We start from the raw sequence: 112,842 nt of genomic DNA, 5'->3' as shown, positions 1-112,842 counted from the left end.
GGCTGTGGCATCACAACTTTCGCAACACAAGTTTACCCAAACGGCAGAGTACGCCGCAGGGCATGATTTCCATATCCTTCAACTAAAGATTAAGACTGTCATGAAAAAGACGAAAATTGTTTGCACCATCGGCCCGAAAACCGAATCCGAAGAAATGCTGACCAAAATGCTCGACGCGGGCATGAACGTGATGCGCCTTAACTTCTCCCACGGCGATTACGAAGAACACGGTCAGCGCATCAAAAACCTGCGCAATGTTCTCGCGAAAACCGGCAAGCAAGCCGCCATTCTGCTGGACACGAAAGGCCCGGAAATCCGCACCATCAAACTGGAAGGCGGCAACGATGTCTCCCTGAAAGCGGGCCAGACCTTTACCTTTACCACCGACAAATCCGTTGTCGGCAACAGCGAAATCGTTGCGGTGACCTACGAAGGCTTCACCAAAGACCTTTCCGTCGGCAACACCGTGCTGGTGGATGACGGCCTGATCGGCATGGAAGTCACAGCCATCGAAGGCAACAAAGTCATCTGTAAAGTGCTGAACAACGGCGATCTGGGTGAAAACAAAGGCGTTAACCTGCCGGGCGTTTCCATCGCGCTGCCGGCACTGGCTGAAAAAGACAAGAAAGACCTGATTTTCGGCTGCGAGCAGGGCGTCGACTTTGTGGCGGCCTCCTTTATTCGTAAACGCTCTGACGTCGAAGAAATTCGCCAGCACCTGAAAGCGCACGGCGGCGAGCACATCCAGATCATCTCCAAAATCGAAAACCAGGAAGGCCTGAACAACTTCGACGATATCCTCGAAGCGTCTGACGGCATCATGGTCGCGCGTGGCGACCTGGGCGTGGAAATCCCGGTAGAAGAAGTGATCTTCGCGCAGAAGATGATGATCGAAAAATGTATCCGCGCGCGTAAAGTCGTTATCACCGCAACGCAGATGCTGGATTCCATGATTAAGAACCCGCGTCCGACCCGCGCTGAAGCAGGCGACGTGGCGAACGCCATTCTCGACGGCACCGATGCTGTGATGCTGTCCGGCGAATCCGCGAAAGGCAAATACCCGCTGGAAGCGGTAACCATCATGGCGACCATCTGCGAGCGTACCGACCGCGTGATGACCAGCCGTCTGGAGTTTAACAACGACAGCCGTAAACTGCGTATCACTGAAGCCGTCTGCCGCGGTGCGGTAGAAACGGCCGAGAAGCTGGAAGCGCCGCTGATCGTGGTGGCGACCGAAGGCGGTAAATCCGCGAAATCCGTTCGTAAATACTTCCCGGACGCGACTATCCTCGCGCTGACCACCAACGAATTGACCGCGCGTCAGCTGGTGCTGAGCAAAGGTGTGGTGCCGCAACTGGTGAAAGAGATCTCTTCTACGGATGATTTCTATCGTCTGGGTAAAGATGCCGCACTGGAAAGTGGTCTCGCGAAGAAAGGCGATGTGGTGGTAATGGTCTCTGGCGCACTGGTACCGAGCGGTACGACCAATACCGCGTCTGTACACGTCCTGTAATAATATCCACCTATTTTTATGTATGATTAAAAAAGGCGCCGCGAGGCGCCTTTTAATTTGGCTTAAATAGACGCTGTGAATAAAAAAGCAAATCGGATTTCACTATTTAAGATTGTTTTTTTCTAAGATGAATCCGATGAAAGTTAGCTGTTTTCCCTCAATTTTTTTAATGATCCGCGTAAGGTCGATGCTTCTTTGAGCGAACGATCAAAATTAAGCGTATTCCCATCAAAAAAATATTCTCAACCTAAAAAACTTTGTGTAATACTTGTAACGCTACATGGAGATTAACTCAATCTAGAGGGTATTAATAATGAATCGTACTAAACTGGTACTGGGCGCGGTAATCCTGGGTTCTACTCTGCTGGCTGGTTGCTCCAGCAACGCTAAAATCGATCAGCTGTCTTCTGACGTTCAGACTCTGAACGCTAAAGTTGACCAGCTGAGCAACGACGTGAACGCAATGCGTTCCGACGTTCAGGCTGCTAAAGACGACGCAGCTCGCGCTAACCAGCGTCTGGACAACATGGCTACTAAATACCGTAAGTAATAGTACCGTGTGAAAGAAAAATGGCGCACATTGTGCGCCATTTTTTTTGCCTGTCTCCAGCCCTCTCGCCTCTTCTGTTTTTACGCTCTGCACTGATAACCAAAACCCGACGCCATAAACTTCCGTATCACCGGGATGCAGCCATACACGATCACTGAATCGTTACGCGCCCTGCTGTGGGTTCTGCCGCGTCAGAGAGTGTCTCACCGCCTGACGGCATCACAGCCGCTTTCACGCTCTGTATCGTCGTCACGGGCGCAGGCGTCGTGCTGTGTGCATCCACCTGAACGGGATAGCCCGCCCTGCGCGTCAGCGCGTTATCCACCGCCACCGCGTCGGTGCCCGCGTCGTCAATAAACTGTCCGAAAGCGGCGTTAATCGCCACGGGCATCGTCTGCGGATTGTCGGCATCACTGCGCGAGAGCGGCTGGTGCACTTCCACATAGCGTCTGCCGTCCGGCTCCGTGGAATATTTCACCGGTTCATTGATGATTTGCACCCGCGTGCCCCACGCCACCTGGGTAAACAGCGATTTGATATCGGCGGCGCGCATACGGATACAACCTGAACTTGCGCGCAGCCCGATACTGCTGCGGGCATTGGTGCCGTGAATAAGATATTCGCCGCCACCCTGCTGTAAACGCAGCGCAAAGCGCCCTAATGGGTTATTTGGCCCGGCAGGTATCACGGCAGGCAGCGTGATGCCCTGCGCCTGCGAACGGGCGCGCATGGCGGCCGTTGGCGTCCAGGTGGGGTTTGGGATTTTCTGGATGATGCGGGTGGTCATGACCGGCGTTTCGCGCCCCGTCAGGCCGATGCCTATCGGATAGACTTCCACGCGGTTCTCGCCTGGCGGATAGTAGTAAAGACGCAGCTCAGCGAGATTAACCACTATCCCCTCGCGCGGCGTGTCGGGCAGCAGCATTTGCGAAGGGATTGTCAGCTCGCTGCCGGGCATCGGCAGATAAGGGTCAACCGTATTATTAGCTTCCAGCAGTAACAGCACGCCGGTCTGATATCGCTCGGCGATTTTCTCAAGGCTTTGACTGTTTGCAGGAACAAGCCAGGTCTGGTTCTGGCCAATCAGGCGGCTGCCGGGCGGCGGGAGCAGGTAATCCACCGCCGACGCCTGCGTCGCGCCCATCAGCAGCAGCGCGAACAGCGGGAAGGAAAAAATCGGTTTCATAAGCACGACCTGTTTTCACCGGCGAGGCCGGAATGCAGAACATCCGCGAGGCCGCAGAGGCCACGCGTGACGAGGAAAAGCCGTGCTTTAAGATTAGCTCAGGTCGGCGGCTTTCGCGCGAATCGCGCGGATCATCGCCTCTAAGCCCTGAGAGCGGGACGGGGTGAGATGCTGGGTAAGCGACATCTCTTCAAACCACGGACGCACGTCGAAGTTTACGATGTCCTGCGCCGTCATCTGCTGGTAGAGCGCGAACACTACGGCGATAAGCCCTTTGACGATGGCGGCATCGCTGTCGCCGCGCATCTCAATCACGCCGTTCTCGCCAGGGTTCATCACAATCCAGACCTGGCTCTGGCAGCCCTGGATGCGGTGCGCGGGCGTGCGTTCGGCGTCATCAAGCGGTGCCAGGCGCTGCCCCAGCTCAATGATATACAGATATTTTTCTTCCCAGTTGGCGCAGCGGTTGAAGTTACGCAGCAGTTTTTCTTTTTCCGGCAAACCAGCCATTCTCGCTCCTTTTAGCCTAACAAACGATGAATGCGGATAAGCCCGGCCACCAGCCGGTCCACTTCATCTTCGGTATTGTACATCGCGAGCGACGCCCGACACATCGCAGGCACGCCGTAGAACTCCATCAGCGGCATCGCGCAGTGATGGCCGGTGCGTACCGCAATACCGTAATTATCGAGAAAACTGCCCACATCATAGGCGTGGTGCTTGCCAAGATTAAACGCGATAACGCCAAGGCGCTCTGCCGGGCCGTAAATCTGTAAGTCCGGCACCGCCTGCAGCTCGCGCAGCGCGTACGCCATCAGCGTGCGCTCGTAATCGTGAATATTCTCAAGGCCGATGGCGTCGACATAATCCATCGCCGCGCCAAGGGCGATAATGCCGCCCGTGTTCGGCGTTCCGGCTTCAAACCGCCACGGCGCTGCCGCCCAGGTGGTGCCTTCGGTCAGGCTGACGGTCGCAATCATCGCCCCGCCCCCCTCCCACGGCGGCATCGCCTGGAGAATCTCTTCTTTAGCGTACAGAATGCCGATCCCGGTCGGCCCGTAAAGCTTATGGCCGGAAAAGAGGTAGAAATCGCAGTCCAGCGCCTGTACGTCTACTTTGTGGTGCATCACCGCCTGCGCGCCGTCCACCAGCACTTTGACGCCCGCCTGGTGCGCCGTCGCGATAATGTCCGCGATCGGGTTTTCAGTGCCGAGCACGTTAGAGACGTGCGTCACCGCCAGCAGGCGGGTGCGCTCATCCATCAGCGACGGCAGTTTATCGAGCTGTAGCGTGCCGTCCTGGTTAATCGGCAACACGCGAAGCTCAGCGCCGGTACGCGCGCAGAGCATCTGCCACGGCACGATATTGGCGTGATGCTCCATCGCCGTGACGATCAGGTTATCGCCCGCGTGCAGCTGGCTGTTGCCCCAGCTGTTCGCCACCAGGTTTATTCCCTCGGTAGTGCCGCGCACAAACACAATCTCTTCCGGCAGACGCGCGTTAATGAACTGCGCCGCGCGGGTGCGCACAGCTTCCATACGCTGGGTCGCGTCTGCGCTCAGGGTATGGATACCGCGATGCACCGCCGCGTAGCCGTGGCGGTAGAACTCCGCCTCAGCCTCAATCACCGCCGTCGGCTTCTGCGCGCTGGCGGCGCTGTCGAGATAGGCCAGCGGCTGGCCGTTGACCTCACGCGACAGTACCGGGAAATCGCTGCGGATCTGCTGTAGAGAAAAACTCATGCCTCTCCCCCTGCAAAGCGCTGGCCGATACGCGCCAGCACCTGCTGTTTAAGCGCCTCGTCGTGGATGCTTTCGGTCAGCTCCGCGGCAAAGGCGTAAATGATCATCTGCTGCGCCGCCTGTTCGTTGATACCGCGCGAGCGCAGATAGAACATCTGTTCGTCGTCGATGCGGCCTACGGTAGCGCCGTGGCTGCATTTCACGTCATCGGCGTAGATTTCCAGCTGCGGTTTGGTGTCCACTTCCGCCAGCCTGCCAAGCAGCAGGTTGTTGTTGGTCATCTGGCCGTCGGTTTTAATGGCGTGCTGCGCCACTTTAATCAGCCCGTTAAATACCGCGCGGCCTTTGTCGCGCACGATGGTTTTATGCAGCTGGCGGCTGTTGCAGTAGCCTTTGTTATGCTCAAGCCAGGTGCGGGTGTCGCACACCTCGTTATTCACCGGCAGCGCCAGGCTATTCACGCGAAGCGTAATATTTTCGCCGTTGAGCTGCGTGCTGGTGTTGTGGCGCAACACGCCCGCGCCCAGCAGATAGCTGCTGCTGGCGGCATGGGCATCCTGCGACACGATTAAATCGTTATGCGCGAAGTGCCAGCTCACCGGGTTTTCAAACGCGAGCTTATAGTGATTAAGCTGCGCGTTAGCGCCCACCTGCATGGTCAGGCGCGCGCCGGTGAAGTGCGGCTTTTCGTCACGGCTGACGTAATGCTCGATAACCGTCGCCTGCGCGCCTTCGGCAAGCTCCAGATGATGACGATAATGCACGGTGTTGATTTCATCGCCCGCACGGCCCGCGCTTATGTGCATCAACAGAAGCGCTTTTGACGGCTGCTGGTTACGCGCCACGTGGATATGCGTCACGCTCTGCGCCAGGCTTTCGGTCAGGTGTAAAAACGCCTCCGGCTGCACCGGCGTGGTCAGCCCGCGGCGGCTGTCGTTCACGCTTATCTCAAAGCCGCTGTTGTCCGTCGCGTCGCTCAGTTCCGGCGCGAAGCGGCCATCGATAAACACCAGGCGCAGCGCGTCAACGGGCAGCGCCAGCGCGCTCAGTGCTTCCTGGCTCAGCGCCTCGGCAACCGGTGCCACGAAATCGTGTTTCAGTAGGCCGTCGAGCGGCGTGTATTTCCAGTCTTCATGTTTACGGGTCGGAAGGCCGAGGCGCAGCAGTTGTTGCAGATGCTCGCGCGCCTCTTCCGAGCGCTCCCCGCCCTGCGCTTCAAACAGGCGATGCCACTGTTGCAGCGCGTTACTGCTGTTCGGTAAGCCAGCCATAGCCCTGCTCCTCCAGCTGTTTGACCAGAGAGAAGTCGCCAGACTTCACAATGCGCCCCTGGTAGAGTACATGGACGAAATCGGGCTTGATGTAGTCCAGAATGCGCTGATAGTGGGTGACGATGATGAATGAACGCTTACCGTCGCGCAGCGCGTTCACGCCTTCGGAGACGATTTTCAGGGCGTCGATATCCAGGCCCGAGTCGGTTTCATCGAGAATACACAGGTCTGGCTCCAGCACGGCCATTTGCAGAATGTCGTTACGCTTTTTCTCACCGCCGGAGAAACCCACATTAACGGAACGGGTCAGCAAGTCTTCCGGCATTTGCAGCAGCTTGATTTTCTCTTCCATCAGATCCTGGAAATCGAAACGATCAAGCTCTTCCTGGCCGCGGTATTCGCGTACCGCATTCAGCGCGGTTTGCAGGAAGAACTGGTTACTGACGCCCGGAATTTCTACCGGATACTGAAACGCCATAAAGATGCCTTCGCCTGCGCGCTCTTCCGGTGACAGCTCCAGCAGATCTTTGCCTTTGAAACGCACTTCGCCGCCAGTGATTTCATAATCTTCGCGCCCGGCAAGCGTTGCGGAAAGCGTACTTTTGCCGGAGCCGTTCGGCCCCATGATGGCGTGTACTTCCCCTGGTTTTATTTCAAGGTTCAAACCGCGCAGGATCGCCTTCTCTTCCACACTGACCTGTAAATCTTTGATGCTTAACATGTCTTATCCTTTTTCTTACCTTAGCCGACGCTGTGCTCAAGGCTAATGGCTAATAATTTTTGCGCTTCGACCGCGAATTCCAGCGGCAGCTCTGAGAAGACATCCTTACAGAAGCCGTTAACGATCATGGAGATAGCGTCTTCTTCGCTGATCCCGCGCTGCAGGCAGTAGAAGAGCTGGTCTTCGCCGATACGCGACGTAGTAGCCTCGTGCTCAAGCTGGGCGCTGTTGTTGCGGCACTCGACATACGGGAAGGTGTGCGCGCCGCAGTCCGGGCCAATCAGCATCGAGTCGCACTGCGTGAAGTTACGGGCGTTGGTGGCGGTCGGCATGATTTTTACCAGCCCGCGGTAGCTGTTCTGACTTTTCCCGGCGGAGATGCCTTTGGAGATGATCGTCGATTTGGTGTTTTTACCGATGTGGATCATCTTGGTGCCGGTATCCGCCTGCTGATGGCCGCTGGTCAGCGCCACCGAGTAGAACTCGCCGATGGAGTTGTCGCCGCGCAGGATGACGCTCGGGTATTTCCAGGTGATGGCCGAACCGGTTTCCGACTGCGTCCAGGACATCTTGCTGTTTTCGCCTTCGCACAGCGCGCGCTTGGTCACGAAGTTCAGGATGCCGCCGGTGTTGTTATCGCCGGGGAACCAGTTCTGCACCGTTGAATATTTCACTTCGGCGTCTTTATGGATGATGACTTCCACCACCGCCGCGTGAAGCTGGTAACTGTCGCGCACCGGCGCGGAACAGCCTTCGATATAGCTCACGTAGCTGCCTTCATCCGCCACCAGAATGGTGCGTTCGAACTGGCCGGTTTTCTCGGCGTTGATACGAAAATAGGTGGAGAGCTCCATCGGGCAGCGCACGCCTTTCGGCACGTAGATAAAGGTGCCGTCGGAGGCGACCGCCGCGTTCAGCGCGGCGAAGAAGTTATCGTTCGACGGCACGACGGTGCCGATGTATTTCTTCACCAGCTCCGGGTGATCGTGGATAGCCTCGCCGAACGAGCAGAAGATAATGCCCTGCTCCGCCAGTTTGTCGCGGTAAGTGGTGGCGACGGAGACGGAGTCAAAAATGGCATCCACCGCCACTTCCCGGCCTTCACGCACCGGTACGCCGAGCTGGTTAAACGCTTCTTCCACTTCCTGCGTCAGGTAGCTGTTATTGTTGCCGCCCGGCTGCTGCACCGCGCCCGGCTGTGACGCGCAGGCGTCGTCGCAATGACCGCAGGAGGGGGCAGAATAGTAGCTGTAGTCCTGATAATTCAGTTTGTCGTAATGCGCATGCAGCCAGTGCGGCTCTTCCATCTCAAGCCAGGCGCGGTACGCGCTCAGGCGAAATTCAAGCATCCACTCAGGCTCGTTGCGTTTGGCTGAAATGGCGCGCACCACCTCTTCGCTGATGCCGTGCGCCAGTTCATCGGTCTGAAGCCGGGTAAAGAAGCCCTCTTTATAGTTCAGGGGGCCGCTCCAGGTGTTCACATCGTCAGTTGCTTCACTGTTACGGGACATAATTACTCCGCCTGGACCCCAAAACTTTCTCCGCAGCCGCACGCGTGCTGCGCTTTAGGGTTATTGAATTTGAAAATCTGATTTAAGCCTTCGCGCACGTAATCCACTTCGGTGCCGTCGATAAACGGCATCGCCTGAAGCGGAACATAAAGCCGCGCGCCATCGGTCTCGAACACGAGGTCTTCGTCTTTCGGCTCGCTGACGGTGTCCAGCACATAGCCAAACCCGGCGCAGCCGCTCTGTTTAACGCTAAGACGCACCCCCAGCAGACCCGGCTTCTGCGCCATTAAGTCGCGAATATGTCTGGCCGCGTCTGGGGTCATCGTCAGGCCCTGCCAGTTAAACTCAGCGGGGTTGAACGTACCGGTTTGTGATTCCATAGGTCTGCCTCCTGGAGTGAGTGCCTTTCGGGCGATAACGCTATGTTAGTGGTAATAATTCTCACTTCAACCTCTGCGCATCAGGGGTATTACCCTAAACGGCACTTTTTGAACACTTTCATTAAGCATAGACCCTCTCTGCGAGCGTGCAGCGGGCAAAAATGGCGAGAAAATATTTTTATTTATCAATAAATTAACAAGCGAGACGAAGAGATTAAGCGGCAGCGTGAGCGCCTGAGGAAAAGATGTATCGTTTATACCTATTTATGCTATAGATTCCTTGGGCAACGATAAATCAAACACTTATTTTTTCTGCGGACTGAAGAGTGTGGCGGACAAGCATGAACGTATGCGGACACTATTTCGCCTCAAACGTTCTCCTCAAAACGCGCCCAGGGGCGATTTTTGCCCGCAAATTTACTCCAAAGGCATAGCTGCCCCAAAATTCGCTTTTAAGCGTACATCTGCCTGTCACGCGCTTTTATCTCCTCAATACCCCGTGAAGGATATTTATCGGTTTATATCAGCCATGACTGCACATTGTGGAACACGTATTGTCTGCACAATGTCATTGAAGCGTTTTAACGAGCACATTCCCTCAGCATTTTTATCCTGACAGGAGGGCAACGGAAGCACAATTTTGTTTGGTAAAGAGGAGGATGATGAAGCCTTAAACTCTCGCATCTGTTGAAGGGTCTGATAAACAAAAGAAATTTGGATCCAGTCAGTATTATCACTTACTCGCTTCCATCTTTCAAAAACCAGCTCCCCGCCTGGAGGCGTATTATCAGGCTGACCGGGTAAAGACCAGTTAAGATCAAATACCCCACTGAGATTGGCAATATTAGTGTCATGCCCCGCAATAAATAATAAAGAGACGGGCAATTTAATACCGTAAGGATTTTCTGTTGCCCCATTGCTGATTAATGCCCGGCTTATCAAATCGAGCAGTGGAGTCGCTCTGGTACGTGCAACTTCAGGCGTTCTTTGCAAAAGGTCGAACTGAGCATTATGCAGACGTAATAATTCTGTCCATTGTTTCTCGCCGTGAATCCGCCCCCATGCGACCTCTGGCATTCCCTGCGCCTCTTGCAACAGAAATATTTCAGTCAGCGTGGAAGACAGGCTCCATGCGCCGGATAATGAGACGTTATCTGGCGAAACGCTGAGTTCTGAAGGTAAGACTCCCGTGAGCGTGCAGCCCGGCTGACGTGGTGATTTGCATGCTGCTGACTGTGAGAAATTGAGCACCTGTTCCAGAGTACGGAATGCAGAGTCATAACGCTGTGTGTACCGTTCAATATTTCCTTCCGCCCGTGTCAGAATCGCTTCCCTGGTCTTTGATACATTAAACGAGCACACACCCGTTTTTACTGGATTAAACAGAGGATCTTTTTTATCGACCTTTTTTTGATAATGAACTTTATTTTGACATCCCGGCGCAAATCCAGCCAGAAATGCCTCACCGGTTTTACGCGTGCGCTGATCGGTATCTGCAATAACGGCCACCTGATCGGGTGAAGGACATCCGTGACTTTCCAGAACCCCTTTATCGATGAGTACGCTCTTTTGGTATCGTCCCAATTCGCTGACAAGCTCGCCGCCCCTGGGCGTCAACCAGCCGAGCGGAACATCCCATTGAGGCCAGGGGTAAGGTGTGATTTCCTGCATTAACGGCGTAAACTTTGTTGGCGCTCTGACTCCGTGGCGACTGACTATCACTACGCGTTCAAGCTTCATTTTATCAGCCCCTTGCGCATGTAACGGGAAAACACCAGGCATGAAAATAAAAATGAAGAGGAATAAATGAAGAAATAGCGTTTTCATTGTCAGCCAACCTTACAGTTAATGAACCATAAATCGCTAAAACAGGCATTCTTTGCTTGTTATTTTATCACAGCAGAACACCTGACACGCCACTTTTCCAGTGGACCTCCTTGCATAAGAGAGTGAGATCATTACCTGCGCCGCTATTATTCACCACTTTAAACAATCGCAAGCATGGATTATTTCAGGTTAAATACTCACCTGTTCCTCTGACAAAATCGGTGCGTGTGTGATTTAACTGATGAGGTGATGACTTTTTATAGAAATAAAAAGGTGAAATAAGATGTTTAATAGAGTTTCACTATAAAAATGAAATCTACAGGCCACAATCAAAAGTAATAACAGTGAAAGCGCTGGGCAAATCAGAAAAATCGGCAAACTGGCTAGGAAATATTGAAAAAAAAGCGCCATCACTGGCGCTTTTTTATGCCGGTGCGAAATCTACACCACCGCTGTCGTCAGCCGTGATGAACAGCAGAGGCGCTCCTGCTCGTCGAAGATCTCTATCTGCCACACCTGATGACGCCGCCCGACATGCACCGCGCGGCAGACGCCGCGGACGCGGCCGCTGCGCACGCTGCGCAGGTGATTGGCGTTAACCTCAAGCCCGACGACGTTCTGCTCGCCCTCGGTGCAGAGATAACCCGCCACCGAGCCGAGCGTTTCCGCCAGCACCACCGACGCGCCGCCGTGCAGCAGCCCGAACGGCTGATGCGTGCGGTGGTCCACCGGCATGGTGGCTTCAATCTCACGCTCATCGAGCCGGGTAAAACGGATATCGAGCAGCCCGACCATATTATTCGCGCCCATGGCGTTGAGCGCCTCAAGCGTCGCGGTACGTTGCCAGATCATACAATCATCCCCAGAAGCGCCTGTAGTGGATGGCGCACGCCGCTGCCCTCGATGCGTTTCACCTGGCTGCGGCACGAATAGCCCGTAGCGAGGCAGCGCGTGCGCGGCAGTCGCTGCATCGCCTGGTGCCACGACAGCTCATAGATACCGAGTGAGTTAGCGTGGTTTTTCACCTCATGTCCGTAGGTGCCCGCCATGCCGCAGCAGCCGACGTTCACGCCTTCAAGCTTCGCGCCGAATTTGGCGAAAATCGCGGCCCACTGCCCGGCAGTGCCCGGCAGCGCGGTCACTTCCGTACAGTGGCCAAAGAGATACCACGGCTCACCACCGACCGGCGAGGCCGGACGATCCGCCAGCGCCGTGGTGAGCCACTCATGCACCAGCTGCACGTGAAACTCGCCGCGCGTCTCGCCAAGCGTCTGCTTATATTCATCGCGATAGCACAGCACCAGCGCCGGATCGACGCCCACCATCGGCATGCCGAGCGCCGCGACGCGGTTTAAGAAATCAGCCGTTTTGCGCGCGGTGCGGGCGAAACGCTGGAGAAAGCCTTTGATGTGCTGCGCTTTGCCGTTCGGCGAGAACGGCAAGACCACCGGCTGGAAGCCGAGCTTTTCGCACAGCCGCACGAAATCGGCCACCACCTGCGCGTCGTAATAGCTGGTGAACGGATCCTGCACCACCAGCACGGTGCGCGCTTTTTCGGCTTCGGTGAGGCGTTCCAGCTCTTCAAGCGTCATGCCCGCGCTGCGATGCCCCACCAGTTGCTGTTGCAGCGTCGGCGTAGAGAGCAGCGGCAGGTCGACCATGCCGATATGCCGTTTTGAAAGTGAGCGCACCCACGGCTGGCTCATAAAGAAGTTAAAGGTTTTCGGCGCGCGGGCCATCAGCGGCGCGTAGCTTTCCACCGTGGCAATCAGGTGGTCGCGCACCGGGCGTAGATAGCGCGTGTGGTAAAGCTGCAAAAAGCGCGACCGGAACTCCGGCACGTCGATTTTAATCGGGCACTGGGTGGAGCAGGCTTTACAGGCGAGACAGCCGCTCATCGCCTCTTTCACCTCGTGCGAGAAGTCATATTCACCGCGTTCGGCGTGCCAGCTATTGCGGGTGCGCTCAATGAGCGAGCGCAGACTGGCGCGCTTTTGCGGCAGCGCTTTTTCGAGCGCCAGCGGGTCAACGCCACGGTCGGAGAGCAGCCGCAGCCACTCGCGCACCAGCGTCGCGCGCCCTTTCGGCGAGTGAATGCGATTGCTGGTGATTTTCATCGACGGGCACATCGGGCTTTTCACATCAAAATTGAAACACAGGCCATTACCGTTGCACTCCATCGCGCCGCGCCAGGAGATGCGCACCGCGAGCGGGATCTGACGGTCAAACGTGCCGCGTTTCACCGCATCCACCTTCATCATCGGCGCGTCGAGGCCGTATGGCGCACAGATTTTACCGGGGTTCAGGCGGTTGTCCGGGTCGAACGCCGCCTTGATGCGTCGCAATTCGTCATACAGCGTTTCGCCAAAAAACGCCGGGCTATATTCCGCACGAAAGCCTTTGCCGTGCTCGCCCCACAACAGGCCACCGTAGCGAGCGGTAAGCGCCACAACCTCATCAGAGATGCGCTTCATCAGGACTTCCTGTTGCGGATCGCACATATCCAGCGCCGGACGCACGTGCAGCACACCCGCGTCCACATGGCCAAACATGCCATAGCTCAGCCCGTGACCATCCAGCAGCGCGCGGAACTCGGCGATGTAATCCGCCAGATGCTCCGGCGGCACGCAGGTGTCTTCCGCAAACGGAATCGGCTTGGCGAGCCCTTTGGCGTTACCGAGCAGCCCGACCGCTTTTTTACGCATCGCGTAGATACGCTCGACGCCCGCGAGATCCCGGCAGACCTGCCAGCCAATGATGCCGCCCTGCTCCTGCGCCATAAACTCATCGAGCCGCGCGCACAGCGCTTCAACGCGCTGGTCAATCAGCGCTTCGTCATCGCCCGCGAACTCCACGATATTAAGACCGAGCATCGTTTTATCCGGCACATCGGTAATCAGCTCGCGCACCGAATGCCAGACGATATCTTCACGCGCCAGGTTCAGCACGCGGGAATCGACGGTTTCCACTGACAGCGCCTGCGCCTCGACCATAAACGGCGCGCTGCGCAGGGCAGAATCGAAAGAGTCATATTTGACGTTCACCAGGCGGCGCACTTTCGGCAGCGGCGTGATATCGAGCCTCGCTTCGGTGATAAACGCCAGCGTACCTTCCGATCCGCACAGAATACGGGTCAGGTCAAATTCTGAAAGTGAGTCGTTAAAGACGTGACGCAGGTCGTAGCCGGTGAGGAAGCGGTTGAGCTTCGGAAACTTCTCCAGAATCAGCGCGCGCTGCTCGCGGCAGCGCTCCAGTACAGTGTGGTAAACGCGCCCGAGCGTGGTCTGCGCTCGGCCCAGCTCTTCGGCAAGCGCGGTCGGCATCGCCTGGGTATCGAGGATATCGCCGCCCAGCAGCACCGCACGCACGCCAAGTACGTGATCGGACGTTTTTCCGTATACCAGCGAGCCTTGCCCTGAGGCATCGGTATTGATCATCCCGCCAAGCGTGGCGCGGTTGCTGGTGGAAAGCTCCGGCGAGAAGAAATAGCCGAAGGGCTTCAGGTATTCGTTAAGCTGATCTTTGATAACGCCCGCTTCGACGCGCACCCAACCCTGTTCCGGGTTGATTTCAATAATGCGGTTCATGTAGCGCGACATATCGACCACGATCCCCTGATTCAGGGACTGGCCGTTGGTGCCGGTGCCGCCGCCGCGCGGGGTGAAAATCAGCGATTTAAAGCGCGGTTCGGCGGCGAGACGCGCCATCAGCGCCACATCGGCGGTGGAGCGGGGGAAAATCACCGCGTCGGGAAGGAGCTGGTAGATACTGTTGTCGGTCGCCATCGTGAGGCGATCGGCGTAGTTCGTGGCGGTATCGCCGGTAAAACCCTGTTGCTCCAGTGCCTGCAAAAAATTCAGCACCACCTGTACCAGCCCGGGTGCCTGAGAAATTTGTGGGATCATGGATCCTGAACCTGCCTGACAATGAGATGTTGGAAGTTATCGTTTGCGTTGTGCCTTCAAGGTTGTATCACATTTTTATATGTCATGCCTGCCAGAAATGCTCCAGGCGTGCGGCTATCCAAATGCGCGGAAATCACTCATCATAAGAGCGCCCCGCATGGGGCGGGAGCGCCTGTTCGGGCGTAACGCGAATGACAAAAGGTGAATGTGGTTTATGGTAAAACTTCGACAGCCCATGGACGTGCCGCAAATTCTGCTGTCCGTGTTGTTTCTCTCGGTCATGATCATCGCCTGCCTGTGGATTGTGCAGCCCTTTATTCTGGGCTTCGCCTGGGCAGGAACGGTGGTCATCGCCACCTGGCCGCTGTTGCTGCGGCTGCAGAAAATGCTGTGGGGCAGACGCTCACTCGCCGTCCTGGTGATGGTGCTTATCCTTATCATGCTGTTTGTGATCCCGGTGGCGCTGCTGGTTAACAGTCTTGTGGACAGCAGCGGGCCGTTTATCCACTGGCTGACGTCCGGGAAGATGACAATTCCGGATCTGGCCTGGCTTAACAGCATCCCCTATATCGGCAATAAGCTTTATCTTGGCTGGCACAATCTCGTGGAGAGCGGCGGCTCGGCCATTATGGCGAAAGTGCGGCCGTATCTTGGCACAACCACCGGCTGGTTTATCGGCCAGGCGGCGCATCTGGGCAGACTGCTGATGCACTGCGGCCTGATGCTGCTGTTCAGCGCCCTGCTCTACTGGCGCGGCGAACAGGTGGCGTATGGCATCCGGCATTTCGCCATTCGTCTTGCCTCGAAGCGCGGCGACGCGGCCGTGCTGCTGGCAGGCCAGGCGATTCGCGCTGTGGCGCTCGGTGTCGTCGTCACGGCGCTGGTGCAGGGCGTGCTGGGTGGTATCGGGCTGGCGATTTCCGGCATCCCTTATGCCACGCTGCTGACGGTCGTGATGATCTTAAGTTGCCTGGTACAGCTTGGGCCGCTGCCGGTGCTGGTCCCGGCGATTATCTGGCTCTACTGGAGCGGCGACGCCACCTGGGGCACCGTACTGCTTATCTGGAGCGCCGTCGTCGGCACGCTCGATAACATTATCCGCCCGATGCTGATTCGTATGGGTGCCGATCTGCCGATGGTGCTGATCCTCTCAGGGGTTATCGGCGGGCTGATTGCATTTGGCATGATTGGCCTGTTTATCGGCCCGGTATTGCTGGCGGTATCCTGGCGTTTGTTCTCCGTCTGGGTGCGCGAAGCGCCGCTGCCGGAGGATGATTCAGAAACGGTTATCGAAGCGCTGGAAGAGAGCGACAAAGAGAAAACCGCACAGTAAAAAACGCAGGCGGGGAAACCCGCCTTTTACTTAAGTATTGCTTATTAATTATTTCACTTCCCTACTGGTCAGACCCGTGATTTATCGTAAATCCCGTGGTTTGAGTCTTTAATAATTCATTAACGCTGAACTATTGAGACGAATCTGATCGACGCTAAAAATGGATAAGCCTACTATTAATCCACGGTTATAAATCAACGCCTTGATTTATAAACATGGAAATCCCCTGAGTGAAACAACGAATTGCTGTGTGTAGTCTTTGCCCATCTCCCACGATGGGCTTTTTTTTATTCTGTGGCTGGTCAATTATTACTCAACACAACACTCACTCAGCATACGCCAGTTATTTCCGAGCACGTGCGTTTCCCCTTCCACCGTCACGATGCCACGGCTGCGGATATCGCCACTGTTAGCGCCGACCCGGATTTCAAACTCGCCAGGCTCGACAATACGAACACCATCGCGGCTCGTGAAATTAAGCATATCGACAGGGATGCGGAACGTAACGCGCGCGCGCTCGCCAGGCGCAAGCGAGACCCGCCTGAAGGCTTTCAGCTCCTGCACCGGCCGCACCAGCGACGCCACGTTATCGCGCACATAGAGCTGCACCACCTCGCTGCCCGGCTGCGTACCGCTGTTGGTGACGGTGACTGATGCCTCAACATCGCCATTCATCGGCACGCGCGACTGCGCGATTTCCAGCTCGCCGTAGCGGAACGTTGTCCAGGTTTTGCCATAGCCGAACGGATAGCGCGAGCCGAAGTGAAACGCGTAAGGCGTGCCGCCGCTCTTGAGCTTGTGATTGTAATAGTAAGGCATCGCGCCCGCGCTTTTCGGCACCGATACGACCAGCCTCCCCTGCGGCTCGCGCTTCCCGGTCAGCAGATCCGCAATCGCGTGGCCGCCCTCCTGCCCCGGCGCCCAGGCCATCACCCACGCCGCAACGCGCGACTCCAGCCCGCCCAGGTGATAAGGCCGCCCGCCGGTCATCACAACCACCACCGGTTTGCCGGTTTCCACCAGCGCCTCCAGTAGCCGTTGCTGCACGCCCGGTAGTTGCAGGCTGTCGGTGTCAGAGCCTTCGCCCACGGTGCCGCTCTGGAAAAGCCCGGAGAGATCGCCTACAAACGCCAGCACCACATCGCTTTCAGTGGCGAGCCGCACCGCCTCCGCGATCAGCGATACGTCATCTGAGACCGGCGACTGCTGCATCGGTTTTTCGCCGCTGTCGCCGGGGAAAACCGGCGCGCCCGCCATACGTTTTTCAATGATATGGCACCCTTTCGCATAACCCGTCAGCGCGATGCCTGGCTGTTCGCGCAGCGCTGCCAGCGGCGTCGTCACCTGACTGGTCTGCTCCAGCATATCGCTGATAATGAGATGCACCGGGAAGCTGTAGCCGCTCAGCAGCGCCAGCGGATCATCCGCCGTCGGCCCGACAACTGCCACGCGCGACGTGCCTTTAAGCGGCAACACGCCGTTATTTTCAAGCAACGTCAGGGAACGCGCCGCTACCTCACGGGCGATGCGGCGCGTGTCGTCGCTTTGCAGCACGATGTCGTTCTCATCGGCGTAAGGATGCTCAAACAGCCCAAGACGGAATTTCTCCGCCAGCACGCGCGCGACAATTTCATCGACTTTTTCCATCGTCATCAGCCCGCGTTCCAGCGCCTGCGCCAGATGGCGCGCGCAGTCATCTTTCGGCAGCTCGATATCCAGACCGGCGTTGAAGGCGAGCGCCGCCGAGTGCGCCGCGTCCTGCGCCACGCCGTGATGCTGATGCAGCAGACTCACGCCGCCGTAGTCGGCAACAATAATGCCGTCGAAGCCCCACTGTTCACGCAGCACTTTGGTGAGGAGGAAATCGTCGGCGTGCGTCGGCACGTTGTCGATATCGTGGTAAGCGGGCATCACTGAACCGGCGTGTGCCAGCTTCACCGCCATCTCAAACGGCAGCAGGAAGGTATCACTCAGTTCGCAATACCCGAGATGTACCGGCGCATGGTTGCGCGCGCCCTCGCTGAAGGAGTGGCCAACATAGTGTTTGAGCGTCGCCAGCAGGTCGCGCTTTGGCCCCTGTAACCCTTTCACATAGTGCGTCGCCATCAGCCCCACCAGCCACGGATCTTCGCCGAAAGTCTCTTCCGTGCGGCCCCAGCGCACATCGCGCGAGACATCCAGCACCGGTGCCAGCCCCTGATGGCAGCCGACAGCCCGCGCCTCCTGGCCAATCGCCTGCGCGGCCTGTTCCACCAGTTCCGGGTCCCAGGTTGAGCCGTAGTTGAGCGAGGACGGAAACAGCGTCGCGTCTTTACACAACAGCCCCACCAGACACTCTTCGTGGAACATGGCCGGGATGCCAAGCCGCGTTTCTTCCACCAGCATCCGCTGTAGCCGGTTGGCGGCGCGCACGCCTTCGCGCGGTGCGACGATATGCGTGCCAAGCGGGCGCGTTATCTGCCCTGCGCCGCGTTTCAGCCGCTCCGCCAGCGCCGCCTGTTGGGTGGCCCCGGAAAACTCATCGCTCAGGTCGGTACGCTCCCGGTGATCGCCATCCGGCGACAACACCAGCCAGTAAGCGTGCATCTGGGCGAATTTCTCCTCCGGCGTCATGCGGGCGAGCAAATCGGCGACGCGTTCAGCCACCGGACGGGTTGGGTCCTTATAGATTGTCATCGGTTACTCCTGAATAGCAGGCTTGAGAGAAGGGGTGTCTTCACGCAACTGGCGTTTTTGCACCAGCTCCGCGGCGATAGCGGCCACGCGGCGGCTGCTGAGCTGATAGAAACAGAGCAGCAGCGCCATCAGTAAAAAGAGCGCGCACGGAATGAGTGTGAACAGCGCGTTAATGGTGGTCAGCACGCTGGCGCTCTGGGTCGCCTGGTTTGGCAGATAATCGACCATGCCGAGGATCCACCCCACCACGGCCCCGCCGAGCGCGAGACCCAGCTTGATGGCGAACAGCGCGGTAGAGAAGACCAGGCCGTCGAGGCGACGCCCGCTGCGGTGCTCTTCGTAATCCACCACGTCGGAAAACATGGTCCACTGCAGCGGCGTGGTCAGGTTCTGAATAAAGCTAAAGACGATATTAATGGCGAAAATTAACCAGACGGCGGTTGGGGGAATAAAGAATATCAGCGCGGCAAGAACCACGAAGCTAATAATCGTCCACTGGTAGGAACGCACGCGGTCATATTTCCCGAGCAGTCGCTCAGATAATAACGCACCGGTAAGATTCGCCACCATGCCGGAGACAATAAATACAAACACTAAATCCGGGCGCAACAGAACATATTTCACGTAATACATGGTCGCGGAGCCGCGCGTCACCACTGCGGTTAATAATAAAATATTGAACAGGAATATGATGCGCCACTGGCTGTTGGCCGCCAGCAGTTTTAAATCCTTGAGCATTGAACTACTGGCGTCATTTACGGGCAGATAGCGCTCGCGGGTCATGAAAAAACAGCAGAAAAAGAGCACCACGCCCAGTAATCCCATCAGCCCCATCGCGTAGAAATAGCCTTTCTGCGCATCGCCGCTGCCAAGCCAGTCGACCATCGGCAGTGCGATGACGGTGACGATAAGCCCGCCGATAAACGACAGCCCAAAGCGCCAGGATTGCAGGGAATGGCGCTCGCGCGGGTCCATCGTCAGCGAGCCGGGCATGGCGCAGTACGGGACGTTAATCGCCGAATAGACGAGGCTCAGCAGGCTATAAGTGACGCAGGCATAAACAATTTTGGTGGTTTCGCTCGCCTGCGGCACATAGAAGGTAATCAGACAGCAGACGCCAAATGGAATGGCGAACCAGAGCAGCCACGGGCGAAAACGGCCATAGCGGGTGCGGGTGCGATCCACCAGCGCGCCGATGCACGGATCGACAAACGCATCCACCGCCCTGACCAGTAAAAACATGGTGCCCATGATCGCGGCAGGCAGGCCGAAAACATCGGTATAGAAATAGGCGAGAAATAGTGTGGCGGTTTGCCAGACGAGCGCGCTCGCCATATCGCCTAAGCCGTATCCTATTTTATCTTTTGTCGTAAGAGCAGAGGTGAGGTTCATTATTATTGGCCTTATCAACGTTAGAAAGCGTGTTTCTCGCACGCAAACTACGGGTGCGATATCAGGCCTAAGTATTGTGAACGCGCCGCCCCCCAACAATTGCAGAAATCCACAGCCAGTTTATGATTTTTTGCTTTTTCCCGTATTTGTGATGTGGTGCAAATTACCCGTTGCAAATAAAAAACCCGCCATCAGGCGGGTTTGGAAATATATCGCAATTATTTTTTTAGCTCGGCCAGACTCAGCCAGGTTTGCACCACGGTATCCGGGTTAAGCGAGAGCGAATCGATCCCCTCTTCCATTAACCAGGCGGCGAAATCCTCATGGTCCGACGGCCCCTGACCGCAAATGCCGACATATTTGCCCTGCTTTTTCGCGGCGCGGATCGCCATCGACAACAGCGCTTTCACGGCGTCGTTACGCTCGTCGAAAAGCTCCGAGACCACGCCGGAGTCGCGGTCGAGGCCGAGCGCGAGCTGCGTCATGTCGTTAGAGCCAATCGAGAAGCCATCGAAGTGCTCAAGGAACTGCTCGGCCAGCAGGGCGTTGGACGGGATTTCGCACATCATAATGACTTTCAGCCCGTTCTCGCCGCGCTTCAGCCCCTGGCGCGCCAGTTCGTCCACCACCGCTTTCGCCTGATCCACGGTACGTACAAACGGGATCATGATCTCCACGTTGGTGAGGCCCATCTCGTTGCGCACGCGTTTCACCGCCTCACACTCCAGCGCGAAGCAGTCGCGGAAGCTGTCGGCCACATAACGCCCCGCGCCACGGAAGCCGAGCATCGGGTTCTCTTCATGCGGCTCGTAATGCTCGCCGCCCACCAGGTTGGCGTATTCGTTAGATTTAAAGTCAGACAGACGCACAATCACGCGCTTCGGCCAGAACGCCGCGCCGAGTGTCGCGATGCCTTCCGTCAGACGGCCCACGTAGAACTCCACCGGGCTGTCGAAGCCTTTCATCATCTCGCGGATCTGGTTTTGCAGCGCGGGCTCCTGCTGGTCAAACTCCAGCAGCGCGCGCGGATGCACGCCAATCATACGGTTGATGATAAATTCGAGACGCGCGAGACCCACGCCCTCATTCGGCAGGCAGGCGAAATCAAACGCGCGGTCCGGGTTGCCGACGTTCATCATCACTTTCAGCGGCAGATCCGGCATGGTATCGACGCTGGAGCTTTTGACGCTGAAATCGAGAAGATCGGCATAGACGTAGCCGGTATCCCCTTCGGCGCAGGAAACCGTCACTTTTTCGTCATCTTTAATACGCTCGGTGGCGTCGCCGCAGCCAACCACCGCCGGAATACCCAGCTCGCGGGCGATGATCGCCGCGTGACAGGTACGCCCGCCGCGGTTGGTGACAATCGCCGCCGCTTTTTTCATGATAGGTTCCCAGTCCGGGTCGGTCATGTCGGTGACCAGCACATCGCCTGGCTGAATACGGTTCATCTCGCTGATGTCGTGGATCACCTTCACGGTGCCCGCGCCGATGCGGTGGCCGATGGCGCGGCCTTCCGCTACCACTTTCCCCTGCGAATGCAGCGTGTAGCGCTCCATCACCTGACCGCGCGAGCGCACGGTTTCCGGGCGCGCCTGGACAATAAACAGCTTGCCGGTGTGGCCATCTTTAGCCCACTCGATATCCATCGGGCGGCCATAGTGTTTCTCAATCTGTACGGCCTGTTTCGCCAGCTCCTGCACCTCTTCCGGCGTGATGCAGAAACGGTCGCGTTCGGCCTGCGGCACATCTTCGATGCGCACCTGCTTGCCGTGCTCCTGGGTATCGGCATACACCATACGGATTTTTTTCGAGCCCATGGTGCGGCGCACAATCGCCGGACGCCCTTCCGCCAGCCCCGGTTTATGCACGTAGAATTCGTCAGGGTTGACCGCGCCCTGCACTACCATTTCACCAAGACCATACGCGGCGGTGATAAACACCACCTGATCGAAGCCCGATTCGGTATCAATGGAGAACATCACGCCGGAGGCGGCGAGATCGGAGCGCACCATGCGCTGCACGCCCGCCGAGAGCGCGACGCCGCGGTGATCGTATCCCTGATGCACGCGGTACGAGATGGCGCGGTCGTTAAACAGCGAGGCGAACACATGTTTCACCGCCACCATCACCGCATCGATGCCCTGTACGTTAAGGAAGGTTTCCTGCTGGCCTGCGAAGGAGGCGTCCGGCATATCTTCGGCGGTGGCGGACGAGCGCACCGCAAAGGAGGCGTCGGCGTCATCGGCGGAGAGCTGCTCATAAGCTTCGCGGATCGCCTGCTCCAGCTCCGGCTGGAAGGGGGTGTCGATAATCCACTGACGGATCTGCGCGCCCGCTTTCGCGAGCTCAGTGACGTCGTCGATATCGGTTTTATCCAGCAGTTCATAAATACGCTGGTTAACGCCACGGCTTTCGAGGAACTGATTAAACGCCACGGCAGTGGTCGCAAACCCGTTAGGCACAGAAACGCCCATGCCGGACAGGTTAGTAATCATTTCACCGAGGGAGGCGTTTTTGCCCCCAACTCTGTCTACATCATTCATGCCGAGCTGGTTATACCAAAGTATGAGCGATGACGAGCCATTGTTGGACATCGAAGCAATCCTTTTATGATATGAACGGAATTAAGAAACACCTGACAGCCGTTTTAGCCTGGCATAGAAAACGCTGCGGGAAAAACGGTGAATCGTTCAAGCAAATTGAAAATTTCATATTTTCAGATAAATTCCGGATTGGGTAACTGCTTGATTAGGCTGGATTACTCTTTTGGACTATGATTTACAGTGATATTTGAAAAATGAAACGCAGCGTTCACTTAAAATAAAAACACCGTTTCAATGTTAAAAATAAGAGAAGTGCCATGCCCCCGGTATAAGCATTATTTTATGCTTAAGATGATACTCAACCTGAATTAAGGACGGATACAATGGATAATGTTGTCGATCGCCAGGTCTTTTATATTTCTGATGGAACCGCTATCACCGCAGAAGTATTAGGCCATGCGGTGATGTCGCAATTCCCGGTCAGCATCAACAGCATTACCCTGCCGTTTGTGGAAAACGAGAGCCGCGCCAGAGCGGTGAAAGAGCAGATTGACGCCATCTACCAGCAGACCGGCGTGCGCCCGCTGGTCTTCTACTCCATCGTGCTGCCGGAGGTCCGTGAGATAATTCTGCAAAGCCAGGGATTTTGTCAGGACATCGTTCAGGCGCTGGTCGCCCCGCTTCAGGAAGAGCTTCGTCTCGATCCGTCGCCCGTCGCCCACCGCACCCACGGTCTCAACCCCGCCAACCTGAATAAATATGATGCGCGCATCGCGGCGATTGATTACACGCTCGCCCATGACGACGGTATTTCGATGCGCAATCTCGATCAGGCGCAGGTGATCCTGCTTGGCGTCTCACGCTGCGGCAAAACGCCCACCAGCCTCTATCTGGCGATGCAATTCGGCATCCGGGCCGCCAACTACCCCTTTATCGCCGACGATATGGATAACCTCAATCTTCCGGCGGCGCTGCGCCCGTTCCAGCACAAACTGTTTGGGCTGACGATTAACCCGGAGCGGCTGGCGGCCATCCGCGAAGAGCGGCGCGAGAACAGCCGCTACGCCTCGATGCGTCAGTGCCGGATGGAAGTGGCCGAAGTGGAAGCGCTTTACCGCAAACATCAGATCCGCTACATCAACAGTACTAACTATTCGGTGGAAGAGATCGCCACCAAAATCCTCGACATCATGGGGCTTAATCGCCGCATGTACTGACAAACTAGTACAAAGGTGCGAGAGTCTGTGTTAGGGTAACGTTACGTGGCCCGGTGAATCTTTTAATAGCCTTGTATTCAGGGCGGATTGGTTTATCGTGATGCCCATCACTTCCGGCGCTGATGCCGATGAAGCAACAGATTCTGAGACACCCATGATTAAAACCGATGAACTTCGTACTGCGCGCATCGACAGCCTGATTACCCCGGCGGAACTCGCAGAACGCTACCCCGTGACACCGGCGGTCGCAGGCCATGTGCTTGACGCCCGCCGCCGTATTGAAAAAATCCTTAACGGCGAAGACCCGCGCCTGCTGGTGATTATCGGCCCCTGCTCGATTCACGATCCACACGCGGCCATTGATTACGCCCACCGTCTGGCGCGAGCGCGCGAGAAATACGATTCCCGTCTGGAAATCGTCATGCGTACCTACTTTGAGAAGCCGCGCACCGTGGTGGGCTGGAAAGGCCTGATCTCCGACCCGGATCTGAACGGCAGCTACCGCGTGAATCACGGTATCGAACAGGCGCGCCGTCTGCTGCTCGAGGTGAACGCACTGGGCGTGCCGACCGCCACCGAGTTTCTCGATATGGTGGTCGGCCAGTATATTTCCGATCTCATTAGCTGGGGCGCTATCGGCGCGCGCACCACCGAGAGCCAGATCCACCGCGAAATGGCCTCGGCGCTCTCGTGCCCGGTAGGCTTTAAAAACGGCACCGACGGCAACACCCGTATCGCGGTGGATGCCATTCGCGCCGCGCGCACCAGCCATATGTTCCTCTCGCCGGATAAACATGGCCGGATGACGATTTACCAGACCAGCGGCAACCCGTACGGGCACATCATTATGCGCGGCGGTAAAACGCCGAATTATCATGCCGAAGCCATTCGCGACGCCTGTGAAGCGCTGCGGGAATTTGATTTACCGCAGCGGCTGGTGGTGGATTTCAGCCACGGCAACTGTCAGAAACAGCATCGCCGTCAGCTCGATGTCTGTGATGATATCTGCCAGCAGATCCGCGCGGGTTCAACCGGTATCGCAGGCGTGATGGTGGAAAGCTTTTTGGTTGAAGGCACCCAGAAAATCACACCCGGCACGCCGCTCACCTACGGCCAGTCGATTACCGACCCGTGCCTTGGCTGGGATGACAGCGAAACGCTGCTGGAACGGCTCGCCAGGGCGGTGGAAAGCCGTCTCTGAAAAGTGCTTTCTGCGTGCATATAAAAAGGGAAACCCAGGGTTTCCCTTTTTTACGCGCCTGCGTTAAAGCATCAGCTTGAACAGCTCACTTCCAGATGCTTACCCCAGTCCGGCGGGCGATGGGTGTAGTCATCGTCGCGGTCGGCGAAAGGGTTACGCAGCGCCTCCAGCAGTCGTGACAGCTCGCTGGCGTCGTCACGCTCCGCAGCTTCGATGGCGCGCTGGGCCAGCCAGTTGCGCAGCACCAGCGCCGGGTTAACGGATTTCATCAGCCGCTGACGCGCATCATCCTCCACGCCCTCTTCTTCCAGCCGCGCGCGGTAACGGGCAAACCAGGCGTCAAAGGTGGCGCGGTCGATAAACTCATCTCGCAGTGGCGAGGCAGACGAGCGCTGTTCCGTCTCGCTCAGCATTCGGAACGTGCGCGTGTAGTCGCTCCCTTCGCGCGCCATCAGAGTGAGCAGCTCGCGCAGATAGTCGTTGTCGCCCTCTTTTTCGACGGTAAAGCCGAGCTTCGCGCGCATCTGGCGGCCCCACTCGCGCAGCAGCGCGGGCTGATAATCGTCCAGCAGCGCATTGAGCCGCTCCGCCGGAATAATCGGCGAAAGCGCCTGCGCCAGACGTTGCAGGTTCCACAGGCCAACGCCCGGCTGGTTGTCAAAGGCGTAACGCCCCTGGTAATCCGTATGGTTGCAGATAAAGCCCGGCTGGTAGTCGTCGAGAAAACCGTAAGGGCCGTAATCCATCGTCAGCCCGAGGATCGACATGTTGTCGGTGTTCATTACACCGTGTGCGAAACCGACGCACTGCCAGCTCGCCATCAGTTGTGCGGTGCGCGTCACCACCTCGCCAAACCAGAGCGCGAAACGATCTTCCTCCTGCGCCAGATGCGCAAAGTGGTGTTCAATCACATACTGCGCCAGTTCACGGACGCGCTCCGGTTCACGACGGTAGTAAAAATGCTCGAAATGGCCGAAGCGCACATGGCTTTCGGCGATACGCATCAGCATCGCGCCGCGCTCGGTGGTTTCACGACGCACCGGCGTATCGCTGGTGACGATACTGAGCGCGCGGGTGGTGGGAATACCAAGCCCGTGCATCGCTTCTGAGGCGAGAAATTCGCGCACCGTCGAGCGCAGCACCGCGCGGCCATCGCCCATCCGTGAATAGGGTGTGAGGCCCGCGCCTTTCAGATGCCAGTCCAGTTTGCGGCCATCGCTGAGCTGCTGTTCGCCGAGCAAAATGCCGCGACCATCGCCGAGCTGGCCTGCCCAGACGCCGAACTGATGACCGCTGTAAACCTGTGCCAGCGGCGCCATGCCCGGCAGCAGCGTTTCGCCGCCCCAGACACCTGCCGGCCCCTGATAGTCAAACAGCGTTTCCGGGAGTTCCAGCGCCTGCGCCAGCGGTGCGTTATGACAGAGCAGACGGCTGTTGTTGAGTGGCGTGGGCGTTAATTCTGTATAAAAACCTGGCAGTTCATCGCGCCAGGTGGCGGTAAAACGGGGATGTTGGCTCATGGCTCCTCCTGCACTAAGTGTAGTGCGTTATGGAGGCATTAAACACGGTAGAGGTTTAAGGTTATTGCGCCATAGCGAGTGTCAGAACGAGGGTTTCACCATCCATTGCGGGCCACAGTGTGCCCTGAGCGCCACTAAAACCGAGACGGCGCGCTTCTTCTAATGTTTCATCGTTATCGACACCAGGCAGGATTAGCGTCTGGCAACTGGGGCCGACCTGATTGGCGATCGCATACATAAACGGCTCAAACATCCCGCCCGCGCGGCGTTTCTGCACGAACGTTTTATCGAGTGCGACCCGGCGGAACAGACCGTCGAAGATCGCGCGCCCCGTGGCAGCACCAGCACCAAAGTTGCTCAGCATTAATGGAAAATAACGCGAAAGTGAAAACATCGTTTTATTTTCTTTACCCTTATTAAGTTCAGGAAAATTCTCATTAATACCTAACTCAAGAAACGGTAATTGCGCGAGGCGCGCCCGTAATGTCGGGCTGGATAAAATGGCGCTGGCTATCTTCTGATCAATGTTTACAACGGCGAACAGCGAATTTTTTATAAATGCTTCACGCCACTTTTCAAGCAAACTTATTTTTTCGTAAAAAAGCATTAATCTTTCTTCAGAATTAATTCGTGGGATAATGAATTCCGTCGGAAAGCGAATCTGCGCATTCAGGCTGGTAAAATGGGCAATAACTTCCATGCCCAGCAGCCCCCCGGAAGTATGGGCGATCGGGGCGAACAGCAGATGAGACTGATACCGTGTATCGAGCGAAACAATCATATTGTCTGCCCTGCGCGTTATTAATGGGAGCCCGCTATACTGTATTAAGTCGCTACCACGTGCAACCAGGTTGATTCTGTTAGACTATTTATCCTGCCGTTTCGGCATCAATTTCAGATTACTCCTTACAGAATGAGCTTATCCTGGTATTTCATTTTTCACCAGAGCCAGTCAGATCCTTTACAGAATCACGCTCCATCATTTTTGGCGTGAATATTTGCTGCTCAGTTTCTTCTTCCAGTAATTTTTTCGCGCCGTAACGTGCCATTTCCGTAATTGGGAAGTGGACGCTGGTCAGACGTGGACGAACAAAATCGGCGCGCTCGCCGCTGTCATAACAGATACAGGAAATATCCTGCGGGATCCTTAAGCCTTTTTCATTAATCGCAAGCATGGCCCCCACGGCCATCTCTTCGTTACAGCAGTAAACCGCCGTTGGCTGGTCACGCTCAAGCAGCGCCTGCATGTTCAGATAGCCGCCCTGGAGCGAGTAATCCGCCTCCAGACAGGCTACCGGCGTCAGGCCTGCCGTTTCCATGACATCAAGAAAGCCCTGCAGACGCAAACGGCTGGAGGCGCGTGAAAGTGGGCCGTGGAGACAGGCAATGGCCGTGTGGCCACGCGTGAGAAAATAGCGGGTGGCAAGCGCGCTGGCCCCCCGATGATCAAACGTGACGCAGCGGGATTCCAGCCCCGGCACGTCGCGATCGAGGATGACAAAGCGTCGCCCCGCCGCCGCCATCGCGCGCAGCGCGTCGTCTTCCAGCATACGCACATGCAGCAACAGGCCGTCGCAGCGCAGGTTATAGAGCTGGCTGATGGCGTCACGTTCGTTTTGCGCGCTGTCACGCCCCTGCGTCACCAGCAGCTGTTTGCCGTGGCGCTGCGCCTCGCTCTGTACGGTATCCATCAGCGCGCCGAAAAAGCCGCCGCGGTAAGAGGTGGTGACGAGCCCAATGGTATGGCTCTGGCTGGAAGCGAGCGCGCGCGCCGCCGGATTAGGCGAATACCCGAGCGCCTGAATCGCCGCTTCGACGCGCGCTCGGGTTTGTGATTTGACGTTGGTGTCGCCGTTGACCACGCGTGACACCGTGGCACGTGACACGCCCGCATGGGCAGCGACATCTTCCAGAGTAACCATCAGGCGATCCCTTTCATCTGTGAGGCCACCTGATAGTACCCGAAATTTTCGCGCCGGGTGAGCTTATCCCCGGAATTGCGGCAGGTAGTCGCGGTTCAGCGTCAGCACTTCTTCGAGCAGTGATTGGGCAAGTACCGCGTCGCCCACCAGCGGGTTGGTCACGAGTGCCAGCAGTCCGCTGTCGCGACAGCCTTCCACCGCCGCCTTAATGGTGAGCCGTTCATACGTTTTCACCTGCACCGTTAAGGCGTGCATCGCAGGTGGCAACGCGCCGAACACCAGCGGGTGCGCGCCCTGCGCGTCCACCACGCAGTTGGTTTCCACTACGGCGTCATCCGGCAGCCCGTGAATAGCCCCGCGGTTGGCAGTGTTAACCACAAGCGTGGTGCCGCGGTCGTTATGAATGGCATCGATAAGCTCCAGCGCCACCTGCGAATAGAACGCGCCGCCGCGAAAGCTGAGCTGCTCCGGTTTTTGCGCCAGGTGCGGATCGCTGTACAGTCTGAAGAGATCCTGTTCTACCGCCATCACCTGTTCGGCGCGGGTGCCACGACCGCGCGCCGCCTCAATCTCTTCTTCCAGCATCTGACGACTTAAGTAGAAATAGCGGTGGTACGGGCACGGAATAGCGCCGAGCGCGCGCAGCAGCGGCGCGGGCCACGGGGCTTCCTGGATGTTGTTCATGGTGAGCGTCGCCCCGTTACACAGTTTGTCGAGCACCTCCTGCGTGCGGTCCTCGCCGCGCACCGTCACCTGATGCACCCACACCATATGATTCAGCCCCGCAAACCGCAGCGCCACCTCCTGCGATGGCGCGCCCAGCATCGCGGCTATCATATGGTGCATGGTGACGGGCACATTACACAGCCCGATGATTTTCGCCCGGCTGTGGCGCTGCACCGCCTCGGTGACAATCGCCGCCGGATTGGTGAAGTTGATTATCCAGGCGTCCGGTGCCAGCGCTTCCACTTTGCGGGCGATATCCAGCAATACCGGAATGGTGCGTAGCGCTTTCGCAAAACCGCCAACGCCAGTGGTCTCCTGGCCCATCAGCCCATATTTCAGACCGAGCCGCTCGTCGGCGGCGCGCGCCGGGAGCTGGCCCACACGTAGTTGCGTCAGCACAAAGCGCGCGCCGCGAATCGCCTCATCGGGCGTGAAATGCACCGTCACGCGCACGTGCGCCAGCCCGTTTTTATCAAGCATACGGCGCGTCAGCCCCGCGATGATCTCTACTTTCTCGCGCCCCGGCTCGACATCCACCAGCGCAAGTTCATGCAGCCTGATGCTCGCTTTGCGGGCGATAAGCCCTTCCACCAGCTCCGGCGTATAGCTGCTGCCGCCGCCGATAATGGCGATTTTAATAGTCTGTTCGGTCATGAGGTTCTCCCTGTGGTCTGTGCCGAAGCGGCGACGGCATCGCTTTCCTGCGCCTGCGCGCGCTCCTGGCTGATAAGCTGTTTTTCATACACTTTAAAAAAGGGGTACCAGAGCAGGCCGTCCACGACCAGCAGAACGACCACCAGCAGTGCGGCACGCATATCCCAGGCGGCGGAAATCATTGCCCCCAGCGGCGCGGGCGCGGTCCAGGGCGCCATCGCCACCATTTTCTGCACCAGATCCATCTCCAGCGCCACATACGCCAGCACGGTATTAACGAGCGGCACCAGCAGCAGCGGCACAAACAGCGTCGGGTTCATCACTACAGGCGACCCGAACAGCAGCGGCTCGTTGATATTAAAGACTGCCGGCACAATACTCAGCCGCCCGATGGTTTTCAGATGCGCTGAACGGCTTCGCAGGTACAGCAGCGCCAGCACCAGCGTTGAACCGGAGCCGCCGATGCAGACATAGAACGCCCAAAACGGGGCCGTGAGGATTTGCGTGGTATGCGCGCCCTGAGAGAGCAGCGCCGCATTGGCGGCGATATTCGCCATGAACAGCGGGTTCAGTAACCCCTGCACCAGATTGTCGCCGTGGATACCCGCAAACCAGAGCAGATTCGCCAGCAGCACACAGAGCAAAATCGCGGGCAGGCTGTCGCCTGCGGCGATCACCGGCTGGAAAAGTTGCATCACCGCCGCCGGGATAAGCATCTGGAATTCGCTCTGCATGACCAGGCTTAACGGGTAGAGAGTGAGCAGAATGCCGGTCATCGGCAGCAGCAGATCAAACGAGCGCGCGATAGCGGGCGGTACCTGCTCCGGCAGGCGCAGCGTAATGCCATATTTTTTAAGCAGCCGCGTCAGCTCAACCGACCAGACAGCGCACAGCAGCGCGGTAAACACACCCTGCCCGCCGAGGAAATCGAGCGACAGTTTATTATCAGCCTGCGGCGCGGCCACGAGCAGAAAGGCGGTCAGTGAGAGCAACCCGGCGGTAAGACCGTCCAGCTGGTACGATTTTGCGAGGCTATAGGCCGTCCCGACAGAAACAAACACGCTCATTAACCCCATCGTCATAAAAAACGGCATGGTGATGGTGTTCCAGTGCGCTTTGGCAAAGCCGAGCCAGAGCCTGCCAAAGGCAGACGTCGTCGACTCATCAAACGGCGGATTGGCGATGATAAGCATGATGCTGCCAATAATGAGAAACGGCATGGCGCAGATAAAACCATCGCGAATAGCGATGATATGCCGCTGGGTACCGATACGTCCGGCGAGCGGCGCGACATGGCGCTCGACCAGCGCCATCACTCCGGTATAAAGACTCATAGCGCACCCCGTGTTGCGTGATACATGCGATTTCCCCCGTTGCGTGACGTTAAAATAAGAGCGCTCTCAATACATAATCACTGTAACTCAGTCGGCAAAGCGCCATTGTGAGAGCGCTCTCATTATGGTTATAAAAAAGACAGCACAGATAAACGTCGGGAGAAATCCCACCGCGGACGCGGTGGGCGAACACTAGATGCGGCGCGCCTGCCAGAACTTTTTGCGCCAGTAGACGTTATCAAGAGAAGAACGCATCACGCCGCGGCTGGTGGAGGCGTGGATAAACTGGTTATCGGTGTCGTAGATGCCGACATGAAGGCCGTGTTGTCCGGAGCCGGTTTTAAAGAAGACTAAATCGCCAGGCAGCAGCTCGTCTTTATCGATTTCGGTGCCAATCTCCGCCTGCTGACGGGTTTCGCGTGGCAGCATCAGCGAGAAACGATCGCGGAAGGTCATCATCACAAAGCCAGAACAGTCCACGCCACCGCGGCTCATGCCGCCGTAGCGGTAAGGCGTGCCGTACCAGTGGTTCAGCTGGTCGTTGAGTTCAGCAATCACGGTGATGGAGTCGGAAAGTCGTGCATTTGGCGGCGGCGCGCGGTGGGAGCTACATCCCGCCAGCAGCAGCGTCGCAACAAGAAAGATCCATAGCCGCATTTTTCAGGCAAATCCTCTGGCCTTGTGATTTTTCGCTAATGTAGCCGCCAGCGCGTCGGCTGGCAAGATGGTCGCGCTCAGAGCGCATTGATAAGCATACTGTGGCCGTCAATCTGTAAACGGCGAAACGGCAAGCCGTAAGCCTCGCCGAGCCGTGAGGGCGTCATTACCTCATCACGCGCGCCCTGGGCGAGCATTTTCCCGTCGCGCAGCAGCCAGACGCGCTGCGCATGACGCAGCGTATGGTTCAAATCGTGACTGCTCATCACCACCGCGATCCCCGCCTGCGACAACAGAGCCAGAAGCCTGTCGAGCGCGGCCTGCTGCGCGACGTCCAGACTGTTCATCGGCTCGTCGAGGATCAGCAGCCTGCCGTGGGGATGATTGCGCGGGTGAATTTGTAAGATAACGCCGGCTAGGCGCACGCGCTGCCATTCGCCGCCGGAGAGCGCGTTAACCGGGCGCGCCAGCTTGTCGTCAAGCATCAGACTGTGCGCCACCTCTTCCAGCGCGGCGGCGCACTGCGCGCCACCGTGGAGCGTCAGATAGTGCCAGACCGGCATGGCGAATGGCGGCGTCTGCTGCTGCGTCAGATACGCCCGCTGACGCGACAGCGTGGCCGCGCTCAGCGACGTAAGCGGTTGGCCGTCAAAGAAGATTTCGCCTGCGCCATCAGACAGGCCCGCCATACGATGCAGCAGCGTGCTTTTGCCCGCCCCGTTAGGGCCGACAAGATGGATAATATCGCCCGCCTCAAGCGTCGCGCAAAGCGGCCCAAGGCGGGTGCCCACCGCGACATCACGCAGCTGCATCAAAGGCATCGTTACTTCGCCAGCGCCAGCTTAATGGCTTCCATCACGATGGGATCTTCCGGCGTCATATCCGGCGAGAAGCGCTGGATCACCTGACCGTCGCGGCCCACGAGAAATTTTTCAAAGTTCCAGAGGATGTCGTCCGGGTAAAGCGGCGCGCGGCCTTTACTCGCCATCCGCTCATAGAAACCGCTCTGCTCCGGCGCGACGGCTTTCGGCGCGGCGGCGATGAGCTTCTGATACAGCGGATGGCGGTTGTCGCCGTTGACGTCAATCTTGCTGAACATCGGGAACGTCACGCCGTAAGTGGTGCTGCAGAACGTTTTAATTTCGTCTTCGCTGCCCGGCTCCTGGCCCAGAAACTGGTTGCAGGGGAAACCCAGTACGCGAAAGCCGGACGGCTCCCAGGCTTTGTGAATATTTTCCAGCTGCTCATACTGGGGCGTCAGCCCGCACTTTGAGGCGACGTTAACGATCAGCAGCACTTTGCCTTTGTACTGCTCAAGCGAAATGGTTTCACCGTCAATGGTGGTCACTTCGGTATTCAGAATGTCGTGTTGCATAGCTTCCCCTTAAGAAGAGTGAGATGGAACTAGCGTCCAGCCTTTAATAATAGCCAGATAAATACCGGCGCGCCCAGGGTGGCGGTGACTACGCCAATCGGCAGCTCTGCGGCCGCGAGCGTCAGACGCGCGATGATATCGGCCGCGAGCAGCACCCCGCCGCCTGCCAGCATCGCGGCGGGCAGTAATGCCCGATGATCGGTAATGCCGCACAGGCGCAGCATATGCGGCACCACAAGGCCGACAAAACCAATCGCGCCAGCGAGCGCCACGCTGACGCCCGCAAGCCAGCCAGTGGCGATGACCAGCGCGTTGCGCCACAGCCAGACCGGCAGACCAAGCTGACGCGCGGACGTTTCGCCAAGAGAAAGCATATTCAGCGCCCTCGCCTGCATCCCGCCCCAGACGAGCGGCGGAAGCAGCGCGAGCATCAGCCAGCCCTGCTGCCAGTCGATGCCGCTGAAACCGCCCATCATCCAGTACATGAGCTGGCGCAGATCGAGGCTGGTGGAAAAATAGACGGCCCAGGTCATGAGCGCGCTACAGACGATACCGAGCGCGACGCCCGCCAGTAGCAAACGGCTGGTGGAGAGATGACGCCGCGCGAAATGCAGCAAAATAAGCGTGGCGATAAGCGCGCCTGCGATGGCGCACAGCCCGAGCGACCAGCCTGGCAGCACGCCGCCGCCGAGCATCACCGCCGCAACCAGCCCCACGCCCGCGCCATTAGAGACACCAAGAAGCCCGGGTTCTGCGAGCGGGTTTTCAAACAGCGCCTGCATCATCGTGCCGCAGAGCGCAAGCGCCGCGCCCACCAGCACAACGGCAAGCGTTCGCGGCAGCCTGATTTGCCAGACGAAGAGTTTCCCTGCGTCGGCTGACCATGCCGCAGGCCAGAGCCAGACATCGCCCGCGCAGAGGCTCACCATGACCGCCAGTACGAGCGCCAGCGCAAGGCCCGTCAGCACGCGTCGCTCGCGGCGGCGTTGGGTATGAATACACAAGGAAAGTGAGGCGAGTTGAGATTTCATGCCTTTGATTTTACGGCTCGTCTGACACAGGACAAAGAAAAAAGGCCGCGGGATGCGGCCTTTTTGGTCAGGTCAGATTAATTTTCTTTCGGCGAAGCGTTCTCTACGCGACTTTTCAACTTCTGCCCCGGGCGGAAGGTAACCACACGGCGAGCCGTAATGGGAATATCTTCACCGGTTTTCGGGTTGCGTCCGGGACGTTGGTTCTTATCACGCAGGTCAAAATTACCGAAACCGGAGAGTTTTACCTGCTCGCCATTTTCCAGAGCGCGACGGATCTCTTCGAAAAACAGCTCTACCAGTTCTTTGGCATCCCGCTTGCTAAGCCCAAGCTTATCAAACAGATATTCTGACATTTCAGCTTTTGTAAGCGCCATAGGTTCAATCCCTCAATGATGCCTGGAATCGCTCTTTTAGTGCCGTTACACATTTCGCAACAGTAGCGGCAATCTCGTCTTCTTCGAGTGTACGGCCGGTATCCTGAAGGATCAGGCTGATGGCAAGGCTCTTATAACCCTCCGCAACACCCTTACCGCGGTACACGTCAAATAAGTTTACGCCAACTACCTGATTTGCGCCAACTTTCTTACACTCGGCCAAAATATCTGCTGCCGGTACGTTTTCAGCGACCACAACGGCGATGTCGCGGCGGTTCGCCGGGAAGCGGGAAACCTCCTGCGCCTGCGGTATGGCACGCTCGGAAATCTTGCTCCAGAGCAGCTCAAACACCAGTGTGCGGCCATTGAGGTCAAGCTTACGCTCAAGCTCAGGATGCACAACGCCAATAAAACCAATGCGTTCGCCTTTTAAATAAATGGCAGCACTTTGGCCGGGATGCAAGGCCGGATTGGCTTCTGCACGGAACTCAATTTCAGATAATTTACCCGTAAGTTCCAGAACCGACTCCAGCGTCCCTTTCAAATCGTAGAAGTCAACGCTGGCTTTCGCCAGATCCCAGTGCTCCTCATAACGGTTGCCGCACAGCGCGCCTGCCAGCATAAGATCCTGGCGAATGCCGAGGTCTGCCTGTGTATCAGGCACAAAGCGCAGGCCCGTTTCAAAGATACGAACGCGGCTCTGCTGACGGTTCTGGTTATAAACGACCGTGGTGAGCAGACCGCTCAGCAGCGACAGGCGCATCGCCGACATTTCGCTGGAGATCGGGCTTGGCAGGATCAACGCTTCTTCACCCGGATGCAGCAGCTGCTGCACTTTAGGATCGACGAAGCTGTAGGTGATCACTTCCTGGAAGCCGTGATCGTTTAGCAGCGTTTTCACGCGCTTGAGCGAGAGATCCGCTTCACGATGATTGCCCATCACCAGCGAGGCCTGTACCGGCTCGTTCGGAATGTTGTCGTAGCCGTAAACGCGGGCCACTTCTTCCACCAGATCTTCTTCAATCGCGATGTCAAAACGCCATGACGGCGCGACAGCCTGCCATTCGTCCTGCCCTGCAGTAACTTCACAACCGAGGCGCTTAAGGATATCGGTGACCTGTGCATCGGCAATGTGATGGCCGATCAGGCGATCGAGTTTACTGCGGCGCAGCGTGATGGTCGCGCGCGTCGGCAGATGGGTTTCACTGGTGACATCGATAACCGGGCCTGCTTCGCCGCCGCAGATATCAAGCAGCAGACGCGTGGCGCGCTCCATCGCTTTGAACTGCAGCTGCGGGTCAACGCCGCGCTCGTAACGGTGAGAAGCGTCGGTGTGCAGGCCATGACGGCGTGCGCGGCCGGTGATGGCGAGCGGCGCGAAGAAGGCGCATTCCAGCAGGACGTTGCGGGTTTCGCCGTTAACACCGGAGTGCTCGCCGCCGAAAATACCGCCCATCGCCAGCGCTTTTTGATGGTCAGCAATCACCAGAGTGTCAGCGTTCAGGGTCGCTTCGTTGCCATCCAGCAGCGTCAGCGTTTCGCCCTCTTTCGCCATACGCACTACGATGCCGCCGTCGATACGGTCGAGATCGAATGCGTGCATCGGCTGGCCCAGTTCAAGCAGCACGTAGTTAGTGACGTCAACCACGGCATCGATTGAACGAATGCCGCAGCGACGCAGTTTTTCACGCATCCACAGCGGCGTCGGCGCGGTCACATCGATGCCTTTCACGACGCGGCCCAGATAGCGCGGGCAGGCGTCTGCGGCGTCGACCTGAATCGGCAGCGTATCGTTGATGGTCGCCGCGACCGGCGCGATGTCCGGTACATTCAGCGGCTCGGCATTAAGCACGGCGACATCGCGCGCCACACCGATAATACCCAGGCAGTCGGCGCGGTTCGGCGTCACGCTGATTTCGATGGTGTTGTCATCAAGCTTCAGGTATTCGCGAATATCCGTACCAATCGGCGCGTCGGCCGGCAGTTCGATAATGCCGCTGTGATCGTCGGAAATCCCAAGCTCAGAGAACGAGCACAGCATCCCTTCGGACGGCTCGCCGCGCAGTTTCGCCGCTTTGATTTTAAAATCGCCCGGCAGGACCGCACCGACGGTCGCTACCGCCACTTTCAGCCCCTGACGGCAGTTCGGCGCGCCGCAGACGATATCGAGCAGGCGTTCGCCGCCCACGTTGACTTTCGTGACGCGCAGTTTGTCGGCATTCGGATGCTGGCCGCATTCGACGACTTCGCCCACGACCACGCCGTGAAACGCGCCCGCGACCGGCTCCACGCCATCCACTTCGAGACCCGCCATCGTGATTTGATTCGCCAGCGCCTCGCTGTCGAGGGCCGGATTAACCCACTCGCGTAACCACAGTTCGCTAAATTTCATTGTTCTGTCCTGCCCTTATTTAAACTGTTTGAGGAAACGCAGATCGTTTTCGAAGAAAGCGCGCAGATCGGTCACGCCATAGCGCAGCATGGTGAGACGTTCCATGCCCATGCCGAACGCGAAGCCGGAGTAAACTTCCGGATCGATGCCGACATTACGCAGCACGTTCGGATGCACCATGCCGCAGCCCAGCACTTCCAGCCACTTGCCGTTTTTCCCCATAACGTCCACTTCAGCGGAAGGCTCGGTAAATGGGAAGTAAGACGGACGGAAACGAATCTGCAGATCTTCTTCAAAGAAGTTACGCAGGAAGTCGTGCAGCGTGCCTTTCAGATTGGTGAAACTGATGTTTTTATCGACGATCAGCCCTTCCATCTGATGGAACATCGGCGTGTGAGTCTGATCGTAGTCGTTACGATAAACACGGCCCGGCGCGATGATGCGAATAGGCGGCTGCTGATTTTTCATGGTGCGGATCTGCACGCCAGAGGTCTGGGTACGCAGCAGGCGCGTCGCGTCGAACCAGAAAGTATCGTGATCCGCACGTGCCGGGTGGTGCCCCGGAATGTTCAGCGCGTCGAAGTTGTGATAGTCATCTTCAATCTCCGGGCCGGTCGCTACCGTAAAACCGAGTTCACCGAAAAAGCTTTCGATACGATCAATAGTACGAGTGACCGGATGCAGACCGCCATTCTCCACGCGGCGGCCCGGAAGCGAAACATCGATAGTTTCTGCCGCCAGACGGGCATTCAGCGCGGCGCTTTCCAGCTCATTTTTACGCGCGTTCAGCGCCTGCTGAACCTGCTCTTTGGCTTCGTTGATAACCGCGCCCGCGGCCGGGCGCTCTTCCGGCGGCAGTTCGCGCAGGGTGGTCATCTGAAGGGTCAGATGCCCTTTTTTCCCTAAATATTCGACGCGTACGTTATCTAACGCGGCAACATCCTGGGCGCTGGTTATGGCCGCCTTTGCACTGGCAACCAGATCTGCGAGATGTGGCATGGTTTTCCTCGTTATTCGGCGCTTGCGCCGGTTTGTTGAACTCTGTCTTGTTATTCTTCTGTTTCAGGTGACACGCCTTGCGGCCAAATAAATCTGCGGCGCGTGTGTCGCCTGCCACTTGAAACAGACCCAAAAACGGCAGATATAAAAAAAGCCTCCTGATGGAGGCTTCTGGCGTTGATTTTCCGTTTCTTTTCTTACGCGCAAAGCCCCTCTGATTCAGGCGCTAAAGTAAAAAAAGAAGCGGAAAATGGCAGCGTTCATGCTTGCGTTACCCTGAGGCTTAATGGCGAATTCTCTTATTGAAAGGCGCGCCAGTAAAAATGTCAACAGATTGATATGGCAGAAATTAAAAGAGGGAGCGTGGCTCCCTCTTTCAACTGGCTTACGCCAGAGCTGCTTTCGCTTTTTCAACCAGGGCAGAGAATGCCACTTTGTCGAATACGGCGATGTCAGCCAGGATCTTACGGTCGATTTCAACAGAGGCTTTTTTCAGGCCGTTGATGAATTTGCTGTAAGAAATACCGTTCTGACGTGCTGCTGCGTTGATACGTGCAATCCACAGCTGACGGAACTGACGCTTACGTTGACGACGGTCACGGTAAGCGTACTGACCTGCTTTGATAACAGCCTGGAAGGCAACGCGGTATACGCGAGAACGCGCACCGTAGTAGCCTTTAGCTTGTTTCAAAATTTTCTTATGACGTGCACGTGCAATCACACCACGTTTTACGCGAGCCATAGTGCTCTCCTGTTTCTATTCTGTAAAAAAGTTAAAAGTTAAACGGCTTATGCGTACGGCAGGCACGCGATTACCAGACCCAGATCGCCTTTGGAAACCATGGCTTTCGGGCGCAGGTGACGTTTACGCTTGGTCGCTTTTTTGGTCAGAATATGACGCAGGTTAGCGTGCTTGTGCTTAAAACCACCTTTACCGGTTTTTTTGAAGCGCTTAGCAGCACCGCGTACGGTCTTAATTTTTGGCATCTTAATTACATCCACTTCGCATTGTTAATTAAACGAAACGTAGGCGAACAAAATCTGTGAAGCCCAAAGGCTCCACAGAAACTGTTACTTGAAGGCCTTACTGTTTCTTCTTAGGAGCGAGCACCATAATCATCTGGCGGCCTTCGATCTTCGTTGGGAAGGATTCGACTACTGCCAGTTCTTGCAAATCGTCTTTCACGCGGTTAAGCACTTCCATACCGATTTGCTGGTGGGCCATCTCACGACCGCGGAAGCGGAGCGTGATTTTGGCCTTATCGCCTTCTTCGAGAAAGCGAATCAGGCTGCGGAGTTTTACCTGATAGTCGCCTTCATCTGTACCAGGACGGAATTTAATTTCCTTAACCTGGATAACTTTTTGCTTCTTCTTCTGTTCCTTAGAAGACTTACTCTTTTCATAAAGGAACTTGCCGTAGTCCATGATACGACAAACTGGCGGCTCGGCGTTAGGGCTGATTTCAACTAAATCTACTCCAGCTTCTTCAGCCTTTTCGATAGCTTCTCTCAGACTCACAATTCCCAGCTGCTCGCCTTCCAGACCTGTTAAGCGAACTTCCTGGGCGCGAATCTCGCCATTGATACGATTCGGACGTGCCGTTTGAACTCGTTTTCCGCCTTTAATACCTTATTCCTCCAGTTGTTGAAGACTGCGGCTGCGAATCTCTTGCTGCAGCTTTTCAATTACGTCGTTAACGTCCAGGCTACCGAGGTCTTTACCACGACGGGTACGAACGGCCACTTTGCCTGCTTCGACCTCTTTATCGCCACAAACTAACATGTATGGAACACGACGTAATGTATGCTCGCGGATTTTAAAGCCAATCTTCTCGTTTCTCAAGTCTGCTTTTACACGAATGCCTGCATTTTGTAGTTTACGGGTCAATTCGTTAACGTATTCAGACTGCGAATCGGTGATATTCATCACCACGACCTGTACCGGAGCAAGCCATGTCGGGAAGAACCCGGCGAACTCCTCGGTCAGGATACCGATAAAACGTTCCATTGAGCCCAGAATCGCGCGGTGAATCATCACCGGCACCTGGCGCTCGTTATTTTCGCCCACATAAGACGCGCTCAGACGCGACGGCAGGGAGAAGTCGAGCTGTACGGTGCCACACTGCCAGGCGCGATCAAGGCAGTCATAGAGCGTAAACTCGATTTTCGGGCCGTAGAACGCGCCCTCACCCGGCTGATATTCAAACGGGATATTGTTCTCTTCCAGCGCAACCGCCAGGTCGGCTTCCGCACGGTCCCACATTTCGTCGGTACCAATACGTTTTTCCGGACGCGTGGAGAGCTTCACCACGATCTTTTCAAAGCCGAAGGTGCTGTACATGTCATAAACCATGCGAATACAGCTGTTCACTTCGTCGCGCACCTGTTCTTCCGTACAGAAGATATGGGCGTCATCCTGGGTGAAACCACGTACACGCATCAGGCCATGCAGCGCGCCCGAAGGCTCGTTACGGTGGCAGCTACCGAACTCCGCCATACGCAATGGCAGGTCGCGGTATGATTTTAGACCCTGATTAAAGATTTGCACGTGGCCCGGGCAGTTCATCGGCTTGATGCAGTATTCACGGTTCTCGGAAGAGGTCGTGAACATCGCGTCTTTATAGTTATCCCAGTGGCCGGTTTTTTCCCACAGTACACGGTCCATCATGAACGGACCTTTAACTTCCTGATACTGATACTCTTTAAGCTTAGAGCGAACAAACGTTTCCAGCTCGCGGAAGATAGTCCAGCCGTCGTTATGCCAGAACACCATACCCGGCGCTTCTTCCTGCATATGATACAGGTCGAGCTGCTTGCCAATTTTACGGTGATCGCGCTTCGCGGCTTCTTCCAGACGCTGCAGATAGGCATTCAGCGCTTTCTTATCTGCCCACGCAGTACCATAGATACGCTGCAGCATTTTGTTGCTGCTGTCGCCACGCCAGTAAGCGCCTGCGGTTTTCATCAGCTTAAAGTGATGGCAGAAGCGCATGTTCGGCACATGCGGACCGCGGCACATATCCACATATTCTTCGTGGTGATACAGGCCCGGTTTATCGTCACGGGAAATATTTTCATCAAGAATAGCGACTTTGTAGTTCTCGCCACGCTTCACAAACGTTTCGCGGGCTTCCTGCCAGCTCACTTTTTTCTTGATGACGTCGTAATTAGTTTCCGCCAGCTCATGCATACGCTTTTCGAGGGCGTCGATATCTTCCTGAGTCAGGGTATGGTCGAGATCGATATCGTAATAAAAGCCGTTGTCGATAACCGGGCCAATCGCCATTTTAGTATGGGGCCACAGCTGTTTGATGGCATGACCCAGCAGGTGCGCACAGGAGTGACGGATAATTTCCAGACCGTCTTCATCTTTCGCGGTAATAATCGCGAGCTGAGCGTCCTGTTCGATACTGTCGTGAGCGTCCACCAGCTCGCCATTCACGCGGCCTGCGATACAGGCTTTCGCGAGTCCCGGACCGATATCCAGGGCAACATCCATGGGGCTGACAGCATGGTCGTAATGGCGTTGGCTGCCATCAGGAAGCGTAATAACAGGCATTATAAATCCTTATTCACAGTGGTGACCCACACGCAAGATCACATATGATTTGAAAAATGGTTTTGATTCAGTAAGTTATGTAGCCATCTGACCAACATTCGCCAAATTGGTACACACTTTTGGTACGCAACGCCTATTCCATATGGTTTTCAGGCTTTGCTTCTATACCCATGGTAACACTAATAAAATGGATAAAGCTATCCATGCTCAGATGGCAGATACTCATGCCCGGAATAAGCGATAAGCGTCAGTTAGAGCGCAAAGTCTCTGTTTCCCGCTTCCTGGACTTAGCGCCCATCGCTTATTACGCCAGCAATAAAAGGCGCATTTATTCGGCAAACTTCAATAGCGCTTCGCCATCAAGGCGATAGCGTACCCATTCAGATTGCGCCGCCGCGCCAATGCTGAGATAAAAATCGATGGCAGGCTGGTTCCAGTCCAGCACGCTCCACTCAAGGCGACCACATTGCCTTTGCACCGCGCACCGGGCGATATGTTTTAACAGGCTTCTTCCCGCCCCTTTACCGCGATATTCAGGCGAAACATATAAATCTTCCATATAAATGCCGTTACGCCCGAGCCATGTGGAATAGCTGGTAAAGAAAACGGCATATCCTACGGCTTTATCGTCAATCTCGCATATCAGCGCTTCCGTTTTGCTGCCTACGCCAAAGAGCGTTTCCCGAATCTCCTCTGGCGTCGTGACCACTTCATGTGGGGCTTTTTCATAGACCGCCAGTTCATAAATCATTTCATAAATTGCCGTTGCATCTTCCGGACGGGCTGCGCGAATGGTGTAGCTCATTGGTTTTCCTGTTATCTCATCATGGGCAGACATTGATGGCGTTAAGCATACGGGGTAATGTCAGGAGAATTAAGTGCAATGAAATCACTCAATGATGAATATTATGCATCCATCCTTAAGGCGTCTTGATTTAAATCTTTTACCGGTTTTTGACGCTATCTATCGGCACCGCTCCGTTCGCAAGGCTGCCGATGAACTGGCGATGAGCACCTCGGCCCTGAGCCACGCGCTGTCGCGGCTGCGCACCACGCTTAACGACCCGTTATTTTACCGGGAAGGCCACCGTATGTGCCCCAGCGTATACGCCTCCCAGCTTGCGCCTTCCATCGCTTCGGCACTGAAATTTCTCAATCAGGAGCTGACGCCGCAGCCAGAGTTTGACCCGGCCAGCAGCACGGAGTGCTTACAGATTGCCATCACCGATTTCACCGCGTTTTGCATTTTCCCTGCCCTCATGCACCGGCTGCAGCGCGACGCGCCCGGCCTGCGTTTTGAGTTACGCTATTTACCCCACAGCCCGGCGCTGAATGAACTGCTGGCGGGCGAAATGGATCTGGCGCTTGGATTCAGCGCACCGGAGGATATCCGACACGCGGAGCTGGACGAAATCAACTGGCTGGAAGATGACTATGTTGTTATCAGCAGCGCACGCAGAGCACAGCTGACGTTTGAGGATTATCTTGCAGCCAGACACGTGGTGGTAACGCCCTGGAATGAAAAGCAAGGCGTGCTTGATTCTCAGTTGGAAAAGATGGGTTATGCGCGCCACATCGCGCTCAAAACCCCTTCTATGCTTGGCGCGCCGTTTATCGTTGCAGAAAGCGACTTACTCATGGCGCTTCCCCGCTTTGCCGCGCAAAAACTGCTGCCGGCAACCGATCTCAGAATATTTGAATTACCTTTCGAAGTACCGTCGTTTGAAGTGAAAATTTATTCACATCAACGCAGTGGTAAACGCGGCGCAACCGACTGGCTTAAGCGCGTCCTGCAAGCGCTGGCAAGAGATAGGTAGCACGTGAAAATCACGTTCTCGTTAATTAAGCACTCAGCGCGCTACAGGCGTCCCGGGCTTTCATCGCGCAGGAGATCCCCCTGCACGGCGGCGTAACGCTCTTTTGCCCTGATGCTTGTGTCAGCGACCGCCTGGTTCTGGGGGGTGAACTTTTCCGGACAATGACAGCACGTTAAACTGCGGGATTCATTTGCCGGCATCGTTCAGAAAGGAAAATAACGCCATGGCTCTGGAACCTGAAATTGCACGTCTTGTTGATGACTTTATCACAGCGGGCCGCCCCTCCCCGCGCACGCAGACATTTGAAGAGCGTCGCGCAGGTTATATCGCCAGTACGGCGCTCGCCGGTGTTCCTGAGAGCCGCGTGAATATTGAAGATACGACGATTGACGCTATGCCTTTACGTATCTTCTCGCCACTGAATAGAGAGAACGCGCTCCCGGCGATTATCTATTATCACGGCGGCTGTTTTGTAAGCGGCGGGTTTGCTACACATGATAATCAACTGCGCCAGCTGGCCTTCCTGAGTGGTTGTCGGGTGATTGCGGTGCAATACCGTTTAGCGCCAGAGCATACTTATCCCGCCGCACATGATGATGCCGAACGCGCCGCGCAGCTTATCTGGCGAAACGCGGAAACACTGGGCATAGATCGCAACCACATAACATTTATGGGCGACAGCGCGGGCGGTCATCTGGCGCTGATAACCGCCCTGCGATTAAAAAATAGCGGCGCGTGGCTGCCCCGCCAGCTGGTGTTGATTTATCCGATGCTGGACGCCACGGCATCCTCTGAGAGTTATCTGTCAAACGGTCGCGATTATGTCCTGACAAGCGACGCGTTTCTGAGCGGTTTCGAGGCTTATCTTGCTGATACCGATATTTTGCACCCTGAAGCCAGCCCGTTATTTCGTAATGATTTCGCAGGATTACCGCTGGTACACATCATCACGGCGGAATATGATGCGTTACGTGATGAAGGCGAAGCGCTGTTTGCGCGGATGACGCAGCAAGGGGTGAACTGCACGGCGCAGCGTTATCTCGGCGTTATTCACGGTTTCTTTCAGCTTGGCGGCATCAGCCAGGCCGCGCGCAATGTAATGCAGGATATTTGTGCCTTAATACGTTCAGGAAATACGCATTAGGGCGCTGCATTTAACCAAGCGTTCTGGAGAGAATAATGAGCCCCTGATGCTCGTCGAACCCATGTTTGCGGTAGAAGAAATCGGAGGGGTAAGCTTTATGGGTGTTGAGAATGATCGCATTCAGACCTTCGTTTAAAGAACGATCGGCGATGAAATTCATCAGCGCGCTACCAACACCCTGTCCCTGACAATCGGGATCGACGAAAAATTCATCGATATAATACTCAACGCCCCCCGGCCACGGTTTCTTAAAACCGATACTCGCTGCGACTATTTTCTCGTCATATCTGGCAATGTAACCTCTGAAATAATTATTTTTAAGATGTTGCTGGATAAAAGCGATGACCGGCGCCAGCTCGCTCTTTTCAAACCAGGGCGCTTCTTTATAGACCTTACAGTAGAGATGGGCGCATTCGGTGATATGGGTATCGTTAAGCGCTGAAAAATCAATTTTCATTTAAGTCCCTGCGTCAGCCGGTTTACGGATCAGGCAAATCTACTTCACCGCACAGAAAAGTGTCAAAAAGAAGGCGTCAGAAAGGAGCAATGAAAGCGAGTCTTAGCAGCTAAAAATGAGAGCGTCAGGCGGCCTGATCAAGTGCCTGACGCTGCGAATCATCGAGATGCGTTATTTCTTGTTAGCGCTAACGAGGGTCTCGTCCGCTTTCCAGAGGCGATATTTCACGTCGATATTTTCGGGCGCATACACCACCACCGGCAGCTTGCTGTTGTAATTCAGCATGCCATTTTCACCAAGGTTTGCGGTGACGAATTTTTTCTCTTTTTTACCGTCCGGGCAGGCCATCATGGTTGAGGTATACATGACCGAGCCGTCTGCATTTTTGGCGGACTCAAACGTGTAATAGTCATATCCCCAGCCTTCGAGTGTTTTACGCTCAAATTTTCCGGCCAGCTGATGCTTATTACAATCAACGTCAAGGGTCTGGCCTATAACCAGTTCGACTTTGTAGGATGCTTCATCCTGGCGCTCAGGCAATTCGATCACCTGACGAACCATGCTTTTTTCCGCCTTTGGGAAAGGCGCGATATTTTCAGACGTTTTTTCGGCGGCGAATACGCTACCGGAAATGCAACCGGCAGCAGCCAGGCTTAACATGAGCGTTGAAATCTTATTCATTATGAAAGTTCTCCACAGGTTTTAGCTCCACGGTAAAAACTGAATTCAATTTCAAAAACCGTGACAATCACTGCCATATTATTCATAAGCAGTGTTTTATGTCACCCTCACGCAAACCATAGCTAATTTTTCTCTGTATCATTTATTTTACAACGCGTAAAAATCAATGGTTACTCACGTTAATAATCGTTAACCGGCTTAGCGCTTCAGAACCGCGGTGCGATACCATGCTTCGGCGATTTAATATTGGCCGCCCAGACTTTGATCTCCTTCTGGCTCATTAAAGTAAAATCTGAACGCAGCTTTTCGACGAGCGCGTTGACTTTATCGGCGTCACGTACCAGATAGTGCTCAATCTTTTCTGAGCCCTGCTGGGTACAAAAATAGTCAGCGGGAATGATGTCACTGTTGATTTCCAGTGCTCTTGGCTGCGCCGGGCATTTTCCTGGCGTCAGAGAAGAGATCACCATATTCGCTGAACGGAAACCCGCCTGCGAAATACTCAGCATGACCGGACTGCCCCCGGCGGTCTGGGTCATATCATATAAAACCGCGTCTTTTTCATACCACGTATTATATTCGCGGCCCTGAACCACTGCGCTGGCAGGGCCAGTGCTGCCAAGAAAAAGGCAGTACATCAGAAAGGATTTTTTCATTGTTATTCATTGCCGGTGTGTGTGCAGCGATCATTCACAATCTGATTTTAAGAATCAAGCTATTAAGTTTTTACTGAGTACAACCGAATGCGGGGATTCAGGAATAACTAAAGGCAGGTAAAGCAGGAAAAAGAAAAGCCCCCGCAGGGGCTTTAGTCTTACTCGTTAATGCGAGGATGCTGGTCAACCAGACGGGTGCGTTTCTCCTGCAACTCGGCGATCTCTTTATCAATATCTTCAATTTTCTGTTCGATATTGTCATGGTGCTCACGCAGAATTTCGCGCGCCTCCTGGATATCCGATGCCGCAGGCGTCGCGCCCTTCAGCGGACGGTTTGCCGTCTCTTTCATCGTCAGGCCAGTAATCAGACCAATGACCGCGATAACCATCAGGTAATAGGCTGGCATCATCAGGTTTTCTGTACCTTCCACCAGCCATGCTGTCACGGTCGGCGTCAGACCGGCAATCAATACCGAGATATTAAACGCGCTTGCCAGTGCGCTGTAGCGGATGTGCGTCGGGAACATCGCCGGGAGCGAAGATGCCATCACACCGGTAAAGCAGTTCAGGATCACCGCCAGCATCAGCAGACCAGAGAAAATCAGGCCGATAACGTTACTGTTAATCAGGACGAACGCAGGGATGGCGAGCACCATCAGCGCCACGCTCCCAAAAATCACGAACGGGCGACGACCAAAACGGTCGCTCAGCAGGCCCATCACCGGCTGGACAAACAGCATACCGATCATAATCGCGATAATAATCAGCACGCCATGCTCTTCCGAGTAGTGCAGATTATGCGACAGATAGCTCGGCATATAAGTAAGCAGCATGTAATAGGTCACGTTGGTGGAAATTACCAGACCGATACACGCCAGCAGGCTGCGCCAGTGTTTAGTCGCAATCTCTTTAAAGGAGACTTTCGGGCCGTGCTGCAAACCTTCGCGATCGCCCTGCTCCAGCTTATCAACATGCTGCTGGAACGCCGGCGTTTCTTCCAGCGCATGGCGCAGGTAGAGACCAATCAGGCCAAGCGGCAGCGCCAGAAAGAACGGCAGTCGCCAGCCCCAGCTCAGGAAATTCTCTTCGCCAAGGATAGCAGAGATAAGCACCACCACGCCTGCGCCCAGTACGAAGCCCGCAATAGAGCCGAAATCCAGCCAGCTGCCCATAAACCCACGTTTACGATCCGGGGAATATTCCGCGACAAATATTGACGCGCCCGTATATTCGCCGCCTACCGAGAACCCCTGCGCCATTTTACAGAGTAACAGCAGGACAGGCGCCCAGATACCTATCGACGCATATGAGGGAATAAGCCCGATACAGAATGTACTGACGGACATAATCACAATAGTTATGGCGAGGATCTTCTGGCGGCCGTATTTATCGCCGAGCATCCCGAAGAACAGCCCACCCAACGGACGGATAAGAAAGGGAACCGAAAACGTCGCCAGCGCGGCGATCATCTGCACGCTTGGATTGGCATCCGGGAAAAACACTTTGCCGAGCGCGTAAGCCACAAAGCCATACACACCAAAATCAAACCACTCCATCGCGTTACCGAGAGAGGCTGCGGTAATCGCCTTACGAAGTTTCGCATCATCAATAATCGTGACGTCACTCAGAGAGATCGGTTCTACTTTTTTTCTTTTAAGCTTCATATCCATCCTCATTGAATTCGCTCTTTGACTTGGGTGGCGGTCAGCCGCTTCCCTCAGTCCGCTTCCTTAGCGATAAAGAAGCCTTATCTTTCCAGGACTTCCTTTAAGAGCGTAGCAGGATCTCGTCCCGCTGTTAGTAATGACACATCCGAATGTGCTTACCTGCGTTTTCAGATGCCTGACCCTTCTTTACCCTAACAGCGAACAAATTTGCGATCAACTTCACAGTTTATTTTATCGCGTTTAAGCGCCTTGATTTGGCATATTTCATTAGTCCGCTAAGGGATGTCAGGCGAAAATACCTGGTTCTGTCAGGGATAATTTTATCAGGGCATTCAGACTGGCTGAGAAGCAGGTAAATAGCGTTGTCAGATCATTATTCTGATAAGAATGAACTTACCGGTACGCACGAGGGTGCATAAAAAATGTAAGAAACATTAAGTAAAATTATGGCGAATAGCAGTAATAAAAAAGCCGAATCAGAGGATCCGGCTTTTACTACGATAAAGCATCACTGACCTTCATCAGGACCAGTCGCCTGCAACCAGCGTTTGCGTGTTAAACGCATCATTCATTGACTGGCCTGTCGAGGCTGCACCTGGCTGAAGACTGGTGCCTGCTTCGATGTCGCTTACGCGCCATCCGGCATACGGGGCTTTATTCTGTGAAGGCTGGGTCGTCGGGGTCGCGAAAGCGCTGAAGGAAAGCACGCTTAACGCCAGAGCGGCGGCCGCGGTTTTGAGGGTATTCATCTTTATTATCTCTTCTTTGCAGCATATAAATGGGTGACGTGTTATGCACCACCTGTGTATAAATGGTAGATCCACATCACACTTTCGAATAGTCAAATTATTTGGTGTGCGACCTCAAAGAAACTGAACCCGGCTACAGCACACTGATAAAAAAGGCTTTTCATTAAACACGCTGCAAAGGCAATAGACACACAATGCTAAAGGAAGCTGAAAGTAACGCATTAAAAAAGGCTGGCAATGCCAGCCTTTCAGAGCCGCGCTAAAAGCGACTTTACATACGGTAACCCAGCGTAACCGAGGTGCGCGTATCGGTATGATCTGGCGCGCTCGCAGGCGGGTTAGAGTTCCAGGTCACGTTATAGGCGACTTTCAGGCCAAAATGTTCGTTGATAGCCACGTCCAGCGCCGTTTCGGAGTTGACGTTGGTATCTTCAGAGCCGAACACGGAAACGCCCTGCGTAAACTTAGCGTTATCCGTAAGCTGCCAGGTATAGATGCCAGACGCGTAACCCAGGCCCTGCGTTTTGGTATCGCCGTTGGTGTATTCGTCGTAACGCACACCCGGACCGAATTCAAAACGCAGGCTGTGCACCGGGCCATTCAGGAACTGACGACCATAACCGAGCGTCAGCACGTCGCGCTCGCGATAGCCGTTATAACGGTCTGTCAGCCAGCTCGCCTGACCAAACAGGTAATCATAATCGGTTACGTTTACGCGGCTACGTCCGCCCACCGCATATTTTTCGGAGGAGCGTTCGTCATTAGAAGAGGTATTGCTGGCATTTCCCCAGAGCGACCAGGCGGTGGTTTCACCATACCAGGTCAGGTTGCTGTCAGCCGTTAAAGAAGAACTTTTGGTATTGCCGGTTTGTGCCAGGTAACCCGCGTTTAAATCACCTTCAAACGGTTTTTTCGCGGTGGAAGGATCGTCCATGACAGTAAAAACGGTATTATCAGCCATCGCGTGCTGGCTCAGCAGCGCGCCACCCGCCAGCAGCATAGCCAGGGGTACTGTCTTAAAAAGCTTCATGTTGATTTTCAGGTCCATACAACAAAAAAAAGGACCATTACGGTCCCGTAACTTTTTCTCTGGATCAATAAAATCCGCCCACAGAAAGGTAACGAATTATAAAAAGGCACCTGTGGCTTAGCAATGAATTCCTTTCGCTATTTAAGAATAAGCGGACTCTTAAAAATAAACTTTTATTTATATAGAACGGTCATCCGATTAATATCGGGCACAAGGTAAAATCAGCACGTTATTCACCCACCGTCTGGCTGTCGGATGCTACGCTTAGGGCAGTCTAAAAAAACGGAGGCGATATGGTACGTATTTATACGCTCACGCTGGCGCCCTCGCTCGACAGCGCCACAATCACGCCGCAAATCTATCCGGAAGGGAAACTACGCTGCAGCGCGCCGGTTTTTGAACCCGGCGGCGGCGGTATTAACGTCGCACGCGCTATCGTCCATCTGGGCGGCAGCGCCACGGCCCTCTTCCCGGCGGGTGGCGCGACGGGCGAGCATCTGGTCTCGCTGCTTAATGATGAAAAGGTCGCGGTCGAGACGGTTTCCGCCCGCGACTGGACCCGCCAGAATCTTCACGTGCATGTCGAATCGAGCGGCGAGCAATACCGCTTCGTTATGCCAGGCGCCACGATTACCGACGATGAATTCCGCCAGCTGGAAGAAAAAGTGCTGACGATTGAATCGGGCGCAATCCTGGTCATCAGCGGCAGCCTGCCGCCCGGTGTCAGCGTGGAGAAACTCCAACAACTGATTAAAGCGGCACGTGCGCAGGGGATTCGCCTGATTGTCGATAGCTCCGGTGACGCGCTGGCCGCCGCGCTGGAAGTTGGCGATATTGAACTGGTTAAACCCAATCAGAAAGAGCTGGCGGCGCTGGTGAAACGCGATCTGACCGCGCCGGACGATGTGCGTAAAGCCGCAGAAGAACTGGTACAACAAGGGAAAGCCCGCCGCGTTGTGGTTTCACTGGGGCCGCAGGGCGCGCTCGGTGTTGATGGCAAAGACTGCGTTCAGGTTGTGCCCCCGCCGATGAAAAGCCAGAGTACGGTCGGCGCGGGTGACAGCATGGTCGGCGCCATGACGCTGCGCTTATCCCAGGATGCCCCGCTGCTGGATATGGTGCGTTATGGTGTCGCTGCCGGCAGCGCCGCAACTATCAATCAAGGTACGCGCCTCTGCTCGCTGGAGAATACCGAGAGTATTTACCACTGGCTGACACGCTAACATTCCGGCCAGCCCCGGCGGGCTGGCATTTTATCGCTGACAATGAGGTTCGCCATGAGTGAAGTGACCCGCTATGTCGTCACCGTGAAGTTTCATGAGAAAAGCCTGACCGATATTAACGAACTGAATAACCATCTGACGCGCGGCGGTTTCCAGCTCACGCTTGCCGACGACGATGGCAAAATACACGAGCTGGGCACCAATACCTTCGGGCTGGTCAGCGCGCTCAGTGAGCAAGAGGTGGCTGAGCTGGCCGAAGGGCTTGGCGAGGCGGCGCTCGATCAGAAGCCGCAAGTCACCGTCACCACGTTCGAAAACTGGCTGCGCGACAACGATACCGTCTGACGTCGCCCGTGCGCGGCAGGTTGTGCGCCTGCGCAGATTTTCGTCTGCACGGGCGCGTTAAGCTGATGTTCTTTACGGGAAACCTGGGAGAGTAATCATGTGGCATGCCATTACGCGTTTGTTAAACGAACAGCTGGGCGCCGGTGAAATCAGCCAGCGAACCGAACTGCCGGGCGGTGAAATTCACGCCGCATGGCGAATCGACTGGGCCGGGCGCGCTATCTTCGTGAAATGCGACGATTCGACGCTGTTGCCCTGCTTTACCGCCGAAGCCGATCAGCTCAACCTGCTGGCGCGCAGTAAAACGGTCACGGTGCCGGAAGTGCTTGGCGTCGGCAGCGATCGCGAATATAGCTTTCTTCTGCTGGAATATCTGCCGCCAAAACCGCTCGATGCGCACAATGCCTTTCTGCTCGGTCAGCAACTGGCGCGCCTGCACCAGTGGAGCGAGCAACCACAATACGGGCTCGATTACGACAACCACCTCTCTACCACGCCACAGCCGAACGCCTGGCAGCGCCGCTGGGCGAGTTTTTTCGCCGAGCAGCGCATCGGCTGGCAGCTGGAGCTGGCCGCGGAAAAAGGTATGGAGTTCGGCGATATCGACAGGATCGTGGATGCGGTCCATCAGCAACTGGTTTCGCACCAGCCCGCGCCTTCACTGCTGCACGGCGATTTGTGGTCCGGCAACTGCGCGCTGGGGCCGGACGGGCCCTATATTTTCGACCCGGCCTGCTACTGGGGCGATCGCGAATGCGATCTGGCGATGCTGCCGCTGCACCCGGAACAGCCGCCGCAGATTTATGACGGCTATCAGTCGGTGCTACCGCTGCCCGCCGGCTTTCTTGAGCGCCAGCCGCTTTATCAGCTCTATACCCTGCTAAACCGCGCCACGCTTTTCGGTGGTCAGCATCTGGTTGCCGCACAGCAGGCGTTAACCCGCGTTCTGGGCATATGATAAAAGCGCGCCGCAGCGCGCGCGTTTACAGGAACCCGAGCAGGGAGAAGAACACGTAGCCCAGCACCAGTACAATCAACGGCAGGATATAGAGCGGGAAGATTTGCAGGAAAATGGTATGGCGCGGCACCACGATGCGTGATTCCAGCGCCTCGCGGCTCAGCCCTTCTTCGCCTTTGGCGCGCTCCAGGATCAGGCTGTCTTCAACATGCTCACGCAGAAAACGCGCCTGGCGACACATCCGCGCGCCCGACGCCTGTAACGCCAGACCAACAAAAATCAAAATATAGATTATCCAGAAGCTGATATTCGCGTGACGCGTGAAATCGGGTTGTGGCGAGTTGTACCAGAAGACATTCAGGAACGGCGTGTTAAAGCGCACCATTTCAATCATCACATGGGCGAAATCCATCATCACGGCGTTAATGCCCGGCTGCTTTTCGCTGTGCTGATACATAAATTTCAGCACGGAGATAATCGTGGAGAGCGTGGCAGGAATGAAAATCACCCATCCGGCGATGCGTTTTAAGACACCAATGCGTCCAGCTTGTTGATACGTCATGCTTTCCCCTTGATAGCGACGCGACAGATTGGCCTAAGTTTACCCTGTGAAGCGCCTTTTCGCCTGAACTTTCCGGCACATGGCAGGAAAGCGGTAGCCATAACGCGTTTTTCCGGCTATTCATTAACCTTCCCGCGTAACAAAAAAGGAGTGACACGATGTCTTCGCCGCGACAGATCCTCGCCGCTATTTTTGATATGGATGGTTTACTGATTGACTCCGAGCCGCTCTGGGACCAGGCGGAACTGGAAGTCATGGCGACGCTCGGGGTCGATACCTCCCGCCGCCACGAGCTGCCCGACACGCTGGGCCTGCGCATCGATCTGGTGGTGGCGCTGTGGTTCGCGCAGCAGCCGTGGAACGGCCCGTCACTGGATGAAGTGACGCAGCGCATCATTACCCGCGCCATGACGCTGGTGGAAGAAAAACGCCCGCTTTTGCCGGGCGTGGCAGACGCGATTGCGCTCTGTAAAGCGCAGGGGCTGAAGGTCGGCCTCGCCTCCGCCTCGCCGCTGCGGATGCTGGAACGCGTACTGACGCTGTTTGATCTGCGCGAGCAGTTTGACGTGCTCGCTTCCGCCGAACACCTGCCTTACAGCAAACCGCACCCGCAGGTCTACCTGGATGCGGCGGCAAAGCTTGGCGTCGATCCGCTCTGCTGCGTGACGCTTGAGGATTCCGTTAACGGCATGGTCGCCACCAAAGCGGCGCGTATGCGCTCCATTGTGGTTCCGGCCGAAGAGAACCGCAGCGACGCGCGCTGGGCGCTCGCCAACGTGCGTCTGAACTCGCTGACCGAGCTTGAGCCCTGGCATCTGAAAGGCTAAGCCCCTTATCGCCGCTGCCGCCCGGCAGCGGTTTTCAGCTTTTGTTCCAAAAAATACCGCCCGCCGTCATATTTTTAAAACGCAGTTTCATTTAGCTTTGTTTTTTCTTCTGGCGACTCCTATCATTGCTCTGAATGCGAAAGGGACTTTCCCTGCGCCGCAATGATGAGTCAAAGAGGAACGGAACATGCTGGAGACATTTTCGCTTGCCGGAAAAGTGGCGATGGTGACCGGTTGCAATACCGGGCTTGGGCAAGGCATGGCGCTTGGGCTCGCCGCCGCCGGATGCGATATCGCAGGCGTCAGCCGTCGTCCTGCGCGGGAGACCGCCGCGAAAGTCCACGCGCTGGGCCGCCGTTTTGTCGCGATTGACGCGGATTTAGCCACGGCACCGGTACAGCCGCTCGTCACAGAAGCCGTCGACGCGCTGGGGCGTATCGATATTCTGGTCAACAACGCCGGGATCATCCGGCGCGACGACGCGCTCGATTTCAGCGAAAAAGACTGGGATGACGTGATGGATCTCAACCTGAAAGCCCTGTTCTTTCTCTCGCAGGCCGTCGCCAGGCAGTTCATTGCTCAGGGCAGCGGCGGCAAAATCATTAACGTCGCCTCCATGCTCTCTTTTCAGGGCGGCATTCGTGTGCCTTCCTACACCGCGTCGAAAAGCGGCGTGCTCGGCCTGACACGGCTGCTCGCCAACGAATGGGCACCGTATGGCATCAATGTTAACGGCATCGCACCGGGCTATATGGCGACCAACAACACGCAGGCGCTGCGCGAGGATGCCGAACGCAATGAGGAAATTCTGGCGCGTATTCCGGCAGGCCGCTGGGGAACGCCGGAAGATTTACAGGGGCCGGTGATTTTTCTCGCCTCAAAGGCATCGGATTATGTGAACGGTTATACCCTGGCGGTGGACGGCGGCTGGCTCGCCCGCTGAGCGCAACGCGAGGCGTCATGCGGGCTGCGGTGACAAAGTGTTACACCGTCACCACTTTTCTCTACTGTATAAAAACCCTATACTGGATAGATTGACAGTTACAGGGTTTTATCATGACGGCGGAAGGCCACCTGCTTTTTTCGATTGCCTGCGCGGTATTTGCCAAAAATGCCGAGCTGACCCCTGTGCTGGCGCAGGGCGACTGGTGGCATATTATCCCCTCCGCCATTCTCACCTGCCTGTTGCCGGATATCGATCACCCGAAGTCGTTCCTGGGGCAGCGGCTAAAGTGGATTTCTAAACCCGTGGCGCGAATGTTCGGCCACCGGGGGTTTACGCACAGCCTGCTCGCGGTGTTTGGCGGGCTGACCCTGTTTCTGTTAAAAGTGCCGGAAACCTGGATACTGCCTGCCGATGCGCTGCAAGGGCTGGTACTCGGCTATCTCAGCCATATTCTCGCCGATATGATAACGCCCGCCGGCGTGCCGCTTTTATGGCCCTGCCGCTGGCGCTTTCGCCTGCCGTTGCTCTACCCGCAAAAAGGCAATCAGCTTGAGCGCGTATTATGCATGGCGCTGTTTGTCTGGGCGGTCTGGATGCCGCAAAGCATGACTGACAGCAGCGCGATGAAATGGTCTTCGGCCGCCATCAATTCCCTGCAAAACACCTTTAATCGGTTTATTCATCACCAGATGGAACAGTAAATAAACTGAAATCGCGTTTTGATATAAACCATTCCATTTGGATATAAGGCACCCTGTTTTGATTCTGATACCCTTTGCGGCATAAAGGCATGCCATTTCGGCCATGCCGGTTATAAAAAAATCAGGAGAACGGGGATGAATCTTCCACTGATAGCGAACGTTGTCGCGTTCGTGGTTCTGCTGCTGTTGCTGGCGCGCACGCGCCACACGCAGTGGAGCCTGGCAAAAAAAGTATTACTCGGTCTCGCGATGGGCGTGGTCTTTGGCCTGGCGCTGCACACCATCTATGGTTCTGACAGCGAGACGCTGAAAACTTCCATCCAGTGGTTCAACATTGTTGGTAACGGCTATGTGCAACTGCTGCAGATGATTGTGATGCCGCTGGTGTTTGCGATGATCCTGAGCGCGGTAGCGCGTCTGCATAACGCCTCGTCGCTGGGTAAAATCAGCGTGCTGACCATCGGCACCCTGCTCTTTACCACGCTTATCGCGGCACTGGTCGGCGTGCTGGTAACCAATCTCTTCGGCCTGACGGCGGAAGGTCTGGTGCAGGGCAGCGCGGAAACCGCGCGTCTGAACGCCATTCAGACCAACTACGCCGGTAAAGTTGCCGATCTGACCGTACCGCAACTGATCCTCTCTTTCATTCCAAAAAACCCGTTTGCCGATCTCACCGGCGCGAGCCCGACGTCCATCATCAGCGTAGTGATTTTCGCGGCGTTCCTGGGCGTGGCGGCGCTGAAACTGCTGAAAGACGACGCGCCGAAAGGCGAGCGCGTGCTTGCCGCTATCGACATCCTGCAGAGCTGGGTGATGAAGCTGGTGCGTCTCGTTATGCAGCTGACGCCATACGGCGTGCTGGCGCTGATGACCAAAGTGGTTGCAGGCTCTAACCTGCAGGACATCATCAAGCTCGGCAGCTTTGTGGTCGCCTCTTATCTGGGCCTCGGCATTATGTTCGTGGTGCACGGCGTGCTGCTGGCCGTGAATGGTGTGAGCCCGCTGCGTTACTTCCGTAAAGTGTGGCCGGTGCTGACGTTTGCCTTCACCAGCCGCTCCAGCGCGGCGAGCATTCCGCTGAATGTGGAAGCGCAGACGCGTCGTCTGGGCGTGCCGGAATCTATCGCCTCTTTCGCGGCGTCCTTTGGCGCGACGATTGGTCAGAACGGCTGCGCGGGTCTCTACCCGACCATGCTCGCGGTGATGGTCGCCCCGACGGTCGGTATTAACCCGCTCGACCCGGTGTGGATAGCAACGCTCGTCGGCATCGTGACCTTAAGCTCCGCCGGTGTAGCGGGCGTGGGCGGCGGTGCCACGTTCGCCGCGCTTATCGTACTGCCAGCGATGGGCCTGCCGGTGACGCTGGTGGCGCTGCTGATTTCCGTCGAGCCGCTGATCGATATGGGCCGTACCGCGCTCAACGTGAGCGGCTCCATGACCGCAGGCACGCTGACCAGCCAGTGGCTGAAGCAGACGGATAAAGCCATCCTGAACAGCGATGACGAGGCCGAACTGGCGCACCGTTAATCACGTAAGATGATGCCCTTATCAACCCCGGCCTGCGCGCCGGGGTTTTCTTTTATGGGCGTTTAGTTTCTGATAAAGACGAAAAAGCCCGCCGGTGAGCGGGCTTTTTTTTCAGGCGACAGCTTTCTTCTGCGCGTCGCGCCGGGCGATAAACCCTGCCCTATACCTCATCCTGTTTGAGCTGGTTCGCCCAGCGCTGGGCGGCTTCGGGGCTGCTGAAGGCGGGCGAGCGGCGAAAACGATCCCCGGACATCACAAACGCCACGTATTTGCCCTTCAGCACCCAGACATCCTCAAAACCCTCCATGCGCTCCGCATGATCCGGCGGAGCCGGCTCCACGCGTGGAACATAGCTGATAACGGGACGATTCTGATGACGAAGTGGTTTCATAAGCGTCGGATTCACTGGCTGAAAACAAAAGATAAACCACTATGATAGCGGATCGGACGGCTCTGCGTCGCATCCTGCGTGCGCTGTACCGTTCATTTGCCGCTTTTTACGCCGTCCCCTTTTCCGCAAGAACTTCAGTGCTGTTCTATAGTTACCTTACATTTCATGCAGCCATCCGGTTGCTTAAGAAAAAGGAAAGGAGACGAGTTCAATGTCGAATGATGAGAAACGCCCTAACCATGAAGCCCCGTTCCACGACGCGCGTTCATCAGAGCCGGGCATGGGATCGCTGGCGCCTGCCGATGGCTCCCACCGCCCTTCTCCGACGCCGACCCCGCCAGGCGAGCAGCCGACCGCGCCAGGTAGCCTGAAGGCACCGCAGGTGACGAACGATAAGCTCGGCGCGCTGGAGACCTTCCGCAAAGGCGGTGAGAACGAGGCGCTGACAACCAACCAGGGCGTGCGCATCGCCAACGATCAGAACTCGCTGCGCGCCGGCACCCGCGGCCCGACGCTGCTGGAAGATTTTATCCTGCGGGAAAAAATCACGCATTTCGACCACGAGCGTATTCCTGAGCGCATCGTCCACGCGCGCGGCTCGGCCGCCCACGGCTACTTTCAGCCGTATAAAAGCCTGAGCGATATCACCAAAGCCGCGTTCTTAAGCGATCCGCAGAAAATCACGCCGGTATTTGTGCGCTTCTCTACGGTACAGGGCGGCGCGGGCTCCGCGGATACGGTGCGCGATATCCGCGGCTTCGCCACCAAGTTTTATACCGAAGAAGGGATTTTCGATCTGGTCGGCAACAATACGCCGGTGTTTTTTATTCAGGACGCCCATAAGTTCCCGGATTTCGTTCATGCTGTGAAGCCGGAGCCGCACTGGGCTATTCCGCAGGGCCAGAGCGCGCATGACACCTTCTGGGATTACGTGTCGCTCCAGCCGGAAACGCTGCACAACGTCATGTGGGCGATGTCTGACCGCGGCATTCCGCGCAGCTACCGCACGATGGAAGGCTTTGGCATTCACACCTTCCGCTTCATTAACGCCGAAGGCAAAGGCACCTTCGTGCGCTTCCACTGGAAACCGGTGGCGGGTAAAGCGTCGCTTATCTGGGATGAGTCACAAAAGCTCACCGGACGCGACCCGGATTTTCACCGTCGCGATCTGTGGGAGGCCATCGAAGCGGGCGACTACCCCGAATATGAACTCGGCGTGCAGCTGATCCCGGAAGAGGACGAATTTAAGTTTGATTTTGACCTCCTTGATGCCACCAAGCTCATCCCCGAAGAGCTGGTGCCGGTGCAGCTGGTCGGCAAAATGGTGCTGAACCGCAACCCGGATAACTTCTTCGCTGAAAACGAACAGGCCGCTTTCCACCCGGGCCATATCGTGCCGGGGCTGGATTTCAGCAACGATCCCCTGCTGCAGGGCCGTCTGTTCTCTTACACCGACACCCAGATAAGCCGTCTCGGCGGGCCGAACTTCCACGAAATCCCGATTAACCGACCGACCTGCCCGTACCATAATTTCCAGCGCGACGGCATGCACCGGATGGATATCGACACCAACCCGGCGAACTACGAGCCAAACTCGATCAACGATAACTGGCCGCGCGAGACGCCGCCTGCGCCAAAAGCGGGCGGGTTTGAAAGCCATCAGGAACGTATTGAGGGCCATAAGATCCGCGAGCGCAGCCCGTCGTTTGGCGAATATTACTCCCAGCCGCGCCTGTTCTGGCAGAGCCAGACGCCGGTCGAGCAGCGCCATATCATCGACGCCTTCAGCTTTGAGCTCAGCAAAGTCGTGCGCAGCTATATCCGCGAGCGCGTGGTGGATCACCTCTGCCATATCGATATTTCGCTGGCGCATCCGGTGGCCACTAATCTTGGCATTACGCTCACTGAAGAGCAGATGCATGTCGCGCCGCCGAAGGACGTTAACGGGCTGAAGAAAGACCCGTCGCTGAGCCTGTATGCCGTACCGGGCGGCACCGTGAAAGGGCGTGTGGTCGCGGTGCTACTCAACGACCATGTGAAATCCGCCGATCTGCTCGCCATGCTGCAGGCGCTGAAATCGCACGGCGTGCATGCCAAATTGCTCTACAGCCGCATGGGCAGCGTGACGGCGGATGATGGCTCGCAACTGGAAGTTGCCGGCACGTTTGCCGGATCGCCGTCCGTGACCGTCGATGCCGTGCTGGTGCCGGGCGGTGCGGCGAGCGCGCTTGCGGATAACGGTGATGCGGTCTACTACCTGCTGGAGGCGTATAAACATCTGAAAGCGATCGGCCTGATGGGCGATGCGCGCGGTCTGAAACGCCATCTGGCGGTGCCGGACACCGGCGAGGAAGGGATTGTCGAAGCTGACGACGCCGCCGGCAGCTTTATGGATGATTTCATCCACCAGCTCGCCTGCCACCGCGTCTGGGCGCGTACGCCGAAAGTGGCGTCAATTCCGGCTTAACCGCCGTATTGCTATCCAAAACGCCGCCTGCTGCGGCGTTTTTTTGTGCTTGTGCCATAAACATCAGACATAAAAAAACCGGCCGGAGCCGGTTTTTTTGTCAACAGCGCGATTATTTCTTCGGTGCCTGCGGGTCGGTGTCGTACTCGGCACAGGTCTGGTAGCCGGAGTTCATCACGTGGCCCGTATCGTCCAGCGCAACGAAATAGGTTTCGGTTTTACCATTACGGCTGCCCAGAATATAGGTCTGGCAGGTACCGCGAGCGTGGATCATGGTCACTTCAGAAGACGGCTTACCGGCAATCTGCATCACCTGCTGACGGCTCATGCCTTTTTTCACATCTTTTACTACCGGTTGGGTAAACTGATCGGCGGTGCGATCGTAAGCGGTACACCCTGCCAGCATCGTCATAACAGCCGCTGCACCCAGAAACCCTGCAAACTTCTTGTTCATTGTGTCATCCTCTTTTTTTCAGCGTGTGCAGATAAGCCTGGAATATAAAATAACATTTTTCAACTTGTTACCTGAAACAACGTTAAATTAAGAGTATTCCCTCAGCCAATACTGATTACGTTAAAACCGCCTGACACCGCGCAGGGCGGCGACAACTTGTCGTTTTGCCCACAACGGGTTAGCTTTAACAAATCACCGTTTCAATGCCTGCGCGTTGCAGGCGAACAAGACTGGAGGGGTAAATGGCATTACAACAAGAAATTATTCAGGCACTTGGTGTGAAACCGCAAATTGACGCTCACGAAGAGATCCGCCGCAGCGTCGATTTTCTCAAATCCTATCTGAAAACCTATCCGTTCCTGAAAACGCTGGTGCTGGGCATCAGCGGCGGTCAGGATTCCACGCTCGCGGGTAAACTGAGCCAGCTTGCCATCAGCGAACTGCGCGATGAAACCGGCGATCAGAGCTATCAGTTTATCGCGGTGCGCCTGCCTTTCGGCGTGCAGTTTGACGAAAAAGATTGTCAGGATGCGCTGGCGTTTATCCAGCCGGATAAAGTGCTGACGGTCAATATTAAAGAAGCGGTGCTGGCGAGCGAGAAAGCGCTGCGTGAAGCAGGCATTGAGCTGAGCGATTTTGTGCGCGGCAACGAAAAAGCGCGTGAGCGTATGAAAGCGCAGTACAGCATCGCCGGGATGACCAAAGGCGTTGTCGTGGGCACCGATCATGCGGCCGAAGCCGTCACCGGCTTTTTCACCAAATATGGCGATGGCGGCACCGACATCAACCCGCTGTTCCGTCTTAATAAACGCCAGGGCAAACTGCTGCTGAAAACCCTGGGCTGTCCGGAGCACCTCTATCTTAAAGTGCCGACCGCCGATCTCGAAGACGACCGCCCGTCCCTGCCGGATGAAGTGGCGCTCGGCGTGACGTACGACAACATCGACGATTACCTGGAAGGCAAACAGATTGATGAAAAAATCAGCCAGATCATCGACGGCTGGTATGTGAAAACCGAGCACAAACGTCGCCCGCCGATCACGATTTTTGACGATTTCTGGAAACAGTAAGCGCGTTTCGGCACCCTCCCCGACCCGGGAGGGTGTCTCTCTCAGCGTCACGTTTTGCGCCACAACGCTTTTTTCACGGATGACGTATGTCAGTTTCAACGCAGCGCGCCACGCTGCCGGGCCTTCTGGCCATTCTGCTCTGGAGTACCTCCGTCGGTTTATTGCGCAGCATCAGCGAGGCGTTCGGCCCGGTGGGCGGCGCAGCGCTCATTTATACCGTCAGTTCGCTGTGTTTGATGGTGTCGCCAGGGCTCGTTCACCCTGGCCGCTTACCGCGCCGCTATTTAATCATCGGCGGTGTGCTCTTTGTTGGCTATGAAATCTGCCTCGCGCTGGCGATTGGGCTTGCGCATACCCGCGCGCAGTCGCTGGAGCTGGGGATGATTAACTACCTCTGGCCGAGCCTGACGGTGCTGCTGGCGGTGCTTATCAACGGCCAGCGCTGCCGCGTCTGGCTCTGGCCGGGGCTGCTGCTTGCGGTCGCGGGCGTGTTTCAGGTGCTGAAAGGCGACGGCGGCTGGTCGCCCGCGCAGCTCTGGCTCAACATGCAGGATAATCCGCCCGCCTATGGCCTCGCGTTCAGCGCCGCGCTGGTCTGGGCGCTCTACTGCAACCTGACGCGCCGCTGGAGCAACGGGCAGAACGGCGTGGCGCTCTTTTTCTGCGCCACCGCCGCCGTCCTCTGGCTGCAATATAGCCTCGCGCCACAGCCACCGATGCAGCTTTCGCTTCCTGCCGTCGCGCAACTGCTCTTTATGGGGCTTTCCACTGCGACCGCCTACGCCGCCTGGAACTACAGTATTCAGCACGGCAATATGACGCTGCTCGCCACCGCCTCTTACTTCACGCCGGTGCTCTCGGCGCTGCTGGCAAGCCTGTGGCTCGGCCTCGCGCCGGGCATCGCGTTCTGGCAGGGCGTGGCGATGGTGGTGGCAGGCTCCCTGCTCTGCTGGCTTGCGACGCGCAATCTCAACTAAGATGGCGCTTTTTCAACCACACATTCCCTGATAGACTGGATAAGTAAACAGTATTCAGGAGAGTGATGTGGTAAGGCGTACTGGCGCGCCGCGGCTGGAGTTTGAAAAAGCGGCAATTTATGAATATCCCGAGCATCTGCGTCCGTGGCTTGACGATCTGCCAAAGCACCCTGGCGTCTATGTTTTTCATGGCGAAAGCGAAACCATGCCGCTTTATATTGGCAAGAGCGTCAATATTCGCAGCCGGGTGCTGTCGCACCTGCGCACGCCGGATGAAGCCTCTATGCTGCGTCAGTCGCGGCGCATCACGTTTATCCGCACCGCGGGCGAAATCGGCGCGCTGCTCTTAGAAGCGCAGATGATCAAAGAGCAGCAGCCGCTGTTTAATAAACGGTTGCGCCGTAACCGGCAGCTCTGCTCCTTGCAGTTCAAAGGCGAAAAACCGGACGTGGTTTACGCGCGCGATGTCGATTTCTCACACCAGCCGGGCCTGTATGGACTCTTTTCGAGCCGCCGCGCGGCGCTCGGCACGCTGCAGTCTATCGCTGACGAACAACAGCTCTGCTACGGCCTGCTGGGGCTGGAATCCGTGCGCCCGGGGCGCGCCTGTTTCCGCTCGGCGCTGAAACGCTGCGCGGGGGCCTGCTGCGGCAAAGAGCCGCTGGAGGCGCACAACGCGCGTCTGATGGAGGCGCTGGAGCGCATGCGCGTTATCTGCTGGCCGTGGGACGGCCCGGTCGGGCTGCGGGAGAGTTTCGGTGACATGACGCAGTACCATATTATCCATAACTGGTACTGGCTGGGATCGGTCGCCTCGTTAAGCGACGTGGCGAGCATCTCGCGCGCGCCGCAGGGCTTTGATAACGACGGCTATCGTATTCTGTGCAAGCCGCTTATCAGCGGCGAGCATGAGATAGTGGAAATCGGCGCGCACGCGCCTCAGAGATAAGTAATTTCGCTAAACAGCACCTGCCCTTCGGCCTTCAGCAGCCGGAGGGTATGGCTTCCCTCCTGCCACCAGGCGCCCTGCTCCGGCGTCAGCAATTTATCATTAAGCTGCCAGGCGCCGCTTAAAACATACACAATCCCGCCGCGCGCGCGGCCGGTCGTAAACGTGCGATCGGCGACGCGCACCTGCGCGCGACAGCGATCGCGCCGGGTCATCAGATTAAAGTCGAGTGACATGCGCCCGTCGGTCAGCTCAGCGCGTACCGGTTGCTCGCCCGCAAACGTAAACGGCTGGTGGCGCTTTAACGTATGACGAAACGCGCCGCCGCCAAGCAATGTGACTTCGCCGCCATCGAGCAGCGTCACCACGCGGTCAACCTGCGGCACAACGTTAAATTCGCCATTGCTGGCAAGAGAAGCAATGCTGGCGCGCCAGTTAAAATCCCGGCTCGGCGGGTAACAACAGATCTCGCGGGTTTCGCCTGCGCCATTACGCCACAGGTTCACCGGCATCTTTTTGACGTCGAAAAATTCCATCCCCACTCCTGGAACGCGCATCATGCGCCAGTCGCCACAGGCGTACTGCGGCAAAAATTATTGTTATGCATTTACAGGCCTGATTATCGGCACGTCAGAGGATGGCGAACGCAGATCCTTAACATACGCAGGCTAAATGCGCCGCACGGCGGCAGCGATGAATGATAACCAACAGAAATTACGTGGCAAGAGGCGTGGGAAAAGAAAAACCGCCGGCCCTGGCCAGCGCCATCAAAGGACGCTTGCCAAAACCGGCGGTCTTAAGCCAGTCAGAAATTATTCTGTATCTGCGGGCATTTTACCTTCCGGAGCCGGACGTTCTGTCAGACGCTTCTCAAAATTGGCATTAAATTGCTTTTTCTGCTCCGGCGTCAGCACGTTATAGATTTTGTTCTGGGTTTCCATGTGCGCCAGCATACGGGCTTTATGCTGCGCTTCCATTTTATCGATCTGGGCCTGCGCTTTGTCTTTATCAAAGCTGTCGCTGGCGATCAGATTGTGCATGGCGCGGCGTTCTTCCAGCGACGGACGCTCGAATTTTTCACGCTGGGCTTTCCGGATGTCGCGAATTTGCTGCTTCTGCGCATCGGTCAGGTTCAGCCCCTGGAACATCATATCGTGATGCGGGCCGCGCGGACCTTTATGGTGCATCATCGGTGCGTTATTCGCATCAGGTGCCGGGGTCTCCGCCGCCTGTGCCAGAGTAGCCGCGCCAAGCGCCAGGGTGGAAGCAACGAAGATAGCCGTTAATTTACGCATAATGTTGTCCTTACTTTCAGTTAATTCAGCAACAGGTTGTCGCCTTGACGAGATTAATTCTACGGGCAGATTCGTCAATCAGTCAGAGTCTGAGTAAAACAGTGAAAGCATAAAAAACAATTATTGTGCGATTATGGAGAAAATAAGGAAAAACGGAGGAGAAGATTCTTTAAATATCACAACCGATTGATTGTGAAGAGAGTGTGAGCGCAGTATATAAGCGCACCGCTGTAAAATAAAGCGCCGCGCTCAGAATTATCCGCATTATTTTTACGGCCCACAGGGGGCCGCATATTATTTAATTTCCCGCAGCATTAATCCCGCGCGTAAACCGAGCGCGACAGAGGGATTCGGAAACAGCACCCGTTCATTTTCCTGCGCGTAATAGCGCTCATCACCATCTTCCGCAAGCAGTGTGCCTGCGTCGAATGCCGTGAAATTTTCGGTCTCAGCGGACATATGCAGCACAAATCGATCGCTTCGCCGGATGATTTGCTGCGCCACCTCAAAGCGGCGCGGCGCATCCATAGCGGCAGGCGCGGGCGAGCCGTCCAGCAGCGCCGACAGCGCCCGCTGCGTTGGGGCGAACTGGCTGAGATCGTTCTGGCCGAACGGCAGCGCCTTCCCAAGCTCCAGCGTACAGCTGAGTGCTGCGAAGCGCTCGCAGGAAAAGTGCGTGAAGGTGCCGCCCGGCGCGCGATGAAATACCAGCGCCTGTAGCCCGGCGTCGCCAAGCCAGGCGAGAAAATCCTCCGGCCACGCCGTCGTGCGCGCGGGCAGTACGCCAAAGCGCGGAAAGCGCGACGCGCGAATGGCGGTATGCAGATCCAGATGCCAGCGCACCGTTTCATCGCCCACCGCAAAAAACGTCTCCAGCGCCTGCTCAAGACGTTCCGCGCGGGCGGTTTCCACACCCGGCGTGGCGGTTTGCCAGCGCCCGCCGAAAAGACGGTTAAGATCGTAATCGACAAACCGGCGTCCGGCCCGCAACGCCGCCGGGCTGCCGAGCACTACCAGCAGCCGCCAGACGAGCGGTTGTTCGCCGCGCACCAGCGGCGCGAGGAGCTGCTCCAGCATCTCAACCGGCGCGGTTTCATTACCGTGAATGCCCGCGCTCACCACCAGCGCGCCGCGCACCTCGCCCGCGGGCGTCAGTTGCAGAATGCCTTCATCCAGCCACTCGATAGCCACGCCGCCACGTTGCCGCGTTTTGGTGGCGGGCGTCTCGCCGCGCAGCGTCTTCGCAATAAAATCGTCCACGGCGTCTCCTTACTGCTGGAACGGATAGACATTGCCGAGCGAAAGCAGGCGCGACAGTTCATCCAGCGCCTCGCGCCCTTCGCGCAGCAACTGTGGATCCACCAGATCTTCCTGCGTCAGCCGGTCGCGGTAATATTTATCCACCCACGCGTTAAGCCGCGTAAAGAGCGCGTCGTTCATCATCACCGCCGGGTTGACCGCCTGGCGCTCGTCGTCGGTCAGCACCACGCGCAGGCGCAGACAGGCGGGGCCGCCGCCGTTGGCCATACTTTCGCGCAGGTCAAAAACTTTCAGCTCGCTAACCGGGTTATCCGCCGCCAGCAGCGTATTCAGATAACGCCAGACGCCTTCGTGGCGGCGCGATTCCTCAGGGAGCACCAGCACCATAGCGCCGTCGTCGCGGCTCAGCAGCTGGCTGTTAAAAAGGTAGGTTTCCACCGCGTCCTGCACCGACACCTCGCCTGCGGGCACCACCAGCGGCGTAAAGCCCGATACTTTTTCAGCAAGCGCGTCAAACAGCGCCTGCTGATGCAAAAACGCGTGCTCATGGCAGAACAGCACCTGGCGGTTGGAAACGGCAATGACATCGTTATGGAACACGCCCTGGTCGATGACCGCCGGGTTTTGCTGCGCGAACATAACGCGCTGCGGATCCACCTGGTTAAGCCGCGCCACGGCCTGCGAGGCTTCCAGCGTCTGGCGCGCCGGGTAGCGGGCAGGCACCAGTGCCCCGCTCTCTTCGCGCCCGTAGATGAAAAGCTGAAGCCCCGGCTCGCCGTAGTCGCCGCCAAGCCGGTTATGGTTGGCCGCGCCTTCGTCGCCAAACATCGCCACCTGCGGCAACGCGCCGTGTACGGCAAAACGGGACTCGTCGCGGAAAATCGCCCGCAGCAGCCGTTCGGTGCCGGGCGCTTCGCTGGCGCGGTGGAATTTATTGTTAAGGTTCGCCACGGTCAGATGCACTTTGCCATCCAGCGCGTCGGCGGACGGACAGACCGTTGCTGCGTTCGCCACCCACATCGACGATGCGGAGCTGGCGGCCGAAAGCAGATGCGGCGCGGCGCGCCAGGCTTTCTCCAGCACCTGTTGATCGCTGCCGGTAAAGCCAATCTGGCGCAGCGCCGCAAGGTTCGGACGCTCCTGCGGCGGGATCACCGCCTGCGGGAAACCGGCGTCCGCCAGCGCTTTCATCTTCGCGAGCCCCTGTCTGGCGGCAAGCTTCGGGTTAGAGACCTGAAAACGATGTTTCGTCGAGGCCTCATTACCGAAAGAGAGCCCGGCGTAGTGGTGGGTCAGCCCCACCAGTCCGTCAAAGTTGACTTCACGTGCTTTCATGCCTGCTCCTTCCCGCTGAAATCGAGGCCGGGGTTTAACGTCTGCGGCAGCGCGAAGGTCGGGCTTTCCAGCGAGGCCATCGGCCAGGCGCAGTAATCCGCCGCATACCAGGCGCTCGGACGATGATTGCCGGACGCCCCGACGCCTCCGAACGGCGCTGTGCTCGCCGCGCCCGTCAGCGGTTTGTTCCAGTTCACGATACCGGCGCGCGCTTCCAGCAGCAGCTGGTCGAATTTCTCGCGAACCGGCGAAATCAGCCCGCAGGAAAGTCCATAACGGGTGGCGTTGGCAAGCGCGATCGCCTCGTCGAAATCGTCGTAACGCCAGACGCCCAATAGCGGCCCGAAAATTTCTTCATCCGGCACGTCGAGCACGCCGGTTAGCTCAATAATGCCCGGTGTGAGCAGCGAGCTTCCCGCCTGCACCAGAGCTGGCGTTAACAGCGGCTTGCCGCCGCGCGACAGATGCCCCTGCCAGGCTTCCAGCACCCGCTCCGCCGCCTGCGCGCTGATAAGTCCGCCCATAAACGGCTGCGGCTCGGCGTCCCAGCGGTCAGGGCGCAAACGCCCGGCGATCTCAACGAGGCGCGCCAGGAAGGCGTCGCCCGCAGCACCGCGTTTCACCAGCAGGCGGCGCGCGCAGGTGCAGCGCTGCCCGGCGGTGATAAACGCCGACTGGATCGCCAGATGCACCGCGCCGTCGATATCGTCAGGATCTTCGACAATCAGCGGGTTATTACCGCCCATCTCCAGCGCCAGAATTTTTTCGGGCTGCCCTGCCAGCTGGCGATGCAGCTGATAACCAGTGCCAGCGCTGCCGGTAAAGAGCAGGCCGTCGAGTTCCGGCTGCGCGGAGAGCGCCTGGCCGGTCGCGCGCGCGCCCTGCACCAGATTCAGCACGCCCGCAGGCAGGCCCGCCTGCTCCCAGAGTTTCATCACGGCTTCGCCGGTGTGCGGCGTCAGTTCGCTCGGTTTAAACACCAGCGTGTTGCCCGCGAGCAGCGCCGGAACCATATGACCGTTTGGCAGGTGACCGGGGAAGTTATACGGCCCGAAAACCGCCAGCACGCCGTGGGGACGGTGGCGCAGCGTGGCCGCGCCGTCCGGCATCGGCGAGTGCTGTTCGCCGGTACGGGTCTGGTACGCTTTGAGCGAAATACCCACTTTATTGATCATCGCGGTCACTTCGGTGGCCGCCTCCCAGCGCGGTTTGCTGGTCTCCAGCGCGATGATGCGCGTCAGTTCTGTTTTGTTCGCCTCAAGCAACGCCGCGAATTTCTCAGCGATAGCCTGACGGTCGGCGAAGGGCCGTTTCGCCCAGGCCGGAAACGCCGCGCGGGCGGCGGCGCAGGCCGCTTTCACCTGCGCGTCGTCCGCCGCATGTCCCTGCCACAGCAGGCCGCCGCCCACCGGATCGCGTTTTTCCAGCGCCTCGCCCTGCCCCGTTGTCCACTCACCGTTGATCCATAAACTCATACTTTTTTCTCCTCAGGGCACAGGCGCACCAGGCGTACACGATCGCCGTGGCGGCATTGCAGGGCATCCAGCGTGGCGGCGTCCAGAATCAGCCTGTCGGCGTCTGGTCTGGCGCGGATCAGCATCACGCGGAAGTTATCGTAATTTTCGTTGGCGACCATGCAGGCCGGTAGTTCGTCGTCGGTAACAGGCTGGCCTTCCGCCACTTCCACGAGGCGGCTTTTACGGATAGCCCGCACCCGGTCGATATCGCACTCCAGCGTCGGCCCGCCGTCAAAGATGTCGACATAGTTGCGATAGCGAAATCCTTCGGCCTCCAGCACGGCGCGCGCGGGCGCGGTGTCTTTATGAACCTGGCCGATGACCGCCTGCGCCTCTTCAGAAAGAAACTGGGTATAAATGGGGTGTTTTGGCATCAGCTCAGCGATAAACGCCTTCTGGCCGGTGCCGCAGAGATAATCGGCGCGGCTGAATTCCATCGAGAAGAAGCGCTGCCCGAGACTTTCCCAGAACGGCGAGTAGCCGTGTTCGTCAATCACCCCGCGCATTTCCGCCACCACTTTTTCGTTAAAGCGTTCGCGAAACGCGGCCATAAACATAAAGCGCGATTTAGAGAGCAGATAGCCGTTGCCGTTTTTGCGCCACTCCGGGTCGAGAAACAGCGTGCAGAGCTCGCTGCTGCCGGTGTGATCGTTGCTGAGAAACAGCGTCGGCAGTGCGTTGTAGACATTCAGCTCTTTCGAGGCGTGTACCAGCGTGCCCACACGGTAGTTATACCAGGGCTCGCTGAGCCCGACGGCCACTTCAATGGCGCAAATGCCGGCAACCGTGCGGCTTTGCGTATCTTCCAGCACAAAGACATAGCCCTGATCGCCTGGCGGCAGTTCGCCGCGCCAGGTTTGCAGGGAGCGCTCGACGCGCGCGCTGAGCGTTTTTTCATCCACCGGCAGCGAGGTCAACCCGCCGCCGGTTTTCGCAGCGAGGCGCAGCAGCGCCGGAACGTCGTGGTGTGCGACGGGGCGAATCACCATCATGATGCACCCTCCTTGAGCCAGTTTTCGCAGGCGCGCGCCATGCGGGCAAGCCCGGTTTCAATCTCCTGATGGCTGATGTTGAGCGCAGGCGCGAAGCGCAGCACGTTAGCGCCCGCGATCAGCACCATCGCGCCTTCTTTCGCGGCGGCGAGCGAAATCGCCTTCGCCTTGCCCGCATACTCGTCTTTCAGCACGCAGCCGATGAGCAGCCCCAGGCCACGGATCTCTTTAAACAGCCCGAGGCGCTGATTCATGGCGTTCAGTTGCTCGACAAACGCGTCGTGACGCGCTTTCACGCCATCGAGCATCTCCGGCGTGTTCACCAGATCCAGCACCTGGCCTGCGACCGCACCCGCCAGTGGGTTGCCGCCATAGGTGGTGCCGTGCGTACCGACGCCCATCACGGCGGCGCAGCGTTCGGTGGTGAGCATCGCGCCAATCGGGAAGCCGCCGCCAAGCGCTTTGGCAGTGGAGAGCACATCCGGCGTCACGCCGTAATGCATATAAGCGTAGAGGTGGCCGGTGCGGCCCACGCCGGTCTGCACTTCATCAAAAATCAGCAGCGCGTTATGGCGATCGCACAGCTCGCGCAGACCCTGCAGGAAGGCTTTAGTAGCAGGCACCACGCCGCCCTCGCCCTGCACCGGCTCGACAATCACCGCGCAGGTGTCGTCATTAATTAACGCGGCGGCGGAATCGAGATCGTTAAACACGGCATGGCTGATTTGCGGCGGCAGCGGCGCGAAATCCTGGGAATACGCAGGCTGACCGCCAGCGGAGACGGTAAACAGCGTGCGGCCGTGGAACGCGTTTTTAAAAGCCACAATGCCGCTTTTCTGCGCGCCGTAGTGGTCGTGAGCATATTTACGGGCGAGCTTCAGCGCCGCCTCGTTGGCTTCCGCGCCGGAGTTACAGAAGAAAACGCGATCGGCGAAGGTGGCGTCAATCAGACGTTTGGCGAGGCGCAGCACCGGCTCGTTGGTATACCCGTTGCCGGTATGCCAGATTTTCGCCGCCTGGGTCTCCAGCGCTTCGCGCAGTTTCGGGTGTGCGTGCCCGAGCGCGTTTACCGCGATGCCGCCCGCGAAATCGATATACTCTTTGCCTTCCTGATCCCAGAGCGTGGAACCCTCAGCGCGCACCGGAATAAACGCGGCCGGAGCATAAACGGGGATCATCCACTCATCAAAGTTCTGGCGGGTAATTGACTGCGACATAGCGACCTCGTCCGGTAAATAAAAGGTTGTTTAGTTGTTAATTAAATGTGCATTTGCGCTCTTACTGTAGATTGCACGCTTCGTGCCAGCCAGAGGAGAAAATGCATACCGGAGAGTCAGTAACGTTAAATCAATAGGTTACGAATCAATGTTATTCACTTTTATTGCATAAAAAGTGAATACTTTTATGACAAAGCGGCCTTCGCCATAAAAAAACCCGCACTTTTATGCATTGATAAAATATTGTTCTGGATTTGTGATCGTGACCGGGATTTGCCATATCAACGCGCCCCATTTCAGGGCGCTCGCGCCGTCCTGGTGCAAAAGCACAGGGTTTGCGCCGCTTTTAACAATCGTCACAACCTTGCCGGGCCGGGAGACGCGCGGGCGGTTTTTCTGTTACCATCGCGCCACTCTTGTTCATCCAGTGTATTCGCGACTATGAAATTCATCTCTTTTAACATCAATGGCCTGCGCGCCCGCCCTCATCAGCTTGCCGCGCTGGTGGAACAGCATCAGCCGGACGTTATCGGCCTGCAGGAAACTAAAGTCCATGACGATATGTTCCCTCTCGAAGAGGTGGCGAAACTGGGCTACAACGTTTTTTATCACGGTCAGAAAGGCCATTACGGCGTGGCGCTGCTGACTAAAGCCACGCCGGTTTCCGTGCGCCGCGGCTTTCCGGGCGACGGCGAAGAAGCGCAGCGCCGTATCATCATGGCCGAAATCCCTTCTTCTATTGGCGATATCACGGTCATTAACGGCTATTTCCCGCAGGGCGAGAGCCGCGATCACGAGGTGAAATTCCCGGCCAAAGCGAAGTTTTACCAGGATTTGCAGGACTATCTTGAGACGGCGCTGAGCAACGATAAGCCAGTGCTGATTATGGGTGATATGAATATCAGCCCAGGCGATCTGGATATCGGCATCGGCGAAGAGAACCGCAAGCGCTGGCTGCGTACCGGCAAATGTTCGTTCCTGCCGGAAGAGCGTGAATGGATGGGCCGCCTGCTGAACTGGGGGCTTAAAGATACGTTCCGTCACGCCAACCCGGAAACCAGCGACCGCTACTCCTGGTTCGACTACCGCTCCAAAGGCTTTGACGATAACCGCGGTCTGCGCATCGACCTGCTGCTGGCGAGCGATCCGCTGATGGCGCGCCTGGCTGAGACCGGCATCGATTACGATATCCGCGCGATGGAAAAACCGTCCGATCACGCACCGGTCTGGGCAACCTTCTCACTGTAATTTGTCGCGATCCTCCCTTCGGGGAGGATCCCTTGCGGAAAATCACCATGCAAATCATTGATGTCGTCGCGGCGATACTCGTGCGCGACGGCCAGGTGCTGCTGGCGCAGCGCTCGCCTGATTGCGATCAGCCGGGGCTGTGGGAATTTCCCGGCGGCAAAGTGGAGCCGGGCGAAAGCCAGCCTGCGGCGCTGGCGCGTGAACTTGCCGAAGAGCTGGCGATAAGCGCGCGTATCGGCGCGTATGTGGCAAGCCACACGCGTGAGGTTTCCGGGCGGGTTATTCGGTTACATGCGTGGCAGGTGAACGATTTTGACGGCGAGCCGCAGGCGCTCTGCCACACCGCGCTCGTCTGGTGTGAGCCGCGCGAGGCGTTCGGCTATGCGCTCGCCCCGGCGGATATTCCACTGCTTGAAGCGTTTATGTCCGCACGCGACGCCACACCAGCGGATTTGTGCTGAGGGTTTTCTCGTCGCGCTGGCACTGCAACAGCACGCCGTCGGCTTTGATCACCGCCCCTTCGGAGTAGTTTTGATCCTGATAGACGCAGCACTGAATACACTGCTGCTGCGAACGCTGGCCGCCGGTACTGAACACCTCTTCCGGTATGTTGACCTGCACATCCGGGCGCAGCCTGTCGGCACCCGCCGGCAGTGTGGCCAGCAGCGCCAGCGCCGCCAGTAAGCTTTTTTTCACTGACACCCCGTTTCCCCTCTTGTGATGTGATGCTGATTTCACTATAGCGCGCCGCGCTCTCCTTGGGACGTTATCGGCGAAACGGGCGCGGAGTTTAGCGCGGCGGGTTACTCCGCCGCAGGCTGGGCGCTGCCGCGCTTGCGGGACGCAGGCTTTTTGCCGCCCTTGCCCGCGCGGCGTTTTTGCGCCTGCTGGGGCGCCACCAGACCGCGGAACTGGCGCACCGGGGCGCTGCGCGCCTGATCAATGAGCGTGTAGAGCGTCTGCACCAGCGGCTGCATGAAATCCTGATAGCGGCACTGCTTCTCGCTGATTTGCGTCAGCGTCGATTCCCACTGCGCGGTCATGTCCGGGCGTGCGGCAAGCTCTGGCAGCGCGTGGATCAGCGCTTTCCCGGCGGGCGTCGAATGAATATAGCGCCCCTGCTTTTCAAGAAAACCGCGCTTAAATAAAAGCTCGATAATGCCTGCGCGGGTCGCCTCGGTGCCGAGCCCGTCGGTGGCGCGCAGGATCTTCTTCAGATCTTTATCCTGCACGAAACGCGCGATGCCGGTCATGGCGGAGAGCAGCGTGGCATCGGTAAAGTGGCGCGGCGGCTGGGTCTGGCGTTCAACCACTTCGCCATGCTCGCAGTGCAGCTCGTCGCCTTTTGCCACCACCGGCAGCGGCGTGCCGTCGTTCTCTTCGTCGCGCTCTTTCGCGCCAAGCAGCGCGCGCCAGCCCGTCTCCGCCAGAAAGCGCGCTTTGGCGATGAATTTGCCGCCCGCGATTTCAAGCTCAATCACGCATTTGCGGAACTGCGCGTCCTGGCAGAATTGCATCAGGTACTGACGGGCAATAAGCCCGTAGATTTTCGCCTCGCCGTCAGAGAGCGACGCGGGCGCGCTGCGGGCGGTCGGGATAATGGCGTGGTGCGCGTCCACTTTTTTGTCATCCCAGCAGCGGTTGCGGCGCTCCGGATCGACGGCGGGCTGCGGCAGGAGATCCGGCGCGTGAACGCCAATCGCCTTCAGCACCGCATGACGGCCCGCGAAATGTTCTTCCGGCAGATAGCGGCAGTCGGAGCGCGGATACGTAATGAGTTTGTGGGTTTCGTATAGCTTCTGGCAGATATCCAGCACCGTCTGCGCGCTCAGGTTGAAGCGTCTGGCGGCCTCGATTTGCAGCGTCGAGAGCGAGAACGGCAGCGGCGCGGCCTCGCTTTCGCGCTTGTCGTTATAGCTGGTGACGACCGCCGGCTGCCCTTCGATACGCTTAACGACATGCTCCGCCAGCGCGCGGTTGAGGAGCCGCCCCTCTTCATCCTGGTACGGTTCGCAGGCCTCGCTCGGCTGCCAGAGCGCGGTGAAGCGCTCCTGCGCGGGCGTGATGATGTGCGCTTTGACCTCAAAGAAATCTTTGGCGACGAAGTTTTCTATCTCTTCGTCGCGCCGCACCACCAGCCCCAGCACGGGCGTCTGGACGCGGCCTACCGAGAGCACGCCCTGGTAGCCCGCGTTCTGCCCGAGCAGCGTCCAGGCGCGCGTCATGTTAATGCCGTAAAGCCAGTCCGCGCGGGCGCGGGCGAGCGCCGAGGTGCTGAGCGGCACAAACTCGCGGTTCTCGCGCAGTTTATCGATAGCACGCTCCACCGCCTGCGGGTTGAGATCGTTAATCAGGCAACGGCGCACCTGCTGGCGCTTTTCCGCGGGCAGTTGCAGGTAGTCGAGCACTTCATCCACCAGCAGTTGCCCTTCGCGGTCCGGGTCGCCTGCGTGAACAATCTCCTGCGCCTCGCGCAGCAGCTTTTTAATCACATTAAGCTGCTTTGCAACCGACGGTTTCGGCTGGAGCTGCCACTTTTCCGGCACGATGGGTAAGTCGGCGAGATTCCAGCGGCCATAGCGGCTGTCATAGGCGTCCGGCTGCGCCTGCTCCAGCAGGTGTCCGACGCACCAGGTGACCACCTGGCCGTTCCCGCACTCAATAAACCCGTCGCCCCGGCGGTGCGGTTTCGGCAACACGTCGGCGATGGCGCGCCCCAGACTGGGCTTTTCGGCAATAAACAACCGCATCGATTAGCGAATCTCCACCATCGGACGGCCGCCGCGCGCGGTTTTCAGCTCGCCGATGGCGCTAAGCGTGATGCCATGCTTCGCCGCCACGGCCTGCACCTGCGCTTCAGCGGCGGGCTCCACCGCCAGCAGCAGGCCGCCGGAGGTTTGCGGATCGCACAGCAGGCTGCGCCAGGCGTCCGGCATATCGCCCATCAGGTGGCCGTAGCTCGCAAAGTTACGGCTGGTGCCGCCCGGCACCGCGCCCTGCGCGATGTATTCTTCAACGCCTGGCAATTTCGGCACGGCCTCATACCAGAGCTCCGCCTGCAGGCCCGCGCCCTGGCACACTTCGCTGAGGTGCCCCAGCAGCCCGAAGCCGGTGACATCCGTCATCGCTCTCACGCCGTCGATCTCTGCGAAATCAGCGCCCGCTTTATTCATGGTGCACATCACTTCTGTCGCAAGATTTTGATGTTCCGGGCGCAGCAGCGATTTTTTCTCAGCGGTGGTCAGCACGCCGATACCCAGCGGCTTGGTGAGAAAGAGTTTGCAGCCCGCCTCGGCGGTGCTGTTTTTCTTCACGCGCTCGGTCGGCACCACGCCGGTGACGGCGAGACCGAAAATCGGCTCCGGCGCGTCGATGGAGTGGCCGCCCGCAAGCGCGATGCCCGCCTGCTGACACGCAAAGCGCCCGCCCTCCACCACCTCGCGCGCGATTTCCGGCGCGAGCGTGTTAACCGGCCAGCCGAGGATCGCAATCGCCATGATCGGTTTACCGCCCATCGCGTAGATGTCGCTGATGGCGTTGGTCGCAGCGATACGGCCAAAATCGAACGGGTTGTCCACGATGGGCATGAAGAAATCCGTGGTGCTGATAACGCTCGTGCCGTTGCCGAGATCGTACACCGCCGCGTCGTCGCGCGTTTCGTTGCCGACAAGCAAGTTGGGGTCGATAAACTTCGCCTGATCGCTGTGCAGGATGGTTTCCAGCACTTTCGGGGAAATTTTACAACCGCAACCTGCTCCGTGGCTGTACTGGGTCAGACGAATCGCTTGCTCACTCATGGACCGCTCCTTGTTTGGTCAGAATCAGGTGATCGTTATCGTTCGATAAAGCGCGCTTATGGTAGCGCCAGAAAGACGGGGTGGTAAGTATGACTGTCTGAATTGCGCCGCTTTTGCTCACAATCCAGACAGTTTTGCGCGCGGGCTTCAGAAATGACGCACGAAGGGGGCGGTGTCCGGCAGGTTAATCGTGGTGGAGGCCTTCAGCTGCGGGGTGCCGAGGTAGAGAAAACCGACAATCTGATCCTGTTCGCGGCACTCAAACGCCTCACGCACCAGAGCGTTATCGGTGAACGGCCCGCTGCGCCAGATGCCGTTAAAGCCCTGGGCGAGCGCCGCCATTTGCATCGCCATTACCGCGCAACCGGCGCTGACCACCTGCTCCCAGCGCGGCACTTTGTGGTGCTCTTCGCAATGCGCCACCACGGTAATGATCAGCGGCGCGCGAAACGGCGCGTTGCGGGCTTTGTCGATGGCTTTTTCATCCTGGCCGTCAGCGATGGCGGCTTTCTCCAGCAGCGCGCTGAAGCGCTCGCGCCCTTCGCCTTCGATAACAAAGAAACGCCACGGCTGCAGTGTGCCGTGATCCGGCGCGCGCATGCCCGCCCGCAGAATGTTTTCCAGCGCGTCGCCCGTTGGCGCAGGCTCAGCGAGACGTGAGGCGCTGCGGCGGTTGACCAGCATATCTAATGCATCCATCTCAACTCTCCTTTGATGATTTTTACTCATAAAATTAACACAGCGGTATGTTTTGTTACACCCTGCCCGCGTTTCCTGCTGACAAGCCCGCCTGTGGTATTTACACTTTGTCGGCGTCCCGCCTGTAGCGGGAGGTTACGGGGTTCCCCGTTATTCACGGATTAGGGAGAGTAAATGCGTACCCTTTGGCGAATTATTGCCGGATTCTTTAAGTGGACCTGGCGCCTGCTCAATATCATCAGAGAGCTGGTGATGAATCTGCTGTTTCTCCTGCTGGTGCTGGTGTGCGTCGGCGTCTGGATGCAGTTTAACAGCGGCCCGTCTGAGCCTGGACGCGGCGCGCTGCTGCTTAATATCAGCGGCGTGGTGGTGGATAAACCGTCGGTCAATAATAAGCTTGGCGCGCTGGGCCGTCAGCTCTTTGGCGCAAGCTCTGACCGCTTACAGGAAAATTCGCTGTTTGATATCGTCAACGCGATCCGCCAGGCGAAAGACGACCGCAATATCACCGGCATCGTGCTGGATCTGAAAGATTTCGCCGGGGCCGATCAGCCATCGATGCAGTATATCGGTAAGGCGCTGCGCGAATTCCGCGACGCCGGTAAGCCGGTGTATGCGATTGGCGATAGCTACAGTCAGGGCCAGTATTACCTCGCGAGCTTCGCCAATAAGATTTGGCTCTCGCCGCAGGGCACCGTCGATCTGCACGGCTTCGCCACCAATGGCCTCTACTACAAATCGCTGCTCGATAAGCTCAAAGTGACTACGCATGTGTTCCGCGTCGGCACCTATAAATCCGCCGTCGAGCCGTTTATCCGCGACGATATGTCACCCGCCGCTCGTGAGGCGGACAGCCGCTGGATTGGCGAGCTGTGGCAGAACTATCTCGGCACGATCGCCGCTAACCGTCAGGTACCGGCAAGCCAGATCTTCCCTGGCGCGCAGGCGATGATCGCAGGGCTCGAAGCCGCTGGCGGCGATACCGCGAAATATGCGCTCGACAATAAGCTGGTGGATGAGCTCGCAAGCAGCGCGACTGTCGACAAAGCGCTGGTGAAACAGTTTGGCTGGAGCGACAAGGATAAAGATTTCCGCGCCGTCAGCATTTACGACTACCCGCTGAACAAGCCGTCCGAACAGGGCGAAAGCATTGCTGTGGTGTTCGCTAACGGTGCCATTATGGATGGCGAAGAAACGCCGGGGAATGTCGGCGGCGATACCACCGCCGCGCAGATCCGCGACGCGCGTCTTGACCCGAAAGTAAAAGCCATTGTGCTGCGGGTGAACAGCCCTGGCGGCAGCGTGACCGCTTCAGAAACCATCCGCCAGGAGCTGGCGGCGGCGAAAGAAGCCGGTAAACCGGTGGTGGTGTCGATGGGCGGCATGGCGGCGTCCGGCGGTTACTGGATCTCCACACCTGCTAACTATATCGTTGCGAACCCCAGTACGCTCACCGGCTCTATCGGCATCTTTGGTGTTATCAACACCGTGGAAAACAGCCTGGATGCGATTGGCGTGCATACCGACGGCGTGGCGACCTCACCGCTGGCGGATGTGTCGGTGACCAAAGCGCTGCCACCGGAAGTGCAGAAGCTGATGCAGTTAACTATCGAAAACGGTTATCAGCGCTTTATCGGCCTGGTGGCGCAGTCGCGTAACAAAACCCCGCAGCAGATTGACCAGATAGCGCAGGGTCACGTCTGGACGGGTAAAGACGCGAAGCAAAACGGTCTGGTGGACAGCCTCGGCGATTTCGACGACGCCGTGAAAAAAGCCGCCGAGCTTGCGAAGCTGAAATCCTGGCATCTCGATTTCTATCAGGATGAGCCTGGCTTTATCGATATGGTGATTGCCAACCTGACCGGCTCGGTGCACGCGATGCTGCCACAGGCGCTTCAGGCCTGGCTGCCTGCGCCAGTGGCCGATGCGGCGCTGGCGGCGAAGAAGGAAGGCGATAAGCTCGCGGCCTTTAACGATCCGCAGAACCGTTACGCCTTCTGCCTTACCTGCGGCGACGTGCGCTAACGCGTCAGCGTCGACCCTGTCACAGCCCGGCCAGCGCCGGGCTGATTTTTTTGCGCAGCACCTCTATACTGCGCGGGTTTATGCACAACGAAAGCTGACCTATGCAAAAGAAATCGATTTACGTTGCCTATACCGGCGGCACCATCGGTATGCAACGCTCCGAACACGGCTACATTCCCGTCTCCGGCCATCTCCAGCAGCAGCTCGCCCAGATGCCGGAGTTCCACCGCCCCGAAATGCCGGATTTCACCATTCACGAATATGCGCCCCTGATGGACTCGTCCGATATGACGCCGCAGGACTGGCAGCATATCGCCGAAGATATCAAAGCCCATTACGATGAGTATGACGGCTTCGTTATCCTTCATGGCACCGATACGATGGCGTTCACGGCGTCGGCGCTCTCGTTTATGCTGGAAAATCTGAGCAAACCGGTTATCGTCACCGGCTCGCAGATCCCGCTCGCGGAGCTGCGCTCTGACGGGCAGATCAACCTGCTTAACTCACTCTACGTGGCGGCGAACTACCCGATTAGCGAAGTGACGCTGTTCTTCAACAACCGGCTCTATCGTGGCAACCGTACCACCAAAGCCCACGCTGACGGTTTCGACGCGTTCGCTTCTCCTAATCTGCCGCCGCTGCTGGAAGCAGGCATTCATATTCGTCGCCTGAATACGCCGCCCGCGCCTCACGGCCACGGCGAGTTGCGCGTGCATACCATTACGCCGCAGCCTATCGGCGTAGTGACTATCTATCCGGGGATCTCCGCTGACGTGGTGCGTAACTTTTTACGCCAGCCAGTGCGGGCGCTGATCCTGCGCTCTTATGGCGTCGGCAACGCGCCGCAGCACGGCGATTTCCTGAAAGAGTTGCAGGAAGCGTGCTCGCGCGGGATTGTGGTGGTTAACCTGACGCAGTGTATGTCCGGTAAAGTCAACATGGGCGGCTACGCCACCGGCAACGCGCTGGCCCATGCGGGCGTTATCAGCGGCTTCGACATGACCGTCGAGGCGACGCTCACCAAACTGCACTATCTGTTAAGCCAGGGGCTGGAGCCGCAGGCGATTCGCGAAGCGATGATGCGTAACCTGCGCGGCGAGCTGACCCCGGACGATTAAAAGGAGCACGGTATGAATTCACACGCCCTGCTGCTGGTGGATCTGCAAAATGATTTTTGCGCCGGCGGCGCGCTGGCGGTCGCGGAAGGCGACAGCACGGTGGATATCGCGAACGCGATGATTGAATGGTGTAAGAGCCGCGGCGAGCCGGTGGTGGCAAGCCAGGACTGGCACCCGGCGAATCACGGCAGCTTTGCTTCTGTTCAGCACGCCGAGCCGTTCACGCAAGGCACGCTCGACGGCCTGCCGCAAACCTGGTGGCCCGATCACTGCATTCAGGAGAGCGACGGCGCGGCGCTCCATCCGCTGCTGAACCAGAAGGCCATTGAGCAGCGCTTTTACAAAGGCGAAAACCCGGCGATTGACAGCTACAGCGCGTTTTTCGATAACGGACACCGCCAGAAAACCGCGCTTGACGCCTGGCTTCGCGAGCATGGCGTAAGCGAGTTGATCGTCATGGGACTTGCCACCGACTACTGCGTCAAATACACGGTGCTTGACGCGCTAAGGCTGGGGTATACGGTGAACGTGATTACCGACGGCTGCCGCGGCGTTAACCTGACGCCGCAGGCCAGTATGCTGGCGTTTCAGGAGATGGCGGCGAGTGGCGCCACGCTCTATACGCTTGACGACTGGCGCGAAACGCAGGCATAAACCGCTTCAGTCATCCGTTGCTTTATAAAAAAAGGCCGCTTTGCAATCCGCGGCCTTTTTTTTACTTCAGCACCCTTCAGCTCATTCAGGCTTGAGCGTGGCGATAGGCTGCTGATTGATACCGAACTCCGCCTTCAGCTGCTGCTTGCTTTTCATCACCAGCTGGCCGTCCGTGCCGATCGTCATATGCTGCGGATTGGTGTTGTGGCGCATCTGCCAGAGCATCACCAGTTGCAGGCTGTTTTCTTTCTGCTCGGGCGTCAGCGCCACGCCGTCGGGCCATTTTCCGAGTTCTACGGCGGTCGCGAGACGCTCGTAAACCTCCGGCGTCATGCTGCTAATCAGGTCTTCCAGGTTCATAAAAATGCGCTCCAGTGGAATAATTTGCTGAATCGATTCTTCAGCCTTTGATTTGCTCGCCGTTATCGTCATCGGTGAAGCTCAGCGACGCCGAATTGACGCAGTAGCGTTCGCCGGTCGGTTGCGGGCCATCCGGGAACACGTGTCCCAGGTGCGCATCACAGTTGCCGCAGCGGATTTCAATGCGCTGCATGCCGTGCGAGTAATCGTTAAGGTAACGGATCGAGTCCTCGCTTACCGGCTCGTAAAAACTCGGCCAGCCGCAGCCCGAATCATACTTAGTTTCAGAGTTAAACAGCGGCGCATCGCACACCAGACAGTGGTAGACGCCATCACGCTTGTTATGCAGCAGACGCCCGGTATACGGCGGTTCCGTGCCGTGATTCTGGGTGACGTAAAACTGCATTTCCGTCAGGGTGTTTTTCAGGTCGTCCTGGGAGTTTTGATTGGCCATAAGGTGACATCTCGGGGAGGTTTAAGCAGTTACATTACCTGCATTATTCTAACAAAACATTAACAGTAACGCGTACACTTTTGGTCTAAACTTAGCACTGAAAATGCAGCTGACAAGCAAATGTGATTAACATCACACTTTTGTTTTCGACGCCCTTTTAAATTCCTCTCGGTGTCCCCATATGGACCTGAGCCCAAAAGGAAGAGTGAGGTGAGTCAGTCGTGCAAAGCTTGTCCACAGGATTGATTTGTCGCAATGATTGACACGATTCCGCTTGACGCTGCGTAAGGTTTTTGTAATTTTACAGCCAACCTTTTATTCACTAACAAATAGCTGGTGGAATATATGACTATCAAAGTAGGTATCAACGGTTTTGGCCGTATCGGTCGCATTGTTTTCCGTGCTGCTCAGAAACGTTCTGACATCGAGATCGTTGCAATCAACGACCTGTTAGACGCTGACTACATGGCCTACATGCTGAAGTATGACTCTACTCACGGTCGTTTCGACGGTACCGTTGAAGTTAAAGACGGTCATCTGATCGTTAACGGTAAAAAAATCCGCGTTACCGCTGAAAAAGACCCGGCTAACCTGAAGTGGGACGAAGTGGGCGTGGACGTGGTTGCTGAAGCAACCGGTATCTTCCTGACCGACGAAACCGCACGTAAACACATCACCGCTGGCGCGAAAAAAGTTGTTCTGACTGGCCCGTCCAAAGACAACACCCCGATGTTCGTTCGTGGCGCTAACTTTGATAAATATGCAGGCCAGGACATCGTGTCCAACGCTTCCTGCACCACCAACTGCCTGGCACCGCTGGCGAAAGTTATCAACGACAACTTCGGCATCATTGAAGGTCTGATGACCACCGTTCACGCGACCACCGCGACTCAGAAAACCGTTGACGGCCCGTCTCACAAAGACTGGCGCGGCGGCCGTGGCGCGGCTCAGAACATCATCCCGTCCTCTACCGGCGCAGCTAAAGCTGTAGGTAAAGTGCTGCCGGAACTGAACGGCAAACTGACTGGTATGGCGTTCCGCGTTCCGACCCCGAACGTATCCGTTGTTGACCTGACCGTTCGTCTGGAAAAAGCAGCGACCTACGAGCAGATCAAAGACGCTATCAAGAAAGCCGCTGAAGGTGAAATGAAAGGCGTTCTGGGTTACACCGAAGATGACGTGGTTTCCACCGACTTCAACGGCGAAGTATGCACTTCCGTGTTCGATGCTAAAGCAGGTATCGCACTGAACGACAACTTCGTGAAACTGGTTTCCTGGTACGACAACGAAACCGGCTACTCCAACAAAGTACTGGACCTGATCGCTCACATCTCCAAATAAGTGAGATGAGATTCTGATCTTAAGGGCGACTTCGGTCGCCCTTTTTATTTGGATTTAAGACAGAGGATTGCCAGAAATGATCAATACGCTTTTTGCCCTGCCGGTGTCAGAGCAGTTAACGCCTTACCTCTCCCGTCGTCAGCATGACGAGCTGGATATCATCGTTATCGACCACCCGCAGGTTCGCGCCGCCGTGGCGCTGCAGGGCGCGCACCTGCTGTGCTGGAAACCGGCTGGCGAAGAAGAGGTGTTATGGCTGAGCGCCAACACGCCGTTTAAAAAAGGCGTCGCGCTGCGCGGCGGCGTGCCGATCTGCTGGCCGTGGTTTGGCCCGTCGGCGCAAAAAGATCTGCCCTCGCACGGTTTCGCCCGCAATCTGCCGTGGAACTTAAGCGCCCATAATGAAGACGACAACGGCGTGGTGCTGACGTTTGAACTGCACGCAAGCGACGCAAGCCGTAAACTCTGGCCGCACGATTTCACGCTCTATGCGCGCTATAAGCTCGGCAAAACCTGCGAAATGGAGCTGGAAGCGCACGGCGAATTCGAAACCACCTCCGCGCTGCACTCCTATTTCAACGTCGGCGACATCGCGGAAGTCAAAGTGAGCGGGCTTGGCGAGGCCTATCTCGACAAAGTGAATGGCGGCGAGGAAGGCAAACTCAACGGCGGCGTGCAGACATTCCCGGACCGTACCGATCGCGTTTACCTGAACCCGGAAGGGTGCAGCCTGATCCATGACGGTGCGCTTAACCGCACCATTGAAGTGGTGCATCACCACAACAGCAACGTGGTGGGCTGGAACCCGGGCCCGGCGCTCTCGGTCAGCATGGGCGATATGCCGGATGACGGTTATAAGACGTTCGTTTGCGTGGAAACCGCCTGCGTAACCACGCCGCAGCAGACGCGTGAAGATAAACCTTCGCGCCTCTCCCAGACGCTGCGCGTTATCAAAAAAGCCTGATAACCCATGGCCTCGCGATGAGCGGGGCCATTTTTTACGCCCTTCCCTGTTTCCCATCAACCTGCGCCATAAAAAAGGGCACCCGAAGGCGCCCCAGTAGATAGCGTTACGAATCAGAACGTGTAAGTCACGCCGGTAGACAGCAGCGCAGACCAGGAACGGTCTACCATCGGGCTGTCTTTCGCTTCGTCGCTAAGATGGGTGTAACGGCCGCTGCCGTAAACGCTCCAGCTGTCAGAGAGACGATAAGTGGCGGTCAGCTCGGCATACGGCGCCCAGCCATCGTCAGCGTCATAGCGGTTAAGCCCGCTGCGGCGCGATTCTTTGCCGCTCACGCCATAGTAGTAATCGTTCTGGTTTTCACTGCTCCACTCAACACCGATGCCCGGCGTCAGGGTCAGACCGCCGTTGGTGTAGCGATAGAGCCACGCGAGATCCCACACGATACCGTTGCTGTTATCCAGCGTATCAGCGGCAAGCGACGTGCGCAGGAAACCATACTGCGTATTATGCACGTAAGAGAGGCCCGCCATCAGCGTTGCTTTGCGCTCATCCAGACGGCGCAGCGCGCGGCTGTCGCTGTCGCCCGGCTTAAAGTGCAGCGGCGAATAGTACGCCATAATGGAAAGCTTATCGGCGGTGTCATTCCACAGGTAGTATCCCGCACCCAGACCGCGCACCCAGAAATTATCGCCTTCATAGTTGATAACCGGCAGCGGGTAAACATCGCGGTCGTACTGTTTATAAGGATTGACTACCCATCCTGCACCCGCGCCAACTGACAGTTTTCCTTCTGCATGCGCAAAGGTAGCGGCTGAAGCCATAACGGCACTCAGTGCCAGAAATTTGAATGTGCTCACAATCCATCAAGTCCTTTAGTCAAATGATCGGCTCGCGAAGTTTAACCGCCCCTGCGCTTCACCCCAAATTTTTTCGCACTTCTTTACATCATTGGATCGCGCAGCCTCGCATTTTCGCGTGACAGGCGGCTTGCAATTTTATGACCTGACGGTGAATTCACGCCATAAATGTAAATCCGCCAGCAGAAACAACGGGATGAGTGCTTGATAAATCACTGAATCCCTCAAACGGCGGCATGCAAGATTTTCAAATGCCATCTACGCTTAAAATTAAGAAGGTGCATTACCCTGACCGCAGTAGCACAGTGCAACGCGCAAAAAAATGCTTAAGTTGGCATTAGGGTTGCTGTACTCAGAATACGTCTTCCGGGAGCCTCCACTATTCATATGAACGGCTCTTAAACCTGTGCTAAAAAACGAAAGGACGGCATGCCATGAATATATTCGATCACTATCGCCAGCGCTATGAAGCTGCCAAGGACGAAGAGTTCACACTGCAGGAATTTCTTACCGTTTGCCGGCAGGATCGCAGTGCATATGCAAATGCGGCGGAACGGCTATTGATGGCCATCGGTGAGCCAGTGATGGTGGATACTGCCCAGGAGCCACGGCTCTCCCGTCTCTTTTCGAACCGGGTGGTCGCCCGGTATCCGGCGTTTGAAGAGTTTTATGGCATGGAAGAGGCCATTGAGCAGATTGTGTCGTACCTGAAACACGCGGCGCAGGGTCTGGAAGAGAAAAAACAGATCCTCTATCTGCTGGGCCCGGTGGGCGGCGGTAAATCGTCGCTTGCCGAGCGTCTGAAATCGCTGATGCAGCGCGTACCCATTTATGTGCTGAGCGCCAACGGCGAGCGCAGCCCGGTCAACGATCACCCGCTGTGCCTCTTCAACCCGCAGGAAGACGCGCAAATTCTGGAAAAAGAGTACAACGTTCCGCGCCGCTATCTCGGTACCATTATGTCGCCGTGGGCCGCGAAGCGCCTGCATGAGTTTGGCGGTGACATCACCAAATTCCGCGTCGTCAAAGTCTGGCCGTCGATTCTTGAGCAAATCGCTATCGCGAAAACCGAGCCGGGCGATGAAAACAACCAGGATATCTCCGCGCTGGTGGGTAAAGTGGATATCCGTAAGCTTGAGCATCACGCGCAAAACGATCCGGACGCCTACGGTTACTCCGGCGCGCTCTGCCGCGCCAACCAGGGCGTGATGGAATTCGTCGAGATGTTTAAAGCGCCGATTAAAGTGCTGCACCCGCTGCTGACGGCGACCCAGGAAGGCAACTACAACGGGACAGAAGGCATCTCCGCCCTGCCCTTTAACGGCATCATTCTGGCGCACTCCAACGAATCGGAATGGGTCACTTTCAGAAATAACAAAAACAACGAGGCGTTCCTGGACCGTGTCTATATCGTCAAGGTGCCTTACTGCCTGCGTATTTCGGAAGAGATCAAAATCTACGAAAAACTGCTTAACCACAGCGAGCTGTCGCATGCCCCCTGCGCGCCCGGTACGCTCGAAACGCTGGCCCGTTTCTCGATCCTCTCGCGCCTGAAAGAGCCGGAAAACTCCAGTATTTACTCAAAAATGCGCGTTTACGACGGCGAAAGCCTCAAGGACACCGACCCGAAAGCGAAGTCTTATCAGGAGTATCGCGACTACGCGGGCGTAGATGAAGGCATGAACGGGCTCTCCACCCGCTTCGCGTTCAAAATCCTCTCGCGCGTCTTTAACTTCGACCATACCGAAGTGGCGGCGAACCCGGTGCATCTTTTTTATGTGCTGGAGCAGCAGATTGAACGCGAACAGTTCCCGCAGGAGCAGGCCGAACGCTATCTCGAATTCCTGAAAGGCTATCTGATCCCGAAATACGCTGAATTTATCGGTAAAGAGATCCAGACGGCGTATCTGGAGTCCTACTCCGAATATGGCCAGAACATCTTTGACCGCTACGTCACCTATGCGGATTTCTGGATCCAGGATCAGGAGTACCGCGACCCGGATACCGGTCAGCTGTTTGATCGCGAATCGCTCAACGCGGAACTGGAGAAAATCGAGAAACCGGCGGGCATCAGCAACCCGAAAGATTTCCGCAATGAAATCGTCAACTTCGTGCTGCGCGCCCGAGCCAACAATAATGGCCGCAATCCGAACTGGACCAGCTATGAGAAGCTGCGCACGGTTATCGAGAAGAAAATGTTCTCGAACACCGAGGAGCTGCTGCCGGTTATCTCCTTTAACGCCAAAACGTCCACTGATGAGCAGAAGAAACACGACGATTTTGTCGATCGCATGATGGAAAAAGGCTATACCCGCAAACAGGTGCGTCTGCTTTGCGAATGGTATCTGCGCGTGCGTAAATCGTCCTGATAAATCGCCCGGCGGTGCTCGCGCCGCCCGGGCCTACAACGAAGCGAACCGTACGCCGGAGCGCACCGCGCATCCGGCGATACGAGTTCGGCATAAAGTTGGCAATGCAGTACGGGGGGCATATGACCTGGTTCATAGACCGACGTCTCAACGGCAAAAACAAGAGCACGGTAAACCGCCAGCGCTTCTTGCGTCGTTATAAAGCACAGATTAAGCAGTCGATCTCCGAGGCGATTAACAAGCGTTCGGTGACCGATGTCCAGAGTGGTGAATCCGTCTCCATTCCGAATGACGATATCAGCGAACCGATGTTCCATCAGGGGCGCGGCGGCCTGCGCCATCGCGTGCATCCGGGTAACGATCATTTTGTTCAGAACGACCGCATTGAGCGCCCACAGGGCGGCGGAGGTGGCGGTGGTAGCGGCCAGGGTCAGGCGAGCGCCGACGGCGAGGGCCAGGATGAGTTCGTTTTCCAGATCTCCAAAGATGAATATCTCGATCTCTTGTTTGAAGATCTCGCCCTGCCGAATCTGAAAAAGAATCAGCACCGCCAGTTAAACGAGTATAAAACGCATCGCTCCGGCTACACCTCTAACGGCGTGCCGGCCAATATCAGCGTGGTGCGCTCGCTGCAAAATTCCCTGGCGCGCCGTACGGCGATGACCGCGGGCAAGCGCCGGGCGCTACGCGAGCTGGAAGCGAATCTCGAAGAAGCCCTGAGAAGCGAACCGGCACAACTGCTCGAAGAGGAGCGGTTACGTAAGGAGATTGCCGAACTGCGCGCCAAAATCGAACGCGTGCCGTTTATTGATACTTTCGACCTGCGCTACAAGAACTTCGAAAAGCGCCCGGAGCCTTCAAGCCAGGCGGTCATGTTCTGCCTGATGGATGTCTCCGGCTCGATGGATCAGGCGACAAAAGATATGGCCAAACGCTTTTATATTCTGCTCTATCTGTTCCTGAGCCGAACCTATAAAAACGTCGATGTGGTCTATATCCGCCACCATACGCAGGCGAAAGAAGTGGATGAACATGAGTTTTTCTACTCGCAAGAGACAGGCGGGACCATTGTTTCCAGCGCGCTTAAGCTGATGGATGAGGTGGTGAAAGCGCGCTACGATCCGGCGCAGTGGAATATTTACGCCGCGCAAGCCTCTGATGGCGATAACTGGGCCGATGACTCGCCGCTCTGTCATGAAATTCTGGCTAAGAAAATCCTGCCAGTGGTGCGATATTACAGTTATATCGAAATCACCCGCCGCGCGCACCAGACGCTGTGGCGTGAATATGAAGATTTACAGGCGAAATATGAGAATTTCGCTATGCAGCATATCCGCGATCAGGATGATATCTACCCGGTATTTCGCGAGCTCTTTCATAAGCAGGCCAGTGAAAACTGGAATTAATCCACAGGGTCGACGTTCGTCGGCCCTGCGTTTTTCTTATTAAATAACCCGCAATTAAAGTGCCGCTAAACTTTTATGTCAGCGTCACTTAATCAAGTGAAACTATTGAGCCATAATATGTAGTAAAGCTGAGGCTGCTTATTAATAACCCTACAGATTTTACTTACAGCCGGTTCGCTATCAGTTATAGTGAGCGGCATTATAAAATAACGACGCGGCGCCGTCGCAGGACCACCGTGAATCATGTTTAACAGGGTCTCATTGGGCTTGAATAAAACGTCCGGGATGGTGGGGATAATCATCGCCAGCCTGTTGTCCGTCCTGGCCGTTGCGCAAATAATATACTGGCGAACAGAAGCAAACCGAATAGAAAACTATACTCAGGCAGTGCTTGAACGCAGCGTCACGCTATTACAGCAGGCAAACTCACTTGCCGCGCGCGAGATGAAAATGGCGCATTATCCCCCCTGCAGCGAGGCCGATCTTAATTCATTGCGCACGATGTTGTGGGAATACCAGATGATCAAAGATGTGGGCCGCACCGGCGCGCGTGGGATTATCTGTTCCGCGCTCTGGGGACATCTTCCTGTTCCACAGCCGCTCACCGCAACGCAAAATATCGTCAGTCGTGACGGTGCCCGCTGGTTATTAAATTTGCCCCTGACAGACACCATTAACGTCAGCGCCTGGTGGCGCAACGATCTGCTGGTAATATTTTCTCCTTTCGTGTTTACCCGCTTTGAAAATGACGCAAAAACGACGCACTACAGCGCGATGATTACCAACTCACAGCGCGACCGCCGCTGGTTTACGCTCGGCCCCACCCAGGCCTTATTATCGGCAACTGATACTTCCTCACATTATGCCTGGTATTTCATCACCAAAGAACGCTGCAATGCGCAATACGATATTTGTGTCATTGCCGGTACGCACCCTTATGGCCTGATCCAGGCGCGCTGGTATACCCTCGTATTGCTCATCGCGCTCGGCCTGGCGCTCGGATTATTACTCTGCACATGCCTGGCGCTTTATCGCAAAAAACAGACGTCACTTACGGTGCGCCTGGAAAACGCGTTAAAAAACGGCGACCTGCGTGTGGCTTATCAGCCCATCTACGAAATTGAAACCGGCCGGATGAAAGGCATGGAGGCGCTGCTGCGCTGGCATGACAGTAATGGCGATGCCGTGTCGCCGGATGTGTTTATCCCGCTTGCGGAAAAAGAAGGGATGATGAGCAAAGTCACCGAATTTGTGACGACGCAAGCCATCGCAGAAACGGTGGAATTGCTGGAACCTTATGACCTGACGCTCAGCATCAATATTAGCCTCAACGATCTCTTCTCCCGTCATTATCTTAATTTTCTCACCCAACTGACGCATAACACCGGCCTTGCGTCGAATCGCATTATGCTGGAAATAACGGAGCGGGAAAACGCAACGCTTGCACATATGGAAGCGGCCATTTCGTTATTTAAACAACACGGGTTTTTAATCGCGCTGGATGATTTCGGCACCGGCTATTCGACCATTTCATGGCTTTCACGCCTGCCGATTGATGAAGTCAAGGTCGATAAAAGCATTACCGATGCGATAGGCACGCCAACGCTTAATAAAACGCTGCTGGTCAATTTAATTGAAATGCTGAAAGCCATGCCACAGCAGGTCGTATTTGAAGGGCTTGAACAGCGGTTGCAGGTCGATTACTTACAGGATAATTTTCCGGGCTGTTACGGCCAGGGCTGGTGGTTCTCGCGCCCCATCGACAACCAGGCATTACGCTTATTACTGACGATGCAGGCAAAATAAAACAGCAGCCCTGAGGCTGCTGCGATAACAGATAAAATCAACAAGCCAGATTATTTACGACCACCGCTGTGGCTGTTCTGGCCGCCTTTTTTACCTGCTTCGGACGCGCGTTCCGGGTCATTTTTAAAATTCCCGCCGCTCTGCTGTCCGCCTTTTTTACCTGCTTCTGATGCTTTTTCACGATTTTCGGCAAAATTGCCGGAACCACCACGATGTTCTGCCATAACAACCTCCGGGATTGGTTTAGTGTTACCAGAAAACGTCAATACTGAAAAAGAGATCATCTACCGAAAGTATCCTTACACTTGCCAGCAAGAGCGCGCTTCCGTGCATTTTTTCGCAAACGTCGCTTCGTGCCGATATTTCCGGCAAAGCCCCGATTGCGAATCGTCTCGCCCTGTTTCGGCGCTGCGCTTATTACGACGCATCACTACGCAGATAATATTGTCTGAATAATGACTGCCGTCGTTTTCATAAGACACTCTTATGACTGTAATACAGCTTCGTAAAGTAAGCCAAACGACAACCTTTATTTTCCGGGCAGAATCATCGTAGCTTGTTTATTTTATTTGCTTTTATTTTTTGAAATTGTGCAGGCGTTGCAAAATAAGCGAACCGCCAGTAAGGTGGAAAACCTTATCCGGTTAACGAGGCGACAAAATGAAAGGGATGGATATTCACCAACAACTCGTGGATTTACTGACGCACGGCCAGGCGCGGTTTCGGGTGATGGAACATGAGGCGATGGGCAAATGCGAAGCGGTATCGGAAATTCGCGGTACGCATTTAAGTCAGGGCGCGAAAGCGCTGGTATGCAAAATTAAAGGCAACGGGATAAAACAGGTTGTGCTCGCCGTACTCGGTGCCGATCTCCAGGCGGATCTTGCCCTGCTCGCGCAGCACCTGGGCGGTACGAAGGCGTCGCTGGCAAGCCCGGCGGAAGTGGATGCACTCACCCGCTGCGTTTTTGGCGCGATCCCCCCATTCAGTTTTCACCCGGAGCTCAAACTGGTGGCCGATCCGCTGTTATTTGAGCGCCACGACGAAATCGCCTTTAATGCTGGCCTGCTTGAGAAATCGATTATCATGGACACCGCCGACTATCTGCGGCTCGCCAAACCCGCACTGGTGGCCTTTCATCGCGCGCCGTCTACCAGCGCCGCTCCAGATAGCGCACCGCAATAATCAGCGTGGCGGCAGTCGCGAAAAAAAACGTGGTTATCCAGAGCGCGTCGGGCGAGAGTAGATCGTTCATCGTTTCTCCGGGAATCTCGCGTTAACATCGGGGGATGCTGCTCTCAGTGATAGCCCCTTTTGATGACAAAACAATGACGACGGGCGGCGCGTTTTCTTTTCTGGCAAGGAGCTAAGAATGTTTGATATCACGCTGCTTATCCTGCTGGCGCTTGCCGGTCTTGGATTTGTCAGCCACAACATGGCCGTAACGGTCTCCGTGCTGGTGCTGATTGTTATCCGCATGACGCCGCTCAGCGCCTGGTTTCCGTGGGTGGAAAAACAGGGCGTCACCGTCGGGATTATTATTCTGACTATCAGCGTGATGGCGCCCATCGCGAGCGGCACGCTGCCCACCTCCACCCTGTTCCACGCCTTTTTAAACTGGAAATCGCTGGTAGCTATCGCTGTGGGCGTTTTCGTCTCGTGGCTTGGCGGTAAAGGCGTGGCGCTGATGGGCAGCCAGCCGTCGATTGTCGCCGGGCTGCTGGTCGGCACCGTTCTTGGCGTGGCGCTTTTTCGCGGCGTGCCGGTTGGGCCGCTTATCGCCGCAGGGCTGGTTTCCTTGCTGATTGGCCGCCAGTAGAATTGCATCCACCACTCTTTTACCTGCTGTACTCACGCATCGCCATGGCGGTTGCGTGTAGATGAGGAACGAATGACAAACCTGACTTCCGGGCGTCGCGCCGGCTGGCTTCTGCTGGCGGGGCTGCTTACCATCGCGACCACCCTTCGTGTAACGTTTACCGGGGCAGCGCCGCTGCTGGACGCTATTCGCGTCGATTTCTCGCTCTCCACCGCCGCTACCGGCCTTCTGACCACGTTGCCGCTGCTGGCTTTCGCGCTGGTGTCACCGCTGGCCGCCGGCAGCGCGCGGCGCTTCGGGATGGAGCGCAGCCTTTGCGGCGCGCTGCTGCTTATCAGTGCGGGCATTCTTCTGCGCTCGTCCGGCAGTGCGGCGGCGCTCTTCGCCGGCACCGCGCTTATCGGCTGTGGGATAGCCATCGGCAACGTACTGCTGCCCGGCATGATCAAGCGGGATTTTCCTGGCAAGGTAGCGAAACTGACCGGCGCGTACTCGCTGACGATGGGCCTTGCGGCCGCCGCTGGCTCAGCGCTGGTGGTGCCGGTCGCAGCCCTTAGCGGCAACTGGCGCGGCGCACTGCTGGCGCTGATTGTCTTTCCGCTGCTCGCCCTGCTCCTCTGGCTGCCGCAGTTGCGCGCCCGCCGCCACGATGCCGTTGGCAGCAACGCGGCGATGCACAGCCGTAGTATCTGGCGCTCGGCGCTCGCCTGGCAGGTGACGCTCTTTCTGGGCGTTAACTCGCTTATCTATTACATCGTTATCGGCTGGCTGCCGTCGATTCTGATAAGCACAGGGTTTAGCGAAGCGCAGGCCGGTTCACTGCATGGGCTCATGCAACTTGCCACCGCCATACCGGGCATTGCGGTGCCGCTGCTGCTCGCACGGCTTCGCGATCAGCGCGGTATCGCCATTCTGACCGCCCTGCTTTGCGCCGTAAGCCCCGTCGGGCTGTGGTTCTTCCCGCATCTTGCCGCCTGGTGGGTGGTGATTTTCGGTTTTGGATCAGGTGCGACGATGATCCTTGGCCTGACGTTTATCGGCCTGCGCGCAAGCTCAGCGCATCAGGCGGCGGCGCTCTCCGGGATGGCGCAGTCGGTGGGTATCTGCTGGCGGCATGCGGGCCGCCAGCTATCGGCAGACTCCACGATCTGCTGCATAGCTGGAGCCTGCCGTTAATGGTCTGCGCCGCCCTTGCCGTCGTGATGGCGATTGCGGGCGGTTTTGCGGGGCGCGCACGGGAAATCGGCGCGCCGTAACTCAGCGCCGGGCGGCGCGTAAAAATTCGCGTACCAGCGGCACCGGACGCCCGGCAAGCGCGCCGCGCTCGTGCTGGAACAGCGTCGCCACAAAAAACGGATGCGTCGTCAGCTCGACGGCGCGCACGTCGCCTTCATTATCCCAGCCGGTGATTTTCAGCGCTTCCTTACTGATCGCCTCGACAAACTCCGGCGCCACGCCAAAATTGCAGTGATAGGCCTCTGCAATTTCCTCACGCCCGTAGGCGCGAGCGATAAGCGTATGCGGGCGCAGTTCAACCTCCCCGGTCTGTTCCACCAGAGAACAACTCAGCGGTGCAATGACCAGTCTGCCGCCTTGTGCGGTTTCGCCGTGGTTCGCGTCGCTCCAGCCCAGAACGTTACGGGCATACTCAATGACCGCATGCTGAAAACCGCCGCAGGTGCCAAGAAACGGAATCGCATTTTCACGCGCATACCGAATGGCGATAAATGCGCCGTCTTCGTTTTCATACGGGCTGCCAGGCACAACCCAGATAGCGTCATAGCCCACCAAATCTTCCGGACTTTTAATATCTTTGGTCGGGAGCCAGTCGTAATCGGCGGTGAGTTCCAGCACGGCGGCGGCGTCGTCAATCGCGAGCGGGATCGCCTGATGCGCGACTGTCGCGCTGTTGTAGTCGCCGACCAGCGCAATACGCAGGGTGGAAGTGAGCGGTGAGGTTTCCATAGGGTTTTCCTTATGCCTGAATGAATCACATACAACATAAGGAGCATCAGCATACCGATCTGCGCGGTGGCTAACAACACCCAAAATCAGCAGTAATAACGCCAATTTGCGAGGCGTCTCGGGCAATCGCGCGCTGTGGTTTGCCTCGCGCCTTTACGCGGCAGATAATTCGAACACAGAGAACGACAAGCCAGGAGGCAAAGATGATTACACTTAAACGCGTTTACGACGAGCCGGACGCGCAGGACGGCTACCGGGTGCTGGTGGACAGGCTCTGGCCACGCGGCATTAAAAAAGCGGATTTGCCGTTAGACGAATGGAATAAAACGCTGGCCCCTTCGACGGCACTGCGTAAGGCGCTGCATGGCGAGGTTATCGATTTTGCCCACTTTAGCGAGCGCTACCGTGAAGAGCTGGCCGCACAGCAGCAAGAAGGCGAGCGTCTGGCGGCGATCTCACGCAAAGGAACGCTCACCCTGCTGTTTGGCGCGAAAGACAGGAGCCAGAACCACGCGCAAATCCTGGCGGCGTGGCTCAGGGAGCTTGCAGACAACGCTTAATCGAGAAGCAGCGCCGTTTCTTCAAGCGGCAACAGCTGGCCGTCAAGCGGCATCAGGTGTTCGGCACGGACAAAGGCAAAGCCAGCCTGGCCGTCGGCGGCCACGACATCGCCCGTCACCAGCCACAGCGGGCGGGCGCAACTTTTGGGCAGTTCCGTCATAAAACCGGTCACCGGATTGATAAAGCGCTCACCCGGCTGGCAGAGGCTGAAGAGTTCTACAGATTTACCGATATTTTCCCGACCGGCAGCGGTACGGGCGCCGATGATAATGGCGAGAGCGCCTGGCTTGAGTTGTTGCATGGTCTTTCCGCGTTCGCAATAAGCAATAAATGAAACGCGTAGATCAGAACATTCTTATGTTGTGATGTAAAGATTTCTGAATCAAAAAACCGTGCATTTCCGCGCGAAATCTCCATTTTTTCTTCATCCTCTCGCCCCGCGTTTTCGCTAAGCTTGCCGTTAACGCTGTGATGACTGACCACACGGCACTCTTTTGCCTCACCTTACCCCGTTGCAGGAGCGGCTTGCGGCTCAATGAAAACGCGATACAGGCAATTGCCCTGCCTGTAAGGCGCATAACGACAGCCCTTCATGCTCTCCTTCTCATCTGCGGGGTGTTTTTTTCTATACACATCACCTGAAATTTGCCTGATTAAAAGACATTGAGCTGTCGTTTAAAAAGCCGTGATCCCGGATCGATATACTGTGGCGATTCGCGTTCTTTCAGGTTTTTCTCATGTCAGTCATCATTTCTCACGCTGAGCCTACCCCCAGTAGCGGCCTGGATCTTATTAAAGCCCTCACGACAGGCACACTGATGCCTGGCGGCTTATGGCAGAAAAAAAGCTATCGTCTTAAATTCGCGCTGCGAAGCTGTCTTTATCTGCCCGCCACGCTGCGTTTTATGAATGCCATGGCGAAAAATCCACGCTTTGAACAACTGCTGAGCGTGCAGAAAACGCTGCCGGGCAAAATTCATCGTCACTATCTGCGTCTGGGGTTAAGCGCGGGCGAGCGGGCGAGCGCCATCATTCATCACTACGATTTTATCCGCGAACGTGCGGCAGCGCGCCTTGCCGATGCGCTCTGCGCCACCAGTCCGCAGCCGCTGTTTACGCTTGCGGCGAAAGAGAAAACGGTCGTCATTAGCGCGTCATCGGCCCATAAAGCCGAGCGCGAAGGCGAAAGCACGCTGTGGCTGCACTGTGATGACGTGCTGCTCGCCAGCCTGACGTTCAGCGTGGTGCGCGACGCCACCGGCTACGGCATCGCCATCGGCGGTCTTCAGGGGCCACGCAGAAACGTGCCACATGAAGCCATTCGCGATGCGACAAAAGCCTGTTACGGCGTTTTCCCGAAACGTCTGCTGATGGAAGTCCTGTGGCTGATGATTCAGCAGCATGACATGACCCATTTCGAGGCGGTGAGCAACCACGGCCATGTGTTCCGCGGCCTGCGTTATCGCTTCAGTAAAGGGCGTCATTTTTTTGCAAGCTACGACGAGTTCTGGGAGTCCGTGGGCGGCGAGCGTCGTGGCGCGCGCTATTTCACGCTGCCGCTTACTGCCGCGCGCAAACCGCTGGAAGATGTCGCCAGCAAGAAACGTTCTGAGTACCGTAAACGCTACGAGCTGCTCGATTCGCTGGCAGCGCAGTGGCGCGAGCTGAACGCGCAGTAATGCTCAGGCGGCCTTCTGGCCGCCTTTTTTATGGCGCTCCCCCCGAGTTTGCGCAGCTTACCCGCTCGTGCCGGGATGGCCTCACACGTTGCGCTGATCCGCGCCCATAAAAAAACCGCCTGCTGGCGGTTTTTTTATTTTGCGTCGTCTTCTGAGCGATACGGCCCTTTCTCGTCGTCATCGCTGTCGTCACGCTTGCGCGTCACTTCCCCTTCCGGGCCCGGCGTGCCGCCACCCTGCTCTTCTGCCTGTAAGCGAAAAGCCTGCTCTTTTTGCGATTCACCGAAGTATCCGAAACCAAAAAACATGATGACCTCCTGTATCCATCAGAGTTAACACATTTAGTGTAGCTGACCAGAAAGCCTTCGCAGGCGCGGTACGCTTACCGTCTGTCTGAAAAGCGCGGGCTCCGGGCCGGCCGGAGCCTGACCGTCAGCTCGCCACTTTATCGAGTACGCGCTGAATCGCCGCGGAGAGTTCGTTGATTTCGAACTTCGCCACGTAGCCATCCGCACCCACTTTTCGCACATGATCTTCGTTAGCGCTGCCGGAGAGCGACGAATGGATAACGACCGGAATTTTTTTCAGGGTCGCGTCCATTTTGATGTTGCGCGTCAGGGTAAAGCCGTCCATTTCAGGCATTTCAAGGTCAGTCAGCACCATCGCGATTTTATCGGTGATCGACTGCCCTTCCGCCTGCGCCTCTTTCGCCATGAGCTTAATTTTTTCCCAGGCTTCGAGGCCTGTGGTGTGCATGAGCGCCGGAATGCCCATACTCTTAAGCCCGTGCTCAAGCATAGAGCGCGCCACTTTGGAGTCTTCCGCCACAATAGCCACCGCGCCCGGTTTGAGTTTGAAGCTGCGCTCTTGCATCACAGTGTTCGGCTGACCGTCACGCACCGACGGAATGATGTCATACAGGATCTGTTCAACATCCAGCACCAGCGCCAGTTCATTACTTTGATTATCGCTGTCGAGGCGCGCGATGCTGGTGATGTTGCGTGAGCTGACGCCCGATTCCGCCGTATGCACCTGGCTCCAGTCGAGGCGGATAATGTTTTCAACCGATTCCACGGCGAACGCCTGGGTGCTGCGCGCATATTCGGTCACCAGCAGCAGGTTCAGGCCAGTGGTCGGTTTGCAGCCTGTCACCGCCGGCAGATCCACAACCGGGATTATCTGGCCGCGGATGTTTGCCATACCAAGCAGCGGCGCCTGCATGCCTGCGGCTTTGGTAATCGTCGGCATCGGCACGATTTCGCGCAGTTTGAAAACGTTAATACCGTACAGCTCAGGTTTCTCCTCTTCATTCGCAGATCCCAGCCGGAAGAGAAGCAGTTCGAATTTGTTCGATAAAGCGAGATTCGCCCTCTCATCGATATCTTTCTGGAAGTTATCCATATTGACCTCAAAGGTACGCTTGTGGGTGGTGGCTCATGCGGCGAAAGGGATAACGCGCTGGTGCCTGGTTTCAGGCACTCCTTGCGCCTGAATTTGGTTTAAATCGTTATCGGCAGGTTTTGCAAAAAGTAGAGGGGGAAGATAAGAACAAATTTCGGTGAGTAACAAAAAGGCGAGCGAGCGCAAAAAACGAAGCCGCCCGCAGGCGGCTGACAGGCGCGAGGATTCAGGGTGCCTTATGCCACGCGTCGCGCAGCGATTCGCGCCCGTGTGGCTCCTCTTTTTCCGGCAGGTCGTCCTCTTCCCACGGATTTATCGTATTCGGCGCATCTTCGGGTAAGCCGTGATGCTCATTATCATCTGCAAGCGGTCTGTCGGGATGGCGATTGTCAGGCATGGCGCTTTTTCCTCATATCCTCGGGACAAAGGAAAAGTGTAGCCTGGCTTGCGGGTGCTGACGCTTTTCTCACATCCCGCTCGCCAACGCCCGGTCAAGCGGCTAAAGTGAAACGTAGCGCCGACGCACTCACCAGAAGAGGTAAAAATGACGGGATCGATTGACGAAATTATTGAAAAACTCCAGACGCGCATCCTGGCGTATGAAATTCTGTTCCAGTCATTGCTGGAAGAAGTGCCTGCTGTGCTGAAAGAACGCGTGGTCGATAATGCGCGTCACCACTTTGCAGGCCTTGAGGCTGGCGTTAACAGCGATCCGGAACGGGCGCAGAAAATTACGGCCGCACGCGCTGTAGTGGAGCAACTGCTGGCCCGCAAACATTAATTCATTAAGAAGCATTATCGCAGCGCGAAAGTGCGACGTATTTATTTCCGACCCTGAATGGAAATAAAAAAGAAAAAGCCCGCAAGCGGGCTTTTTTTACTGAATGAGGCGTATTTTTAGCGATGCGTATTCGTTTCGGAATGCATCATCGCGTAGCTGTCGTAACGTTCAGCCGCTGCAAAACCCACCAGCATGGCGGATTTGCAGAATATACATTTTGCGCCGTGCGGATTTTTATCGGTCACGTCGAAACGGGAAGTACGATACTGCGAGCCATGACACGCAGGGCATCTGAAATGCAAACCTGCTGCAATCATGTTGTCTTTAGAGCGCCACCACATTCACGGCTGACGGGCCTTTCGCGCCGTTTTCAACCGAGAATTCAACCTGCTGACCTTCAGTCAGTGTGCGAAAATTATCGCTCTGGATAGCGGAGAAATGGACGAATACGTCTTTGCTGCCGTCTGCCGGTGCGATAAAACCAAAGCCTTTATCCGCGTTAAACCATTTCACTGAACCATTCATTCTGTTAGCCATATTTTAATACCTTTATACTTGAGCCTTGCGGCGAAAATGGTTTGAATGACAGAAATATTCAGTGCTTAAGAGGGAACTCAAAAGAAGAGATATCGAAGGATAACGTCTGGAGATGAGTACTACTGAAGTGGAGGACTCGTACCAACCACTGCACAACGGGTTCTGCGTATCAAACCGAGGAGTTCATTAACGCATGCCCCACTCTTTTAAGCAAGCAGTAATGTGCCTTTTACAAAACTATATATTTATACCCACACGGCATTGTGCCGCTAGTCGATTTTCTCATTTATTGCCACTCAGACGAAAAATAAATTCTCCGGTTCGTTAAAAAAGCGGCCACGGTTATTTTAGACAATATATTTTGTAACCTTTGATAAAGCGTGACGCTATTTTTCTGACAGCGCCACGCCATTATTTTCAGCCCCATTCGACTCTTCCGTGACTCTCGATTGCCGTTAAAACCCCACGTCGACGTGCGTCATGCGTGAATTATTGTTAAGGTTTGTCTGATGACAACACTGGACGAGGTAATGATGAACACGTTTGTCAGGCCCACGCTGACGCTGCCGAATCAGGAAGAGAAACTGCTGCTGCACTCCTGCTGTGCGCCATGCTCGGGCGAGGTCATGGAGGCGCTGCAGGCTTCCGGTATCGACTACACCATCTTTTTCTATAACCCCAATATTCATCCCCAGAAGGAATACCTGCTGCGTAAAGAGGAAAATATCCGCTTCGCCGAACAGCACGGTATCCCTTTTGTGGACGCCGATTACGATACCGATAACTGGTTCGAGCGCGCTAAAGGGATGGAATGGGAGCCTGAGCGCGGCGTGCGCTGCACCATGTGCTTCGATATGCGATTTGAACGCACCGCGCTTTATGCGCATGAAAACGGCTTTAAGGTGATAAGCAGCTCGCTTGGTATTTCACGCTGGAAAAATATGCAGCAGATTAACGACTGTGGTCACCGCGCCGCGGCCCCGTATGAAGGCATGGTGTACTGGGACTATAACTGGCGTAAACAGGGCGGCTCGGCGCGCATGATCGAAATCAGCAAGCGCGAGCGCTTTTATCAGCAGGAATATTGCGGTTGCGTCTATTCGCTGCGTGACTCCAACCTGCACCGTAAAGCGCAGGGCAGACCGTTAATTAAAATCGGCACGCTCTATTATGGCGATGAGTCATAACGGTAACGGGCATCGTTAAGAATGACCTGATTACGAAAAAGCCAGGTCTCAGACCTGGCTTTTTATTTAATCACTGCTGCTACTGTCGCAGTCGCCCCCTGAGCCGCTGTCCGAACTGCAGCTGTCATGATGCGAGACGTGCGACTGTGTGGATGTCGAATTAGATGAACCGTGGTTCGTCCCCGGGTGATGCGAGGTATCGGTGTAATAACGGGTGTCGCCGCATTGACCGTGCGGCGCAGTCGTAAAAAGCCAGATGACGGTTTTTACCGCGTGCAGCATGACAGGAATTCCCACCAGCGCCTGTGCGACACGTGTAACCCAGATCGAGGAATTTATCACCCTATCCGCCGTGAGGTATTCCATCAGCGGCGTAAATGCGACGACCTGAAACAGCGCCAGCCAAAACCCCAGCAAAAAACTGTAAGCGATAACGCTATACCCCACGAAGGCCAGCAGCTGTTTTATGCTTAAACGATAACCCCAGCGTAAGGTGTTTCGCCAGTATGTGAAGTAGCGGTGTCGCATCCCTGATTCCTCTTATTATTGGTAAACAGGTTACCGCACCGGCACGTAGCCTGAAACTACCAGAATCGTGATCGCGCGGTATAAAAAAAGCGCAGCCGTAAATTAAAAAAATAAAAATCGGGCTATTGCGACTCAATGTGTGTAAGGTGCCCCCTCCACAATTCAAAGAAGATACTTATGGCTATTCATAAAAGAAAATCGCAAGACAGTTACTTAAGCCGTGTCACCTGCCCGAAATGCAACGAAAAATCTGAACACAGCGCCGCCCGCGTCAACAAGCAAAAAACGCTCATCTGCCCCGCCTGCAATCATTTATTTGTCTTCGCGCAGACTCCAGCGCATCCACTCTAAAACCTGTTTGACTATCCGGTTAAAAGCGCCGGTATTCCTGGTGCTTTTAATCAATTACCGCTATTTTATTAGCATGCTAATGCTTCGCCGCCTTATTTAATTCACTACTCCCGCGCCATAAACATCGCGTCACATTCCAATAAAATAAAATTAACGAAAAGCAAATCAGAACACATCCTCTTAAAATCAGCGTCACGCTTTTAATATCATCGCATTTATGTCATCTGTTTTATTAACATCACTACACGCCCATCTGCATTTCTTTGCGTTTATTTACTTTAACCCTGTCTAAAAGCCGATCCTCTGCCGCCGATAAACGCCATGAACCGTTTATATCGCGTGATGGAGAAATATTGTTGAGTATGAAAGTGAATATAAAAAGGATGGCAATGACAGTAAGGTTGTTTTCATTTATAACGCTTGGCGCGTTAATCGTTATTTTTCTCGCCAGTTCCGCCTCTAACCTGTGGTCGTTAACACGCAGTAATCAGGCGCTGGATGATGTGAATAAAGAAATCCGCGTCGTGCTTTCCGTGGTAGACCCGATTAACCATAGCCGGACCGTTCGCGTGCGCCTGATGGAAGCGATGATTAATCAGTCGTTAGGCAAAACCTCACAGGCGGAAACGTCACTGGAGGGCGCGAATGAATTCTTACAGCACGCGGTGGAAACTTTTGATTCCTATATGGCTTCGCCTCGTACGCCGGGAGAAGAGGAAATTTTAGCGCCCTATCGACAGACCTGGCAGAATTATCTCGACAACGGTTTACGCCCCATGATCGAGGCCGCAACCAATAATGACGTAGAGCGCTTTAACCAGCTTGCAAGCTTTACCGTACCGGCGCTGGATTATCAGTTCGAAAATGAATTGCTGAAACTCCTCTCTTTCCGGGAAGATTATGCGCATAACCTTAATCTGGATGCGCAGGAACAATTTAAATACAGCCTTACGTTGCTGGGTGGGTTTACGATTATTTTCATTCTGATTCTGCTTGCGGTATTTATTCTTATCCAGCGTCGGATCCTTAAACCACTGGATATCGCGTACGCCCAGTGCAAGAAAATGGCTGAAGGTGATTTACAGAATCCGATTATTTCGCATTCCGGTGATGAAATTGGCAGGATGCTTACCGCGCTTGAACAAATGCGCCAGTCCCTGTGCAATATTATTATTCAGGTCCGCGATTCCAGCGACAGCGTGGCGCATGCCGCTGATGAAATCGCCGCCGGGAATATCGATCTCTCCGCCCGCACTGAAGAGCAGGCGGCGTCTCTTGGCGAGACCGCGGCCAGCATGGAGCAGTTGACCTCCACTGTGAAGCATACGTCTGACAATACGCATAATGCAGACCTGCTGGCGGGTTCAATGCGTGAATCGGCGCAGGAGGGCAATCAGATTATGGAAGAAGCCGTGGAATCCATGATGGAGCTTGAATCAAGCGCCAGACGTATCGACTCCATTACCGGCATCATCGAAGGCATCGCCTTCCAGACCAATATTCTGGCGCTCAACGCCGCCGTTGAAGCGGCACGCGCGGGCGAACAGGGCCGCGGATTCGCGGTAGTGGCAAGCGAGGTGCGCAATCTGGCGCAGCGCTCTTCCGCCGCCGCCAAAGAGATTAAAGAGCTGATTGAACAGTCCGGCACGCATATTACCTCCGGCAGCGAGAAAGTCAGCCGCGCGGGCGAAAGCATGAAGGCAATCATCAATTCTGTTAATCAGGTGTCGGTGCTTATGTCCGAGCTGGCGTTGTCCACCGGCGAACAGAGCCGCGGTATTGAACAAATTAACCTTGCGGTCAACCAGATGGACGCGGTCACGCAGCAGAACGCGGCGCTCGTGGAAGAAGCCTCTTCCGCCGCAATGTCGCTGAAAGAGCAGTCTCACCTGCTCAAGCAGACCGTCGATATCTTTAAAGTTAGCTGACAGAAAGTATTGGGTTTAGGTCTCAGGGAACACGGCGCCATCAGGCAGTCTCATTCATGTGTTCATGAATAAAGCGCCGGGCGACAGGATGCGCCCGGCGCTTTATTCACTACGCCGCGCCGCGCTCGGTTTCAGGACTGCATAAGACGCATCTCATCCCACTGGCACTATTTTCATGTTAAAAAAGAGATTATTTACGGGCATATGCTTCAGGAAAAACGCATGTCTGCCGATCTCTCCCAAATGGGTAGTGCCCGCGTGACGCTCACGGCGGATAAAACAGGCCGCGCGGTAATTGAAAAATGCCCGGTGGGAGCCGTTGAATACGCTTTCTATCAGGATGTGGCACGTGAACTTGCTGATGCCGGTATCCTGACCCCAACGTTATTCGCTGCCGATGCTGAGCAGCGCAAGCTGACGCTTGAATATATACCACACGCCATTGACCAGGACGACGTGGCAGACGACCGCATTACTTGCGATACTGGCGCGCCTGCACGGTTATCCGGCTCATCCCGGCTGGCATTATCACCCGCATGGCTGGTCAGGTGCGGCGCTTGAAAATGCACTCAGCCGCCTGGCACTTCCTGTGCAAGCCGCCAGGCAGTTACGCACTTTTCACCGCCACAGCGCTGTGCTGTTTGATAAACCCGGCCTGATTTCTGGCGACAGCAATGCGGGCAACTGGGGCAGAAGAGAGAATGGTGAGCGAGTGCTGTTTGACTGGGAACGATTCGGGCGCGCAAGCCCGGCGATTGACCTCGCACCGCTGATTAAAGGCATGGGCACGCCGCAGGCGTTTGTTGAGATGGCCGGGCGTTACTGCCGCTTCTCATCTCATTACCCGGTGAGTGAACTCGCGCGCGAAATCGCCATCGCTAAAGCCTGGATTGTTACCGAGGTGGTCATACTGCTCTATGAGCGACAAAAAGCGTCGCTCCCCTTATATCTCAACTGGTACCGGCAAAATTTGCCAGACTGGCTGAATCAGTCGGTCAGGCTGCTGTAAAAAATACGCTGTTATAAATAGTCAAACCACGGCTCAAAGGCCGTCATCGCGAATAAAATAAAAATGCAGGTTAATCAGTGGAGCGGGCTAAAAGTTGCAGACGCCCTGCTGCTGGATCTTGCATTACCGGGCGCGCGGTATTGTAAAATTCAACAGCAGGAACCCCAGTCGTAATATCGCCGCCCCCCCAAATTAAGGGGGGCGTTCCGGCATGGAATATTTTCATCTTATTAATAGTTCGCGTAAGGTTCGTCATTCCGCCGTTATCCCTGCGTCAGTAAATACGCAGGGATTTTTATAAAGAACAGGAGTTCGCCATGCTAAAACGCTGCTCATCCCTTATTGTATTTTCAATGCTGGCCGCCCCGCTTGCACAGGCTGACACTCTTCGCGCCGTTGATGTGACCACTTTTGATGTCGCCGGTGTCAAAACGGGGATGGATTACGACCAGGCCGTGAAAGCGATCACGGAACATTTCCATGTGCCAGCCTCCGCGCTGAACGTCGATAAATTCCCGATGATGAATGCCGTAACCGGTAATAAGCAGCCACAGTATGTCGGCTATGAAAAAGATGGCGTGGAGCTTTCAGTACACTTTGAAGGCCGCGTACCGGTAGATCCGGCGCACCCTCTCGTGGTATCCATGATTACCTACAAACTGCCATGGTCAACGGATAATAAAACGGCCATGGAAAAGGCAGCTCTGGAAAAATATGGGCCTCAGTCTAACGGCACCTACACTACGCCCATGGTGTGGTGTAAGAATCCTGGAAAAATGGCGAGCGATGCCTGTAGCAATGACAGGAACCAGGCCACGCTGAAACTGGCGAATACCGCGCTCGAACTCTCCGATCCTTCCTGGAGCCAGGCACGCATCACGTTTATGGACAGCAAACAGACCCGCACGCCTGGGTTCTGAAACCGCTTAACGCGTAACCATGAACACAAAGGGCTGACGCTTCAGCCCTTTTCTCTTTCCGGCGCTCGCTCCGCTTTTTCTGGCCTTACGCCACGGTTTTTATGGCTCGTACGGCCTGGAGACGCATACTCAGCGCATTTTTGACATATCCATATTATTCATCTTATTTCGCCGCGTCCCTCGCATTAATAAAAGCATCCTCAAGAAAACGAATCGCGTTACGCAACGCCCGATCGGCTTGCGGCAGGTTACCCGCCAGAAGATGCCAGACATGGAACATCCCTGGCCAGACTTCAAGCGTGGTGCGCACGCGTGCCTCCCCCAGATTTGAAGCAAGCGTTAAGGCACCACTCAGCATGACCTCGTTCTCTCCGATCTGGATGAGGATCGGCGCAAGCCCGTGAACATTTGCGTAAACGGGGGAAGCATCAGGATGAGTGGGCAGCTCGCCGGCGAGAAAACATCGTGCCAGTGCATTAAGAAAATCGACGCGACAGAGCGGATCGATCCCGTCACGTGTCATCGCAGATAAACCGCGATGGGTAAGATCGGCCCAGGGTGAGATGGCCACCCCGCCCGCTGGCAGCGGAAGCCCCGCGTCACGCGCCTTGCGCATTATCGTCACCACCATCGCGCCCCCTGCTGAATCGCCCACCAGTACGAGGTTTTCAGGCGGGATGCCGCTATCAAGCAAGGCGCAATACGCGCGAAAGGCATCGTCAATGGGCGTCGGGAAGGGAAATTCAGGCGCCTGGCGGTAGTCCGGCGTATAAACCCGCGCGTGCAGCGCCGCAGCGATGCGGCCCGTAAGCCCGCGGTATGCGGTAACGCCGCCATGGACATAACCGCCGCCGTGAAGGTAAAGCACCACGCGGTTCTCTGTCTGTTTCTGCGGCTCACTGAGCATCGCCGGTATGTTGCCTAACGTAACGGTGCGGTAAGACACCCCTTCAATAGCAGGAAAGATTTTTTCAAGTCCCTGCATATAGTGAGCGCGCACCTCAGGCCAGCCCGCTTCTGACTGGCCATACAGTTTCTCTACCACGGGACCGGCGACATCGATCCATTTATCCAGGATCTCCTGGGCATTGTTCGGGAGCATGATTGAAACCTCTGTTGTTTAATTTCTACAATGGGATTGTATTTACTCTATTGACGAAAAAGGCTCCCCAATGACAGGCAGAAAAATCGCTTCGGGAAACACAACCGGGGCCGGGCTGGACATTCATACGCTGCGTATCTTTGTTGCGGTGGCGGAAGCCGGGAGTTTCGTGGCGGGCGGTAAGGCAATGGGACTAACGCGTTCTGCGGCGGGCAAAGCGTTGGCACGTTTAGAAGCTTACCTGGAGACACGGCTTTTTCAGCGGACCACCCGCAGTTTGTCTCTCACGGCGGAGGGCCACGCGTTTTATCATCGCTGCTGTCAGATTCTGGAAGATTTAGCAGACGCCGAATCCAGCATCCGCCAGAACCCGCGGCTGGCAAAAGGCATCCTCCGACTGACCGTCTCAGAAGGTTACGGCAAAATGATCGTGCTGCCGTTTATTCGTGAATTTTTACACCGCTCGCCAGATGTAAGTATTGAGGTTAGTTTTAGCGATCGGGTCGTGGATCTTGTCGAAGAAGGTTTCGATCTTGCGCTTCGTGTCGGCAGCGGCGTCACGAGTTATCAATACATTACGCAGGTGATAGACCGGACAACGCCACAGCTTATAGCGTCGCCGGATTATCTGCAGGAATGGGGAATGCCGACCTCGCTTGCTGAGCTGAAAAACCATCGCCGCCTGGTTTATGGGCTTGGGGCAGCCACGACGGCATGGAATTTAATTGATACCAGGCAAGGGCAGCTCGCGCTGAACGGTCGCAATTACGTCAGGTTTGACAGTGGAGATGCCATTCGCACTGCCGCGCTAATGGGGCTGGGTATTGGTTTTTTACCGTCGTTCATGGTGCAAAACGATATCCAGCAAGGCCGCCTTATCCACGTGCTGCCCGAAGCGCAGGGCGAAAATGTTGCCATCCATGCCATTTACCCTAACCGAAGGCATCTTCCTGTTCGGGTACGGGCTTTTATTGATGGTCTTAAACATTTTCTGAGTAATGCATAACCCCCTTTCTGTTGCCCGGCAACGGTGAATGTTAAGACCGGGCATAACGCTGACAAAGTTTGCCGCTCAGGCTGGCTGAGGGAAAAGACATTTTGCCGCCCGCTATTCTTGCCGTAGCGCCACATTCACTGTTGCGCGGGTTTATCCTTTTCCGGGTGGAACGGATAACAAACGCACGCCAGCTTATGTCCATCAGGGTCACGAGGATAGGCCACGTAAAAATCCGGCCCATACATCTCTCTGATGCCGGGCTTTCCTTCATCACTTCCGCCATGGCGCAGGCCTGCCGCATGGAATTCTCTCACCGCTTCCGCGCTGCTGGCTTTGAAGGAAAACATCGTGCCGTTCCCGGCCGTTGCCGGTTTGTTGTTAAACGGCGGACAGATGCAAAAACTGAAGCCCTCACCCAATGGCTCTCCCCACGTCGCCCAGCCTTCGGTCCATGAGGGGATCCGTGGGACTCCCAGTACGTCAAAGATGGCATCATAAAACGCCGTCATACGATCCAGGTGGTTTGTCCCTATCGTCGTGTACATCAGCATGTTGCACCTCCGGTAACGGTTTTCAGACAGCGGGAAGAATCAGGCAAACTTTCGGCAAGCTATCATTCTACTTTGAAGCGGCTCGCCTCAGCGGCAAAAACCTGGCGTCGTTTATGCCATCGTTGCAAGACGAATAGCCTTTCTGAAGCGTCCTTTAAACGTAAGCTGCCAGACCCCAGGCATATGTCATGACGGTAGACGGGTGTGAGACGTTTTTAAAGGGAACAGATGAATGCGCGGGCTTACTTACTGGAGCGTTACGCTATTGCTGAGCAAGCGCAGTGGAAGGTGACATACTCCGTCAAGAAGATATGGCAGGCCTTACGCCTGCCTGTGAATTACTTCTCGGTGTATTGAAATTTACTCACTACACCGTTGTTATTGAATTCCAACAGCAGAAACTGATCTCTGTCCCTGAATATGGGAATAAAGAAATAGAGACGGCGATCCACGACTTTTGAGGCATAAATCCAGTGGCTGGCGGTTTTAAACTCTTTTGGAATAGCAGGTGTACCAAGTAAAAGCAGGACATCTTTTTTAGTGGATTTACCCACAACGATACTCGTACGGATGTCTTTCTCGGAATAATTAGCTAAATCGGAGGCACGTGTTCTATCCACATTGGCAGCACAGCCAGTCAGCACGATTGTAGTGATTATCAGCAAAAGAAAATATTTCACTTTCACTCTACGTCATCCTCGTAATAAATGCCCATATCAGCGTCGTATTTTATTTCTTTGGCATAAATGACGCAGTAACCTGTTTTATCTCCATAGCTGTAACGAATCTCATATAATGCCTTTTTCTTTGGCGTGATATTCAGAACAACCGAGCATCCCCCGTATAAAGAGTGATGGATCGTTGTTTCACGATCCGGAAGCAGGTACGTTTCGAAATAAGTATCGCTATAATCTTTATTCTTCAGTTTGGGGAATCCCAGATCCCGGGTATTTCCAAGAAGGATATTGACGTAAGCGCTATGCTCCTGAACCCAGCCTCCGGTTGTTTTACCCTCGCTATCTGTCTGATACAGGGCATAGCTCATAGGCGCGCCCATCAAGCGAATTCTCGCAACATCGGATGTATTCGCCGGGGGAACATACAGGGCAGGTTTAGGAAATAAATTACTACAGCCAGCTAATAGTAACGTTGTAGAGAGTACCGCAGCTTTAATAGTGCCTGTACCAATAACAGAATAATTCATGATAGTAAAATCCTTATTACGCTACATTAAATTGTGTGTTTTATGAACAGCGGGCGGGGGGCCGTATAATTAATATTTAACGGCAGCACTCTCTTTTTCTTTAGAAGAAATACACGCGATTATTCGATCATGCTAAATGAGGAAATTTTGAGGAAGCATTTGCAGACATAAAAAAACGGGAACCAACTGGTTCCCGTTTTTGCCTAACCCAGCATCTGGATTACATGTTCGCGATAATCGCGTCGCCAAACTCTGAGCACTTCAGCAGTTTAGCGCCTTCCATCAGGCGTTCGAAGTCATAGGTCACGGTCTTGTTGTTGATAGCGCCTTCCATACCTTTAACGATAAGGTCAGCGGCTTCGAACCATCCCATATGACGCAGCATCATCTCAGCTGAGAGAATGATAGAGCCCGGGTTCACTTTGTCCTGGCCTGCGTATTTCGGCGCGGTGCCGTGGGTCGCTTCAAACAGCGCGCACTCGTCACCGATGTTCGCGCCCGGCGCGATGCCGATGCCGCCAACCTGCGCCGCCAGGGCGTCAGAAATGTAGTCGCCATTCAGGTTCATACAGGCGATAACGTCATATTCCGCCGGACGCAGCAGGATCTGCTGCAGGAAGGCGTCGGCGATAACGTCTTTCACAACGATCTCTTTGCCGTTGTTCGGGTTCTTGATTTTCACCCACGGGCCGCCGTCGATAAGCTCGCCGCCGAACTCTTCACGCGCCAGCTGGTAGCCCCAGTCTTTAAACGCGCCTTCGGTGAATTTCATGATGTTGCCTTTGTGCACCAGGGTCACGGATTCGCGATCGTTGGTGATGGCGTATTCAATCGCCGCGCGCACCAGGCGTTTGGTGCCTTCTTCAGAACACGGCTTGATGCCGATGCCGCAATGTTCCGGGAAGCGGATTTTCTTCACGCCCATCTCTTCGCGCAGGAATTTGATCACTTTCTCAGCGTCAGCGGAGTCGGCTTTCCACTCGATACCGGCGTAAATGTCTTCAGAGTTTTCACGGAAGATAACCATGTCGGTCAGTTCCGGGTGTTTAACCGGGCTTGGGGTGCCCTGGTAGTAACGTACCGGGCGCAGGCAGACGTAAAGGTCCAGCTCCTGGCGCAGGGCGACGTTGAGGGAGCGAATACCGCCGCCAACCGGGGTGGTCAGCGGGCCTTTGATGGCAACGCGATATTCACGAATCAGATCCAGGGTTTCCTGGGGCAGCCAGACATCCTGGCCGTAAAGCTGGGTAGATTTCTCACCGGTGTAAATTTCCATCCAGGAAATTTTACGCTCGCCTTTGTAGGCTTTCTCAACCGCGGCATCGACCACTTTCAGCATCGCCGGCGTCACGTCCACACCGATACCATCGCCTTCAATGAACGGGATGATCGGGTTGTGGGGGACATTCAGCTTGCCGTTTTGCGCTGTGATCTTTGCACCTTCCGCCGGAACTACTACTTTGCTTTCCATTCACCTCTCCTTCGAGCGCTTCTGGTTGTGACTCATTATGTTAATGATTTGTAATAGGCGTGATAATACTACCTGAATGTTCTGCCCCATGCCACGCCCTTATGAATAGGGTATAATGCGGCAATTGATAAAGCCTGAAAATAGTATGCAGAAAACTTCTTATAGAAATCACCGGCTTGAGCGATTCAGCTCACAACATTCCCCTAAGCGCCGCAAACCCGAAGGCCCGAAACGGCTGATCCTCTTTAATAAACCTTATGATGTGCTGCCGCAGTTTACCGACGAGGCAGGCCGCCAGACGCTGAAGGATTTTATTCCGGTGGCGGGCGTCTATGCCGCGGGCCGTCTCGATCGCGACAGCGAAGGGTTACTGGTGCTGACCAACGACGGCGCGTTACAGGCTAAACTGACCCAGCCCGGCAAACGCACCGGCAAAATCTATTTTGTGCAGGTGGAAGGCGAGCCGACGGAAGCGGCGCTGGCGCAGTTGCGCACCGGCGTGACGCTGAACGACGGCCCAACGCTTCCGGCGGGCGTTGAGCGCGTTGAAGAGCCCGCCTGGCTGTGGCCGCGCAATCCGCCTATTCGCGAGCGTAAATCGATTCCCACCAGCTGGCTTAAAATCACGCTCTATGAAGGGCGTAACCGTCAGGTGCGGCGCATGACGGCACACGTGGGCTTCCCGACGCTCCGGCTGATTCGTTACGCGATGGGCGACTATACTCTTGATTCTCTGGCCTGCGGCCAGTGGCGAGACGTTCCGCTCAAATAAGGAGAACCGGATGTTCAAACCCCATGTCACCGTCGCCTGCGTGGTACACGCGCAGGGCAAATTCCTGGTCGTGGAAGAGACCATTAATGGCAAAGCGCTCTGGAACCAGCCTGCCGGCCATCTCGAAGCCGACGAAACGCTGGTGGAAGCCGCGCGCCGCGAACTGTGGGAAGAGACCGGCATCCGCGCCGAACCGCAGCATTTTCTGCGTCTGCACCAGTGGCTGGCACCTGACAACACGCCGTTTTTGCGCTTTCTGTTCAGTATTGAGCTCGACGCGCCGCTGCCGACCGAACCGCACGACAGTGATATCGACCTCTGCCGCTGGGTGAGCGCTGAGGAAATTCTTTCGGCGACCAACCTGCGCTCTCCGCTGGTGGCCGAAAGCATTCGCACCTGGCAGCGCGGCGAGCGTTATCCGCTCTCGCTGATTGGCGCGTTTAACTGGCCGCAGCGTTAACTTCACCGCACTATTTGTTTCGCACTGAAACTTTTAACGGCAGCTTAACCTGCTGCCGCCATCCGCTACACTCAGCACTATCTGCCATTCTGGCTACCACCTCGCCATTTACTCCGCCAGACAACTGCTAAATCGCCCGTTTTTCCACCAGTCATTTCGCTTTTTATGCCATTAAAGAACAAAAAATCGACGCCGATAAGAGATTGACCAGGAGGCTCGTAGCGAAGGGAAAGTAATGATTTTTCGTGGTTGATCCTGAGGAGCCGTGATGGCCAGACAATCCGTTCATAAAAAGATGAGCACCCGCGCACAGATGCTGCTGACGGGCGCATTAACCATCACGCTGGGGTTTGTCGTCACCATCGGCGTGCTGAGCTGGCAATCCAGCAACGAACAAAAATCCCTGGCGGAGAGCTATTTACGCCAGATTGCCCAGAGCGAAGCGCTGAAAATTCAGCAGGAACTCAACTACGCGCGCGATGTGGCGCATAATCTTGGCCACAGCATGGCGTCCCTGCCCCGCGCCGGCATCACCGACCGTAAAGTCGCCGATCAACTGCTCGAAGGCGCGCTGCGCGATAACCCAAATTACCTCTCGATTTCCGTCATCTTTGAAGAAAACGCCTTTGACGGTCGCGACGCCGAGTTTGACGGCAAACCCGGCCAGGCGCCGAAAGGCCGTTACGCCTTTTTCGTCGACCACGGTCAGTCGGGTAATTACCAGTTTCACCCCCTGCTCTCCTACCTGACGCCAGGCCAGGGCGACTACTACCTGATCCCGCAGAAAACCCAGAAAGATACGCTGATTGAACCCTACAGCTACGCCTATAACGGCGTGCCGACGCTGCTGACCTCGGTGGCGGCCCCGATTGTCTCCGACGGTCAGCTTAAGGGCGTGGTGACATCCGATATTTCGCTGGCGTCGCTTCAGCAAAAAGTGAATCAGATCAAACCCTGGGAAGGCGTCGGTTATGCCATGCTGCTTTCAACGGCAGGCAAAATCGTCTCCTACCCGGATAAAAAGCTAACCAGCAAACCGTTCCCTGGCGATACCGCGGGTTTCACCAGCAACGTGGTTGAGCAGGACGATCCGATCCTTGGCGAAAAAGCGCTGGTCACCTGGCAGCCTGTCACCATCGGTAATAGCACGGATAAATGGTATCTCGGCATTGTGGCACCGGTAAGCCAGGTGATGGCCGCCGCGAACCGCCAGTTAATGAACGCCATTATTCTTATGGTGGTGAGCATTCTGCTGGTGAGCGCGCTGCTCGGTATCGTCTTTAGCCGCAAAGTGCTCCGGCCTCTCGGCGGTGAGCCGCTGGAAGCCGCGACCATTGCGCTGGCAGTGGCCGATGGCAAGCTCGATAACGCGATTGACGTTAAACCGGGCGATCGCGGCAGCCTGTTCTACGCCCTTCACACTATGCAGGCGCAGCTGCGCGGCATTGTCGGGCAGATTAAAGAGGCAAGCGACTCCGTGCGTCAGGGCGCGGGCGAAATCGTCAGCGGCAACATTAACCTTTCGTCGCGCACCGAAGAACAGGCAGCCGCGCTGGAGCAGACCGCCGCCAGCATGGAGCAGATCAGCGCGACCGTAAAACACAACGCCGCCAACGCGCATCACGCGACGGAACTGACCGCCAACGCCACGCAAATCGCCAGCCGCGGCGAAACGCTGGTCGGCCAGGTGGTACAGACGATGGCGCAGATCGACGACAGCTCGAAGAAAATCAGCGATATCACCACGATGATTAACAGTATCGCGTTCCAGACCAATATCCTGGCGC

Annotated in this window: 110 protein-coding genes, 1 other RNA gene, 2 pseudogenes and 1 other annotated feature (2 of these 114 only partly in view); of the genes and pseudogenes, 45 read left to right on the top strand and 68 right to left on the bottom strand. The window is 56.2% G+C overall.

Annotated features, from left to right (window positions below; genetic code table 11):
* The 3 genes from ynhH to lpp all read left to right on the top strand — a co-directional run.
* Positions 1–86 carry the end of a protein YnhH gene (gene ynhH, locus ACUW6V_RS07680; protein ID WP_419669806.1) on the top strand. 118 nt of this gene lie to the left of the window's left edge, so only the last 86 of its 204 coding nucleotides appear in the window; its start codon lies beyond the left edge, outside the window; the stop codon is at positions 84–86.
* 14 nt (positions 87–100) lie between these two features.
* Positions 101–1,513, top strand: a complete 1,413-nt coding sequence (gene pykF, locus ACUW6V_RS07675) for a pyruvate kinase PykF (protein ID WP_007696856.1) — start codon at positions 101–103, stop codon at positions 1,511–1,513.
* Positions 1,514–1,826: 313 nt separating this feature from the next.
* Positions 1,827–2,063 carry a murein lipoprotein Lpp gene (gene lpp, locus ACUW6V_RS07670; protein ID WP_002443218.1) on the top strand — a complete coding sequence of 79 codons (237 nt, stop codon included), beginning with the start codon at positions 1,827–1,829 and terminating at the stop codon, positions 2,061–2,063.
* Positions 2,064–2,214: 151 nt separating this feature from the next.
* Here the strand turns inward: lpp and ldtE are convergent, their stop codons facing one another.
* The 10 genes from ldtE to ydiJ form a co-directional block, all read right to left on the bottom strand.
* Complete coding sequence (gene ldtE / locus ACUW6V_RS07665) at positions 2,215–3,249, bottom strand: L,D-transpeptidase LdtE (protein ID WP_038880825.1); 1,035 nt, start codon at positions 3,247–3,249, stop codon at positions 2,215–2,217.
* A gap of 93 nt (positions 3,250–3,342) precedes the next feature.
* Positions 3,343–3,759, bottom strand: coding sequence for a cysteine desulfuration protein SufE (gene sufE, locus ACUW6V_RS07660; protein ID WP_007783745.1), 417 nt, complete (start codon positions 3,757–3,759; stop codon positions 3,343–3,345).
* Positions 3,760–3,770: 11 nt separating this feature from the next.
* A complete protein-coding gene (gene sufS, locus ACUW6V_RS07655) occupies positions 3,771–4,991 on the bottom strand; it encodes a cysteine desulfurase SufS (protein ID WP_105561277.1) in 1,221 nt (406 codons plus the stop codon).
* Positions 4,988–6,262, bottom strand: a complete 1,275-nt coding sequence (gene sufD, locus ACUW6V_RS07650; protein ID WP_085046456.1) for a Fe-S cluster assembly protein SufD — start codon at positions 6,260–6,262, stop codon at positions 4,988–4,990. Before sufD ends, sufS begins: the two co-directional genes overlap by 4 nt.
* Positions 6,237–6,983 carry a Fe-S cluster assembly ATPase SufC gene (sufC, locus tag ACUW6V_RS07645; RefSeq protein WP_004386232.1) on the bottom strand — a complete coding sequence of 249 codons (747 nt, stop codon included), beginning with the start codon at positions 6,981–6,983 and terminating at the stop codon, positions 6,237–6,239. The genes sufD and sufC overlap by 26 nt, the downstream gene beginning before the upstream one ends.
* A gap of 20 nt (positions 6,984–7,003) precedes the next feature.
* Positions 7,004–8,494 carry a Fe-S cluster assembly protein SufB gene (gene sufB, locus ACUW6V_RS07640; protein WP_004386233.1) on the bottom strand — a complete coding sequence of 497 codons (1,491 nt, stop codon included), beginning with the start codon at positions 8,492–8,494 and terminating at the stop codon, positions 7,004–7,006.
* A gap of 2 nt (positions 8,495–8,496) precedes the next feature.
* A complete protein-coding gene (sufA, locus tag ACUW6V_RS07635) occupies positions 8,497–8,874 on the bottom strand; it encodes a Fe-S cluster assembly scaffold SufA (protein WP_004386234.1) in 378 nt (125 codons plus the stop codon).
* A 510-nt stretch (positions 8,875–9,384) separates the two neighbouring features.
* On the bottom strand, positions 9,385–10,701 hold the full coding sequence (locus ACUW6V_RS07630; protein ID WP_454038193.1) for an AppA family phytase/histidine-type acid phosphatase: 1,317 nt from the start codon (positions 10,699–10,701) through the stop codon (positions 9,385–9,387).
* A 441-nt stretch (positions 10,702–11,142) separates the two neighbouring features.
* A complete protein-coding gene (gene menI / locus ACUW6V_RS07625; RefSeq protein WP_038880832.1) occupies positions 11,143–11,553 on the bottom strand; it encodes a 1,4-dihydroxy-2-naphthoyl-CoA hydrolase in 411 nt (136 codons plus the stop codon).
* Entirely contained in the window at positions 11,550–14,606 is a 3,057-nt protein-coding gene (ydiJ, locus tag ACUW6V_RS07620) for a D-2-hydroxyglutarate dehydrogenase YdiJ (RefSeq protein ID WP_454038192.1), read from the bottom strand. The genes menI and ydiJ overlap by 4 nt, the downstream gene beginning before the upstream one ends.
* A gap of 214 nt (positions 14,607–14,820) precedes the next feature.
* Here ydiJ and ydiK point away from each other — a divergent pair, with 214 nt between their 5' ends.
* On the top strand, positions 14,821–15,939 hold the full coding sequence (gene ydiK, locus ACUW6V_RS07615; RefSeq protein WP_032975707.1) for an AI-2E family transporter YdiK: 1,119 nt from the start codon (positions 14,821–14,823) through the stop codon (positions 15,937–15,939).
* Positions 15,940–16,122: 183 nt separating this feature from the next.
* Positions 16,123–16,230, top strand: an RNA gene (gene rprA / locus ACUW6V_RS07610) — antisense sRNA RprA.
* Positions 16,231–16,248: 18 nt separating this feature from the next.
* Here rprA and ACUW6V_RS07605 read toward each other — a convergent pair.
* The 3 genes from ACUW6V_RS07605 to ppsA all read right to left on the bottom strand — a co-directional run bounded on the left by ACUW6V_RS07605 (position 16,249) and on the right by ppsA (position 22,604).
* Positions 16,249–18,615 (bottom strand): glycoside hydrolase family 3 N-terminal domain-containing protein, encoded by a 2,367-nt coding sequence (locus ACUW6V_RS07605; protein ID WP_454038191.1) that lies wholly within the window; start codon positions 18,613–18,615, stop codon positions 16,249–16,251.
* A 3-nt stretch (positions 18,616–18,618) separates the two neighbouring features.
* Complete coding sequence (locus ACUW6V_RS07600; RefSeq protein WP_004387808.1) at positions 18,619–20,007, bottom strand: MFS transporter; 1,389 nt, start codon at positions 20,005–20,007, stop codon at positions 18,619–18,621.
* A gap of 218 nt (positions 20,008–20,225) precedes the next feature.
* Complete coding sequence (gene ppsA, locus ACUW6V_RS07595; protein WP_454038190.1) at positions 20,226–22,604, bottom strand: phosphoenolpyruvate synthase; 2,379 nt, start codon at positions 22,602–22,604, stop codon at positions 20,226–20,228.
* A gap of 332 nt (positions 22,605–22,936) precedes the next feature.
* On the opposite strand from ppsA, the gene ppsR reads away from it, so the two are divergent.
* Positions 22,937–23,770, top strand: coding sequence for a posphoenolpyruvate synthetase regulatory kinase/phosphorylase PpsR (ppsR, locus tag ACUW6V_RS07590; protein WP_004387810.1), 834 nt, complete (start codon positions 22,937–22,939; stop codon positions 23,768–23,770).
* 154 nt (positions 23,771–23,924) lie between these two features.
* A complete protein-coding gene (locus ACUW6V_RS07585) occupies positions 23,925–24,971 on the top strand; it encodes a 3-deoxy-7-phosphoheptulonate synthase (protein WP_004387811.1) in 1,047 nt (348 codons plus the stop codon).
* 71 nt (positions 24,972–25,042) lie between these two features.
* Here the strand turns inward: ACUW6V_RS07585 and selO are convergent, their stop codons facing one another.
* The 18 genes from selO to ACUW6V_RS07495 all read right to left on the bottom strand — a co-directional run bounded on the left by selO (position 25,043) and on the right by ACUW6V_RS07495 (position 42,322).
* The gene (gene selO, locus ACUW6V_RS07580; RefSeq protein ID WP_097583982.1) at positions 25,043–26,491 is read right to left on the bottom strand and encodes a protein adenylyltransferase SelO; all 1,449 of its coding nucleotides are present in this window, start codon (positions 26,489–26,491) and stop codon (positions 25,043–25,045) included.
* 61 nt (positions 26,492–26,552) lie between these two features.
* Entirely contained in the window at positions 26,553–27,272 is a 720-nt protein-coding gene (locus tag ACUW6V_RS07575; RefSeq protein WP_007849483.1) for an EAL domain-containing protein, read from the bottom strand.
* Between the two features lie 151 nt (positions 27,273–27,423).
* Positions 27,424–28,416, bottom strand: coding sequence for a LacI family DNA-binding transcriptional regulator (locus ACUW6V_RS07570; RefSeq protein WP_454038219.1), 993 nt, complete (start codon positions 28,414–28,416; stop codon positions 27,424–27,426).
* Between the two features lie 60 nt (positions 28,417–28,476).
* Entirely contained in the window at positions 28,477–29,793 is a 1,317-nt protein-coding gene (locus tag ACUW6V_RS07565; RefSeq protein WP_454038189.1) for a 6-phospho-beta-glucosidase, read from the bottom strand.
* Complete coding sequence (locus ACUW6V_RS07560) at positions 29,790–31,127, bottom strand: PTS sugar transporter subunit IIC (protein ID WP_454038188.1); 1,338 nt, start codon at positions 31,125–31,127, stop codon at positions 29,790–29,792. Before ACUW6V_RS07560 ends, ACUW6V_RS07565 begins: the two co-directional genes overlap by 4 nt.
* Positions 31,128–31,319: 192 nt before the next feature.
* Positions 31,320–31,784 carry an NlpC/P60 family protein gene (locus ACUW6V_RS07555; RefSeq protein WP_454038187.1) on the bottom strand — a complete coding sequence of 155 codons (465 nt, stop codon included), beginning with the start codon at positions 31,782–31,784 and terminating at the stop codon, positions 31,320–31,322.
* A 77-nt stretch (positions 31,785–31,861) separates the two neighbouring features.
* On the bottom strand, positions 31,862–32,605 hold the full coding sequence (gene btuD / locus ACUW6V_RS07550; protein WP_164997449.1) for a vitamin B12 ABC transporter ATP-binding protein BtuD: 744 nt from the start codon (positions 32,603–32,605) through the stop codon (positions 31,862–31,864).
* A 2-nt stretch (positions 32,606–32,607) separates the two neighbouring features.
* The gene (locus ACUW6V_RS07545; protein ID WP_004387815.1) at positions 32,608–33,159 is read right to left on the bottom strand and encodes a glutathione peroxidase; all 552 of its coding nucleotides are present in this window, start codon (positions 33,157–33,159) and stop codon (positions 32,608–32,610) included.
* 29 nt (positions 33,160–33,188) lie between these two features.
* Positions 33,189–34,190, bottom strand: a complete 1,002-nt coding sequence (btuC, locus tag ACUW6V_RS07540; RefSeq protein ID WP_454038186.1) for a vitamin B12 ABC transporter permease BtuC — start codon at positions 34,188–34,190, stop codon at positions 33,189–33,191.
* 77 nt (positions 34,191–34,267) lie between these two features.
* The gene (ihfA, locus tag ACUW6V_RS07535) at positions 34,268–34,567 is read right to left on the bottom strand and encodes an integration host factor subunit alpha (RefSeq protein ID WP_004387086.1); all 300 of its coding nucleotides are present in this window, start codon (positions 34,565–34,567) and stop codon (positions 34,268–34,270) included.
* A 4-nt stretch (positions 34,568–34,571) separates the two neighbouring features.
* A complete protein-coding gene (gene pheT, locus ACUW6V_RS07530; protein ID WP_454038185.1) occupies positions 34,572–36,959 on the bottom strand; it encodes a phenylalanine--tRNA ligase subunit beta in 2,388 nt (795 codons plus the stop codon).
* A gap of 15 nt (positions 36,960–36,974) precedes the next feature.
* Entirely contained in the window at positions 36,975–37,958 is a 984-nt protein-coding gene (gene pheS / locus ACUW6V_RS07525; RefSeq protein WP_007867262.1) for a phenylalanine--tRNA ligase subunit alpha, read from the bottom strand.
* A 144-nt stretch (positions 37,959–38,102) separates the two neighbouring features.
* Positions 38,103–38,227: a sequence feature (Phe leader region), on the bottom strand.
* The gene (gene pheM / locus ACUW6V_RS07520) at positions 38,178–38,222 is read right to left on the bottom strand and encodes a pheST operon leader peptide PheM (RefSeq protein WP_106120997.1); all 45 of its coding nucleotides are present in this window, start codon (positions 38,220–38,222) and stop codon (positions 38,178–38,180) included. Its footprint overlaps the feature before it by 45 nt.
* Positions 38,228–38,343: 116 nt before the next feature.
* On the bottom strand, positions 38,344–38,700 hold the full coding sequence (rplT, locus tag ACUW6V_RS07515; protein ID WP_000124849.1) for a 50S ribosomal protein L20: 357 nt from the start codon (positions 38,698–38,700) through the stop codon (positions 38,344–38,346).
* A 47-nt stretch (positions 38,701–38,747) separates the two neighbouring features.
* Positions 38,748–38,945 (bottom strand): 50S ribosomal protein L35, encoded by a 198-nt coding sequence (gene rpmI, locus ACUW6V_RS07510; RefSeq protein WP_001124225.1) that lies wholly within the window; start codon positions 38,943–38,945, stop codon positions 38,748–38,750.
* 97 nt (positions 38,946–39,042) lie between these two features.
* Positions 39,043–39,585, bottom strand: coding sequence for a translation initiation factor IF-3 (infC, locus tag ACUW6V_RS07505; protein WP_012905609.1), 543 nt, complete (start codon positions 39,583–39,585; stop codon positions 39,043–39,045).
* 3 nt (positions 39,586–39,588) lie between these two features.
* A complete protein-coding gene (thrS, locus tag ACUW6V_RS07500; protein ID WP_454038184.1) occupies positions 39,589–41,517 on the bottom strand; it encodes a threonine--tRNA ligase in 1,929 nt (642 codons plus the stop codon).
* Positions 41,518–41,845: 328 nt separating this feature from the next.
* Positions 41,846–42,322 (bottom strand): GNAT family N-acetyltransferase, encoded by a 477-nt coding sequence (locus ACUW6V_RS07495; protein WP_104671764.1) that lies wholly within the window; start codon positions 42,320–42,322, stop codon positions 41,846–41,848.
* A 91-nt stretch (positions 42,323–42,413) separates the two neighbouring features.
* Here ACUW6V_RS07495 and ACUW6V_RS07490 point away from each other — a divergent pair, with 91 nt between their 5' ends.
* Together ACUW6V_RS07490 and ACUW6V_RS07485 are read left to right on the top strand one after the other, a co-directional pair.
* Positions 42,414–43,334, top strand: coding sequence for a LysR family transcriptional regulator (locus ACUW6V_RS07490; protein ID WP_454038183.1), 921 nt, complete (start codon positions 42,414–42,416; stop codon positions 43,332–43,334).
* Positions 43,335–43,557: 223 nt separating this feature from the next.
* On the top strand, positions 43,558–44,478 hold the full coding sequence (locus ACUW6V_RS07485) for an alpha/beta hydrolase (protein ID WP_109995557.1): 921 nt from the start codon (positions 43,558–43,560) through the stop codon (positions 44,476–44,478).
* A gap of 10 nt (positions 44,479–44,488) precedes the next feature.
* On the opposite strand, the gene ACUW6V_RS07480 is transcribed toward ACUW6V_RS07485, so the two are convergent.
* From ACUW6V_RS07480 to ACUW6V_RS07455, 6 genes are all read right to left on the bottom strand, one after another.
* Positions 44,489–44,935 (bottom strand): GNAT family N-acetyltransferase, encoded by a 447-nt coding sequence (locus ACUW6V_RS07480; RefSeq protein WP_104658585.1) that lies wholly within the window; start codon positions 44,933–44,935, stop codon positions 44,489–44,491.
* Positions 44,936–45,106: 171 nt separating this feature from the next.
* Positions 45,107–45,616, bottom strand: a complete 510-nt coding sequence (gene eco / locus ACUW6V_RS07475) for a serine protease inhibitor ecotin (RefSeq protein ID WP_454038182.1) — start codon at positions 45,614–45,616, stop codon at positions 45,107–45,109.
* A 206-nt stretch (positions 45,617–45,822) separates the two neighbouring features.
* Complete coding sequence (locus ACUW6V_RS07470; protein WP_454038181.1) at positions 45,823–46,272, bottom strand: hypothetical protein; 450 nt, start codon at positions 46,270–46,272, stop codon at positions 45,823–45,825.
* Between the two features lie 158 nt (positions 46,273–46,430).
* Positions 46,431–47,936: a glycine betaine/L-proline transporter ProP gene (proP, locus tag ACUW6V_RS07465; protein ID WP_007894028.1), complete on the bottom strand. Its 1,506-nt coding sequence runs from the start codon at positions 47,934–47,936 to the stop codon at positions 46,431–46,433.
* 524 nt (positions 47,937–48,460) lie between these two features.
* Complete coding sequence (locus ACUW6V_RS07460) at positions 48,461–48,688, bottom strand: hypothetical protein (RefSeq protein WP_032989862.1); 228 nt, start codon at positions 48,686–48,688, stop codon at positions 48,461–48,463.
* Positions 48,689–48,959: 271 nt separating this feature from the next.
* Complete coding sequence (locus ACUW6V_RS07455; RefSeq protein WP_004386559.1) at positions 48,960–49,718, bottom strand: DUF481 domain-containing protein; 759 nt, start codon at positions 49,716–49,718, stop codon at positions 48,960–48,962.
* 293 nt (positions 49,719–50,011) lie between these two features.
* Here ACUW6V_RS07455 and pfkB point away from each other — a divergent pair, with 293 nt between their 5' ends.
* The 3 genes from pfkB (at position 50,012) to ACUW6V_RS07440 (ending at position 52,244) form a co-directional block, all read left to right on the top strand.
* Entirely contained in the window at positions 50,012–50,941 is a 930-nt protein-coding gene (pfkB, locus tag ACUW6V_RS07450) for a 6-phosphofructokinase II (RefSeq protein WP_097649118.1), read from the top strand.
* Positions 50,942–50,995: 54 nt separating this feature from the next.
* Positions 50,996–51,286, top strand: a complete 291-nt coding sequence (gene ghoS / locus ACUW6V_RS07445) for a type V toxin-antitoxin system endoribonuclease antitoxin GhoS (RefSeq protein WP_004386561.1) — start codon at positions 50,996–50,998, stop codon at positions 51,284–51,286.
* A 97-nt stretch (positions 51,287–51,383) separates the two neighbouring features.
* Positions 51,384–52,244 carry a fructosamine kinase family protein gene (locus ACUW6V_RS07440; RefSeq protein WP_007894017.1) on the top strand — a complete coding sequence of 287 codons (861 nt, stop codon included), beginning with the start codon at positions 51,384–51,386 and terminating at the stop codon, positions 52,242–52,244.
* A gap of 25 nt (positions 52,245–52,269) precedes the next feature.
* Here ACUW6V_RS07440 and ACUW6V_RS07435 read toward each other — a convergent pair whose 3' ends face one another.
* Complete coding sequence (locus ACUW6V_RS07435) at positions 52,270–52,806, bottom strand: YniB family protein (protein WP_097584002.1); 537 nt, start codon at positions 52,804–52,806, stop codon at positions 52,270–52,272.
* 158 nt (positions 52,807–52,964) lie between these two features.
* Between ACUW6V_RS07435 and hxpB the strand changes: the two genes are divergently transcribed.
* The 4 genes from hxpB (at position 52,965) to ACUW6V_RS07415 (ending at position 56,807) form a co-directional block, all read left to right on the top strand.
* Positions 52,965–53,633, top strand: a complete 669-nt coding sequence (gene hxpB / locus ACUW6V_RS07430) for a hexitol phosphatase HxpB (protein ID WP_004386564.1) — start codon at positions 52,965–52,967, stop codon at positions 53,631–53,633.
* 187 nt (positions 53,634–53,820) lie between these two features.
* Entirely contained in the window at positions 53,821–54,576 is a 756-nt protein-coding gene (gene kduD, locus ACUW6V_RS07425) for a 2-dehydro-3-deoxy-D-gluconate 5-dehydrogenase KduD (RefSeq protein ID WP_032989866.1), read from the top strand.
* A 113-nt stretch (positions 54,577–54,689) separates the two neighbouring features.
* Entirely contained in the window at positions 54,690–55,280 is a 591-nt protein-coding gene (locus ACUW6V_RS07420; protein ID WP_007792738.1) for a metal-dependent hydrolase, read from the top strand.
* A gap of 135 nt (positions 55,281–55,415) precedes the next feature.
* Positions 55,416–56,807 (top strand): L-cystine transporter, encoded by a 1,392-nt coding sequence (locus tag ACUW6V_RS07415; RefSeq protein WP_004386567.1) that lies wholly within the window; start codon positions 55,416–55,418, stop codon positions 56,805–56,807.
* Positions 56,808–56,967: 160 nt separating this feature from the next.
* Here ACUW6V_RS07415 and cedA read toward each other — a convergent pair whose 3' ends face one another.
* Positions 56,968–57,213 (bottom strand): cell division activator CedA, encoded by a 246-nt coding sequence (cedA, locus tag ACUW6V_RS07410; RefSeq protein WP_454038180.1) that lies wholly within the window; start codon positions 57,211–57,213, stop codon positions 56,968–56,970.
* 196 nt (positions 57,214–57,409) lie between these two features.
* Between cedA and katE the strand changes: the two genes are divergently transcribed.
* Positions 57,410–59,665 (top strand): catalase HPII, encoded by a 2,256-nt coding sequence (gene katE, locus ACUW6V_RS07405; RefSeq protein ID WP_105547077.1) that lies wholly within the window; start codon positions 57,410–57,412, stop codon positions 59,663–59,665.
* A gap of 112 nt (positions 59,666–59,777) precedes the next feature.
* On the opposite strand, the gene osmE is transcribed toward katE, so the two are convergent.
* Positions 59,778–60,119, bottom strand: a complete 342-nt coding sequence (gene osmE, locus ACUW6V_RS07400; RefSeq protein WP_004387341.1) for an osmotically-inducible lipoprotein OsmE — start codon at positions 60,117–60,119, stop codon at positions 59,778–59,780.
* Positions 60,120–60,361: 242 nt separating this feature from the next.
* Between osmE and nadE the strand changes: the two genes are divergently transcribed.
* The 3 genes from nadE to cho all read left to right on the top strand — a co-directional run bounded on the left by nadE (position 60,362) and on the right by cho (position 63,115).
* A complete protein-coding gene (gene nadE, locus ACUW6V_RS07395) occupies positions 60,362–61,189 on the top strand; it encodes an ammonia-dependent NAD(+) synthetase (RefSeq protein WP_004387342.1) in 828 nt (275 codons plus the stop codon).
* Positions 61,190–61,275: 86 nt separating this feature from the next.
* Complete coding sequence (gene yddG / locus ACUW6V_RS07390) at positions 61,276–62,166, top strand: aromatic amino acid DMT transporter YddG (protein WP_454038179.1); 891 nt, start codon at positions 61,276–61,278, stop codon at positions 62,164–62,166.
* A gap of 67 nt (positions 62,167–62,233) precedes the next feature.
* Entirely contained in the window at positions 62,234–63,115 is an 882-nt protein-coding gene (cho, locus tag ACUW6V_RS07385) for an excinuclease Cho (RefSeq protein WP_454038178.1), read from the top strand.
* Here the strand turns inward: cho and ves are convergent.
* The 7 genes from ves to astC form a co-directional block, all read right to left on the bottom strand.
* On the bottom strand, positions 63,106–63,651 hold the full coding sequence (ves, locus tag ACUW6V_RS07380) for an environmental stress-induced protein Ves (RefSeq protein ID WP_015386779.1): 546 nt from the start codon (positions 63,649–63,651) through the stop codon (positions 63,106–63,108). The genes cho and ves overlap by 10 nt on opposite strands.
* A gap of 276 nt (positions 63,652–63,927) precedes the next feature.
* Positions 63,928–64,410, bottom strand: a complete 483-nt coding sequence (gene spy / locus ACUW6V_RS07375) for an ATP-independent periplasmic protein-refolding chaperone Spy (protein WP_454038177.1) — start codon at positions 64,408–64,410, stop codon at positions 63,928–63,930.
* Between the two features lie 294 nt (positions 64,411–64,704).
* Positions 64,705–65,670 carry a succinylglutamate desuccinylase gene (astE, locus tag ACUW6V_RS07370; protein WP_454038176.1) on the bottom strand — a complete coding sequence of 322 codons (966 nt, stop codon included), beginning with the start codon at positions 65,668–65,670 and terminating at the stop codon, positions 64,705–64,707.
* Between the two features lie 9 nt (positions 65,671–65,679).
* Positions 65,680–67,005 (bottom strand): N-succinylarginine dihydrolase, encoded by a 1,326-nt coding sequence (gene astB / locus ACUW6V_RS07365; RefSeq protein WP_097649110.1) that lies wholly within the window; start codon positions 67,003–67,005, stop codon positions 65,680–65,682.
* Positions 67,002–68,480: a succinylglutamate-semialdehyde dehydrogenase gene (astD, locus tag ACUW6V_RS07360; protein WP_104658592.1), complete on the bottom strand. Its 1,479-nt coding sequence runs from the start codon at positions 68,478–68,480 to the stop codon at positions 67,002–67,004. The genes astB and astD overlap by 4 nt, the downstream gene beginning before the upstream one ends.
* Positions 68,477–69,514, bottom strand: a complete 1,038-nt coding sequence (gene astA, locus ACUW6V_RS07355; protein ID WP_032989880.1) for an arginine N-succinyltransferase — start codon at positions 69,512–69,514, stop codon at positions 68,477–68,479. Before astA ends, astD begins: the two co-directional genes overlap by 4 nt.
* Entirely contained in the window at positions 69,511–70,731 is a 1,221-nt protein-coding gene (astC, locus tag ACUW6V_RS07350) for a succinylornithine/acetylornithine transaminase (RefSeq protein ID WP_032989881.1), read from the bottom strand. Before astC ends, astA begins: the two co-directional genes overlap by 4 nt.
* A 441-nt stretch (positions 70,732–71,172) precedes the next feature.
* Here astC and xthA point away from each other — a divergent pair, with 441 nt between their 5' ends.
* Both xthA and ACUW6V_RS07340 read left to right on the top strand, forming a co-directional pair.
* A complete protein-coding gene (gene xthA, locus ACUW6V_RS07345) occupies positions 71,173–71,979 on the top strand; it encodes an exodeoxyribonuclease III (protein WP_004386955.1) in 807 nt (268 codons plus the stop codon).
* A 47-nt stretch (positions 71,980–72,026) separates the two neighbouring features.
* Positions 72,027–72,440 carry a pyrimidine (deoxy)nucleoside triphosphate diphosphatase gene (locus ACUW6V_RS07340; protein WP_085660915.1) on the top strand — a complete coding sequence of 138 codons (414 nt, stop codon included), beginning with the start codon at positions 72,027–72,029 and terminating at the stop codon, positions 72,438–72,440.
* Here ACUW6V_RS07340 and ACUW6V_RS07335 read toward each other — a convergent pair.
* The 4 genes from ACUW6V_RS07335 to ACUW6V_RS07320 form a co-directional block, all read right to left on the bottom strand.
* Positions 72,400–72,681 (bottom strand): DUF1496 domain-containing protein, encoded by a 282-nt coding sequence (locus tag ACUW6V_RS07335; RefSeq protein WP_014729093.1) that lies wholly within the window; start codon positions 72,679–72,681, stop codon positions 72,400–72,402. The genes ACUW6V_RS07340 and ACUW6V_RS07335 overlap by 41 nt on opposite strands.
* A 101-nt stretch (positions 72,682–72,782) precedes the next feature.
* Entirely contained in the window at positions 72,783–74,729 is a 1,947-nt protein-coding gene (locus tag ACUW6V_RS07330; protein ID WP_104658593.1) for a DNA topoisomerase III, read from the bottom strand.
* Between the two features lie 3 nt (positions 74,730–74,732).
* Positions 74,733–75,776 carry a selenide, water dikinase SelD gene (gene selD / locus ACUW6V_RS07325; protein WP_012125024.1) on the bottom strand — a complete coding sequence of 348 codons (1,044 nt, stop codon included), beginning with the start codon at positions 75,774–75,776 and terminating at the stop codon, positions 74,733–74,735.
* Positions 75,777–75,923: 147 nt separating this feature from the next.
* Positions 75,924–76,475, bottom strand: coding sequence for an NAD(P)H nitroreductase (locus ACUW6V_RS07320; protein ID WP_080320926.1), 552 nt, complete (start codon positions 76,473–76,475; stop codon positions 75,924–75,926).
* A gap of 174 nt (positions 76,476–76,649) precedes the next feature.
* Between ACUW6V_RS07320 and sppA the strand changes: the two genes are divergently transcribed.
* The 3 genes from sppA to pncA all read left to right on the top strand — a co-directional run bounded on the left by sppA (position 76,650) and on the right by pncA (position 80,272).
* Entirely contained in the window at positions 76,650–78,500 is a 1,851-nt protein-coding gene (gene sppA / locus ACUW6V_RS07315; protein WP_454038175.1) for a signal peptide peptidase SppA, read from the top strand.
* Positions 78,501–78,601: 101 nt separating this feature from the next.
* The gene (ansA, locus tag ACUW6V_RS07310; RefSeq protein WP_004386621.1) at positions 78,602–79,618 is read left to right on the top strand and encodes an asparaginase; all 1,017 of its coding nucleotides are present in this window, start codon (positions 78,602–78,604) and stop codon (positions 79,616–79,618) included.
* A gap of 12 nt (positions 79,619–79,630) precedes the next feature.
* Positions 79,631–80,272 (top strand): bifunctional nicotinamidase/pyrazinamidase, encoded by a 642-nt coding sequence (pncA, locus tag ACUW6V_RS07305; protein ID WP_454038174.1) that lies wholly within the window; start codon positions 79,631–79,633, stop codon positions 80,270–80,272.
* A gap of 81 nt (positions 80,273–80,353) precedes the next feature.
* Here the strand turns inward: pncA and ACUW6V_RS07300 are convergent, their stop codons facing one another.
* Entirely contained in the window at positions 80,354–80,632 is a 279-nt protein-coding gene (locus ACUW6V_RS07300; RefSeq protein WP_004386623.1) for a YeaC family protein, read from the bottom strand.
* Positions 80,633–80,672: 40 nt separating this feature from the next.
* A complete protein-coding gene (gene msrB / locus ACUW6V_RS07295; RefSeq protein WP_004386624.1) occupies positions 80,673–81,086 on the bottom strand; it encodes a peptide-methionine (R)-S-oxide reductase MsrB in 414 nt (137 codons plus the stop codon).
* Positions 81,087–81,431: 345 nt separating this feature from the next.
* Between msrB and gapA the strand changes: the two genes are divergently transcribed.
* Entirely contained in the window at positions 81,432–82,427 is a 996-nt protein-coding gene (gapA, locus tag ACUW6V_RS07290) for a glyceraldehyde-3-phosphate dehydrogenase (protein WP_004386625.1), read from the top strand.
* A gap of 76 nt (positions 82,428–82,503) precedes the next feature.
* A complete protein-coding gene (locus tag ACUW6V_RS07285) occupies positions 82,504–83,391 on the top strand; it encodes a D-hexose-6-phosphate mutarotase (protein WP_007893940.1) in 888 nt (295 codons plus the stop codon).
* A 113-nt stretch (positions 83,392–83,504) separates the two neighbouring features.
* Here ACUW6V_RS07285 and ACUW6V_RS07280 read toward each other — a convergent pair whose 3' ends face one another.
* Positions 83,505–84,215, bottom strand: coding sequence for a MipA/OmpV family protein (locus tag ACUW6V_RS07280; protein WP_012125030.1), 711 nt, complete (start codon positions 84,213–84,215; stop codon positions 83,505–83,507).
* Between the two features lie 470 nt (positions 84,216–84,685).
* Between ACUW6V_RS07280 and yeaG the strand changes: the two genes are divergently transcribed.
* The 3 genes from yeaG to ACUW6V_RS07265 all read left to right on the top strand — a co-directional run bounded on the left by yeaG (position 84,686) and on the right by ACUW6V_RS07265 (position 89,832).
* On the top strand, positions 84,686–86,620 hold the full coding sequence (yeaG, locus tag ACUW6V_RS07275; protein ID WP_004386628.1) for a protein kinase YeaG: 1,935 nt from the start codon (positions 84,686–84,688) through the stop codon (positions 86,618–86,620).
* A gap of 122 nt (positions 86,621–86,742) precedes the next feature.
* Positions 86,743–88,026 (top strand): YeaH/YhbH family protein, encoded by a 1,284-nt coding sequence (locus ACUW6V_RS07270; protein ID WP_004386629.1) that lies wholly within the window; start codon positions 86,743–86,745, stop codon positions 88,024–88,026.
* 285 nt (positions 88,027–88,311) lie between these two features.
* A complete protein-coding gene (locus tag ACUW6V_RS07265) occupies positions 88,312–89,832 on the top strand; it encodes an EAL domain-containing protein (protein ID WP_454038218.1) in 1,521 nt (506 codons plus the stop codon).
* 50 nt (positions 89,833–89,882) lie between these two features.
* On the opposite strand, the gene ACUW6V_RS07260 is transcribed toward ACUW6V_RS07265, so the two are convergent.
* Positions 89,883–90,056: a con-10 family general stress protein gene (locus tag ACUW6V_RS07260; RefSeq protein ID WP_004386632.1), complete on the bottom strand. Its 174-nt coding sequence runs from the start codon at positions 90,054–90,056 to the stop codon at positions 89,883–89,885.
* Between the two features lie 436 nt (positions 90,057–90,492).
* Between ACUW6V_RS07260 and ACUW6V_RS07255 the strand changes: the two genes are divergently transcribed.
* The 3 genes and pseudogenes from ACUW6V_RS07255 (at position 90,493) to ACUW6V_RS07245 (ending at position 92,907) form a co-directional block, all read left to right on the top strand.
* On the top strand, positions 90,493–91,017 hold the full coding sequence (locus ACUW6V_RS07255; RefSeq protein WP_007849374.1) for a YbaK/prolyl-tRNA synthetase associated domain-containing protein: 525 nt from the start codon (positions 90,493–90,495) through the stop codon (positions 91,015–91,017).
* 187 nt (positions 91,018–91,204) lie between these two features.
* Positions 91,205–91,651, top strand: coding sequence for a DUF441 domain-containing protein (locus ACUW6V_RS07250; RefSeq protein WP_004386633.1), 447 nt, complete (start codon positions 91,205–91,207; stop codon positions 91,649–91,651).
* Between the two features lie 72 nt (positions 91,652–91,723).
* A pseudogene (locus tag ACUW6V_RS07245) lies at positions 91,724–92,907 on the top strand (CynX/NimT family MFS transporter).
* Between the two features lies 1 nt (position 92,908).
* Here ACUW6V_RS07245 and ACUW6V_RS07240 read toward each other — a convergent pair.
* Complete coding sequence (locus ACUW6V_RS07240; protein WP_004386635.1) at positions 92,909–93,616, bottom strand: CTP synthase C-terminal region-related (seleno)protein; 708 nt, start codon at positions 93,614–93,616, stop codon at positions 92,909–92,911.
* A 203-nt stretch (positions 93,617–93,819) separates the two neighbouring features.
* Between ACUW6V_RS07240 and ACUW6V_RS07235 the strand changes: the two genes are divergently transcribed.
* On the top strand, positions 93,820–94,176 hold the full coding sequence (locus ACUW6V_RS07235; RefSeq protein WP_054624649.1) for a DUF488 domain-containing protein: 357 nt from the start codon (positions 93,820–93,822) through the stop codon (positions 94,174–94,176).
* Here ACUW6V_RS07235 and ACUW6V_RS07230 read toward each other — a convergent pair.
* Positions 94,173–94,478 carry a hypothetical protein gene (locus ACUW6V_RS07230; RefSeq protein WP_004386637.1) on the bottom strand — a complete coding sequence of 102 codons (306 nt, stop codon included), beginning with the start codon at positions 94,476–94,478 and terminating at the stop codon, positions 94,173–94,175. The genes ACUW6V_RS07235 and ACUW6V_RS07230 overlap by 4 nt on opposite strands.
* 436 nt (positions 94,479–94,914) lie before the next feature.
* Here ACUW6V_RS07230 and ACUW6V_RS07225 point away from each other — a divergent pair, with 436 nt between their 5' ends.
* Complete coding sequence (locus ACUW6V_RS07225; protein WP_054624647.1) at positions 94,915–95,856, top strand: VirK/YbjX family protein; 942 nt, start codon at positions 94,915–94,917, stop codon at positions 95,854–95,856.
* 134 nt (positions 95,857–95,990) lie between these two features.
* On the opposite strand, the gene ACUW6V_RS07220 is transcribed toward ACUW6V_RS07225, so the two are convergent.
* The 3 genes from ACUW6V_RS07220 to ACUW6V_RS07210 all read right to left on the bottom strand — a co-directional run bounded on the left by ACUW6V_RS07220 (position 95,991) and on the right by ACUW6V_RS07210 (position 97,654).
* Positions 95,991–96,164, bottom strand: coding sequence for a hypothetical protein (locus tag ACUW6V_RS07220; protein WP_007670864.1), 174 nt, complete (start codon positions 96,162–96,164; stop codon positions 95,991–95,993).
* Between the two features lie 124 nt (positions 96,165–96,288).
* On the bottom strand, positions 96,289–97,257 hold the full coding sequence (locus ACUW6V_RS07215) for a chemotaxis protein (RefSeq protein WP_004385761.1): 969 nt from the start codon (positions 97,255–97,257) through the stop codon (positions 96,289–96,291).
* Between the two features lie 226 nt (positions 97,258–97,483).
* Positions 97,484–97,654: a hypothetical protein gene (locus ACUW6V_RS07210; RefSeq protein WP_004385762.1), complete on the bottom strand. Its 171-nt coding sequence runs from the start codon at positions 97,652–97,654 to the stop codon at positions 97,484–97,486.
* Between the two features lie 147 nt (positions 97,655–97,801).
* Here ACUW6V_RS07210 and ACUW6V_RS07205 point away from each other — a divergent pair, with 147 nt between their 5' ends.
* A complete protein-coding gene (locus ACUW6V_RS07205) occupies positions 97,802–98,038 on the top strand; it encodes a hypothetical protein (protein ID WP_004385763.1) in 237 nt (78 codons plus the stop codon).
* Between the two features lie 116 nt (positions 98,039–98,154).
* Here the strand turns inward: ACUW6V_RS07205 and ymcF are convergent, their stop codons facing one another.
* Positions 98,155–98,379: a cold shock small protein YmcF gene (ymcF, locus tag ACUW6V_RS07200; RefSeq protein WP_004385764.1), complete on the bottom strand. Its 225-nt coding sequence runs from the start codon at positions 98,377–98,379 to the stop codon at positions 98,155–98,157.
* On the bottom strand, positions 98,363–98,575 hold the full coding sequence (gene cspE / locus ACUW6V_RS07195; protein ID WP_004385765.1) for a transcription antiterminator/RNA stability regulator CspE: 213 nt from the start codon (positions 98,573–98,575) through the stop codon (positions 98,363–98,365). Before cspE ends, ymcF begins: the two co-directional genes overlap by 17 nt.
* A 533-nt stretch (positions 98,576–99,108) precedes the next feature.
* Here cspE and ACUW6V_RS07190 point away from each other — a divergent pair.
* Positions 99,109–99,762: an epoxyqueuosine reductase QueH gene (locus ACUW6V_RS07190; protein WP_087600023.1), complete on the top strand. Its 654-nt coding sequence runs from the start codon at positions 99,109–99,111 to the stop codon at positions 99,760–99,762.
* Between the two features lie 66 nt (positions 99,763–99,828).
* Here the strand turns inward: ACUW6V_RS07190 and ACUW6V_RS07185 are convergent, their stop codons facing one another.
* Positions 99,829–100,290, bottom strand: a complete 462-nt coding sequence (locus ACUW6V_RS07185; protein WP_142969587.1) for a hypothetical protein — start codon at positions 100,288–100,290, stop codon at positions 99,829–99,831.
* A 177-nt stretch (positions 100,291–100,467) separates the two neighbouring features.
* Between ACUW6V_RS07185 and ACUW6V_RS07180 the strand changes: the two genes are divergently transcribed.
* The 4 genes and pseudogenes from ACUW6V_RS07180 to ACUW6V_RS07165 all read left to right on the top strand — a co-directional run bounded on the left by ACUW6V_RS07180 (position 100,468) and on the right by ACUW6V_RS07165 (position 104,498).
* Entirely contained in the window at positions 100,468–100,641 is a 174-nt protein-coding gene (locus ACUW6V_RS07180) for a YnfU family zinc-binding protein (protein ID WP_004385768.1), read from the top strand.
* Between the two features lie 389 nt (positions 100,642–101,030).
* Positions 101,031–102,569, top strand: coding sequence for a methyl-accepting chemotaxis protein (locus tag ACUW6V_RS07175; protein WP_454038173.1), 1,539 nt, complete (start codon positions 101,031–101,033; stop codon positions 102,567–102,569).
* A 204-nt stretch (positions 102,570–102,773) separates the two neighbouring features.
* Positions 102,774–103,578: pseudogene (locus ACUW6V_RS07170) on the top strand (phosphotransferase).
* Positions 103,579–103,895: 317 nt separating this feature from the next.
* A complete protein-coding gene (locus ACUW6V_RS07165) occupies positions 103,896–104,498 on the top strand; it encodes a hypothetical protein (RefSeq protein ID WP_105618771.1) in 603 nt (200 codons plus the stop codon).
* A gap of 163 nt (positions 104,499–104,661) precedes the next feature.
* Here the strand turns inward: ACUW6V_RS07165 and ACUW6V_RS07160 are convergent, their stop codons facing one another.
* A complete protein-coding gene (locus ACUW6V_RS07160) occupies positions 104,662–105,600 on the bottom strand; it encodes an alpha/beta hydrolase (protein ID WP_454038172.1) in 939 nt (312 codons plus the stop codon).
* A gap of 70 nt (positions 105,601–105,670) precedes the next feature.
* On the opposite strand from ACUW6V_RS07160, the gene ACUW6V_RS07155 reads away from it, so the two are divergent.
* Positions 105,671–106,606: a LysR family transcriptional regulator gene (locus ACUW6V_RS07155; protein ID WP_012125048.1), complete on the top strand. Its 936-nt coding sequence runs from the start codon at positions 105,671–105,673 to the stop codon at positions 106,604–106,606.
* A 125-nt stretch (positions 106,607–106,731) separates the two neighbouring features.
* Here ACUW6V_RS07155 and ACUW6V_RS07150 read toward each other — a convergent pair whose 3' ends face one another.
* From ACUW6V_RS07150 to icd, 4 genes are all read right to left on the bottom strand, one after another.
* Positions 106,732–107,148, bottom strand: coding sequence for a VOC family protein (locus ACUW6V_RS07150; protein ID WP_454038171.1), 417 nt, complete (start codon positions 107,146–107,148; stop codon positions 106,732–106,734).
* A gap of 338 nt (positions 107,149–107,486) precedes the next feature.
* The gene (gene bamE / locus ACUW6V_RS07145) at positions 107,487–107,834 is read right to left on the bottom strand and encodes an outer membrane protein assembly factor BamE domain-containing protein (protein WP_032989906.1); all 348 of its coding nucleotides are present in this window, start codon (positions 107,832–107,834) and stop codon (positions 107,487–107,489) included.
* The gene (locus ACUW6V_RS07140; protein ID WP_225805783.1) at positions 107,831–108,352 is read right to left on the bottom strand and encodes a hypothetical protein; all 522 of its coding nucleotides are present in this window, start codon (positions 108,350–108,352) and stop codon (positions 107,831–107,833) included. The genes bamE and ACUW6V_RS07140 overlap by 4 nt, the downstream gene beginning before the upstream one ends.
* A 220-nt stretch (positions 108,353–108,572) precedes the next feature.
* Positions 108,573–109,823, bottom strand: coding sequence for an NADP-dependent isocitrate dehydrogenase (gene icd / locus ACUW6V_RS07135; protein WP_007849342.1), 1,251 nt, complete (start codon positions 109,821–109,823; stop codon positions 108,573–108,575).
* A gap of 115 nt (positions 109,824–109,938) precedes the next feature.
* On the opposite strand from icd, the gene rluE reads away from it, so the two are divergent.
* From rluE to ACUW6V_RS07120, 3 genes are all read left to right on the top strand, one after another.
* Positions 109,939–110,595, top strand: coding sequence for a 23S rRNA pseudouridine(2457) synthase RluE (rluE, locus tag ACUW6V_RS07130; protein WP_105595972.1), 657 nt, complete (start codon positions 109,939–109,941; stop codon positions 110,593–110,595).
* 10 nt (positions 110,596–110,605) lie between these two features.
* Positions 110,606–111,055 carry an NUDIX hydrolase gene (locus ACUW6V_RS07125; RefSeq protein ID WP_004387964.1) on the top strand — a complete coding sequence of 150 codons (450 nt, stop codon included), beginning with the start codon at positions 110,606–110,608 and terminating at the stop codon, positions 111,053–111,055.
* Positions 111,056–111,323: 268 nt separating this feature from the next.
* Positions 111,324–112,842: the 5' portion of a methyl-accepting chemotaxis protein gene (locus ACUW6V_RS07120; RefSeq protein WP_454038170.1), read on the top strand. The gene runs 431 nt beyond the window's last position; only the first 1,519 of its 1,950 coding nucleotides appear in the window; its start codon is at positions 111,324–111,326; the stop codon falls past the right edge of the window.

This window comes from Cronobacter sp. 153480017-3, from assembly GCF_053627815.1.
Note: the sequence above shows the minus strand (reverse complement) of the source record. Positions and strands in the feature narration are given on the sequence as shown.

What these genes read in the sequence shown, in the direction of transcription:
- ACUW6V_RS07575 (WP_007849483.1), bottom strand. Translation starts at nt 27,272, where the DNA reads ATGATTGTTTCGCTCGATACACGGTATCAGTCTCATCTGCTGTTCGCC.
- ACUW6V_RS07210 (WP_004385762.1), bottom strand. Translation starts at nt 97,654, where the DNA reads ATGCCTGACAATCGCCATCCCGACAGACCGCTTGCAGATGATAATGAG.
- ACUW6V_RS07600 (WP_004387808.1), bottom strand. Translation starts at nt 20,007, where the DNA reads ATGAACCTCACCTCTGCTCTTACGACAAAAGATAAAATAGGATACGGC.
- osmE (WP_004387341.1), bottom strand. Translation starts at nt 60,119, where the DNA reads ATGAACAAGAAGTTTGCAGGGTTTCTGGGTGCAGCGGCTGTTATGACG.
- ACUW6V_RS07420 (WP_007792738.1), top strand. Translation starts at nt 54,690, where the DNA reads ATGACGGCGGAAGGCCACCTGCTTTTTTCGATTGCCTGCGCGGTATTT.
- ACUW6V_RS07125 (WP_004387964.1), top strand. Translation starts at nt 110,606, where the DNA reads ATGTTCAAACCCCATGTCACCGTCGCCTGCGTGGTACACGCGCAGGGC.
- ACUW6V_RS07205 (WP_004385763.1), top strand. Translation starts at nt 97,802, where the DNA reads ATGACGGGATCGATTGACGAAATTATTGAAAAACTCCAGACGCGCATC.
- ACUW6V_RS07250 (WP_004386633.1), top strand. Translation starts at nt 91,205, where the DNA reads ATGTTTGATATCACGCTGCTTATCCTGCTGGCGCTTGCCGGTCTTGGA.
- ppsR (WP_004387810.1), top strand. Translation starts at nt 22,937, where the DNA reads ATGGATAATGTTGTCGATCGCCAGGTCTTTTATATTTCTGATGGAACC.
- ACUW6V_RS07560 (WP_454038188.1), bottom strand. Translation starts at nt 31,127, where the DNA reads ATGAGTCTTTATACCGGAGTGATGGCGCTGGTCGAGCGCCATGTCGCG.
- katE (WP_105547077.1), top strand. Translation starts at nt 57,410, where the DNA reads ATGTCGAATGATGAGAAACGCCCTAACCATGAAGCCCCGTTCCACGAC.
- ACUW6V_RS07225 (WP_054624647.1), top strand. Translation starts at nt 94,915, where the DNA reads ATGTCAGTCATCATTTCTCACGCTGAGCCTACCCCCAGTAGCGGCCTG.
- xthA (WP_004386955.1), top strand. Translation starts at nt 71,173, where the DNA reads ATGAAATTCATCTCTTTTAACATCAATGGCCTGCGCGCCCGCCCTCAT.
- ACUW6V_RS07320 (WP_080320926.1), bottom strand. Translation starts at nt 76,475, where the DNA reads ATGGATGCATTAGATATGCTGGTCAACCGCCGCAGCGCCTCACGTCTC.
- ACUW6V_RS07565 (WP_454038189.1), bottom strand. Translation starts at nt 29,793, where the DNA reads ATGACCGAACAGACTATTAAAATCGCCATTATCGGCGGCGGCAGCAGC.
- ACUW6V_RS07260 (WP_004386632.1), bottom strand. Translation starts at nt 90,056, where the DNA reads ATGGCAGAACATCGTGGTGGTTCCGGCAATTTTGCCGAAAATCGTGAA.
- ACUW6V_RS07555 (WP_454038187.1), bottom strand. Translation starts at nt 31,784, where the DNA reads ATGCGGCTATGGATCTTTCTTGTTGCGACGCTGCTGCTGGCGGGATGT.
- ACUW6V_RS07140 (WP_225805783.1), bottom strand. Translation starts at nt 108,352, where the DNA reads ATGAATTATTCTGTTATTGGTACAGGCACTATTAAAGCTGCGGTACTC.
- ACUW6V_RS07435 (WP_097584002.1), bottom strand. Translation starts at nt 52,806, where the DNA reads ATGACGTATCAACAAGCTGGACGCATTGGTGTCTTAAAACGCATCGCC.
- ACUW6V_RS07150 (WP_454038171.1), bottom strand. Translation starts at nt 107,148, where the DNA reads ATGCTGATGTACACGACGATAGGGACAAACCACCTGGATCGTATGACG.
- sppA (WP_454038175.1), top strand. Translation starts at nt 76,650, where the DNA reads ATGCGTACCCTTTGGCGAATTATTGCCGGATTCTTTAAGTGGACCTGG.
- ACUW6V_RS07455 (WP_004386559.1), bottom strand. Translation starts at nt 49,718, where the DNA reads ATGAAGCTTTTTAAGACAGTACCCCTGGCTATGCTGCTGGCGGGTGGC.
- menI (WP_038880832.1), bottom strand. Translation starts at nt 11,553, where the DNA reads ATGATCTGGCAACGTACCGCGACGCTTGAGGCGCTCAACGCCATGGGC.
- yeaG (WP_004386628.1), top strand. Translation starts at nt 84,686, where the DNA reads ATGAATATATTCGATCACTATCGCCAGCGCTATGAAGCTGCCAAGGAC.
- ACUW6V_RS07285 (WP_007893940.1), top strand. Translation starts at nt 82,504, where the DNA reads ATGATCAATACGCTTTTTGCCCTGCCGGTGTCAGAGCAGTTAACGCCT.
- ACUW6V_RS07215 (WP_004385761.1), bottom strand. Translation starts at nt 97,257, where the DNA reads ATGGATAACTTCCAGAAAGATATCGATGAGAGGGCGAATCTCGCTTTA.
- ACUW6V_RS07480 (WP_104658585.1), bottom strand. Translation starts at nt 44,935, where the DNA reads ATGAAAATTGATTTTTCAGCGCTTAACGATACCCATATCACCGAATGC.
- rpmI (WP_001124225.1), bottom strand. Translation starts at nt 38,945, where the DNA reads ATGCCAAAAATTAAGACCGTACGCGGTGCTGCTAAGCGCTTCAAAAAA.
- ACUW6V_RS07165 (WP_105618771.1), top strand. Translation starts at nt 103,896, where the DNA reads ATGCTAAAACGCTGCTCATCCCTTATTGTATTTTCAATGCTGGCCGCC.
- ACUW6V_RS07545 (WP_004387815.1), bottom strand. Translation starts at nt 33,159, where the DNA reads ATGCAACACGACATTCTGAATACCGAAGTGACCACCATTGACGGTGAA.
- ACUW6V_RS07240 (WP_004386635.1), bottom strand. Translation starts at nt 93,616, where the DNA reads ATGGAAACCTCACCGCTCACTTCCACCCTGCGTATTGCGCTGGTCGGC.
- sufC (WP_004386232.1), bottom strand. Translation starts at nt 6,983, where the DNA reads ATGTTAAGCATCAAAGATTTACAGGTCAGTGTGGAAGAGAAGGCGATC.
- ACUW6V_RS07585 (WP_004387811.1), top strand. Translation starts at nt 23,925, where the DNA reads ATGATTAAAACCGATGAACTTCGTACTGCGCGCATCGACAGCCTGATT.
- ACUW6V_RS07175 (WP_454038173.1), top strand. Translation starts at nt 101,031, where the DNA reads ATGACAGTAAGGTTGTTTTCATTTATAACGCTTGGCGCGTTAATCGTT.
- yddG (WP_454038179.1), top strand. Translation starts at nt 61,276, where the DNA reads ATGTCAGTTTCAACGCAGCGCGCCACGCTGCCGGGCCTTCTGGCCATT.
- icd (WP_007849342.1), bottom strand. Translation starts at nt 109,823, where the DNA reads ATGGAAAGCAAAGTAGTAGTTCCGGCGGAAGGTGCAAAGATCACAGCG.
- ydiJ (WP_454038192.1), bottom strand. Translation starts at nt 14,606, where the DNA reads ATGATCCCACAAATTTCTCAGGCACCCGGGCTGGTACAGGTGGTGCTG.
- ACUW6V_RS07340 (WP_085660915.1), top strand. Translation starts at nt 72,027, where the DNA reads ATGCAAATCATTGATGTCGTCGCGGCGATACTCGTGCGCGACGGCCAG.
- rluE (WP_105595972.1), top strand. Translation starts at nt 109,939, where the DNA reads ATGCGGCAATTGATAAAGCCTGAAAATAGTATGCAGAAAACTTCTTAT.
- ACUW6V_RS07300 (WP_004386623.1), bottom strand. Translation starts at nt 80,632, where the DNA reads ATGAACCTGGAAGACCTGATTAGCAGCATGACGCCGGAGGTTTACGAG.
- msrB (WP_004386624.1), bottom strand. Translation starts at nt 81,086, where the DNA reads ATGGCCAATCAAAACTCCCAGGACGACCTGAAAAACACCCTGACGGAA.
- sufE (WP_007783745.1), bottom strand. Translation starts at nt 3,759, where the DNA reads ATGGCTGGTTTGCCGGAAAAAGAAAAACTGCTGCGTAACTTCAACCGC.
- selD (WP_012125024.1), bottom strand. Translation starts at nt 75,776, where the DNA reads ATGAGTGAGCAAGCGATTCGTCTGACCCAGTACAGCCACGGAGCAGGT.
- ldtE (WP_038880825.1), bottom strand. Translation starts at nt 3,249, where the DNA reads ATGAAACCGATTTTTTCCTTCCCGCTGTTCGCGCTGCTGCTGATGGGC.
- ACUW6V_RS07255 (WP_007849374.1), top strand. Translation starts at nt 90,493, where the DNA reads ATGAAAGGGATGGATATTCACCAACAACTCGTGGATTTACTGACGCAC.
- ACUW6V_RS07330 (WP_104658593.1), bottom strand. Translation starts at nt 74,729, where the DNA reads ATGCGGTTGTTTATTGCCGAAAAGCCCAGTCTGGGGCGCGCCATCGCC.
- gapA (WP_004386625.1), top strand. Translation starts at nt 81,432, where the DNA reads ATGACTATCAAAGTAGGTATCAACGGTTTTGGCCGTATCGGTCGCATT.
- pheT (WP_454038185.1), bottom strand. Translation starts at nt 36,959, where the DNA reads ATGAAATTTAGCGAACTGTGGTTACGCGAGTGGGTTAATCCGGCCCTC.
- ydiK (WP_032975707.1), top strand. Translation starts at nt 14,821, where the DNA reads ATGGTAAAACTTCGACAGCCCATGGACGTGCCGCAAATTCTGCTGTCC.
- ACUW6V_RS07270 (WP_004386629.1), top strand. Translation starts at nt 86,743, where the DNA reads ATGACCTGGTTCATAGACCGACGTCTCAACGGCAAAAACAAGAGCACG.
- spy (WP_454038177.1), bottom strand. Translation starts at nt 64,410, where the DNA reads ATGCGTAAATTAACGGCTATCTTCGTTGCTTCCACCCTGGCGCTTGGC.
- rplT (WP_000124849.1), bottom strand. Translation starts at nt 38,700, where the DNA reads ATGGCTCGCGTAAAACGTGGTGTGATTGCACGTGCACGTCATAAGAAA.
- ACUW6V_RS07470 (WP_454038181.1), bottom strand. Translation starts at nt 46,272, where the DNA reads ATGAAAAAATCCTTTCTGATGTACTGCCTTTTTCTTGGCAGCACTGGC.
- ACUW6V_RS07230 (WP_004386637.1), bottom strand. Translation starts at nt 94,478, where the DNA reads ATGCAACAACTCAAGCCAGGCGCTCTCGCCATTATCATCGGCGCCCGT.
- sufD (WP_085046456.1), bottom strand. Translation starts at nt 6,262, where the DNA reads ATGGCTGGCTTACCGAACAGCAGTAACGCGCTGCAACAGTGGCATCGC.
- ACUW6V_RS07220 (WP_007670864.1), bottom strand. Translation starts at nt 96,164, where the DNA reads ATGTTTTTTGGTTTCGGATACTTCGGTGAATCGCAAAAAGAGCAGGCT.
- ACUW6V_RS07485 (WP_109995557.1), top strand. Translation starts at nt 43,558, where the DNA reads ATGGCTCTGGAACCTGAAATTGCACGTCTTGTTGATGACTTTATCACA.
- selO (WP_097583982.1), bottom strand. Translation starts at nt 26,491, where the DNA reads ATGAGCCAACATCCCCGTTTTACCGCCACCTGGCGCGATGAACTGCCA.
- ACUW6V_RS07190 (WP_087600023.1), top strand. Translation starts at nt 99,109, where the DNA reads ATGAACACGTTTGTCAGGCCCACGCTGACGCTGCCGAATCAGGAAGAG.
- astB (WP_097649110.1), bottom strand. Translation starts at nt 67,005, where the DNA reads ATGAAAGCACGTGAAGTCAACTTTGACGGACTGGTGGGGCTGACCCAC.
- ansA (WP_004386621.1), top strand. Translation starts at nt 78,602, where the DNA reads ATGCAAAAGAAATCGATTTACGTTGCCTATACCGGCGGCACCATCGGT.
- ihfA (WP_004387086.1), bottom strand. Translation starts at nt 34,567, where the DNA reads ATGGCGCTTACAAAAGCTGAAATGTCAGAATATCTGTTTGATAAGCTT.
- pheS (WP_007867262.1), bottom strand. Translation starts at nt 37,958, where the DNA reads ATGCCACATCTCGCAGATCTGGTTGCCAGTGCAAAGGCGGCCATAACC.
- eco (WP_454038182.1), bottom strand. Translation starts at nt 45,616, where the DNA reads ATGAATAAGATTTCAACGCTCATGTTAAGCCTGGCTGCTGCCGGTTGC.
- ACUW6V_RS07440 (WP_007894017.1), top strand. Translation starts at nt 51,384, where the DNA reads ATGTGGCATGCCATTACGCGTTTGTTAAACGAACAGCTGGGCGCCGGT.
- ghoS (WP_004386561.1), top strand. Translation starts at nt 50,996, where the DNA reads ATGAGTGAAGTGACCCGCTATGTCGTCACCGTGAAGTTTCATGAGAAA.
- ACUW6V_RS07415 (WP_004386567.1), top strand. Translation starts at nt 55,416, where the DNA reads ATGAATCTTCCACTGATAGCGAACGTTGTCGCGTTCGTGGTTCTGCTG.
- proP (WP_007894028.1), bottom strand. Translation starts at nt 47,936, where the DNA reads ATGAAGCTTAAAAGAAAAAAAGTAGAACCGATCTCTCTGAGTGACGTC.
- ACUW6V_RS07155 (WP_012125048.1), top strand. Translation starts at nt 105,671, where the DNA reads ATGACAGGCAGAAAAATCGCTTCGGGAAACACAACCGGGGCCGGGCTG.
- ACUW6V_RS07180 (WP_004385768.1), top strand. Translation starts at nt 100,468, where the DNA reads ATGGCTATTCATAAAAGAAAATCGCAAGACAGTTACTTAAGCCGTGTC.
- ACUW6V_RS07265 (WP_454038218.1), top strand. Translation starts at nt 88,312, where the DNA reads ATGGTGGGGATAATCATCGCCAGCCTGTTGTCCGTCCTGGCCGTTGCG.
- pfkB (WP_097649118.1), top strand. Translation starts at nt 50,012, where the DNA reads ATGGTACGTATTTATACGCTCACGCTGGCGCCCTCGCTCGACAGCGCC.
- ACUW6V_RS07605 (WP_454038191.1), bottom strand. Translation starts at nt 18,615, where the DNA reads ATGACAATCTATAAGGACCCAACCCGTCCGGTGGCTGAACGCGTCGCC.
- astA (WP_032989880.1), bottom strand. Translation starts at nt 69,514, where the DNA reads ATGATGGTGATTCGCCCCGTCGCACACCACGACGTTCCGGCGCTGCTG.
- thrS (WP_454038184.1), bottom strand. Translation starts at nt 41,517, where the DNA reads ATGCCTGTTATTACGCTTCCTGATGGCAGCCAACGCCATTACGACCAT.
- ymcF (WP_004385764.1), bottom strand. Translation starts at nt 98,379, where the DNA reads ATGTGGTGGCGCTCTAAAGACAACATGATTGCAGCAGGTTTGCATTTC.
- ves (WP_015386779.1), bottom strand. Translation starts at nt 63,651, where the DNA reads ATGGAATTTTTCGACGTCAAAAAGATGCCGGTGAACCTGTGGCGTAAT.
- btuD (WP_164997449.1), bottom strand. Translation starts at nt 32,605, where the DNA reads ATGCCTTTGATGCAGCTGCGTGATGTCGCGGTGGGCACCCGCCTTGGG.
- ACUW6V_RS07495 (WP_104671764.1), bottom strand. Translation starts at nt 42,322, where the DNA reads ATGAGCTACACCATTCGCGCAGCCCGTCCGGAAGATGCAACGGCAATT.
- astD (WP_104658592.1), bottom strand. Translation starts at nt 68,480, where the DNA reads ATGAGTTTATGGATCAACGGTGAGTGGACAACGGGGCAGGGCGAGGCG.
- ACUW6V_RS07490 (WP_454038183.1), top strand. Translation starts at nt 42,414, where the DNA reads ATGATGAATATTATGCATCCATCCTTAAGGCGTCTTGATTTAAATCTT.
- pykF (WP_007696856.1), top strand. Translation starts at nt 101, where the DNA reads ATGAAAAAGACGAAAATTGTTTGCACCATCGGCCCGAAAACCGAATCC.
- ACUW6V_RS07185 (WP_142969587.1), bottom strand. Translation starts at nt 100,290, where the DNA reads ATGCGACACCGCTACTTCACATACTGGCGAAACACCTTACGCTGGGGT.
- sufA (WP_004386234.1), bottom strand. Translation starts at nt 8,874, where the DNA reads ATGGAATCACAAACCGGTACGTTCAACCCCGCTGAGTTTAACTGGCAG.
- cspE (WP_004385765.1), bottom strand. Translation starts at nt 98,575, where the DNA reads ATGGCTAACAGAATGAATGGTTCAGTGAAATGGTTTAACGCGGATAAA.
- ACUW6V_RS07630 (WP_454038193.1), bottom strand. Translation starts at nt 10,701, where the DNA reads ATGAAAACGCTATTTCTTCATTTATTCCTCTTCATTTTTATTTTCATG.
- ACUW6V_RS07280 (WP_012125030.1), bottom strand. Translation starts at nt 84,215, where the DNA reads ATGGCTTCAGCCGCTACCTTTGCGCATGCAGAAGGAAAACTGTCAGTT.
- ACUW6V_RS07235 (WP_054624649.1), top strand. Translation starts at nt 93,820, where the DNA reads ATGATTACACTTAAACGCGTTTACGACGAGCCGGACGCGCAGGACGGC.
- ppsA (WP_454038190.1), bottom strand. Translation starts at nt 22,604, where the DNA reads ATGTCCAACAATGGCTCGTCATCGCTCATACTTTGGTATAACCAGCTC.
- sufB (WP_004386233.1), bottom strand. Translation starts at nt 8,494, where the DNA reads ATGTCCCGTAACAGTGAAGCAACTGACGATGTGAACACCTGGAGCGGC.
- sufS (WP_105561277.1), bottom strand. Translation starts at nt 4,991, where the DNA reads ATGAGTTTTTCTCTACAGCAGATCCGCAGCGATTTCCCGGTACTGTCG.
- lpp (WP_002443218.1), top strand. Translation starts at nt 1,827, where the DNA reads ATGAATCGTACTAAACTGGTACTGGGCGCGGTAATCCTGGGTTCTACT.
- pncA (WP_454038174.1), top strand. Translation starts at nt 79,631, where the DNA reads ATGAATTCACACGCCCTGCTGCTGGTGGATCTGCAAAATGATTTTTGC.
- hxpB (WP_004386564.1), top strand. Translation starts at nt 52,965, where the DNA reads ATGTCTTCGCCGCGACAGATCCTCGCCGCTATTTTTGATATGGATGGT.
- btuC (WP_454038186.1), bottom strand. Translation starts at nt 34,190, where the DNA reads ATGAAATCTCAACTCGCCTCACTTTCCTTGTGTATTCATACCCAACGC.
- kduD (WP_032989866.1), top strand. Translation starts at nt 53,821, where the DNA reads ATGCTGGAGACATTTTCGCTTGCCGGAAAAGTGGCGATGGTGACCGGT.
- astC (WP_032989881.1), bottom strand. Translation starts at nt 70,731, where the DNA reads ATGTCGCAGTCAATTACCCGCCAGAACTTTGATGAGTGGATGATCCCC.
- ACUW6V_RS07160 (WP_454038172.1), bottom strand. Translation starts at nt 105,600, where the DNA reads ATGCTCCCGAACAATGCCCAGGAGATCCTGGATAAATGGATCGATGTC.
- nadE (WP_004387342.1), top strand. Translation starts at nt 60,362, where the DNA reads ATGGCATTACAACAAGAAATTATTCAGGCACTTGGTGTGAAACCGCAA.
- ACUW6V_RS07460 (WP_032989862.1), bottom strand. Translation starts at nt 48,688, where the DNA reads ATGAATACCCTCAAAACCGCGGCCGCCGCTCTGGCGTTAAGCGTGCTT.